Here is a 113158-nt window from a genome sequence, read left to right on the forward strand (position 1 = left end):
GTCCGTTTCACACCTTGTCCCATCCGGTTCTCCATTTATTGGGAGGAAAGGTGTAAACCATATTCAGGACGGGACACCAGACGTAAAAAGGGCGCTGTTGAAAGCGCCCTTTTCTTTTTTCTGTCGACGACTGCAACCAGTTAACCGGAGCGGCTGGCAAAACTGCGTTTGAATCCCTTCTCGGCCTGATTGACCTTGTAGAGATAGCGCCGTGCCTCTGCCTTGGGATGCTGTTCGGTCAGTACCTGATAGACCGCCTCGGGGGAGAGCTGGTTGATCATGCCGGGGGCCGCCTTGCGATCGCTGGAGAAGGTGTTGAGCACCCCGCCAGCACCGCCGTTATAGGCGGAGATCACCGCATAGCGGCGGGACTGGGGATCCTGGATATCTGCCAGATAGACGGTCTGCAACAGGTGCAGATAGGCGGTACCGACATCGATGTTGTAAGCCGGATTAAACAGGTCTTCCCGGGTAGGCTGACCACTCTTACCCTTGACCCGCACATAGACATCACGACCCGCGGTAGCCGGGATCACCTGCATCAGTCCATAAGCATTGGCATGGCTCACCGCATAGGGGTTGAAGCTGCTCTCGGTCTTGATCACCGCATAGATCAGGCTTTCAGAGACCCCGTATTTGCGGGAAGCTTCACGGATCAGGCTGGCATACTTGTAGCCCCGCCTGTCTTCGTGGTTGGCCACCATGGGAATATCGACGAAGAAGATGGTGCGAATCCCCAGTGTACGCTTCTTCATCGCAGTGTTGAGCAGATAGTCGGCGTAGCGCTCGGCACGCCAGGATGAACGAATAGGCTGGCGCTGATTGTCCAGCACCTGACCGTAGAGGAAAGGCTCGCCACCGGGCATGATTTCCCGATCGGAGTAAAGGTCCACTTCGGCTGGATCGTCCGGAGTAAGCAGGGTCTCGATAATGGCGCGACGCAGGTGAGCGCGCGGGTCGATGCCGGAGACAGTCTCGACCATGATATGGCCGCTGGAGAAGTCAATATGGGCCCGGCTCTTGTACTGATCCGTGTATTTGACGTAGTCAAACTTGCCCGCAAACAGCGCCTCTCGTCCCCATATCTCGTTCACATTATGGGAAAGCGCACTGATCATGTGTTCAAAACCGCGGATGTCCTTGCCGTTGACGAGATCGTCATCCTCACTCCCGCTGGGCTTGGGGGAGGATGAGCAGGCAGAGAGAAACAGCAGGGTGCACAGCAGCCAGAAAATTCGGCCCATAGGATCCTCAAACCGGGCGGCACTGCCGCCCATCATTCATATGCCGCGAGTAAACAAGGGGAGGCTAGCCACCTTTGGCCCAATCCCCGCTCACAGGTACTACAGTTCAATCGTTTACTGGCTGGGAGGGGTGTAACCTTCGATCTGCACTTCACCTGCATCAAACAGATAGCTGACCATCTCTTTTTCCAGCAGTTGGCGATGCTCAAGATTCATCATGTTGAGCTTTTTCTCGTTGATCAGCATCACCTGCTTCTTCTGCCACTCGGCCCAGGCTTCCTTGCTGATGTTGTCAAAAATTCGCTTGCCGAGCTCACCGGGATAGAGTTGGAAATCCAGACCCGGGCCCTCTTTTTTCAGGCGTTGGCAAAATACAGTACGGCTCATGTTGACCTCTATGGTTGTAACTCTGGATAGGCGAGCAGACGGGCCGTGGCGGCCGCCAGCCCCACCTCGGCAGGATGGCGTAAGTTATACCAGAGTCGGTTATCTGCTTCCATGAGCCGCAGCGGCTGCGCCTCATCAATGTCAATCAGCAGCGGCCGAATATCGAGGTGGAAGTGACTGAATGTATGGCGAAAACCGGCCAGTTCCCGATAACCGTGATGACTCAGGCCAAGGGACGCCAGCAGACCCTCCACCTCCGCCAGCAAAGCCGCCTGCGGGAAGCAGTAGAGCCCGCCCCAGATCCCCTGTGGCGGCCGCTTCTCCAGCAGCAACTCATCGCCATGGCGGATCAGCAACATGATGCCATCCCGTGCCGGAATGCTCTTTTTCGGCTTACTATTGGGGTAGGCGGTGGGCTTGCCTTGCGACAGCCCCTGGCAATCGGCCCGCACCGGACAGCGATCACAGGCTGGCTTGCTGCGGGTGCAGATCGTCGCCCCGATATCCATCATCGCCTGATTGTATTGCGCCACCCCCAGTTTGGGAGTCAGCCGGATGGCGATCTCCCACAGCTCGTTCTCCACCTGTTTTTGGCCGGGCCAGCCCGGCAGCGCCAGCCAGCGGGTGAGTACCCGCTTCACATTGCCATCAAGGATGGCGTGAGGCTGACCAAGAGAGAGCGACAGCACTGCCCCGGCGGTAGAACGACCAATCCCCGGCAGCGCCATCACCTCGTCAAAGCGCTCGGGAAAGAGACCATGGTGATGATCGCGGATCTGCTGGGCCGCCTTGTGCAGGTTGCGGGCCCGGGCGTAGTAGCCAAGCCCGGTCCAGTGGTGCAGCACCTCGTCGACAGGGGCATCAGCCAGCGCCACCACATCGGGGAAGCGCGCCATAAAACGCTGGTAATAGGGGATGACTGTAGCGACCTGAGTCTGCTGCAGCATGATCTCCGAGACCCAGACCCGGTAAGGGGTCTTCTCCTGCTGCCAGGGCAGGGTTTTGCGGCCATGAAGCTCGTACCACTCCAGAACCCGGCTTGCGAAGGTTGATTGATTCACGTTGTTCTCATGTCGTTGATATAAGGGGAACTCTGCGGTTCCTTCGGCTCATCTGGCCTGCGCGGGCATAAAGTCATCCCGCAGCACAGCGCCAGCTGTCTGGTGCGGCAGCGTAAGGCCTCGTCACGCCCAAGTCAAAGCCGCGCTGACTGGCACTGCGGGCAGGTGGTGGTCAGGCAGCAAAGCGGTAACAAAGACGATATACTCGGCCCCACGATTGATGACGGGAGAGACGGTTTGCAGACTTATCTGGTTGGGGGCGCAGTGCGGGATCGCCTGCTGGGATTGCCGCAGGGCGACAGGGATCATCTGGTGGTCGGTGCCACCGTGGAACAGATGCTGGCGCTGGGTTTTACCCAGGTCGGTCGCGACTTTCCCGTGTTTCTTCACCCCAAAACCCAGCAGGAGTATGCCCTCGCCCGCACCGAACGCAAACAGGGTCAGGGCTACACCGGTTTTGTCTGCCACGCCGCCCCCGATGTGACGCTCGAGCAGGATCTGCTGCGCCGGGATCTCACCATCAACGCCATCGCCGAAGATGATCAGGGAGAGCTCCACGATCCCTACGGCGGCATCGAGGATTTGGAAAAACGGCTGCTGCGCCACGTTTCCCCTGCCTTTGCCGAAGATCCGCTGCGCATCCTGCGGGTCGCCCGCTTCGCCGCCCGCTTCCACGCTCAGGGCTTTACCATAGCGCCGGAGACCCTCGCCCTGATGAGCGAGATGACGGCCGCTGGCGAGCTGGCCCACCTCACGCCGGAGCGAGTCTGGAAAGAGCTGGAAAAAGTGCTGCTGGGACCAACCCCGCAGATCTTTATCGAGGTGCTGCGCCAGTGCGGCGCCCTGAAGGCACTGTTCCCAGAGATTGATGCGCTGTTTGGCGTCCCCGCCCCGGCCAAGTGGCACCCGGAGATCGACACCGGCATCCACACCCTGATGGTGCTGGAGCAGGCGTGCCGGCTCTCCCCGGAATTGACCGTCCGCTTTGCCGCCCTCTGCCACGACCTTGGCAAGGGAGTCACCCCCAAGGAGTTCTGGCCAAGCCATCACGGTCATGGCCAGAAGGGGCTGCCGCTTATTCGTGCCCTGTGCGAGCGGTTCCGGGTACCCAACGAGTGCCGGGATCTGGCGCTGCTGGTGAGCGATCTGCACACCCACATCCATATCGCCTTTGAGCTCAAGCCCGTCACCCTGCTCAAAGTGTTCGACAAGGCGGATGCCTGGCGTCGCCCCGAGCGCTTTGCCCAGCTGCTGGATGCCTGTCGCGCCGACTTCCACGGTCGTACCGGTTTCGAGGAGCGGGTCTACGCCGAGCCGGACTACGTGGCCGAAGCGCTGGCTGCCGCCCAAGCGGTGCCGGTGAAAGAGATAGTGGCAGCCGGTTTCAAAGGGGAAGAGATCAAGGAGCAGCTCGCCAAAAAGCGGACCGATGCCATCAGCCGCATCAAGGATGAGTGGACCTTTATCGAAGAGTAACCTCGGCCCCATAACAGACGGCCGCCCTGATGATGAGCTCCGCAAGGAGAGCATCGCCAGGGCGGCCGTTTTGCATCCAAGTTTATATGTAAAGGGGTGCTAACCCCTGCTGGTGCCGTTATGCCGGACCAATTCGCTCCATCAGGCTCATATGGGATGAGCCATCGTGGCGCTTGAGGTTCTGGCGATACTCGAACTGGCGCTGACTCTCCTGCTTGAGCCCCAGCATCAGCGAATAGCACATCGCCAGCATGATCACCGAGAAAGGCAGCGCCGCTATGATGCTGGCCGCCTGCAAGGCTGCCAGGCCGCCGGAAACCAGCAGAATAGCGGCAACCAGCCCCTGCCCCAGACCCCATACGGCGCGGTGCAGTACCGGCGGCTCCTGATCACCGATGGAGAGCAGAGTGGTGATGACCAGCGTGCCCGAGTCACTGGAGGTGATGAAGTAGGTGCAGATGAGCAGGGTCAACACGGCCTTGGCGATCCAGCCGAAGGTATCCCAGTGCAGCAGCTCGACCGTCTTGTAGAGCGCCAGCGTCACATCCTGATTGACCGCAGCGACCACGCCACCGCCACCAAACAGCTCCAGATTCATCGCCGTACCGCCAAACACGGTGAGCCAGAACATGCCGAGCAGCGAGGGTACCAGCAGCACACCTAGCACAAACTCGCGAATGGTACGCCCCTTGGAGATACGGGCGATAAACATGCCGACAAACGGCGCCCAGGCAATCCACCAGCCCCAGTAAAACGCCGTCCAGCTCGACTGCCAGGCCGAGGTGCCGTTGGCCTCGGTGTTGGTCCAGAAGCTCAGTTTGACGATGTTCTGCAGGTAATCACCGATGTTCTGTACATAGGCGTTGAGGATATAGGTGGTCGGCCCCAGCACCAGAAAGAGCGCGAGCACGAAGACACTCAGCCAGATATTGAGCTCGGAGAGGATTTTCACTCCGCGCCCGACCCCGGAGACCGCCGACAGAGTGGCGATCAGGCTGATGCCACCAATCAGCCAAAGCTGGTTGGATTGCGATACGTCCATGCCGAACATCTGGTTGAGACCGGTATTCATCTGGGAGACCCCCAGTCCAAGGGAGGTCGCCACCCCGAACACGGTACCGAACACGGCCAGCACATCGGCCGCATGGCCCCAAAAACCGTAAATCCGCTCGCCAAGGATGGGGTAAAGCACAGAGCGGATCGCCAGCGGCAACTTGCGCCGGTAGCTGAAAAAGGCAAGTGACAGGCCGACGATCACATAGATGGCCCAGGGGTGCAGGCCCCAATGGAAAAAGGTGAGGCGCATGGCGATCTGGGCCGCTTCCGGGGTCATCCCTTCGGTAATGAACGGATTGCCCTGCAGATGGTTCATCGGCTCGGCGATGCTCCAGAACACCAGACCGATCCCCATGCCAGCGCTAAAGAGCATGGAGAACCAGGCGAAGTAGCCGAACTCCGGTACCTGGTCGTCGTCACCCAGCCGGATGCTGCCAAAACGGCTGAACATCAAGTAGACAGCGAAGAACAGGAACAGGGCGACCACCAGAATGTAGTACCACTTGAACCCGGCAATAATCTGATCCTTGGCACCGACAAACCAGGCGGCCGCGGTATCGGGAACAAATACGCCAAACAGCAAAAACAGGGTGATCACGGTGAGGGCCGTCATGGCCATGGTCGGGTTGAGGCCTTTCAATAGCCCTTTGCTTGCTCGCATCCAGCCTCCTTAGTCGTTGTTGAAAAAGTCTTCGCCCACATGATCACCGGCACCGCCGATGGCGCGATAGACCAGCTTGCCAGCCGCCTGTTCGCGGTGATCCACCAGCGAAACCGAGGGCTGGCCATTCACGGCGTGACGCTTGCCAAGGAAGATGGCCATGGGGACGCCCAGATTGGAGACACCGCTGGTGATCCAGAGGCGATTGAAGTCGTAAGAGCCACCGATGAACTCCAGCTGTGCCAGGCCGGTATCGAGGCCAGTCAGATAGAAGTTCATGGCACTTTCGTCAGGAAAGAGGTGCACCAGCACATAGGCGTAGCGCAATTCATTAACCAACTCCTTTAGGTTGAAAGTACCTGTCTCACTGCAAGAGAGGGGTAACTCACCATCATAGTGGTGTACCTTGAGGTTGTTCGGGTCTTCATCATAGGCAGGCTGATAGCGCACAAAAGCCGAGGTATCCGGCAGTTCATAGCGCACTCTGACCACACGTAACTCGGCCACCAGAGACTTGATATCCAGCTCGTCATTCATCATTTCGCTCCTCAAATGTCAGGGTGAATTCCGTGAAATGCCCGTCAACCTAACACAAAATTAATTAGAGCAGAAATTATTACAGCAAAAACCATATTGACCTTGTGACGAATTAGGCGGAAAATTTTGCCCCTCTCCATAGCCCTCCAATGACGCACACCCCATGGAAAAACATGATGAAGTGCTGGTCGCCCTGCGCCAGATTATTCGTGCCATCGACATGCACTCCAGGCGCTTGATCAAAGAAGCCGGGCTCACTTCCCCGCAACTCTTGCTGCTCAAAGGGATCGACGAGCTGGGACAGATCTCCATGCGTCAGCTGGCCGATCACACCAACATGAGCCAGGCCACCGCCACCACCATCATGGACCGATTGGAGAGCCGCCAACTGGTGCAGCGCGTTCGCAGCAATACCGACAAGCGCAAGGTTCACGCGACACTGACTGACGCAGGCCGCGCCCTGCTGGCCCAGGCCCCAACCCCGCTGCAAGAGCGCTTTATCCAACGCTTTCAATCCCTTGAAACCTGGGAGCAGACCCTGCTGCTCTCCTCCCTGCAACGCATCTCCACCATGATGAATGCAGACGAAATCGACGCTGCCCCGGTGCTGAGCGTCAGACCCCTGACCGAAGAGCAAGCTTAAACAGCCACAGAATGACAGACATAAAAAAAGCTCCCGACCGGGAGCTTTTGTCTATCAGGCACCGGAGATAATTACTCTTCCAGGCTGATACCGATATTGGAGACACCATCCTGAGAGGCGAATGCTCTGATGGCCAGGATACGATCGCTGTCGCGCTCATGGGCAACCCGCTTGAGCAACTCGACCTGAAACTCCAGCTCGGCCTCCATGTACTCGTGCTCGTAGAGCTCCTCTTCTGTCAGATCCCGCTCCTCCAGCAGCTCGATAAAACCGGCCACAGTGCCAACGGAGGCATGGCTGGCATCGTTGGCCTCTTCGCCAACCCGGCAGATCACCGAGTTGTAGGCGCAGCCCAGTGCCACACAGGCATCCAGCGCCGGATAGGCGCCGTAGGATTCAAACTTGCGGGGATCCGGAATATGGGCTTCGAACTCTTCGAGAATGGCTCCCAGATTGACACGTGAGCCCTTGACGGTCAGATAGTTCCACATCTGATCCAGCGCGTGCCGGAAGGCATCTGCATTGCCAAAACCGGAAGCCTGGCTGAACAGGGCATAGTTGGGGTACATGCGCTCTGCCAGCGCCAGGGTGTAGACGGTCTGTTGCCAAGGCTGTAGCTCGGCCAGCCGCTTATAAAACTTGTCACCAAACACTGGAGTCGGATCCTTTGCAAAATGTGGGGCAGATTGTAGCCCACGAGGGGCGTGGCGAAAACGAAAAAGCGCCCTGGTCGGCTATGTTGCGCTGGCAACTCGGGTAAGATGGGACGAGAGCGGCATCTTGTCGCGCCGCAAATTCTGATAAGGAACAAGAGTATGAGCCAACGTACCCTTCTTTTGCTCAGCCAGGATAATGCTCACTACGAACGTCTGCTCAAGGCGGCCAACCTCCCTCATCTGCGCATTCTGCGGGCCGACAACCCGAGCGATGCCGAACAACTTATCGGCAAGGCCCATATTCTGCTGGCAGAGCCAGCCCGCGCCAAGCCACTGCTGCCCAAAGCCAACAAGCTGAGCTGGTTCCAGTCCACCTATGCCGGGGTCGACGTGCTGCTCGATCCGGACAGTCGTCGCAACTATCAGCTCACCAACGTGCGCGGCATCTTCGGCCCGCTGATGAGCGAGTATGTCTTTGGTCATCTGCTCAGTCTGACACGCCAACTTCCTCTCTATCGGGAACAACAAAGACAACGACTCTGGCAGAGTCACCCCTATCAGGGGCTCAAAGGGAAAACCATGCTGATCCTGGGTACCGGCAGCATTGGCCAGCATATCGCCCACACCGGCAAACATTTTGGTATGAAGGTGCTGGGCATCAGCCGCAGTGGTCGGGAGCGTGCCGGGTTTGACCAGGTTTATCAGCTGCCTGCGCTCAACAAGATGCTGGCGCAGGCCGATGTCATCGTCAGCGTGCTGCCTGCCACCCGCGATACCCGTCATCTCTTCAATGCCGCCCGCTTCGAACACTGCAAACCTGGCGCCATCCTGTTCAACGTCGGTCGTGGCAGCGCTGTACACTCGGGCGATTTGCTCACCGCACTGCGTACCGGCAAGCTGGCAATGGCGGTGCTGGATGTATTCGAGCAGGAGCCGCTGCCCGCCGACAGTCCACTGTGGGGACAACCCAACCTAATCGTCACCCCCCACAACAGCGCCTACAGCTTTCCAGAGGATGTGGCCCAGATATTTGTACGCAACTACATTCGCTTTATCGATGGCCAGCCACTGGATGGCAAGATTGACTTCGACAAGGGTTACTGACCAGCACTACGCATGCAAAAAAGGCCCCGCCAGTCTGGCGGGGCCTTTTCATTTCAGCTAGTGGCTACAGCGATTAGCCGGCGGCCAGCTCCTTGCGGTAGCTCTTCACCTTGGCCAGGAACTGGCGACGCTCCTTGCCACTGAGCGGTTCAGCCATCGGCAGCTTGGCGGTCATGGCATTAACCGGACGGTTGTTGATCCGCAGTTCGTAATGCAAGTGAGCACCAGTCGAGCGACCGGTGTTGCCGGAAAGGCCGATCTTGTCGCCCATCTTCACCCGCTGACCGGTTTTGACCAGCAACTTGCTCAGGTGCAGATAACGGGTAGAGAGGGTTCGACCGTGCTTGATTACGATATAGGTACCCGCCAGCGGGTGGCTGGTCGCCTTCTGGACCACACCGTCACCCGTGGCCAGTACCGGGGTACCCACCGGAACGGCAAAGTCGGTCCCCTCGTGGGGACGGATAGCACCAGTCACAGGATGCTTGCGAGCGGGGTTGAAGTTTGAGCTGATCCGGTAACGACTGTGGGTCGGATAACGGCGGAAACCGCGCTCCAGGCTGTTGCCCTGACCATCGTAATAGTTGCCATCATCGGAGAGCCAGGCCGACACCGTCTTGCCCTGACTGATCATTTCCACACCCAGCAGCTGGCTGTTACCGGTGCTCTTGCCCTCGACCGTCTCCTGGCGTACCAAAACCTTGAATTTATCGCCCTTTTTCAGATCCTGAGCAAAGTTCATCCGCCACTGGAACAGGTTGGCAATCTTCTGGATATGAGTGGCAGGAATGCCTGCATTGCGGGCACTGACATAGAAACTGCCGTTGATCACGCCATTGTAACGCTGCGGCTGCCACTCGACCTTCTCGTTGATCATGGAGGCAGTATAAGCATCGTCACTGCGCGACATCACCAGCGTCTGCTTGATGTTCAAGCGGATCTTGAGTTGTTGCAGAATGTTGTCCTGATCGATCAGCAGCTCTATGGTCTGGCCCGGTTTCAATCTGGCCAGATAGTTCTTGCTGTCCGCATCAAGTACTTTGTAGAGAGTAGTGGTAGAGAGTCCCAGATTGTTAAAAATGGCGGTCAGGTTCTCACCATTACGCACTCGGTAATCCTGCCACTGCGGTGCGGTATCAACAGGGATATCGTCCTCTGCCGCACTCTGATCAACCAGTTCGTGGTCGGGGATTTCGTTAAAATCGGTGTTGTTTTCGTTGGTTGCTGTACCGGCGGTATCAATGGGCAACTCAAGGCGAAGAGGCCGCTCCAGGATATCCCCCGGCGCTGGCAGCAATGCCACTGCTGACAGGGTCATGGCCGTCAGCATCAGCATGGCGTAAAAATGTTTGCGGGGAACCGGTGGTTCCCAATTGGCAGCCTGTGCTACCAAGGGACGGAGACGTTTCATCCGCTATCCTGTATTTAGATCCAAGAGAGAGTATTGCGATGTCAGTTGTGACAAAACCGTATAAAACTGTTTTTTGGACAAAACAAATTACAAATAGTTCATCACAATCTGCATGAACCTCACATTTTATGCATAACACGCCCTGATGGGCAGAAATGATCGCCTTTTTTAACTATTTTTTCCTATTTTTAAGAGCCGGGTCGGACTCGATTCGGCATTAAAAATTCAAATGTTGCGATAATTTTTCCATGGAGTGGATATGACGTTATCAAAACTGTTGCGCTGGATAATCCTTGTACTGTTCCTGATTGGTGCAGTTATGTTGTTCGTTCTTGAAGTCTCCACGGTCCGCCAGTCAATCCTTGATCAGATGTCGGCCAATCTGGAGACCGCCATCACAGCCCTTGGACTGGTACTTCAAGGCACCCTGCTCAATGATGATCAGGTGCTGGCCGAAACCATTGTCAATGCCATGTTTGACGGCGGCTTCGTCAGCTCGGTTATTCTGGTTGATCCGGATGGCCAATTGCTGTTTCAGAAGGTATTCCACTCTACCCAGCAAAATGTCCCTGGCTGGCTCCCTTCTGTTATCGGCATGCCACCCGTCAAAATTGAGCAAGAGTTGACAGATGGCTGGCGCATGCTGGGCACTCTGACCCTTGAGGGGCATAGCGGCTACGCCTATCAGCACCTGTGGAATGCCATCAGTCGCACCGGTCTGGCGCTGTTGGCGGGCCTCGTCGTATTTACCCTGATCATCTCCCTGGTGTGCAAACGCCTGCTGCAGCCCCTGGAGCAGATCAACCTGCAGCTGATCCGTATCCGCAAACACCAGTTCAACAGCACCCTGCCCACTCCCTGGTTGCAAGACCTCAAAGAAGTGGCACTTTCCATCAACCAATTGGTTTCCGAACGCAAACGGGATCTGCTGCAACAACGACTCAAAATCACCCAGCTGGGAAAACAGCTGCCACTGACGCCCCCACAGCCGCTGCAAGGAGTGAGCCCACTGCCGGAAGGCGGGCAACTGCAAAAATTTGTCTCCACACAAGGGGAGATCGCGCTCTATCAGCGTTTCTTGCCCAGTCAGCCCCTCGGTGCCGACAGCGCTCTCGCAACCATCCAGAGCGCCCTGCAACAGTGGCAGCACTCTCACATAGAGGGGATCTTGCTGCCCCTCTCCCTGCTCAATCACCCGCAATGGTCCGAGATCTTCCCCCTGCTAAGCCAGGGCCGCGGCAAAACACTGGATTGGCGCTGGGATGTGGTCACCTTTCCCGCCCACGGCCAAGCCATATTGGCTGCGTTGCAGGAACAGGGGTGTGAGCTCGCCTTCAGCGCCATTCCCCTCAATGCGGATACCTTCAATCAACTTGACCCGCTCAATCCCATTTTTATCAGCTGTCAGCTGACCGATGAGCCGCTCTACTGGAATCTGCTCTCCCAAACCATGCATGCCGCCGGTTATACCCTGCTGGCAGAATCGGGAGAGTGTCGCGACATCGACAAACTGCGGACCTGGGGTATCGATGGTTATGCCAAGGAGGCGCAATCATGAAGAAGCTCGCCATGCTGTTGCCCCTGCTGTGGCAATCCGGCCTGATGGCTGAAACCGTCACTATCACCACCGGGGGTGAGCAGGGGATTTATCACCAGATAGCCAAAGAGTTTTGCCGTCTAGCTCATGAGGTCGACGAGCAACTTGCGTGCACACTGCAGAGCTCATCGGGTTCAATAGAAAACCTGAAGCGACTGAAGAGTGGCGAGTCATCCTACGCCATGGTGCAGTCAGACTGGCTATATCAGGCAAGCCAGGGCTTGGGCCCTTTTGCCACCCAGCCGCAACCTGAGCTGCGCGCCCTGTTTGCCACCCATGCCGAGCCCTTCACCATAGTGATCCGTGCCGATGGCGATATCACTTCACTGGAACAGCTCAAGCTCGCCCCCATCGACATGGGGTTGAAGAGCTCGGGAACCCGCCAGACGGCGCTGACCCTGTTCAACATCTTGGGAGCGAAAGAGCAGGATCTCGATCTGAAGAGCATGGCCAACCTGCCGGATGCGCTCTGCAGCAAGCAGATCGACGCATTTGCACTTGTGATGGGACACCCTAACCGGATTGTGCTCGACACCGCCAAACGTTGCGCAGTCAGTTTCCTCCCCATCGATGGGGCCACCCGTGATCAGCTACTCAAGGGGGTCAAATATTACCAACGCAGTCAGGTGCCCGCCCGCATCTACCCCGGCAATCTGAAGGCGACGCCCACCTTTGCCATTGCCGCCACTCTGGTTACCAATGCCACCATGCCGGAAGAGTCTGTCTATCGCCTGACCAAGGCCATGCTGGCCCAGCAGACCAAGTTCAATGAGCAGACTTATGGCTACGCCAATATGTTTCACCGGGCACGCAATAAAACCGGCCCGGTGCTGAGTATTGAGCAGCATCCGGGCGCAGCGAAATATTTCGATGAGTTAAAGGCGGCGGGCAAGCTATAGCTGACGACGGGGAGAGCGCAGTTGCTCGCTGGAGAAGCGGGTCTTCATCGATGTCCACTGCGCCAACCGATCGGCACTCCCCGCCAGCGTCCCTTCCCGCCGTGACTTCATGATCCAGATGCTTTTGGCATCGAAACTGTAAACGGGAATGAGATCGGTACGCTTGCTGCCCGGCAGGATCCGGCTGTTGATGTTGTCGAGCACCAGTGGGTCAGCCTTGGGTGTCGGAAAATAGAGAGTCACCATGTGGAACTGGTTGTAACGCACCGCCTTGACGTAGGCCAGTCGCAGCTTCTTCTCATCCACCCCCAGCTCCATCAGGGTGTAGTACTTGGAGATGCTGTAATCCTCGCAATCCCCACCCCGGGCGCCGATGAACTCCAGCGGATTGGCCCAGTAATCCTCATCTCCCCACAGCTTGGGATCCTCGCTGTAGGTCAGATTGTTGAAGTAGTTGTTCACCAGCTCGATTTTCTGCTGATCCGTGGTGCCCGCCCTGGGGGTCAGCAGGCGAGAAAAAGCCTCGGCCCGTTGAATGGCGCGGCCACCATACACTTCCTGCAGCTTGGCCCGCAGATCCGGACTGGCAATATATTCGGAAAGACGCGAAGCCTGCACGTTGGCGCAACATAGCGCCAACGTGCAAGCCGGGATCAACAACCATTTCATACCGGACACTCCATGTCAGATGCTGGAGGTCAGTATAGTCCCTCCGGATGAGAGGCTCAGCAGGCGATCAGCGACACTGGGCGAATGCGTCTGCCAGTTGCTGCATGAATTGGGGATAACCATCCGGGCCGAGCGGTACCTGTTCACCCACCTCATCAAGCAACAGCACCTTGGCGCCGGTATTGCGTGCCACCGATTCGATCACAGCCGGTGAGAATTGCGGCTCGGCATAAATGCAGCTCGCCTGCTTCTCTTCCAGTGCCTTGCGGATATCCACCAGGGTCTTGGCGCCCGGGCGACGCTCAGGGCTCACGGTAAAGTGACCTTTTGAACTCATGCCGTAATGGCGCTCCCAGTAGCCATACGCCTCGTGGAAGACAAAGTACCCCTTCTCATTCACTGCCTTCATCTGGCCGGCAATCACCTTGTCCTTGGCATCCACCTTGGCATCAAATGCCGCGAGGTTGGCGTCATAGCGAGCCTGATTGGCCGGATCCAGCTTGCCCAATTCACTTGCGATCGCCTTGGCAATCACCTTGGCCTGCATCGGGCCAAGCCAGATATGGGGATCGACCCCTTCGTGATGATGTCCCTCATGCCCTTCATCATGATCATGGTTACCGTGCTCGTGGGCGGCATGATCGTGATCATCATGGTCATGGGAGTCATGACTATCCTGAGTCGCGTAGTTGAACAGCGGCATTCCCTCAACCTGAGTCAGGGCCAAAGCATGGGAATGATTGGCCAGCGGCTTGGCCATAAACCCTTCCAGCTCGGGGCCAACCCACACCACCAGCCCAGCACTGTTGATGCTGCGAATATCGGACGGACGCAGGGAGAAATCGTGGGGAGAGGCACCGGTCGGCAGCAATACCTTGGGCTCGCTCACCCCGTCAGTGATCGCCGCAGCGATGAAGCCAAGGGGCTTGATGGTGGTCAGTACCTCAATGGCACGAACAGGCAAAGTCACCGCCAGCAGGGCAGTGAAAAGCGCAATAATTCTCATTGGTGAATCTCGTCAGGGGATGAGTATGTGATAATATAACAGCCGTTTTTTGTTATATTATAACTCTCACTGGCTGTAAACCCCGGAGTTGTCATGAGCCAACTGGTAGAGCTGAAAGAGGTCTCTCTCTCGTTTGATGGACGCTCTGTGCTCGACAAGGTCTCCTTTACCCTCAATAAAGGCAAAATCACCACGCTCGTCGGCCCCAACGGGGCGGGCAAGAGCACCCTGAGCAAGCTGGTGCTGGGTCTGCTCACGCCGGATTCGGGCAAGATCACTCGCAGCCGCGATCTGAGAGTCGGCTATGTGCCCCAGCGCCTCTATCTGGATCCCACCCTGCCGCTGACGGTGCGCCGCTTCTTGCAACTGGGCAAAAACAGCCGCCTCTCCATCGAGGAGGCGCTGACCCGGGTGGGCGCAGAAGGATTACTTGAGAACCGGATGCAGAAGCTCTCCGGAGGCGAGATGCAGCGGGTGCTGCTGGCTCGCGCCCTGCTGGTCAAGCCCGAGCTGCTGGTGCTGGATGAGCCGGTGCAAGGGGTCGATATCACCGGCCAGATCGAGCTCTACGCCCTGATCGGCCAGCTCGCCGCCGAATTCAATTGCGCCGTGCTGATGGTCTCCCACGACCTGCATCTGGTGATGGCCAGCACCCACGAGGTGATCTGCCTCAATCGCCACGTCTGCTGTCATGGCGAGCCGGAAAGCGTGGCCCGCCACCCCGAATTTGCCCGTCTGTTCGGGCGACCGGAGCAGGAGGTGCTGGCGGTCTATACCCACCATCACCACTGCGATGGCGAACACCATCATCATGAACCGCAGGCCCCCATCATCCGCCTGCCTTCTCGCAACAACGCTCACAGCAAATAGCGCAAGCAACAGGACATTCAAGTGGACAGCTTTCTGTTATACGCACTCGCGGCCGGTCTCGGCATCGCCCTGCTGGCCGGTCCCCTCGGCAGCTTCGTGGTATGGCGCAAGATGGCCTATTTTGGCGACACCCTTTCGCACGCCTGCCTGTTCGGCATAGCACTAGGCATTCTGCTGCAGGTCGATCTCACCCTGGCGGTAGTGGTCTGCTGCCTCGCCATGGCGATGCTGCTGGTGATCATGAGTCGCAACCAGCAGGTCGCGACCGATACCCTGCTCGGCATTCTGGCCCACAGCGCCCTGTCGCTCGGTCTGGTTACCTTGAGTTTTATGGATAATGTGCGGGTGGATCTGATGGCCTACCTGTTTGGCGACCTGCTCTCGGTACAACCGATGGATCTGCTCTGGATCTACGGCGGTGGCGCGCTGGTACTGCTTACCCTGTGGCGCTTGTGGGATCCCCTGCTCTCCATGACCATCTCGGAAGAGCTGGCGCGGGTAGAAGGGATCCGGGTCGATATGTTGCGCTGCGTACTGATGCTGCTGATTGGGCTGGTGATCGCCGTGGCGATGAAGTTTGTTGGCGCGCTGATCATCACCTCCCTGCTGATCATCCCCGCCGCTACCGCCCGCCGTTTCAGCCAGACACCGGAGCAGATGGCTGGCTTTGCCGCGCTGATCGGCTGTCTCGCCGTGCTCGGCGGGCTGACCCTCTCCTGGTACCAGGACACCCCGGCTGGGCCTTCGGTCGTCGTCTGCGCCACCAGCCTGTTTGTGCTGAGCCAGTTCAAGAGAGCGTAACGGTGCAGGCTAGAGCGGCATGCTCTGGCGTGTCTCCATCATCAGCCACTGGCGCAACCGGCTGATGGCGGGCTCATGGGCCCGCGAGCGCTTGCAGGTAAAGTAGAAGGCATCCCCCGTCTCCAGCTGGTGTACCGGCAAGGCCACCAGCTGGGGATCATCGGGTCGCAGCATATAGTCATTCACAAATGCCACCCCCTGATCCCAGGCCGCCGCCTCCATCGCCAGCAGCACATGGCTGAAATGGTGCATCCGCGCCTCGTCCGGAATCACCAGCCCACCCGCCTTGGCCCAGCGCAGCCAATCCTCCCCCCTCGCCTTGTAGATGGACTGCACCGAAAGCAGCGGCAGCTGCCAGATGGCATCAGGCCACTCCCCGCTGACCTGCTGCAACAGACGGCGACTGCAGACCGGAAAGAGCCGCTCCTGATAGATAAGATCGTGACAGTAACCACGCCCGTGGGGTGAGACGGTGATAAAGCAGTCCGCCACCCTATCGGAGAGTTCGGGATCCTCCGCCACCATCTCCAGACTCAAGTCCAGCTCGGGGTAGAGCTGGCGCAATCCGGCCAAGCGGGGGATCAGCCACTTCACCGCAAACGAGCTGTAGACCGCGAGCCGGACTCGCATCTCGCCGCCACCACGCAACTGTTCACTGCTCTGGGCAATCTGGCTGAGCCCGGCGGCAATCCCTTCGAAGTAGCTCTCCCCCTGCGGCGTCAACGAGAGCAACCGCCCCTGACGCAGTAGCAAGCGCTCACCCAGAAAATCCTCCAGCAGGCGGATCTGGTGGCTGACCGCACTCTGGCTGACGTTCAGTTCAAGGGCGGCGCGGGAGAAGCTGAGCAACCGGGCCACCACCTCGAAATATTGCACCGCACGCAGGGGAGGGAGCTTCATTATCTAAATATCTCATGGGTGGTCATTTTTTATCATTTTACTGGATATCAACCGGCACGCTACCCTCCCCTCATCTGAAGTGGGAGGTGGTATGAATGCAGTCGGGATCGGCATCCTTTATCTGGTGCTGGGCAATATGGTGGCGGTCTTTTCCGATGCGCTGGTCAAGGTACTGGAGCCGGATCAGCCCATCTTCCAGTTTGTCTTTTTCCGCCAAGTTTCTGCAGCCCTTCTGCTGATGCCCTGGCTGCTCTGGTCATGGCGTCGCAACCCACCGTTGGCCATCAAGTGGCACCTGCTGCGGGCGCATATCTGGGCGGTCGGTGTCTGCCTGATGGTGGTCGCCCTCACCCGCTTGCCGCTCGCTACCGCCAATGCCCTCTTCTATGCAGCCCCCCTGATGATGGTGCCGCTGGCGGTGTGGATGGCGAGGGAAGCGATCTCGCGCCAGAAGGTGCTGACCGCAGTCATCGGATTTATCGGGGTTTTGATCGTGCTGCGCCCGACCGAGGTGAACTGGGCCGCTCTGGCGGCGCTTGGGGTGGCGCTGTCGATGGCGCTCAACAACCTGCTGATCAAGCGGATCCCGCTCAAGCAGCCCATCGCCCAGACCCTGTTTTTCACCAACGTGCTGAGCATGCCCTTCATTCTGGCGCTGGCACTGTGGGAAGGGGGCGACTGGCAGTGGCAGATGTGGTGGCCCGCCTTCGGATCTTCGGCGCTGATCATGGTCTATGCGGGATTGTGCGTGGTGGCCTATCGCAAGGCGGAGGCTAGCAAGATCGCCTCGGCGGAGTACACCGGTCTGCTGATGGCAGTGGCCATCGGGGTATGGTTGTTTGACGAGCAGCCGGGCCTGCCGCTGCTGCTGGGCTGTATCTGCATCGTCCTGCCACTTATCGCCATGGCGCGCAGCAAGCCAAAACCGCTGGCCGAGCCAGCGCTCTAATACTCAGGGTCTCCCCAGAAGCGGGGCGACCCTTTGCTGCAGATGGGGGACGATCTCCTGCTCGAACCAGGGATTCTTTTTGAGCCAGAGGCTATTGCGCGGTGAAGGGTGCGGGAGCGGCAGCCAGCTGGGGCCATAGTCGGCCCAGCTTCGCACCGTTTCGGTGAGCGACCCTTTAGCCGCCCCCCGCAGATAGTAGGCTTGTGCATACTGGCCGATCAGCAGGGTCAGTTCGATGTTGGGTAGCAGCATCAATACCTTGTCGTGCCAGGTAGGCGCACATTCGGGGCGCGGCGGCAGATCGCCGGATTTTCCCCTGCCGGGATAGCAGAGCCCCATCGGCATGATGGCGATGCGAGATTCGTCGTAAAAGGTGGCCTTATCGACACCGAGCCACTGGCGCAGTCGGTCACCGGAGGGGTCATCCCACGGGATACCGCTGGCATGCACCCGGGTGCCGGGCGCCTGACCGATGATCAGCAGGCGGGCACTCTCGGCCCCGCGGATCACCGGACGAGGCCCCAGCGGCAGGTGAGCCTCGCACAGACGGCAAGCCCTGATTTGCTCAAACAACTTATCGATTCGCTGCATGACGTTGATAGTACCAGCATTTCCCTGTTTTCCCTCTTGTGGAAACAGGGCGCGCCCCCTACTATCGCCATGAGCGTTTAATTTAATAAACGGATAATAATGAAAAACTGGCTAGGTACCGGCACCGCGACCCTCTCCTTCATCCTGTGGGGGATGCTGCCGCTCTATTATCAATTCATGCCCGAGGTCAACATGTGGGAGCTCATCTCCCACCGTGTGCTCTGGTCGGTTATCCTGCTTGGCGGCCTGTTTCTGCTGCTTGGCCACAAGGTGCCCTGGGCACAACTGCGCAGCGAGCCGCGCCAGCTCGGCCTAATCCTGCTGGCCGGCCCCGTTATGTCCATCAGCTGGTGCATGTTCACCTGGTGCCTCACTACCGGGCAAGTGCTGACCACCAGCCTCGCCTTCTTTATGACCCCGCTGTTCAATATCGTATTCGCCGTCATCTTCCTCAAAGAGCGACTCACCCCGCAAAAGCATCTGGCGGTCGCCCTGGCGCTGGCGGGGCTCGCCTACATGCTCTTCTGCTACGGCCAACTCCCCTGGTTCTCCCTCATCATGGGGGCCAACTTCGCCTGCTATGGCCTTATCAAGAAGAAGATCCACTACGACACCGGCACCAGCCTCTATCTGGAAGCCATGGTGCAACTGCCCGTCGCGCTGATCATCATCGGCACACTGGCGTGGCACGGGGAAGGGGCATTCGTGAACGGGGATCTGGCCGACAAGCTGCTGCTGATGGGCAGTGCGCCCGCTACTCTGCTGCCGGTGGGGCTCTTCTGCTATGCGGTGGCGAGAACCCGGATGAGCACTGTGGGGCTGCTGCAATATATCGAGCCCAGCCTCGCCTTCCTGCTCGCCATCTACTGGTTTGGTGAGGCGCCGGATCCCATAAAGGCAGTCGGATTCGCCTTCGTCTGGGCTGGTTTGCTGGTTAGCCTGTTGCCATTGCACCGGCTCAAGCGTCGCCCTCAGGGCGTACCGCGATAAGATTCCAACACCTTGTGCCAGCGGGGATCCTTGTCCATCTGCTCGGCGATGTCGTTGAGGATGGCATGCAGCTCGGGACGAGACTTGGGCAACAGAATATGGCGGGTATAGCTGGATTGGGGGAAGGGGGAGATAAACAGCTTGCCCTGATAGTGGTTTGAGTCGATGAAAAAGCCCAGCGCGGAGCCTGGCACCAGGGTCACATCGATACGGCCGCGCACCAGCAGCTCAAGATTGGTCTTCACCTTCTTGGCATCGTGACGCTCCAGCTCTCCCCTTGCTGCCGCATCGTCGATCCCCTGATAGCGGTAGCCCTCCACCCCGCCAAACACCAACCCCTTGAGGGAGTCGGGTCCGCGATAGGTGATCGGCTTGTCGCTGTTCGAGATCAGCTCGTTGGTGTCGCGCATCACCGGAAAGGTCCACAAATAGCGCTCGCGATGGGGATCTCCCACCCAGGCAGGATTGACCCAGACCACCAGACCATCGAAGTCGGGATCCGCCATCTCCAGCGCCAGCCGGGCGCGATTAACCAACCAGAGCTCTATTCTGGGTTCACCCCCCAGCTTTTCATTGAGATACTTGACCAACTCGTGGCTCAGCCCAGTATCTCCACCGGTATTGAAAGGCGGATGCTGATGGTAATCGTAGAGACGAATCGTCTCCCCCTGAGCCGGCACCGACAACAGCAACCACAACCAGAACCAAACCCTCATCGCACCTCCTTGAGCTGCCTCTGAGTTTGGCACAGAGAATTTGAATGAGAAAACCCGCAACCACCACACCGACACCACAACCATCCCCCTCTTCCCGCTGGTCTGTCTATATGGTGCGTACCGCCACCGGCCTGCTCTATACCGGGATCAGCACGGATCCGCTACGCCGTCTGCGTCAGCACCAGAATGGCAAAGGGGCTCGCGCCCTGCGCGGCAAGGGGCCCTTGACGCTGGCTTGGCAGCAGGAAGTCGGCGAGAAGGGGGTGGCCCTGCGCATCGAATATCGCCTCAAGCAGCAGCCAAAATCCTTCAAGGAGCAGCTGATCCTGCACCCCGCGATTTGGCAGAGCTGGAGCCCGCAGTGGTTAATCGACTCCCCCTGAATATTGCCAGAAAAAAAGACCACTCGATGAGTGGCCGAAAAGGGGAAATCAGGGAGCATCACACGACGTATTGTGCCACTACAGATAGGTATTGTTGCGCTGACGACGGTGGCTGATAAGCCAACAGACCACCAACACCAGCAGCAACCAGGGAGCCAGTTTGATGATCAGGGCAAGCATGCCGCTCAACAGCCCCAGCAACACAAACACACCGCTTACCAGCAGCATGGCAACCAGGGTAAAACCGGTCAGTGCCATCACCAGCAACACTCCCAGCAATATGAAAAATTCCAGCATAACTTGCTCCTTACGGGCACTCAGTGCCGCCGGGCTGCCTTGCGGTCAATCCAGCCAGCGTTTCAATTCATAACGGGGCGGCATCACCAGCACCGCCAGCAGATAGGCAGCCAGTGCCAGCGGTGGCACCAGGATCAGGGCAAGCAGGGCTACCACTCGCACCGTCACTCTGGAGATCCCCAGCCGTTGGGCAATGCCGGCGCAAACGCCGGTCAGCTTGCGATGCACCAGATCCTTGGGCCAGGGAGTCATGGTTATACCTCCACCTTCTGACCCTTGAGACGGGCCAGCTCACGCTCTATCTCGTCATTGAGCTCCAGCTCGCGGAACTGGGCCTCCAGCGAGGGATTCTGCCCCAAAATGGCCGCCTCCAGCTGGGCTTCCAGCTGTTCGACCCGGCCTTGAAAACCGTCAAAGCGCGCCATCAGCTCATGCATGCGCTGGTTGTCCACCTGAGCGCGAGCACGAATGCGGCTGTGGGCCGTCTGCTCGCGCAGGGTCAGCAGTTTCTGCTTCTCCCGCGCCTCGGTCAGCTTGGCTGCCAGTCGCTCGCTGTCGGCGGTAAGCTGGGCCAGCACCTCGGCCACCCGGGCCTTGTCCTGTTCCAGCTGTTCACATTTCCTGGCCTCCGCCAGCTTCTCGGTGAGGGCGGCACGGGCCAGATCCTCACGTCCCTTCTGGATGGCGAGCTCGGCCTTGGCCGACCACTCCAGGATCTGCGCCTGCAACCCCTGCTGGTGACGCTCCAGCTGTTTCTGTTCAGCAATCACGCGGGCGGCCTGGGTACGCATCTCGACCTGCACCTGCTCCATCTCTTCGATCATCAGGCGCAGCATCTTCTCCGGCTCTTCACTCTTGTCGAGCAGGCTGTGCAGGTTGGCATTTATCACGTCGGTCAGGCGGCTGAATACGCTCATGGTCTGGCTCCTTGTTGATGGGATTGCTATCTCTTCCCATTGCATTACAAGAGCCGTGCCAAGAAAAATTATTGTTGTTTTACATATAGATGGGAATTTACCGAGGAAATTCAAGAAGGGCTTGTTGGTGAAAATAGCCAACCAGGTGGTGATTTTTACCAATAAAAAAGGGAGCCTGAGGCTCCCTTGTCGATTCATCTGCGATATCTAGTCAAGCTGCGTGGCTGTGGCCCAGCTTGCTGTCCAATTCGGCCAGCTTGGCCTCCATCCTGGCACGGCACACTTCGGAGAGCTCGCGAATGCCAGCGGCACCGTGCTCCTTGCTGCAGACCGGTGCCATCACTTCCACCAGCACTTCGCCGTTGTCCCAACGATTGAGGTCGATCTGACCGAAGTAGCTGGAGCAGACGATGGGCACCACGGGCACTTCAGCCTGTACCGCAGTGTGGAAAGCGCCCGCCTTGAATGGCAGCAGGCCACGCCCCTTGGAGCGGGTCCCTTCCGGGAACATCCAGATGGAGGTGCCGCGATTCTTGATGCGATCCACCACCTGACCTATGGTGCCGATGGCACGGGAGCGGTTGGAGCGGTCGATCAGCACGTTGCCGGATAGCCAGAAGATAAGGCCGAAGAAGGGGAGCCACAGCAGGCTCTTCTTGCCCACCGCCACCACACCGGGCTGCACCGCACCGGTCACGGTGAAGATGTCGAAGTTGCTCTGGTGGTTGCAGACGTAGACCGCCGGGCCGACCGATTTCACCTCGTCGGCCACCGTCACCTTGACTCGCAACCCGATCAGCGGGCAGACCGCGTGATACATGCGAGCGAAGACATAGACGTTGTTGGGATGGCGCGGACGAACCAGACAGAGCAGCAGACCGAACAGGAACCAGAAAATGAGCAGCAGACCAAGCAGCAGCACACGGGCAATTTTGAGCATCGAACACCTCGAGTTTTAACTCGGCGCAGTATACTGATCCCCCTTTTAGCGAACAAGCGTTCGCCAAACAGAACCGACCAGACTTACCTGCTCTGTCACCCAGGCGATCAGTCATAACGAGCGCGGTAACTTGCCCCTCCAGACATAGCTCGCTAGGATGGCCCCATCTTGATGGACGGGGCGAACATGATTTTGCAACAACGGATAGCGAAACATCTCCTGCTGCTGGTCTGCCTGCTGCTGCTCAATTGTGCGGCCCAGCCGCTGGCCCGGCTTGCCCTGCTCGATCAGGCGCTCAGCTGTCAGGCGCTACCCGTTCAGAACTCGACAACGGATCTGGGGGATGCCAAACCGGCCAGCCCGCAGCCAGGCAGTTGCCAGCTCAACGGCAAGTGGCTGAGCGCCGCCCCCCTGCTCTGCATCGAACAGCTCTTCTTTGCCGTGGCGGTGCTGATCGCCCTGCTGGCCCCCCTTTGGCGCTACACACCGCCACTACCCCCACCCAGAGTCATCTCGCCACCCGAACGGCGTCTGCATCTCACCCTCTGCATCTGGCGGGAATGATTCCGGCTCTTTGCCATTGGTCATGACTCATGTTTGCGAGACCATCGCCGCCTTCTTGCACCAACGGGGCACGACTGCGGCGTACTGAAAACAGATTTACGGCATGGCGTTGTTGCAGGGGAATACCTTGCTGCCCCGGCGCAACCACGACGACTGCCGACTAGCTTGCACAAGGCTGGCCACTTCAGGCTGGCACTACCCGATTTTAAGGAGTATCCATGAAACCGACTCTGAGCGCCCTGCCCCTGCTGGCCTCTCTCTGCGCACCCCTGCTGGCTCCGACCCTACACGCGGCCCCCTTCACCCCTGAACAGGAAGCACGCATCAAGGAGCTGATCCGCGAGACTCTGATCGCCAACCCCAAGATCCTCGACGAGGCGGCCGAGTCCTGGGAGAAGCAGAATGCCGCAGCCCAGGAGGCCCAGCTTGGCAACTTCATCAAGGGCAACAAGGATGTGCTGTTCAACAGCGCTACCAGCCCGCGCCTGGGTGCCAAAAACCCCAAGCTGACGCTGGTGCTGTTTACCGACTACAACTGCCCCTACTGCAAGCAGTTCGATCCCCAGCTGACCAGGCTGCTCAAGGCCTATCCGAATGATCTGGGGCTGGTGATCAAATTGCTGCCGTTCAAGGGGCAGAGCTCCGCCAAGGCAGCCCAGTACAGCCTGACCCTGTGGCAACAGGATCCCGCCCGCTTCTTCGCCCTGCACGACAAGCTGATGAGCAAGCAGGGGATGCTGACCGAGGCGGACATCAACAAGGCGCTGGCGGCCACCGGCAATGTGGCACTCAAACCGGAGGGTAAAGCCACCGAGGAGCTGCGCAACAGCCTGCGCATTGGCACCCTGCTGGGTGTACAGGGCACACCGGCGACCCTGATCGGCAACCAGCTGGTGTCGGGCGCCATCCCCTATGAGGAGCTGGAGCAGCTGGTGAAGGCAGAGCTGGCCAGGCAGAGCTAAGGTCGGGGTCGCCCGCAGGGGCAGGAAGCGCTCGCACTGCGGCAATGGTGAGCCCTCAGGTCACCCCGTCTCCATGCAAAGAGCCCGGTATCACTACCGGGCTCTTTTTTCAGGAAGGAAAGGTGACAAACCAGCTCTATTGGGCGGGCGCCATCATCCCCTGCCCGAGCCGCCCTCTGGCACTGGTACGCTCGGCTTCGTCAAGCACACCATCTCCGTTCTTGTCCATTTGGGTAAAGAGGGCCTCATGATGCGCCATGAACTGTTCCCTGGTCGTGTCCTGCATCGGCCTCATGTTGCCCATATTCCCCATCTTGCCAGGCATGGCCTTGCCTGACTGCTGCATTGCCTCGTGCATCTTGGCCATGGCTGCCTCTCTCTCGGCAATCGAGAGGGTGCCATCCTTGTCACTGTCCTGCCGGGTGAAACGCTGCTCGGCTCTTTCCATAAACTGTGCCTTGGTAATGTCCCCCTTGATGAACATCAAGGGCTCATCGATGCTCTCATCGGCAGCGATGGCGAAACCGCCAAGCAGCACCATAGGCAGAAGATAAAATTTGAGCATGGCTGTCCATTCCTTAGTAAGGGTCTCGGTACGGCCGAGGCCAACTGACGATCGCCAAGATAATCCCCGGCGCCTCCTGTAGTGTAGTCCCTGGACTATTCCCGACAGGGAGACAGATCCCAAGGTGCCCCGTCAAGCTTTTCTGCCAGTGACCTTGCGTCCTATTCATGGCGATGGCGGGAGGTTTCCGTTAAAATGACGGGTTTTTGCCGTGCCTGATTTGCCAATCCCCACCATCAGGCACTCGCAGCGTGAATCCTATGATGCCAGTGATGCAGGATCTGCCATGAACAACTACTTTCGGGTGCTGGGCGTCAAGTCCAACGCCAGCGAAAACGACATCAAGAAAGCCTATCGTCGGCTGTCGAACCAGTACCACCCCGACAAGCTGCACGGGGCCAGTGAAGAAGAGAAAGAGCAGGCAGCCATCAAGCTGCACCAGGTAAAGCAGGCCTATGAAGTGCTGTCCGATCCGAAACAGCGGGCCGCCTTTATCAAGGATTTCAACAACGTCATCGTGACCGACCCCGCCTCCGCCATGCAGGAGATGTGGGATCAGTTCTACCCCTGAAACAGCAGGCAGAAAGAGCAACTATGCAAAAGAGATGGGACCAGGCGCGGCTCAAGGCGCTGCAAAGCGATGCCAGCGAAAACATCGAATCCTACCGGGATCAGGAAGACCCCAAGGGGCTGGAACAGTTCACCGACCAGATGAAGAGCCTGCTGCTGGCCGATATGAGCATGCTGGAGTTTATGCCCGAGTATCTGCCGCTGGCCCTCTATGGCCGGGTGCAGTTCCCGGCCAAGGCCAAATCGCAGTGGAACAAGTGGCTCGCCAGCGGCGAGCAGCCGAGCTGGGACGAGTTCAAGGTGAGCGTCGGATTCAACAACGCCGCCCTGCCGCTGGTCAAGGCGGTGCGGGCCCAGAGCGAAGATCAGCTGATGGAAGCCTGCGCCGTGCTGTTCCTGCTCGACAACCCGCTACCCCGCGGTAGCCACCGCGGCGATGACGACTATGAGCTGCGCGACGAAGAAGATGAAGACGGGGAAGATGCCGACGCCGACTACCACGGCGGCAGTGACCGCTATGGTGATGACGACGGCGATCAGGATATGTACGACGAAGTCCGTTTCTAATTGGGGCAAGGCATGAGCAACAGTCTGATAGAAATTACCGCCATCGAGATCAAAGAGCTGGCCGTTATCGAGCCGAAGCAGGCCAGCGAGAAGTTCGAGCTGATCGCCAAGACCATGTCTGACGACCAGCTGGCAGAAGTGATTGAAAACATTGATATCGTTACCCTGACCCAGATTAACGGCCAGCACGACATCTCCTTCCCCTCCATCATCTCCGAGCTGATGACCCCGGAGCGGATCCGCGATATCGTCTGCCAGCAGCCGCTCTACTGGGAAGAGGCGATCAAGAACAACGCCGACGAGCTGCAACAGCACACCTTCGACTTCCTCAACTACCTGATCCGCACCCAGGATAGCGAAGCCAAGCAGCGCGAGATCCTCGAGTGCGTGGCCGAAGATCCGGCCGGTCTCTTCTACCTCGCCATCCCCTTTATCGAGTTCTATCGCGGCGATCGCTATGAAGAGGACGAAGGCTATCGCGACGTGCTGCACGCCGAAGAGGAAGATCTCGAAGAGTCCCTGCGCTACAGCGAGCGCCAGCAGAGCGAGGATGTCCACGACTACGCGCTGGATGACCCGCGCAGCCTCTTGATGCTTATTCGCGAGCTGGCCCCCGAGGTGGAGAAAGCCATCAAGGCGCTGCTGCGCAACGAGCACTCCAGCTGGGACGGCATCATCAACAAGTTTGCCGCCGAGCTGGTGATGCAGGCCAAAGAGAAGAACAAGGTCGAGGAAGACGAGTACGGCGACGTCGACGACATGTTCAGCTTTCTGGATTAAGGAGCCCATTCATGCAGTTAGTCATTCGCGATGCCAACCAGGGCCCCTATCTCACCCAGGTGCTGCGCTTTGGCCGCGACAACGAACTCTTGAGTCAGCAACAGCTCGCCGCCATCAAGGGTAAGGCGGTACTGATGAGCCTCAAATTCGCCGACAAGTACTACAACAAGTACAAGATGCACCTGCTGGAGCAGGCCGCCCACGACGTCATCGGCGTGGTGAGCCTCGGCCTGCAGGAGCTCTCGGCGCGGAATCCGGCCAAGGCGCTGGCGCTGCTGCAGGCGCCGGAAGGCCCCATCAAGCCGTTCCAGAAGGGCTGGTCAATGCTCATCACCGTCAGCCCCAAGCAGGTTGGCAACAGCCTCTACGGTGACGTGGATGCGCGGCTCTTGGACAAGATCTCGAGCCCGCCCGATGTGGAGGAGTGGCAAGGGTGGCAGGAGTACGAGAAGGCGCTGACCGAGCACAACAAGAGCCGCCTGATGGCACTCATCGACCAGCACTTCTTCGCCTGCGAGAGCGACCACCCCACTATGGAGGACAAGCTGGCCGAAGCGCTGCTCTACCGCATCCTCTGCGGCAAGGGCAGTGGCGCCGCCCCGCTCAAGGTGAAGCAGGATCTCAAGCGCAAACTGGCGCGGGAGATTGAGCTCGACGAGAGCTGGTATGACACCGACTATCTCGCCGCCCAGCTCGCCCTGATGCTTAGCGCGCTCCCCGCCGACATGGCCGCCGCCCTGCGGCAGGAGCTGAGCCCGGGCTTTGTGCCCAACCTGCTGCACACCCTCGGCTTTGTACGCCAGTACCAGCTGCTGCAAAAAGAGAACGCCTCGCCGGAGAAGCTCGACAACGTCGAGATGCGCGCCGGTCTCAAGCACCCGCTGCTCGGTTGGCCGCTCTACCACGACTTCTAAGGCCGCTTTCGCCGCCCATCAGTCGCACCACAACGCCCGGCCCGCCGGGCGTTGTTCTATCCTCCCCTCACCCTCTCGACAGCAGTGAAGTAACACGCGCAAGTCACCCTCGGGCTGCCCCTTCTCTTCCCGATATTTATTCACTCAATACCCGAGGATGAATAAACAACCTGCAATACAACAACTTGGCGCCAGCTGCGTTTCGGGACAACAAAGCGGGACGCAGATCCCGCTACAGCGCCAGAATCAGCACCAAATAGCCGACTGGATCACATCAACCGTGCCGCAATCGCGTGGTAAGCCGAGCTACAACCACGACTCAATCACGCATAAAAAGGCGGAATAGATCAATAAAAAGCAATTAATCGCGCCGGATTAAATTTCAGGTATGGCTATTTGCACCGCTTGGCCGCTAAATGACAGACCGGCCTTCAGACCAGCATGGAAGCGCACAAGGCTAGCCGGCAGCAGACCGGTACGCTCTCAGGACGAGTTATGACTTTCTTCTCTCACAGGAGACAGACCGTGAGCGCTTCGAATCAACACCCCACCATTCCCCCCGGCTCCGGGGCGCTGTTCTTTATCCAGACCTTCTCGACCCTGGGGTTTGCCGTGCTCTACTCCACCCTGGTGCTCTACGCCACCAAGCGGCTCGGCTTCAGCGAATCCCAGGCCAACGCCATGATGGGGGTCTTCGGGGCCTTCAACTATGGCCTGCACCTGTTTGGCGGCTATCTCGGCGGGCGCTACCTCAGCAACCGCAACCTGTTCGTGATGGGGATGGTGCTGCAGGTGATCGGCTGCTACTTCATCGCCGAGATGGGGATCACCGGCCTCTACTGGGGGCTCGCCATGTTCCTTACCGGCAGCGGCCTCAACGTCACCTGCCTCAACATGATGCTGACCCAGCGCTTCGCCCCGGATGATCACCGCCGCGAGAGCGCCTTCCTGTGGAACTACGCCGGGATGAATCTGGGCTTCTTTATCGGCTTCACGGTGGCGGGCTACTTCCAGCTCACCGAGGATTACCGCACCCTGTTCCTGTTTGCGACGCTGGGCAACATCATCGCCATCATCGCCACCTTCGCCTGCTGGCCGATTCTGGCGGATATCAGCACCCCGCTGCGCCATGTCAAAGGGAGCGGCTTCTACCGCCGAATGCTGGCCGGGATCGCCATTCTGGCCATGCTGGTGCCGGCGCTGCGCCTGCTGCTGACCCACGCCAGTTTCAGCGGCAGCTTTGTGCTGATCCTGGGGGCCGTGGTGCTGGTACTGCTCTGCGTGATGACCGCCCGCCACCCGGACGCCGCCGAGCGCAGCCGCATGGTGGCCTACCTGATCCTCGCCCTCGGCTCCCTCATCTTCTGGTCGCTCTACCAGCTGGCGCCCATGGGGCTGATGCTCTTCTCCGAGCACAACATCAACCTCAACGTGTTCGGGCTGCGGGTCGCCCCCCAGTGGATCCAGAACATCAACACCCTCGTCATCGTTATCGGTGGCCCCTTGATGGCGCTGCTGTTCAAGCGACTGCGCGAACAGGGCTGGAATATCGACATTCCCTCCCAGTTTGCCGCCTCCCTGTTCTGCATGGGGCTCGGCATGCTGGTGCTGCCGCTCGGCATCCATCTGGCGGGGGCCGACGGGCTGGTCGCCTTCAAGTGGATCGCCATCAGCTATGTGCTGCAGAGCTTTGGCGAGCTACTCATCTCCCCCATCGGTTACGCCATGATTGGCAAGCTGGCCCCCGCCAGCCTGCAAGGCTTGATGATGGGCTGCTGGATGATGGTGACCGGCGTTGCCTCCGTGCTGGCGGGCTATGTCTCCAGCGCCATGCCGCAGAATATCGGCAGCACCCCTGCCGCCACCAACCCGGGCTACAGCTCGGTGTTCAACATGCTCGGCTGGGGCTCGCTGGCGGGCGGGATCGTCCTGCTGTTGCTGGTGCCCCGTCTACGCCTGCTGATCGCCTCGAAAATCACCCCGCAACCGGCGGCGACAGCTATCCCCGTCTGATCGGGCTCGGGCCAGCCTTTTCAGTGGCCCCTGCCAGTGCGAACGGTTGAATCAGCGGCACTGCTGTTAATGCAAAGGGCCCCGCTATCATGGATGGCGGGGCCCTCTCTTTTGGCGGGATAGGTGGATCTTTTGCAGGCTGGCAACCTGGCGCTTGCTATGGTGTTTACCCCTATCGTCGGCTCCCCTCACCCTGACCCTCTCCCAAACGGAGAGGGAACCAGTACCTGCCAACCTGTAGCCCTAGCTGTCACCCTTAGCTATCACGCCATACCACGGTCACTATCAATGGCTGCGATCTCTGCTCCCTTCTCCCACTCTTTGCCATCGATAAGGGGAGAAAGGTCGGGGATGAGGGGGAACAAACCATCACAACAGCAGCCACCGACCAGCCACAGAACGTTAAATCAAGCAGGAGCGCGTAGGGTCGATTAGCGAAGCGTAATCGTCCGCACCGTAACATCAGCAACAAAGAACCGTTTGAGAACCATCAAAAATAACGACAACTTGTTTTCTCGATCGCCTGATTATGCTTCACTAATCAGACCTACTGGCTTGGAATAAATAAAATCCATTACTACCAATTTTCCACAAAAATCTATTATAGGAAACTAAATATAATATCAAGAGAGGGGCATATTTAGCTTTCAAGCTACGTCTATTCAATATCAAGCAATTCAGACTCATATTTAGAATATAAGGTTCCGATCATTTTTAACACAAAAAATATCAATTCCTCTAAAATATCTTCATCTAACGGAAGCTCCTTCTCTGGACTAAACTGATGTACAAGTTGATTCCGATACTTATATAGTCTATTGGCTGCGGCCTCAACTTCACAACTTGCCATAAACCTAGCCCAATGAATATATTCTTTCAGGTCTGAGTCTAATTCAAACACTTCTTTTACTAACAAAGATAGTGAGTCCTCTTCTTTTCTTCTCCATGATAAATCATCTGAACATTGCCTTGCTAAATCAATAACTTTTCCATTATAAGCAATAGACCTCTTTAAATTACCAACTCTCGGCATTGGATAAATCCATTCTATACATCTATACGCCTCTAGAAATGCGTGCTTTTTGTGAAAGCTGGTCATGGAAATAAAGATGTTCGCATAAGAAACATTACCGACATTTAAAAACAAATCCTGAAAAATAGAATTAAGCCTAGAACTTTGAAATGCTGACACCTTAGTATTAAATGCCAAAAGGTAATACAAAATTCTTTCTAAACTAAAACCATCATAAATAGACTGTTTTTCAAAGCTAATTACGACTATGTCATTATAGTAGCTAGTTATATCTGAAAGCGATGTTCCTCTATAGTCACTATCATCTGGTTGATGTACAAAGCCTTCTTCTAGGTCAGACTTTGATATATTACTTCTAACTTTAAGGTCTATTCTTCTAGCCGAAAAAACAAAATGAGCACAGTCTACTTCAACAAAATCAAAGTCATCAGGGAGGACAAAATCAGCCTCTTCTACTCCAGAAATACAAATATATACGTTTTCTCTATCACCATATTTAAAACCCGAAACGGAGTAGAGAACATCAAATTTCTTTGATGCTTCTGTTAAGCTCTTGTATAGCGTGAACTCCGCTCTCGAGCTATCCGTTTGTACAAACTTAAATTTATCCTTACCCGAGATATGCCCAGCAGATAGGAGCAATGTCTCAAAAATGTAGCCAGAGTCCTTGTCAAAATTTGCCATTATTTTGCCAACCAACAAACCTGAAAATTAGGCATTTTATCAGAGAACTTAAATAGAGCTTCAAATGCTTTATAGAAAAATTCCCTCTCAAAAGTACCTATTTTAGCTGATTTGACACTTAGTTTTTCATTTAGAAGATCAAATTCAAGAAACTCTATAAGTTCTTCATCACTCATGCTTGCCAACTTTACGATAAATTTACAGAGTCTCTCATCAAAATCTTTTAAGTTTACTAATACACCGGCATGATCACAGTCGAGCCCCTTAACACCATAGATATACTCTGCGGCAGCAGAAACGAAACCAGCACCAACAGGAATACTAGTAAATAAGTCTTTGCCAGACTTAAATCGACCGGTACCAATGTCTTTCACTCTAGAAATCTGATCATCAAGCTCCAACATTCTCTTAATAACCAAACTAAAGTTATTTAGTGAGTCATTTTCTGATGCTGCCGAAATTGTATCTAATCGAGCAAAATCTTCAGATACTTTATCCTTTAGATCTACGTCAACCTTTCTAGTAGTGAAGCATAAATAATATTCTATCAATTTACTGCTCTGATACTGACTTGAGGATGTGCGTTTTTTAGGCTCATCAAGAACTCGTAAATCTAACGTGGGTATATCATTTTTTAATTTCTGTGCTATAGGCTCATATATAGTATCAAGTTGCCTTTTAATATCCCAAGGAACCTGACCAGTATTAAGCACCAACATTCTATATATCAGACTATTCATAGAGTCAGATACCCAAAACTCTACTCTCAACTCGTTGTCGATAATCGTAGCTTTTTTTTCTAAGGCTTCCTTTATTGCCGTCGTCCTTTGCATTCCATCTATCAGAGATATATTCTCACCTATAACATCAAAGATACTCAATTTTTTATCTGATAGCTTTCTATATTCCTCCGGTTCGACAATGAGACCAACAACCATTGGTGGTAATATCGCGCCCAGTGAAATATCCTCTACCATTCTTGATCTGATAGTTTGTGCAGTTTTTGTTTTAAGAGGCATACGCTGACCATTTATCCCTCCTTTCTTGCTATAAGCCGCATTAATAATATCTAAGTACTGCTTTACTTTCAGATTTTCTAAAATAGATAAGCAGTTGGATTTTTTGTCTTCTAATATGTTGCTCACACTGACACCTCTTAATATTAATTCTTAGTAACTATCTCATATTTATAATGTTTTTTGAACTACTTTATGACAGAGCTCTTCTGTCAGCTTGATAGACGCAAGGGAAGCAATTCTGGGCCCCCCATCGTTGTGATAGCCGCCTAGTGGGGCGTTATGGCGAAGGGGACCTCTATTTCTCACCCGAGAGTGAAGCTGCTTTTGAAAGGCTTGTGGCTGCCCTTGGGCTTGCCGTGGGTGGGATGGTGGGTCAGCTGCATTTGGTGTGGCGATCTTGGTTACTCCACCTTTCGTTTGCCCACTCTGTAAAGCAGTCATGGCCGCAACGTCCGGAAGAGGAGGAAGTGGCTACACTTCGGCGTTTTTGACTAAATCCGATAACCTCTCAACAAGTCAGGCTGACATTTCAAGATATCAAAAAGGTGAGTCTGCTAGATTTTATCGCTAAAAACGTTTCGCTAATCAAACCTACGCACCCTCCCAAAGATAGAAGGAACAACTCAATGTCAACCTCAGGCTGTGGTGGTCATGCTGTAGTGGTCAACTAAATCCGGACACTTGGTTAGGCCGATCTTCGGCTTTTGCTGGCGGTATCCCATTATTGTGGTGATGTGGACGCCGCCAGTTGTAGTAATCCATCAGGTAATAACTGATATCCCGCTTTGCCTCCCGCACGCTCATGTATCCCATAGCCGGGAGCCACTCTGACTTCAGGCTTCTGAACAATCGCTCCATCGGGGCGTTATCCCAGCAGTTACCACGACGACTCATGCTCTGGGTCATGCGATAGCGCCACAGTCGTTGCCGAAATGCCCGGCTGCCATATTGGCTGCCCTGGTCAGAGTGAAATAGCACGCCTGACGGACAACCTCGTTGCTGATACGCCATCTCAAGTGCTTTGATGGCCAGCTCTGCATCAGGCTTCTCAGATATCGCCCACCCCACAACCCGCCGGGTATGCAGGTCAAGCACCGCTGCCAGGTAATGCCAACGACCACCTGCCCAGACGTAGGTGATATCGCCACACCACACCTGATTAGGTTGCCGGACATCAAATTCTCGGGCCAGCAGATTGGGAATGTCCGGTCGTTCAGACCGAGCGACCTGATAGCGATGAGCGCCCGGTTGCTTGGATACCAGACCGGCTTCCTTCATCAGGTTACGTACTTTGAATCGACCAATCTGATACCCCAACTCTCGCATCATCGACATCAAGGCGCGGCTGCCCGCTGAGTTCCGGCTTTCTTTGAACAAACGGCGCAACTCACAGCGCTGTTGCATACGTTCACGGTTAATCGTCCGCCAGCGAGCCAGATAATCGTAAAAACAGGAGGTGGGAACATCGAAGGCGCAGCAGACCAGAGTGATGGGGGCTTGCTCCCTTAATCGGTCTATCAGCGCGTACGTGTGAACTCGTCCGCCATCAAGAGAGCAGTAGCCTTTTTTAGTATGTCCTTTTCACGTTCGAGCCGGTTGATACGGGCTTCCAGCTCCTGGATTTTCTGCTGCTCCGGAGTCAGCGCTTTGCTGATTGGGGTTGTGCCACAGCGTTCGGATTGAAGCTGCTGAACCCAGCGGCGGAGCACTGTTTCACCGACGTCCAGTGAACGGCTTGCTTCGGGGACAGAATATCCCTGGTCGAGCACCAGGGATGCGGCTTCGAGTTTGAATTCGGCAGTAAATGAGCGACGTAATCTTGTCATTGAACACCTCAGGTCATGGTGGCGACTGTACCACCTAAAATGGTGTCCGGGATGATTAGACCACTACATGCATCACCTAACGGAGATGAGGGGGGAGCAAGCCATCACTGCAGAAGCAATTAACGAGTAACTGTACGTTAAAGAGAACTGTGGTGTCGATTAGCGAAGCATAATCGTCCGCGGTGGCTATGGATATAGAGAGCGGCTGGAATGCCTACAAGGTGGCTATAACTGGTTTTCGCAATCGTCTGATTAGGCTTCGCTAATCAACGACTACATATTAACATTGCATATAAAAATATTTACAATACATATCAGTTATTTTCATCTACGCTCACTGTTATTTTTGCTTTTTTGAAAGTATATGCAAGTAATAATTGGTTTATGAACAGGCTTACCCTAAAGTGATCAATATCATTCACGCCTTTTACCTTATCAGAGATTTTGTATAGTGCTACGTATACCATCCAAGCCATCAGTCGTATTCCTACAACAGAGGCAAATATACCAAAAGCAATTGTTGCATCTAATATAAAAAACTGATACCAACCAGTTTCCTGTATAAAAGAAAAAACATCATTAATATTAGAGCCAGCGGAAATGCTTAAAGCCACAGTAGCCGCAGACACTGAAATAAACAATGCCAATATACGATTTTTTGCATCTGACGTGTAAATGAGGTGAACGATAGTTTGTAACGATGGTGAAAAATTATTATTATGCTTTTTACGTAAGTCCAATAACTGATCTAGTTCCTTAGCTAAGGATAAATAACCATCCATTCCGACCCCAACTGTCTTCTGCAGCCAAATTAATTTTAACTTGCTAAGTTTTTTCTCATTGGTTTTTAACTTTTTCTGCATTCTAGATACAACTATTTCATCCCTTAGCAAATTCAAACTAAAACATGACATCAAAAAACAAAACTCAAGCAAGAAAATAAAAATAGTTCTATTCGACAAACTAACATTAACATGTGGGATAGCAAAAGCTTCAAATCGCCATAACATAGCCAAGATAAAAAAAGCTAACGATATAAGACACAACCAAAATCTAATGGTTTTAAATGTAAAAACACAATCATAAGATTCAAAATCTTCATAATAGGTATTTACCACTCTAAAGACCTGGCTCATATCTACCCCATAAATTTATAATCTTAATACGTGACTTTTAATAATAGAAGGGCGCTTTCGCGCCCTTCTATATTAATTACCCTTCCTGATTTTCCCCAGTTGCCGGTTCGGCACCGGCGGCGGGTTCAATCTCGATGCGATCCACGCGCTGCAAACCGCGGGGCAGCTTGGCGCCGCGGCGGCCGCGCTCGCCGCGGTAGTAGTCAAGGTCAGATGGCTTAAGAGTCAGCTTGCGCTTGCCGGCAAACAGGGTGACCGACTGGCCCTGCGGGATGACGGCGGCCATCACCACAAACTCCTCCCGCGCCTTGACGCGCGCCGACGGAATGCTGATGAGCTTGTTGCCCTTGCCCTTGCCGAGCACCGGCAGGGTGTTCATCGGGAACAGCAGCATACGCCCCTCGTTGGAGATAGCCATGCAGAGATCGGTCTCCGGCGAGCCAATCTTCTGGGGTGCCATCACCAGCCCCCCTTCCGGCACGGTGAGCAGCGCCTTGCCGTTCTTGTTCTTGCCGATGAGGTCGTCATAGGTGCAGACAAAGCCGTAACCGGCGTCGCTGGCGATCAGATACGGCTCGCCTTCGTTGCCCATCACCAGATGACGTACCTCTTCACCGGCGCCCAGCGCAAAGCGGCCGGTGAGCGGTTCGCCCTGACTGCGGGCGGAGGGCAGGGTGTGCGCCTCCAGCGAGTAGGTTCGGCCAAAGCTCGACAGGAACACCGCCTGCTGGTTGCTGCGGCCAAAGGCGTGGGTGAGGTAATTGTCCCCCGCCTTGTAGGAGAGCCCCTCGACATCCACGTCGTGGCCCTTGGCAGCGCGCACCCACCCCTTGTCGGAGAGGATGACGGTGACCGGTTCGCTCGGCACCAGCTCTTTCTCGGTCAGCGCCACGGCGGTGGCCCGCTCCACCAGCGGGGTGCGGCGATCGTCGCCGTACTTCTCGGCATCGGCCAGCAGCTCTTTCTTGAGCAGGGTGTTGAGACGGCGCTCGGAGCCCAGAATGAGCTCCAGCTTGTCGCGCTCTTCGGCCAGTTCGTTCTGTTCGGCGCGCAGCTTGAACTCTTCGAGCTTGGCCAGATGGCGCAGTTTCAGCTCGAGGATCGCTTCGGCCTGGGTCTCGGTAATGTTGAAGCGTTCCACCATCACCTTGCCCGGCTCATCCTCGGTGCGGATGATCTCGATCACTTCGTCGATGTTGAGATAGGCGATCAGCAAGCCTTCGAGGATGTGCAGGCGAGCCAGCACCTTGTCGAGGCGGAACTGCAGGCGGCGACGCACCGTCTCGCGGCGGAACTGGATCCACTCGCTGAGGATGGTCTTGAGGCACTTCACCTGCGGCCGGTTGTCGAGGCCGAGGATGTTGAGGTTGACCCGGTAGTTCTTCTCCAGATCCGTCGTGGCGAACAGGTGGGCCATCAGCCCCTCCACATCCACCCGGTTGGAGCGCGGCACGATCACCAGACGGGTCGGGTTCTCGTGGTCCGATTCATCGCGCAGATCGGTGACCATCGGCAGCTTTTTGGCCACCATCTGGGCGGCGATCTGCTCCATGATCTTGGCGCCGGAGGCCTGATGAGGCAGCGCTGTGATGACGATGTCGCCATCCTCCTCGCTCCAGACCGCCCGCTGCTTGATGGAGCCCTTGCCGGTCTCGTAGATTTTGCGGATATCGTCGCGCGGGGTGATGATCTCGGCGTTGGTCGGGTAGTCCGGCCCCTGAATGTGCTGCATCAACACATCGAGCCCCGCATTGGGGTTGTCGAGCAGCTCGGCACAGGCGTAGGCCACTTCCCGCGCGTTGTGGGGCGGGATGTCGGTCGCCATCCCCACCGCGATACCGGTCACCCCGTTGAGCAGGATGTGCGGCAGACGGGCAGGCAGCACCACCGGCTCCTTCATAGTGCCGTCGAAGTTCGGCGTCCACTCCACCGTGCCTTGCCCCAGCTCCGAGAGCAGCAGCTCGGAGAAGCGCGACAGCCGCGCTTCGGTATAACGCATGGCGGCGAAGGATTTGGGGTCGTCCGGCGCACCCCAGTTGCCCTGACCATCCACCAGCGGGTAGCGGTAGGAGAAGGGCTGGGCCATCAGCACCATGGCTTCATAACAGGCGCTGTCGCCGTGCGGGTGGTACTTACCCAGCACATCACCCACGGTACGGGCGGATTTCTTGTGCTTGGAGAGCGCCGACAGACCCAGCTCGCTCATGGCGTAGATGATGCGCCGCTGCACCGGTTTGAGGCCGTCGCCGATATGCGGCAAGGCCCGATCCATGATGACGTACATGGAGTAGTTCAAGTAAGCCTGTTCGGTAAATGTGCGCATTGGCTGGCGCTCTACCCCGTCCAGACTGAGCTCGATAGCATCACTCATGTGATTTTCTCTTTCGGTTCGGGAGCCGCCACAGGGCGACTCCGGCTAAATGCTTGCCGGCCCCGACAGGGCCGGCCGACGGCTTAGATGATGGCGAGGTTGCCCTTCTCTTCCAGCCATTCGCGGCGATCGCTCGCCCGCTTCTTGGCCAGCAGCATGTCCATCAGCTGCAGGGTCTCGTCAGCCGCATCCCCTTCACTCTCCCCTGCCGGATCCATGGTGAGCTGCACCAGACGGCGGGTGTTGGGATCCATGGTGGTTTCCCGCAGCTGTTTCGGGTTCATTTCGCCCAAGCCCTTGAATCGGGTCACCATCACCTTGCCTTTCTTCTTCTCGGCTTCGACCCGCTGCAGCACGCCGTTCTTCTCGTCCTCGTCGAGGGCGTAGTAGACCTCTTTACCGATATCGATCCGGTAAAGCGGCGGCATGGCGACATAGACGTGGCCCTTCTCCACCAGCGCACGGAAGTGTTTTACGAACAGGGCGCAGAGCAGAGTAGCGATGTGCAGACCGTCCGAGTCCGCATCCGCGAGGATGCACACCTTGCCGTAGCGCAGGCCACTGAGGTCGTTGGAGTCGGGGTCAAGACCGATGGCGACCGAGATGTCGTGCACCTCCTGCGAGGCGAGCACCTGACCGGCCTCCACCTCCCAGGTGTTCAGGATCTTGCCGCGCAGCGGCATGATGGCCTGAAACTCGCGATCCCGCGCCTGCTTGGCACTGCCGCCCGCGGAGTCACCCTCCACCAGGAACAGCTCGCCCTGCATGGGGTCGGCGCAGCCACAGTCGGTCAGCTTGCCGGGCAGCGCCGGGCCCTGGGTAATCTTCTTGCGCACCACCGTCTTGGCGGCGCGCATCCGGCGCTGGGCGCTGGAGATACAGATCTCGGCGATCTGCTCTGCCAGCTCGGTGTTGCTGTTCAGATAGAGGCTGAAGGCATCCTTCACCACGCCGGAGACAAACGCCGAGCTCTGGCGTGAGGAGAGGCGCTCCTTGGTCTGACCGGCGAACTGCGGATCCTGCATCTTGATGGAGAGGATGTAGGCACAGCGATCCCAGATATCTTCCGGAGTCAGCTTGACCCCGCGCGGCAGCAGGTTGCGGAACTCGCAGAACTCGCGCATGGCGTCGAGCAGGCCCTGACGCAGGCCGTTGACGTGAGTACCGCCCTGCGCGGTGGGAATGAGGTTCACATAGGATTCGGCAAGGCATTCGCCCCCTTCCGGCAACCAGCAGAGCGCCCAGTCCACCGCCGACTGTTCGGAGCTGAACGAGCCGATAAAGGGCTGCTCCGGCAGGCAGGTGTACTGCTTGACCGCGTCGACCAGATAATCCTTGAGGCCATCTTCGTAGCACCACTCCAGCTTGATGCCGGTGTTCTTGTCGAGGAACTTGATGGTGAGGCCGGGGCAGAGTACCGCCTTGGCTTTGAGCAGGTGCTCCAGCTTGGTGACCGAGAACTTGGGAGAATCGAAGTAGCTCGCCTGCGGCCAGAAGCGCACCCGGGTGCCGGTGTTGCGACGGCCGCAAGTGCCGGTGATGGTCAGCTCCTGCACCTTCTCGCCACGCTCGAAGGCGATGTCGTAGACCTGACCGTCGCGACGCACCGTCACCTCGACCCGATCGGAGAGGGCGTTTACTACCGAAATACCCACCCCGTGCAGACCGCCGGAGAACTGGTAGTTCTTGTTGGAGAATTTGCCGCCCGCGTGCAGCTTGCAGAGGATCAGCTCCACCCCGCTGACCCCCTCTTCCGGGTGGATATCGACCGGCATGCCGCGGCCATCGTCGATCACTTCGAGGGACTGGTCTTCATGCAGGATCACCTCCAGATTGCGGGCGTGACCTGCCAGCGCTTCATCGACGCTGTTGTCGATGACCTCCTGGCCGAGGTGATTGGGCCGGGTGGTGTCGGTATACATGCCGGGGCGGCGACGCACCGGTTCAAGGCCATTGAGGACCTCAATGGCATCCGCATTGTATTGAGTAGACATGGAGGGCCTTGCGAATTGACGTTTGGGGAGAATCTTACTCGTTGGGAGGGTATTGGACAAACTTGGCTGCGGGAAAGGGTGATCCGGAGGGGATTGTGCCCCTCCCAAGGCTGTTTCAGCTCCCCTCGGCGGGGCCCGGCAGCGCCTGTTGCAGCTGGGAGAGCGAACTTTGCAGCCGCCACACCATGCCTGCCAGCTCTCGCGCCGTGCCATCGCCATGGTTGGCCAGCCCCTGACTGATCCGCTGCAGCTCGGCCAGCGTGCGATCCAAGGAGGCGTGCTGCACCCCCTGCTCGGTGAGGATCCCCTTCAGGCTGCGGATACAGTTGTCGCGCACCAGATAGAGGGGGTGCTCGTCACCGCGCCACTGGCGCAGCTGCCAGACGATATGGCTGCAGTTGAGCAGCACCACGCCCCAGCGCAATACCCAGAGGCGGGCGGTCTGATCCTGACTCTGGCCGAGCTGGCTGATGCAGTGGTAGATGAGCGACTCGAACTGGCTCTCGCTCTGGCGCGGGGCGGGCTCCAGTTGCTCCATGAAGTGGCGGCGCAGGGAGCGGATGAGGCGGCGGCTCTTGCGCCGATCCGAGCTGGGTCGCAGCAGCTGAAACGCCAGCGCGGCGCTCATCACCCCCAGCATCTGGGCAAGGCTGCTGTTGATGAACTGCTGATAGTCGTAGCTGGGCGGATTGGTGATGGCGAGAAACGAGCCGAGCAGCACGATCATCTGGCCCCAGAGGCCCGCCTGCCGCACCTGCTGTTGTTTGCAGAGCTGCATGGTGAGCAGCGCCGGAAAGAGCAAGAGGCAGAAGATCCAGAAATCGTCGATGCGGATCATCAGGCCAAACTTGACCGTAAAGCAGATGAGGCTGAGCAGCAGGATCGCCCTGAGCATGGTGTTGGCCCCCTGAGCCGGCGCCGGGGTCGCCGAGTAGAGCACGCAGCAGATGGAGAGCATGGTGAGCGCCGAGCTGCCCGCATCCCACTGACTGTTGATCCAGAAAGTGCAGCCGAGCAGCACGCAGAGGAAGGTGCGCCCGCCGTTGTAGGCGGCCTCCCGCGTGTCGGTATGGCTGGTGAGGGAGGTGTGACGGGGCGGCGCCGGCCACTCCTGATCGTCGTAGCGGGTCAACCGGTCGAGCCAGCGCTGGCACTCCAGATAGCTCCAGCAGAAATGGCGCAGCCGCAGCAAAAAGGTGCGCAGTCGATAATCATGCTCGCTGGTCGGCATCAGGGGAGCCAGCAACCTCGCGACCCGATACTTGTCGCACCCCGGCTTGCCAAGCTCGGCCAGCAGGGTGGCGAGCAGCGCCTGAATGCCTTCCGGTTGTTCCGGCCAGTTGTGCAGCATGCGGCGCTGGCTGGAGATAAGACTGATCAGGCGCAGCTGGCGATGGAGCAGGAAGTTGAGCAGCCGGTTCTGGCGCCGCAACCGGTGATGGCTCCAGACCGCCTGTATGCGCAGCACGTTCATGGTGAGGATCTGGCCGATCAGCCCTTCGTGGGAGCTGCGCACCTCGGGCGTCATCTCCCCCAGCCAGAGCAGCTGGGCATGCTCCAGCAGGCGAGCTTGGCTCTTGCGCAGGGATTCCAACAGGGTTTCGCTATCCGAGGTGCTGGGCAGGATCATCATCATCAGGCCACCGCAGAGGATGCCGATGATCACCTCGCTCACCCGCGCCTGGGCAATATCGAAGATATGGTGGGGATCCGCCACATTGACGCAGGAGAAGGCGATGATGGCGGCGGTGTAACCGCCGAGGGCAAAGGCGTAGGAGACGTTGTTCTGATAGTGGTTGGAGATGTAGGTGCACAAGCCCAGCCAGAGGGCGATAAGGAAGCTGAACAGCCAGGGATCGCTGATACCCAGGCCGGTGATCACCACCGCCGCCATCGCCCCCATCAGGCTGCCAACCACCCGCCCCAGACTCTTGCTGATCACCCCGCCCACGGTGGGAAAACTCACCACGGCAGCCGAGCTCATGGCCCAGTAGGGAGAGTCGAGCTGCAGCACGAAGGCCAGCCAGAGCGACAGGCACATGGCCAGCGCATTGCGCAGGGCATAGCGCCACTGCCCCCCTGTCGCCCTCCCCCAGGGGGTGCGCAGCCAGAACGACTCGCTCACCCTACTAGCCAATGGTGATGGTGCAGGTGGTGCCGGCGATCAGCGTCACGTCCGCCGGCACATCCAGCAGCTTGATCCGCACCGGCACCCGCTGGGCCAGCCGCACCCAGGGCACGTTGGGTTTGACGTCGATCAGCAGACCGTTGCCGCCATCGACGCTCTGATCGTGGATGGCGCGCCCTATGCTCTCCACCTCGCCGCGCAACCGCTGCTCACCGCTGTAGAGCACCACTTCGGCCGGTTTGCCCGGCGCTATGTGGCCAAGCTTGGTCTCTTCAAAGTAACCCTGTACATAGAAGGAGTGAGTATCCACCAGCGCCACCAGCGGCACACCGGCGCTGGCGTAGTTGCCGACCCGGGTCTGCAGGTTGGTGATGTAGCCATCGCTCGCGGCATGCACCCGGGTCTTGGCCAGCGACCACTCCGCCTTCTCCAGATTGGCCTGTGCCACCTGATAGGCCGCCTGCATCGCCTGGGCATTGAGGCGCGCTTCATCCATCGTCTCGGCGGAGATGACGCTGCGCGACAGGCCACTGCGGCGGTTCGCCTCATGCTCGGCCTTGTCGAGATCCGATTTCGCCTTGGCCAGCGCCGCCCGGGCATTATCGAGGGCGATCCGGTAGGGCTCGGGGTCGAGCGTAAAGATCTCCTCCCCCGCTTTCACCAGCTGGTTGTCCTTCACCGCGATCTTGATGATCTTGCCCGACACCTCGGGGGTAATGCTGACCAGCTCGGCGCGCACCTTGCCATCCCGGGTCCAGGGCCCCTGCATGTAGTAGTTCCACAGCCACCAGCCCGCCGCCAGCGCCAGCGCGCAGACCAGCAGGGTGGAGAAGTATTTGAGGGTCGCGAGAGGTGATTTAGCCATGTAACAGCATCCATAAAGCGCCGCTGACGGCGAGGATAAAGAGAGAGAGATCCATCAACATGGGGTGCCAGACATCCCCGCCATAGAGCCAGTCACGCAGCAGATGATGCACCGGCAGCCAGCAGAGCAGGCCGAGCAGCACCGCCTTGAACAGCGGCGGAAAGTAGAGAGAGGCGCCCAGTACCAGATCCGGCAGCGCAGAAGGAGTTGTCACAAACGTGTTCCCTGTTGGCAGTGAAGTTCAGAAGAGTTCGGCCATCCCCTGCCCCGGGCGAGGCAAAGTAAACAGGCCGCTAAAGATTAACACTGCCCCGCAGGGCGCAACAGGAACATATGAGCCCCTTTCGTTCAGGCCTGTCGATCCGCTGGATGGTGCACTCCATCGCGCATCGGCACCTCCCCCAGCTCGAACGGGTTCACTTCCTCAGATGTCAATCAAACAGGGTATCGCGCCGCCCCTGCTGCAAGTGCTCATGGAGGGTGCGCAGCTGGGAGGCCACCACCCGATGGCGGGAGAGCGGGGGCAAGTCGTCGATGGGGAAGTACCCCGCCCCTTTGGTTTCATCGGTTTCGCCCAGCAGCTGGCCGCCGGTCACCTCGCACAGGAAGAAAGCCTTGTGGGCGTGGGGCAACTGGGGTGGATGAGGGTGTTTTAGCTTGTCGAACAGGGCCAGCAGTTGCACCGCCCGACACGCAAGGCCGGTTTCCTCAACGACTTCACGCACCACGGCATCCGCCGGCGAGTCACCGATATCGCACCAGCCACCGGGCAGAGTCCAGCAGTCGTCGCTGCGCTCCTGCACCAGCAGAATATGGCCCGCATCGTTCTGAATGAAGGCCCGCACATCGAGCTTGGGGGTGGGATAACCGTGATCGAGGGCAATCCAGTCGCTAATGGCTTCCGGCGCCAGCTCGCTCTGGCTGGCAATAAGGGCCACGGTGGCCGCTCGCAGCGCCTCGAAACGGCCGATATCGAAGGGGTCTTTGGAGTAGGTGAGGCCCGCTTGCGCCGTGGCCAGTACCTGTTCCAGAAAGGCGGACAACGGCGGTTGCATGATTAAAGCCCGAGGAAACGGATAATCTGGGCGGGGTAACGCTCAAACGCGACAAAGGCGTGGTTGCCGCCGCACTCCAGCGAGAGGCGGGCAAAACGGTATTCATCCAGCGCCTTGCGATAGTCGAGCACCTCATCTCCCTGCTGCTGCAGGATCCAGAGTCGCTCCGGCGCCGTCACCGGTACCGCCAGCGCTCGCAGCTCATCCATATGTTCAGGCAGCAGCTGGTACTGCTCACCCGTATAGGGATTGGTCTGGGGGCCAAGGTAGTCACAGAGCAGCTCATGCGGGCGCACCGCGGGATTGATTAGGGCAGCGCGGCAGCCGTGCTGCTCGCTGACCCGGGTCGCCATAAAGCCACCGAGGGAGCTACCCACGGCGCCGAGCTTGAATTCACTACCATAGCGGCTCTGCAAATTGGCAATGGTCTGTTCGATGGCCGCCCAGGCTGCCGCTGGCGTATTGGGCTGGGCCGGGATCACCACCTCTATATCGGGTCGGTTGGTGGCCACCCAGGCCGCCATCTGCTGCGCCTTGGCGGAACCGGGTGAGGAGTTGAAACCGTGCAGGTAGAGGAGAACGGGCTTCATGGCGACTCCTCAATAACCGGTGGCATTGGGGTCGGGCACAAACTGCCCCACCGGCAGACGCCACACCTGGCTGGCGATACGGCCATCAGGGTAGAGGGTGAGGTAGCGCCAGCCCGGGCCGGACTCGTCCAGCGCGAAACCGTCACAGAGCGGTTTGAACTGGATGCAGGTCGATGGGCTGGCGATCAGCCGCACGCCGCGGTGCACCTCGTCAAACTCCTGATGGACGTGGCCAAACAGAATGGTCTTCTGCTGCGGGTGGCGAGCCAGCACGGCAAACAGGTCATCGGCATTCTTGAGATTGTGCTGATCCAGCCAGGCACAACCCACCGGCACCGCCTGATGGTGCAGGGCGATGAGGGCGTGGCGATCCGGATACTGGCGCAGAGCACGGTCGAGCGCTTCCAGCTGGTGATCACCGATCATGCCGTGGGGTTTGCCACGCACCTGGGTGTCGAGCAGGATCACCTGCCAGTGGTTTCCCACCAACTGCTTGGACTCACTGATCCCGGCGGCATGGAGGTATTCGGTCATCAGCGGACTGTCATCGTGATTGCCGGGCAACCAGTAGATGGGGCGGCCAAGAGGCGCCATCATGGAGGCAAAACGCAGATAGGATTCCGGGCTGTGATCCTGCGACAGATCGCCGGTCGCCAGGATCACCTCGTAGGGATGGTCGTTGGCCTGCACCTGTTCCAGCACGGCAGCCAGACTCTCTGCTGTACGCACGGCCAGCAGCCGTCCCTCTTCACTGGCAAAGAGATGGGTATCGGTAATTTGCAACAGGCGCACACTGCCGTCCTGCGCCTGGGGGAGCTCTGTTTCCAAAATCACGCTTCTTTATATTTGTTCAACTGGAGATATTGATGGGGCTGGTGCCATGCCTGAGACAAAATTTCAGCCATTCGGCCAGAAACAGATTTACCTGCTCCTTTTCATCCCGCTGGTGCATCTTTTTGTTGGGGTAATCATAACGTGGTTGCAAACGGGAAATCTGTTGCGCTGCACACACTTCCGCCATCCGCACATCATGATACAAACGAATCTCGATTTGAGCCTGCAGATATTCGGGCAACTCGGGATTGTGCTGACTCAAAAGAACCTGAGAAGTGAAGCGACTCTCGCCACAAATGGTGAGCTGGAACTGCAGAGCGTTGCCAACACGATAGCGGCGTTCAGATCCGACTTCCCCATCTGGCGGCAGCAGTTTCATCAGCGCCATGTAATTGACCTCGCAGGTACGCTGCAAGGACATCAGATCAGGCACATAGCGCCTGCTCTGTTGCTGGGTCTGAGCCAACTCAGCGCTCCGCCAACCAGCGGGCGCGCAACTCGCCGTGGTTGAGGGCCAGCCACTGCAGGGCGATGACCGAGGCGGCGTTGTCGATGCGCCCCTCTTTCAGCCAGGCGTAGGCCTGCTCGCGGCTCACCACGTGGACCCGGATATCCTCGCCTTCATCCGCCAGACCGTGCAAACCGCTCGCCTTGCTGGCATCCACCTCGCCCACATAGACCTCGATCCGCTCGGTACTGCCGCCCGGGCTCACCAGATAGCTGATGGCATGTTCGCAGCGGGCTACCTCGATCCCTGCTTCTTCCACCGCTTCGCGACGCACCACCGCCTCGGCAGTCTCACCTTCGTCGATAATGCCGGCCACCAGCTCCAGCAACCATGGGGTCGGGCTGGTCTCCATGGCGCCGATGCGAAACTGCTCCACCAGCACTATCTGGTCGCGCACCGGATCATAGGGGAGCAGCGCAGCAGCATGGCCCCGTTCAAACAGCTCGCGTACGATGGGCTGATTCCAACCACCAGCAAATAACCTGTGCTGCAGGCGATAGACGTTCACCTTGAAAAAGCCGTTATATCCAGCTGATTTTTCAATGATTTTCACATCATCAGCGGCGTAATGCCGATCTTGCGGCAAGGGTTGCTGCGACATCAGGGACTCCCGTCAGCTTGACTTGAACCAGTTTGACCATAAAATCCGAGGAACATGAATGAACATTCATTCACTCGGTGTAACATGGTAATGAGGGGTGGATTTTAGCAGCCACAGACCATTTGGCTAGGCACTCGGGGAGAAAACTGCAGCCGGTTCTTGACGTTCCCGTCACCGGACCCGAGACACTTCGCATTAAATTTTGCTTATAGTAGAGTGATTAAGCTGCAATCAAGCTTGGTCGGCGACAATATTTGCCCTCTCCAGCAACCAGTTTGGGTTACTACATAAGGTTAAAACGATCTATGAAAAGAACACTCTTGTCCGTCATGGTGTTGCTGGGCGTCAGTGCCGGTGCCCACGCCGAAAACCTGCTCGATATCTATCAACAAGCCCAGCTGAAAGACCCGCAGTTGCTGCAGTCCAAAGCCGTTCGCGACCAGGCCTTCGAAAAGATCAACGAATTCCGCGCCCCCCTGCTACCCCAGATTGATCTGGGCGCCGGGCTCAATTATTTGCAAAACAAGAACGATACCCAGACCAATAACAACGCCAAGGGTGAGCTGACGCTGTCACAATCCCTTTATCGTCGCAGCAACTGGGTCAATCTGGATATCGGCGAGAAGCAGGCCACCCAGTCTGATGTCGCCTACAACCTCGAAATCCAGAACCTGATGGTGCGCACTGCCAAAGCCTACTTTGATGTGCTCAAGGCGATGGATACCCTGGAGTTCGTGCGTGCCAACAAGGTTGCAGTAGAGCGCCAACTGGAGCAGACACAGCAGCGTTTCGAAGTGGGTTTGACCGCCATCACCGATGTGCATGAAGCGGAAGCCTCTCGCGACCAGGCGCTGGCTGACGAGATCAATGCCGAGAATACTCTGGATAACAGCTACGAAGCCCTGCGCGAGCTGACCGGTGTTGATCACCGCAACCTGGACATCCTCAACACCGATCGCTTCAGCCCGCAGAAGACCGCCTTCGGTTCCGACAAATGGCTGGAGCTGGCGCTGGACAAGAACCTGCAACTGCACAATGCCCGCATCGCCAAGGACATCGCCAAGGAGCAGATCGATCTCGCCAAGACCGGCCACGAGCCGACCCTGGATCTGGGCGCCGGCCTGCAAACCAGCAATACCGATTACAAGCTGGATAGCATTCAGAACGGTGGCAATGACAACCAGGCCAATATCGGTCTGACCTTCAAGCTGCCCCTCTACAGCGGTGGCGCCACCAGCTCCAAGGTTAAGCAGGCTCAATACAACTATGTTGCGGCCAGCGAGCTGCTTGAGAAGAACTTCCGCTCGGTGCAGAGCACGGTGCGCTCCTCCTATAACAACGTGAATGCCAGCATCGGCTCGGTACGTGCCTACAGCCAGTCTGTGGTCTCCGCCGACAGCGCCCTGAAGGCGACCGAAGCCGGTTACGAAGTGGGTACCCGTACCATCGTCGACGTGCTGGACTCCACTCGCAAGCTTTACGAGGCCAAGCAGAAGCTCTCCGAAGCCCGTTACAACTACATCCTCAATATCCTGAGCCTGAAGCAGGCTGCCGGTGTGCTGGAAGCGCAGGATCTGGTGGAAGTAAACCAGGGCTTGATGCCTGCCACCGCAAAAGCCAAGGCCAAAGCCTGATAGCCGTTATCGGACATGAAAAAGGCGACCGCAAGGTCGCCTTTTTGTTATCCGGATTCTTGTCGGCGGCTCTCTCTGTTTATCGCGCCGTCTGTCGGCCCCACCATCCAGTGGGGCAAACACTATCGTTAGCCGCGCTCGCGGATCGTCTTGATGATGTCGGTGGTGGAGCAGCCATCCTCGAAGTTGAGAACGCGCACCTCGCCGCCATTGGCAGTCACCTCGGCGTAACCTGCAATCTCTTCCGGCTTGTAGTCACCGCCCTTGACCAAGAGGTCTGGCAGGATCTCGGCAATCAGGCGCTGTGGGGTATCTTCACCAAACGGCACAACCCAATCCACCGCGCCAAGCGCAGCCAGCACCGCCATGCGGCGCTCGGTCGGGTTGACCGGACGACCCGGCCCCTTGAGACGGCGAACCGACTCGTCGGTGTTGACCGCCACGATCAGGCGATCCCCCAGCTTGCCGGCGTTGGCCAGATAGGAGACATGGCCAGCGTGCAGGATGTCGAAGCAGCCGTTGGTCATCACCACCTTCTCGCCACGCAGACGGGCGGCACGAACCGCCACTTTCAGCTGGGCTTCGGACATCACGCCGAAGCCTGTCTCCTGCTCGGTGTAGAGGGCGTTGGCCAGCTCGACCGGGCTGACGGTAGAGGTACCCAGCTTGCCGACCACGATACCGGCAGCGGTATTGGCCAGTGCGCAGGCTTCGTCCAGGCTCTTGCCTGCCGCCAGCGAGGTGGCGAGGGTAGAGATCACGGTATCACCGGCACCGGTCACATCGTAAACCTCGTGGGCCTGAGCCGGCAGATGCAGCTCCGGCTGACCTTCGCGGATCAGGGTCATGCCGTTCTCGGAACGGGTGACCAGCAGGGCATCCAGCTCGAAACGATTGACCAGATCCAGCCCCTTGGCGACCAGCTCTTCTTCGCTCTTCACCTTGCCCACCACGGCCTCGAATTCGGACATGTTGGGGGTCAGCAGGGTGGCACCGCGATACTTCTCGAAGTCGGTCCCCTTGGGGTCGACCAACACAGGAATACCGGCGGCACGGGCGCGCTGGATCATGCCGGGCACGTCGTTGAGAGCACCCTTGCCGTAGTCGGAGAGGATCATCACGTCGCTGTTTGGCAGCGCCTGCTCAACCTTGCTCATCAGCAGGGTGGCATCGACGGAGTGGAAGGGCTCTTCAAAGTCCAAACGCAGCAGTTGCTGGTTGCGGGACAGCACCCGCAGCTTGGTGATAGTCGGGAAGTCGGCCAGACGAACGAAATCACAGGCCACCTTGACGCCAGCCATCTGGCCAGCCAGCGCATCGGCAGCTTCATCCTGACCGGTCAGGCCAAGCAGCACGGCGTGGGCGCCCAGCGCAGCGGAGTTGAGGGCCACGTTGGCCGCGCCACCGGGACGCTCCTCAATGTGTTCAACCTTGACCACGGGCACCGGCGCCTCGGGGGAGATCCGGCCGGTGGGGCCATGCCAGTAACGGTCCAACATGACATCGCCAACGACCAGAACGCGGGCTTTTTCAAACTCGGGCAGGGTGATCTTCATCTGTATCGACTCTCAAAACCTGAAAAATCAGTCGCCGATTTTATCACACTCTTTTATTTGAGGGAGAAAAAGCAAACCTGCGGTTTCCATTTAAAGGAAACCGATAGTTAGGATTCCCGTAACACCAGTGAACCACAATTAGCCCCTCTGACCAGCACACTGCCATTCGCCCCCGCCCCCCCTTTTCGGCTAGAATCCCCCGATTGTGTTTGCGAACAAGAGATTAGCCATGGCCCACGACAACGCTCCCCGCCTCGAGCCCCGCCTGTTTCATCCCCGTTACTGGGCCAGCTGGTTCGGCCTCGGCCTGCTCTGGCTGCTGACCCTGCTGCCGTGGCGCAGCCAGATGTGGCTGGGCCGTCAGCTCGGTCGTCTCGCCGCCAGGATATTGAAGTCCCGGGTCAAGATCGCCCGTCGCAATCTGGAGCTGGCGATGCCCGAGCTGACCCGGGATGAGCGGGAGAAACTGCTTAAGGCAAACTTCGAGAGCGTGGGCTGCGCCGTGTTCGAGGTGGGGATCGCCTGGTTCTGGCCAGACTGGCGGATGCGCAACCTGATGAAAGTGGAAGGGGAAGAGCATGTCATCGCTGCCATGGAAAAAGGTCAGGGCATGCTGCTGCTCTCCTGCCACTTCCTAACGCTGGAACTCAACGCCCGCTGTTTCGGGCTGGTGCGCCCCGGGGTCGGCGTCTATCGCCCCAACACCAACCCGGTGCTGGAGTATGCCCAGTACCACGGTCGCTGCGCCTCCAACAAATATCTGGTGGACCGGATGGATGTGAAGGGGATGATCAAGGCGCTGCGCAACGGCGACGCCCTCTGGTATGCACCGGATCACGACTACGGCAGCCACGCCAGCGTGTTCGTGCCCTACTTCGCGGTAGAGCAGGCGGCCACCATCACCGGCACCGCCACCCTGGCTCGGGTTAAAAACACCGTAACCCTGCCCTGCTACAACATCCGTACCAGCGAGGGTTACACCCTGCATATCGGGGCGCCGCTCGCCGACTACCCGAGCGGAGATGACATGATTGATGCCGCCCGCGCCAACCGCGAGATTGAAGCTGCGGTGCGCAAGGCGCCGGAGCAGTACATGTGGCTCCATCGCCGCTTCAAGACCCGCCCCTCTCCCGAGAATGCCGGCTTCTACTGAGCCGCAGCCTCAACAGGGGCCAGATCGCAAAAACTGACAAACCGCCTGCTGGCGGTTTGTTTTTATCTGCAATCTGGCCTGCGCGGCAAACAAGCGCCCCGAACATCTGCCGCTCGATAGCATCCTGCATGTTGGCGCCCATTCCCATCAATCAGCCGCAAAAGAGCCCTCATCACCGACCGTAAAAACTGAAAGCGGGTTACAAATTTATTGATTCATTGGTAAGCAATGGAGTATTTCGATAGATCCATCGCCACTACCCACTGATGAGTAATTGAGTGATTTGTCCCATTCGAATACAAAAACTGAATTTGTGATGTGAATCACCTTTACACGAAGGAGCGGCAAAGCTGAAGTGGTGACCTAAATCACAAAAAATGGTCATTCAAAACAGAAAAGATCGAAATGTAGCCGAATTACAGCTCTCGAACGTGATCAGGATCACTGGTTTGGGAGGGGGTATGGCTGGGTATCTGAGAGCTTGATCACAAGACACCCCGTTTTCAGCCTAATTTGATATCAAGCTGGTAGATTGAAGTTGCTTAGACGACCGGGATGGAGGTTCGGCAAAACCAGCCATCCCGACTACCACTTTTAATCAAACAGGCTTAAAACGGGGTCCCGACATGTTATCACCGGATACCAAAGTCAAGATACAGAATTTTGGACGCTTCCTGTCCAATATGGTCATGCCCAACATAGGCGCCTTTATCGCCTGGGGCTTTATCACCGCCCTCTTTATCCCCACCGGCTGGCTGCCCAATGAAACCTTGGCCAAGCTGGTCGGCCCCATGATCACCTACCTGCTGCCGCTGCTGATTGGCTACACCGGCGGCAAACTGATGGGCGGTGAGCGCGGCGGCGTGGTCGGTGCCATCACCACCATGGGTGTCATCGTGGGGACCGATATCCCCATGTTCATGGGAGCCATGATGGTCGGCCCGCTCGGTGGCTGGGCCATCAAGCGCTTCGACAAGGCGATGGACGGTCGCGTCAAAAGCGGCTTCGAGATGCTGGTCAACAACTTCTCCGCCGGGCTTATCGGCATGCTGCTGGCGATCCTCGCTTTCTTCGTGATCGGCCCCTTCGTCAAGGTGCTCTCCGGCCTGCTGGCCGGTGGCGTCGGCTTCCTGGTGGAAAACCACATGCTGCCGCTCACCTCCATCTTTGTCGAACCGGCCAAGATCCTGTTCCTCAACAACGCTATCAACCACGGCATCTTCTCACCGCTGGGGATCCAGCAGGCGACCGAGCACGGCAGCTCCATCTTCTTCCTGATTGAAGCGAACCCGGGCCCGGGCATGGGCGTGCTGCTGGCCTACATGGTGTTCGGTCGTGGTGCAGCCAAGCAGTCAGCGGCTGGCGCCTCCATCATTCACTTCTTCGGCGGCATCCACGAGATCTACTTCCCGTATGTGCTGATGAACCCGCGCCTCATTCTGGCGGTGATCGCCGGCGGCATGACCGGGGTCTTTACCCTGACCCTGTTCAATGCCGGTCTGGTCTCCCCTGCCTCACCGGGTTCCATCTTCGCCGTGCTGCTGATGACACCGAAAGCCTCCCTGATCGGGGTCGCGCTCTCCATCATCAGCGCCACTCTGGTCTCCTTCCTGGTCGCCGCCGTATTCGTGCGTGCCCAGCAGCCGGAAGCCGACGAGGCCGATGCCCTCGGTGAAGCCACCCGCAAGATGAAAGCCATGAAGGGCGGCAAGCCTGAAACCGCAGCGGCCAAAAAGCCGGGCGGTGAACTGATGGCGGTGCGCAATATTGTGGTCGCCTGCGATGCGGGCATGGGTTCCAGCGCCATGGGCGCCGGCCTGCTGCGCAAGCGGGTGCAGGCCGCCGGGCTCGATATCAGCGTCACCAACCGCGCCATCGATCAGCTCGACGATCAGGTGGACTGGGTCATCACCCACAAGGATCTGACCGAGCGGGCCCGTCGCCACGCGCCGCACGCTCACCATATTTCCCTGACCAACTTCCTCGACAACGGCCTCTATCAGGAGCTGGTTCAAAGCCTGAGCCAGGCCGCCAACGATGATGTCGCCAACCCGCAACTGTTGGTGGCGGCCAACGACGACAGCTACGAGCCGCAGGCCGCCGAAGTCTTTACCCTGAGCCGTCATGACGTGCATCTGGGACTGAAAGCGGACAGCAAGGAGGCCGCCATCCTGACCGCAGGCCGACTGCTGGCGGAGCGCGGCTACGTGGCGCCCGACTACGTCAACGCCATGCTGGAGCGCGAACAGCTGGTCTCCACCTACCTCGGCGAATCCATCGCCGTGCCCCACGGCACCATCGCCGCCAAGGAGTTTGTGAAGCGTACCGGCATCGTCATCTGCCAGTACCCGGCCGGGGTAGCCTTTGGCGAAGCCGCCGATGAGGTGGCGCGGCTGGTGATCGGCATCGCCGCCCGCAACGACGAACACATGCAGGTGATAACCCGCCTGACCAATGCACTGGATGAACCCGGTCTCATCGACCGGCTGGCCAGCACCACGGATCCCCAGGCCTTCCTGGATCTGCTGGGTGCCGAACAGGCTGCCTAATCATCTTTCATCGTCTTTGGTTCAAGAGGTTAATATCATGAAAACATTACATTTTGGTGCTGGTAACATCGGTCGCGGCTTTATCGGTAAAGTGCTGGCGGATGCCAGCCATCAGGTCACCTTCGCCGACGTCAACGACACCCTGATCGACCAGCTCAACCACCGTCAGGAGTACAAGGTCCATGTAGTAGGGGCGGATCAGAAACTGGACGTGGTGCGCAACGTGGCGGCGGTGAGCTCCGCCGGTCACGAGGTGATCGCCCGCATCATCACCGCCGATCTGGTCACCACCGCGGTCGGCCCCAACATTCTGGACAAGATTGCCAGTACCCTGGCCAAGGGGCTGCAGGCCCGCTTCGATGCCGGCAACCTGACACCGCTGAACGTCATCGCCTGTGAAAACATGGTGCGCGGCACCAGCCACCTCAAGCGGGAGGTACTCAAGTACCTGCCGGTCGCGTATCATGCCACGCTCGAATCCTGTATAGGCTTCGTCGACTCGGCGGTGGATCGCATCGTACCGCCCGCCACGGCTGCCAACGATGATCCGCTGGAAGTGACGGTCGAGAGCTTCAGCGAGTGGATCGTCGACCAGACCCAGTTCAAGGGGGAGCTACCGCAGGTGGCGGGCATGGAGCCCACCGACAACCTGATGGCCTTCGTCGAGCGCAAGCTGTTCACCCTCAACACCGGCCACATCGTCACCGCCTACCTCGGCAAACTGCGGGGCTATCGCACCGTGCGCGAGGCGATCGAAGATCCGGTGATCCGCAGCAAGGTGCGCCGCGCCATGGAGGAGAGCGGTGCCGTGCTGGTGAAACGCTACGGCTTCGACCCGCGCCTGCATGCCGCCTACATCGAGAAGATCCTCTCCCGCTTCGCCAACCCCTATCTGGTGGACGAGATTGACCGGGTCGGTCGTCAGCCACTGCGCAAGCTGGCGGCGGGGGACCGACTGGTGAAGCCGCTGCTCGGCACCCTGGAGTACGGCCTGCCAAACGAGCAGTTGCAGGAGGGGATCGCCGCGGCGCTCCATTATCGCAATGCCGATGATCCGCAGGCAGTGGAGCTGCAACAGCTGCTGGCGGAGCTTGGCCCGGCCAAAGCGTTGGCCCGCGTCACCGGACTGGATGCAGAGAGCGAAATCGTCCGCACCATAGTGGCTCGTTACGAGACCTTGTAATACCCTGCTGGCGGCGCATGACCGGATGCTCCTATTGATTGAATCGCAAGGAAATGCGCCCCATATGATAAAAACCGGGAGAGAGGCTGACTCTCTCCCTGTCAGCTGGACCCAATGCACCTATGACCACACACCAGGAAGATGAAGTACTGGAACGACTGAACGAGCAGGATGGCCCCCGCGGCTTCTTTCTCGAAGCCGTGACCATCCTGGAAGAAGCGGTCGACTCCCTGATGCGACGCGCCTTTCGTCAGGAGGAGTATGCCGTCAAATACGCCATTGAACCCCTGCTCAACCAGAGCGGCCCCCTCGGCCAGCTGGAGGTGCGCCTCAAGCTTATCTTCGCCCTCGGCCTCATATCACTCGAGCGCTATCAGGATCTGGAAGCCTATCTCAAGATCCGCGACTTTCTGGTGCGCGACCCCAAGGATTACCGCTTCAGCGACAAGCCGATCCGCGATCTGCTCGACCGCCTGCACGGGGTCAATCAGGGCGGCATGATGAAGCTGGAGCCCCCTGCCAGCGAAGAGGATTGGGCCTTCTACCAGATGCAGCTCAACCGGCTCGATCAGATGGTGCGCTCCGCACTGGTACTGGCGCTGGCCGACTGTGTCGGCGAGCTCCACAAGGAGAGCCCCATCTAATCCGGCCCCGAGGCCACCCCATCACCACGGTTGGCATCTGGCTGGCGCCCTGCACAACACCGCCAGCCACCATGACGCCGACTGTCGCACATCTCCCCATCCCGGCCATGATGCACGCTCCTTCGGGTGTCAATCTGACCAACTTAGCCACTACACTAGCTCCATACTCACTGCCTGAATCGAGGTCTGCATGATTGCCCTCTCTCTGGCCGGGATCGCCCTGGTCTCCGTGCTGGCCCAATGGCTTGCCTGGTCGCTGCGGGTACCCGCCATCCTGTTTCTGCTGCTCACCGGCCTGACTCTGGGCCCGGTCAGCGGCCTGCTCGACCCCGATGCCCTGCTCGGGGATCTGCTGTTTCCGCTGGTCTCCCTGTCGGTGGCCATCATCCTGTTCGAGGGGGCGTTGACCCTTCATCTGGCCGAGCTCAAGGGGATCGGCAAGGTGGTGCGCAATCTCTGCTCCACCGGCATGCTGGTCAGTTTCGCCGTCATCGGCAGCGCCGGTTACTTCCTGCTGGGGCTGGACTGGCGGGTCGCCACCATGCTCGGCGCGGTACTGGTAGTAACGGGCCCGACGGTGATCGCCCCCATGCTCAACGTGATCCGCCCCACCCGGGAGGTGGACAGGATCCTGCGCTGGGAGGGGATCGTCATCGACCCCATCGGCGCCCTGTTTGCGGTGCTGGTGTTCGAGGCAGTACGCCTCGGCAGTCAGGGAGACCTCATCAGCCATACCCTGTTGGCGCTGGGCAAGACAGTGCTGGTCGGCTCCCTGATCGGGGGGACGGCTGGTTGGCTCACAACCCTGCTCATTCGCAAGGACTGGCTGCCGGTCAGTCTGCACAAGTTCGGCGTGCTGGCGCTGGTGCTGGTCACTTTCAGTCTATCCAACTGGCTCAGCCACGAATCCGGTCTGCTGGCGGTGACCGTGTTCGGCATCTGGCTCGCCAATCAGGAGGGGCTGGATCTCGAGGAGGTGCTGGCATTCAAAGAAGACCTCGCTGTCATCCTTATCTCCAGCCTGTTTATCCTGCTGGCGGCCCGCCTCGATCTGGCCCAGCTCTGGCAACTCGGCCCCATGGTGCTGGCACTGCTCTGCGTGGTGCAATTCGTGGCGCGCCCGCTCTGTATTCTGGTCTCGACCTGGGGCTCGGATCTCTCCTGGCGAGCTCGCGCCCTGCTAAGCTGGATCGCCCCGCGCGGCATAGTCGCGGCGGCAGTCAGTGCCTCGTTCGCCATCAGCCTGCATCAGGCCGAGATCCCCGATGCCGACAAGCTGGTGCCACTGGTATTTGCGGTGATCATCTCCACCGTGGTGTTGCAGAGCCTCACCTCGGCACCGCTGGCTAGCCTGCTCAAAATGCGCCAGAGCGCCCCCAACACCTGGCTCATCATAGGGGCCAACTCGGTGGCGCGGACCATAGGCCGGGCGCTGGCGGATCAGGGGGTGCCGGTACAGCTCTGCGATCCCGCCTGGGAGTTCTGCAAACAGGCGCGGATGAGCAACCTCCCCTGCTATTTCGGCAACCCCCAGTCGGAACATGCCGAGCTGCACCTGCCGCTCACCAGCATCAGTACCGTGCTGGCGCTCTCCCCCAACCGCCACAACAACGCCCTCGGGGTGCTGCACTTCGCCCACCTCTACGGCGAGGAGCAGGTCTACTCCCTGCGCTCCAGCGAGCAGCACGGCAAGGCCAACCGGGAAAGCGCCACCTTTCGCGCTCGCCAGAACCTGTTCGGCCCCGACATCAACTATGCCCGGCTGAGCAGCCTGCTGAGCCGGGGCGGCCAGATCAAGGCGACCCGCCTGAGCGAGGCGTTCGACTGGGCCCAGTATCAGACCGCCAATCCCGGCGCCATCCCGCTCTTCATCATGGATGGCAAGGGCAAGCCCCAGATCGTTACCGGCCCCGTCACTCCGCAGGCGGGTGAGCTGCTGATCGCCCTGCAGCCGCCCAGAGAGCAGGGCGCCGAATGAACGAAGCCAACCATAATCCGCTGATCGCCCCTCTGCTGGTGCTGCTGCAACAGGCGGCGGGCAGCTACAAGGTGCATGAACTGATGGCCGCCCTGCGCCAGCAGGGGGCGATCCCCCGGCTGGCCGACGACGAGCAGTTGCAGCTGTTTCGGGTCAACTTCCTGATCATGAACGCCCTCTACCAGTTGCAGGCCGAGCTCTGGCAAGAAGGATGGTGGCTAGTGATCAGCACCCTGGATATCCGGCTCGAACCGCTGGCCGGGAACCAGGAGGTCAACCACGGCTTTGCCCTTAGCGAAAATCTGCGCGGCTACTATCTCGACTGGCAGGTGTTCTGGCAGACCGATCGTGCCGAAGTAGAGGCCCTGCTCAACCGCTTCTGGCACGCTTATGACGGTGAGGGGCACAAAGCCGAGGCGCTGGCCCTGTTCGAGTTGAATGAAGGGGCGAGTCAGGAGGCGATCCGCCGCCGCTGGCGGGAGCTGGCATTGCAGCACCATCCGGATCGAGGTGGTAATGCCGAGACCTTTATCCGTATCCGCTGGGCCCGGGAGGTCCTGCGGGGATGATCCGGTTGCCGTCCGCACAAAGAGAGGCATAGACTGGAGCTGAATCCCCCTTCACAGGAGAGCATCATGACAGTCAGTGAACTTCGCAAGCTCTATCAACAACAGATCCTGCAAGAGGCCGAAATACTCCACGACGTGGCCATCCCCGGCTGGCTCATCGAATTCAGAGGCAATGATGGCGCTCTCTACGAGCTGACCGACACCCTCGGCTGCCCGGTCAGTTTCGATACGGTCGAGCAGGCCCGCGATCATGTGCATCTGGTAGCTGACTGCCCGATGCAGGTAGAACACCTCTATCGCTTCTTCGAACGTTAACTCAAACCGCCACATCTCACCCCTAGCCCCGGTGAGGCTTGTACCAGGCATATAGTCAGCACTTGCCTGCCACAGGCCTCCCCAGAAAAACTGCTTCGATTTGCTCGTGTTGCAGAGTGCAAGTTGCACGCTATCTGGCATAGACAGCTATAAGTCTGGCTATGGAGTGGCTATCTCTATGGTTACATGGACCAGCTCTTCATGTATCGCCAACCGCGCGCGGATCTCGCTGGCGGAGACAGGCGCCGCCATCAGCAGGGAGAGCACGCAGGCATACTGTTGCTGTCCCACCCGCCAGACGTGCAGATCGCGGATCTCGGCATCCGGCAGGTCGGCAATCACCTCACGGATCTCACCCACCAACGGGGTATCCATCTCGGCATCCAGTAACACCCGACCGGAGTCACGCAACAGACCCCAGGCCCACACAGCCACCAGTACGGCCCCCACTATGCCCATCAGGGGATCCAGCCAGTCAGCCCCCCACAGCATGCCCCCCACCAGTGCTAGGATCGCCAGCACGGAAGTGGCCGCATCCGCCAGCACGTGGATATAGGCGGCGCGCAGGTTGAGATCCTGATGGCCGTGGTGAGCGTCATGGTCATGATGATCGTGGTCGTGATGCTCATGATGGTGGTCATGGCCGTGGTGATGATGGCTGTGATCATCCTTGAGCAACCAGGCACAGGCCAGGTTCACCAGCAGCCCCACCAGCGCGATGGCGATCGCCTGTTGATAGTGGATTGGGCTGGGATCCAGTAGCCGGAACACCGACTCGAACAGCATCAGCCCGGCCACCCCCACCAGCAGGAGAGCACTGGTGAAGCCACCCAGCACCTCGATCTTCCAGGTGCCGAAGCTGAATCTGTGGTCGCGGGCAAAGTGGCGGGCGGCGCGATAGGCCAGCACCGAGAGACCGAGCGCCAGCGCGTGGGAGCTCATATGCCAGCCGTCGGCCAGCAGCGCCATGGAGTTGTAAAACCAGCCGCCGCCGATCTCCACCACCATCATGATGACGGTCAGCAGCACGGCCCAACGGGTTTTCTGTTCAGCCAGCGGATTCCCTTCGTGGACGACGGGTTGGTGGCAGTGGGATGAGACAAGGGATGACATGGATTTCTCCTGAGGACGATAATGCAATATACTATACCCCAGTATAGTTTTATTGATCGAGAGGATCCTGCATGTCACACACCATTCACGGTAAAAAGAAGCTGCTGGCACGGGTACGTCGCATCAAGGGACAGGCCGGTGCGCTGGAGCACGCGCTGGAGCAGGAGAGCGACTGCGCCGCCATTTTGCAGCAGATCGCGGCCATTCGTGGTGCCGTCAACGGCCTGATGCTGGAGGTGCTGGAAGGGCACATGCGTGAGCACCTGGGCGCCGAAGAGGCGACCCCGGCCGAGCGGCTGGAAGATCTGGATCAAGTAGTGCGGGTATTGCGATCCTATCTGAAGTAAGGCCGGTGAACGAGGCTGAGGGCAACCCCGCATCATCCCGTTTACGGCTGTGCGGCGTCTGCCCGCCAGCCCCCGTCCCTTTCGGGCTTGAGCCACCGCCAGCTTTGCGCCATGATGTCCAGCCCGGCTGACCGCCGGTTTTACTGGACAGTCAATTTCAAGGACCCCCCATGTTTGAACACGTCGATGCTTATGCTGGCGACCCCATCCTGACCCTGGTCGAGACCTTCCACAAAGACACCCGCGAACAGAAGGTGAACCTGGGGATCGGCCTCTATTACGACGAGCAGGGCCGCATTCCGCTGCTGCCGTCGGTGCAGCAGGCCGAAGCCCAGCGCGCTGCCGCCCCGGCGCCGCGTCCCTACCAGCCGATGGAGGGTGCCGCCAACTACCGCACTGCGGTGCAGCACCTGCTGTTTGGTGCCGACCATGAAGCGGTCAAGGCGGGACGTATCGCCACCATCCAGACCATCGGCGGCTCCGGCGCCCTGAAGATCGGCGCCGATCTGCTCAAGCGCTACTTCCCGACCTCCGAGGTGTGGGTCAGCAATCCCACCTGGGACAACCACAAGGCGATGTTCGAGGGGGCCGGCATCAAGGTGCATGACTACCCCTACTACGATGCGGCCACTGGCGGCGTACAGTTCGATGCCATGATCGACTGCCTGCGCAGCCTGCCAGCCAAGAGCATCGTGCTGCTGCACCCCTGCTGCCACAACCCGACCGGGGTGGATCTCTCCCGTGCCCAGTGGGATCGGGTGATCGCACTTGTGGTCGAGAAGAACCTGATCCCCTTTATGGACATCGCCTATCAGGGCTTCGGTGACGGGCTGGAAGAGGATGCCTATGCCATTCGCGCCATGGTGGCCGCCGGCGTCAGCTTCTTCGTCAGCAACTCGTTTTCCAAGAACCTCTCTTTCTACGGCGAGCGGTGCGGCGGCCTGTCGGTCATCTGCCAGGATGCCGAAGAAGCCAGCCGCGTACTGGGCCAGATGAAGGCCACCGTGCGCCGCAACTACTCCAGCCCTCCCACTCACGGTGGCCAGATCACCGCGGCTGTGATGAGCCAACCCGAGCTGCACGCCATGTGGGTCGATGAAGTGACCGAGATGCGCACCCGCATCAAGGCCATGCGCCAGAAGCTGTTCGAGGTGCTGAGCGCCAAGGTGCCGGGCCGCGATTTCAGCTACTTCATCAACCAGCGCGGCATGTTCAGCTACACCGGCTTCACGCCGGAGCAGGTTGACAGACTGCGCGAAGAGTTCGCCGTCTATCTGGTGCGCTCCGGCCGCATGTGCGTGGCGGGCCTCAACAGCCGCAACGTCGACTACGTGGCCGACGCCATGGCGGCTGTGCTCAAGGGCTAATCCGCACAAGCCCCGCTTCGGCGGGGCTTTTTTGTCTTGTCTCTTCCCTTCGCTTGTGGAGTACTTATGGATCTGATCGCTCTCTCTCGGCTGGGAGGTCGCCATCTGGTCACCCTGCATCTGCTGCTAGACAACCAGAGCGTCACCCGCACCGCCGAGCGGCTCTGCACCACGCCTTCTACCGTCAGCAAGACCCTCAACCAGCTGCGGGATCTGCTGGGGGATCAACTGCTCTATCGCCAGGGCAACCAGCTGCTGCTCACCCCCATGGCCGAGCGACTGGCTCCCACCCTGCATCGGCTGCTGGGGGAGCTGAACGGCCTCACCCGCCAGAACGCCTTCAACCCCCAGCAGTGGCAGGGCAGCTTGCGGCTCGGATTGCGCGAGAGTGTGATGACCTGGCCGGTGGGCCCCATTCTGGGTCAGCTGATGCAGGAGGTGCCGGGTATGGTGCCGGAGATCTGGAACAAGGATGAGCAGGGGCTGGAGGCGCTGGCAGCGGGCAAACTCGACTTCGTCATCCTGCCCCATGACCAGAGCCAGCCGTTACCGCGCCAGCCCGGGCTGGTGTGGGAGACCCTGCGGGAAGAAAAACTGGTCTGCCTGTTACGCAAAGATCATCCGGCGCTCGCCAAGCCCTGGGATCTCGATGCTTATCTGAGCTGGCGCCATATCGCCATCCGGGATCAGGAGCTGGCCAACCCCTTCTTCGAGCAGAGTCTGGCCCAGCAACAGGTGCGTCGCCAGATTGGCGCCACCCTGCCCGATTTTGCCAGCGCGGCGGCCCTGCTACCCCAGACCGATCTGATCCTCACCGCCATCGGTGGATGGGCGGCCTGCATGGCCAGTCAGCCGGATCTGGTGATGCGCCCGGCACCGTTCGATTACGGCAAGGTGAGTCACAGTCTGGTCTGGTATGGCCCGGCCGGTGATGGTTCGGCCCGCCACTGGTTCCGCCAGCGGATCCTGCAACTGGGTCGCGAGCTGGTCGAGCCCTGAGCCAGGTGACAGCGAGAAGAGATGGATGTTTCGCCACGGCGAAACATCCATGGCAATGAGGGATCAGGGACGTTTGGTATAAATGGGGCTGGGGAAAGAGGCGACATTGCTACCCAGATCAGTAATGCGGGCAGCCCCCTGCTTTTTCACCTGATCGATGCGCAACACCTGATGCATGGGGATAAGGGTGTGATGCACATCGGCAAATTCGCTCTTGAGCTTTTCATGGCTGGGATCGACGATAAGCGCCGTGTGATTGTCCCAGACAAAATCGGCGATCTCGATAAATCCAAACAGTTGGCCCTGATTCACCTCGCGCACATAAACCTCATAGCGCTCGTTGTGGCAAATAAACTGAACCCGATATAACGCCTTGCTTTCACTCATGATTTATCTGTCGTGGAGGGTGGACGGATGGGCAATATCATAACGAGCCACAAGGTCCCCTCCAATAGACAGAAGTCACAGTTGTTTGCTTTTACTGCACAACTAGGGAATCGATTCGCCCCTTCAGATCAAAGGGGGCAAGGTCACGGCCCCCACTCCAGCAGCACGTAACCGATTCGCCAGCCACTCCAGCTCGCTGCGGGTCGCGTCTGACCAGCGACTCGCCTCACCACGTACCCCATGATGACGAAAACCATTGATACGGATAGGTACTGGCCCCAGCCGCAGCAGGAAAGCGGCGAGCTCCGCGTCCAGCTCACCGCTCTTATCCAGAAAATCGCTCTTGCCCGGCACATGGAGCAGCCGCAGTTCGGTCAGCTTGCCGTGACGTGCCAGCAGTTGCAGAGACGCCAACACCCGCTCGCGACCATAGCCGGTCAGCGAATGATGCACCGTGTCACGCCACCCCTTGAGATCGAGCATGGCGCCATCGAGCACCGGCAATAGCCGCTGCCAACCGCTCTCGGCCAACGAGCCGTTGCTGTCGAGCAGGCAAGTGAGATGAGCCAGATCCGGCGCAGCCTTGATGGCGGCAAACAGCGCAACCACGAAGGGAAGCTGGGTGGTCGCCTCACCACCGGAGACGGTAATCCCGCTGAGCAAGGGGCTGTAGCGGCGCAGCAGGTCCAGCACCTCGGTCACCGTCATGGTGGCAATCTTCGGATTGGCGCTGCGCGGGCACGCATCGAGACAAGCATCGCAATCGGTGCAGAGCGCCGCCTGCCAGCGCACGCTGCATTTCCCGGGGCGGCCCTCAGTAAGGGTCAGCGCACCGCTCGGGCAGACAGCAATACAGTCACCGCAATCGTCGCACAGCCCTATGGTGTGCGGATTATGGCAGCCGGGGCAGCGAAAGTTGCAGCCCTGCAGAAACAGCACCAGCCGGTTGCCCGGCCCGTCAACACAAGAAAAGGGCAGCACCCTGCTCACCAGGGCGCTGCGTTTTGGCAAAACATCAGCCATCGGTGCGAACTCAATACTCGCAGATGGTCGATTCGTGGGCGACTACCCGCGGTGCTCGCTGACGAATGGCGGTCACTTCACTCGCCTCGGCCCCGAGACAGGTGGTCTGCAAGCGCGAGCCTTCTTCTGCGAAACGAGCCACATCGCTCTTGCGGATCATGTAGCCGGTCACCCGCACCAGATCGCTGTCGGCCACGTTGGCGGTGAACTCGCGCATACCGATGGCGAGCGCCCCTTTGCAGAGCTGCAACAGCGCCTGCGGGTTCTGGCGGATGGTGGGATCCAGGGTCAGGATCTCGCTGATCCCCGAGTGGTAATAGCTATGGTGCGGCGCCAGCGCCAACACATGGCTGGCGGGATCCGGCTCATGACCATAAGGGATGCGCACCCCGGGAGTCACAGCCACATCGATGCTGAGGCCACCCTGTGAGTGCAGCAGCGCGCGCCCCCCCCAGGCGTGGGTTTGCGGCGTCGCAGTGACATATTCCGAGAGCTGAGCCGAGATGCGATAGCCAAGCTGATTCGCCTCGTCGTCGTGTCCATAACGATCTGGCAGATTCTCTTTATCCATCAGGATATTCACCGCTTCCGCCATGCCGTAGATGCCGAACATGGGGACAAAGCGCTCCTCATCCAGCAGCCCCTCCTTGACCAGGAAGCAGTCGAAGAAACCGGACTCCTCGTGCAGGAAGGCGGCTCTCGCCTCGATCAGTTGCGAGGCCAGACGGCAGTAGTGGGGCAACAGGCAGCCGAGGAAATCATCTATACCCTGAGCCTGCTCGGCGACCCGCTTGAGGGAGATGCGCACCAGGGTATTGGCGCCACCCGCCTGCGGCAGGGCGTTGTAGCAGCTGACGATACCAAAACCACGCTGGTCGAAGGTATCGCGATGGATCGGGTAGTTGGCGATGTGCGGCTTGCTGCACTCGGCAATGTTCTTCACCGCCTGCAGCAGCAGATCGTCCGGGGTCTGCTCCGGATCGTGGAAAAAGGTGAGGTTTGGCGCCACCTGCTTGAGCTCGTTGTCGATGCGCAGGATCAGGCGGCAGATCCGGTTGTCATCGGGGCCGATGTTGACGTGCATGAAGGCGTCCGGCAGCACCCGGTCCAGATAGACCCAGAACCCCTTCAGCTTGCGATAGAGAGTCTCGTCATCCAGTTCGCCGACGAAGGGCAGCAGCAGGTGGTCGAGCCGCCCCAGCCAGACCGGCATGCCGGTGACCGAGGGGACATGGTGATAGAGGATGCGCAGGGCATCGAGCGCCTCGTCGAAATCCTGCGGCGCCGCCAGCTCCAGCCAGGGAGAGCCCTGAGTCAGGAATTTTTCATAGTCCGGCAGTACATAACGTGGCTTGTAGGGGGCGTGCCCTTCGAACATGTCGCAGATAAATCCCTGCGTCATCGCCTCGGCGACTGCAGCAGGCAGGTCGGGGTAGGGCAATGCATTCTCGGCAGCCAGTGCCAGTGCATGGCTCTTCTGGGCTGCGGAGAGATGGGGATCGCGCACAATGCGCTGACAGGTTTCGGTCAAAGACATGGGACACTCCTTCACGGACAGAGCCCATATCCTCACCATTTAAAGGCCTTTTTTGAAGTGACATTCATGACATGACGGATGTCGAATAATGACATCCATTACACAAGATCACGACTCGCGTTTCACCAAGGCAAGAGCTCTGCTATGCCTCCCAGCCAGCGCAGCAGGAAGAAGCCCCCCATTCCGCCCACCACCACAACCAGAGTCGGCAGCCGCAACAGGGTCAAGAGCATCACCCACAGGGTGGCGGCCAGGTAGTCAGGATCCCAGTCAAGACCTATCCCCGGCTCGTAGCTAAAGACGATGGGCAACCAGATGGCGGTCAGCACCGACTGGGCCGAGAAGCCGAGAAACGCCCCCATCTCGGAACCCGGCTGATATCGGGTCAACCGAGAAAAGAAGGCGAAGCGGTTGAAAAAGGTGATCAGGGCCAGCAGGCCAATCATCAGCCAACTCACGCTACCTCCTCATCCGGTGCAGCACATAGCCCACCACCATGCCAGCCAGAGCCGAGACGATGATGTGGATCTCCGCCAGCAGCGGCTTGGTAAGCAACGCTGTGCCGCCGCTCACCAGAGTGGCCGCCACCATGGGCAGGTTTTTCATGGCGGGAATTGTCATGGCGATGAAGGTGGCCGCGATGGCAAAATCCAGCCCCATGCTGTCCAGTCCATCGATGTACTGGCCGGCCGCGATACCGAGCAGGGTCGCCAGATTCCAGAACAGATAGAAGACGAATCCCGCGATGAGCGCGTAGGCCGGATCAAAGTGGCCGCTGCGCTCCCGGTCTTTCAGCGCCACAGCGAACATCTCATCGGTCAGGAAAAAAGCAAGGCTGGCACGCCAGCGCAGGGAGAGCGGCAATACGTCACGGCGGAAGGTGAAGCCGTATAGCAGATGCTGGGAAGTGATCACCATGGTGGAGCCCATAATGGGCAGCAGGGGCGTGCCCGCCCCAAACAGGGTCGTGGCCGAGAGCTGGGCGGCTCCGGCGTAGACCAGCAACGACATCAGCTGAGCCTGAAGCGGACTCAGCCCTGCCTGCAACGCCAAAGCGCCACACAGGATCCCCCAGGGGATCACCGAAATGGAGAGCGGGAGCATATCCAGTGTGGCACGCCACCAGAGCATCCCCGTTCGCTCGGGCACGCTCGTTACTGACATCATGTGATCTTCCTTGTCACAGCCAAAGCGAGCCGAAAAAACTAGCACGGGACAACAAGCGCTGTCACGTCATCACTGGCGGGAAATAAAACGCCCGCGGAGTCGCGGGCGTGCACAAGGGGATCAGGGCTCGATGACGATGGGCGTACCCGGGTCAATAGCGTCCCACACCTCATCCAGCTCGTGGTTGAGCATGGCGATGCAGCCGTTGGTCCAGTTGGAAGGCTGAACCCTGCGGTTGCCAATGCTGTTGCGCTGGCCGTGGATCATGATCATGCCACCCGGACGAACACCCAGCTCATTGGCACGCTTGATGTCATCCAGGTTCGGATAGTTGATATGGATGGCTTTGTAGTAGCCGGAATTGGTCTTCTTGTAGTCGAGGGTGTAGCGTCCTTCCGGAGTACGCTGATCCCCTTCCTGCTGCTTGTGCCCCTTGGGCGCCGGGCCCAGAGCAATCCAGTAGCGCTTCAGTTCTTTGCCCTCCTTCATCAGGGTCAGGCTATAGGTCGACTTCTTGACCACCACCAAATCGGCTTTTTCGGTCAAGGCAAAACTCAATGCGGGCCAAAGCCCCAACAAACACAGTAATACGGCTCTCATTCCATCCCTCGACAAGCCTCTGGTGCGGGCTTTTCTTGTTACCAGATCATCTGAACGATGCCCGCCGAGCGGCGAGCGAGCGCCATGATATTGGATCGCCATCAATACTCAATAGACCCAATGAAACATATCTTGGCGGTGAGAGGTGAATGGCCCATGAACGGTCTTCGCTGATATGGCCAATTGATAATAAAAACAAAAAGATAGCTTACATTTTCTGGCTGGCCATGAGACCTCTGATCGATAAATATGTAGCATTTGAACCTGATTCAGGATGACATCATGTCTCTGTACTTCTTGCCGAACTCTTTGCTGCCCCGTCTGCTGCTGGCCAGCGTCCTGCTCTGGTTGACCGGCACAGCCGGAGCCGAAGAGCCGCGCTGGCTACGCGAACCAGCCCTCTCTCCCGATGGCACTCGGCTCGCCTTTACCTGGCAGGGGCGAATTTTTATAGCCAGTGCCGAGGGGGGGCCCGCCACAGCGCTCACCGGCAGCGGCTACCTGAGCCAGCGCCCCGTCTGGTCGCCCGATGGCAAACAACTCGCCTTTGCCGCCAATCTCTATGGCAACGAAGATGTGTTCGTGGTGCCCGCCAGCGGCGGCGAGATGGTGCGCCTCACCCGCGATTCGCGCACCGATCTGCCGCAAGCCTTCAGCGCCGATGGCAAACGGCTGTTGCTGAGCAGCCAGCGCCCAGGCTCGGCTACAGCCGATCACTTCATCGCGGAAGGGGTTCAGTGGGGCGAGCTCTACTGGACGCCGGTTAGTGGCGGAATGCTGCAAGCTGACTTGCCGCTACCTGCCACTCTGGCGCGTCCGCACGGTGCCAGATTGGCTTATCAGATGCCAGCCATGGATCAACCGTTTCGCAAACACCAGCGTTCATTTGCCGTCTCCCGCCTCTGGCTGTTTGATGGCAAGCAGCATAAGCAACTGACCGAAGATCGGATTGCGGCCACCGATCCGGTCTGGAGCGACAAGGGGGATGCTCTCTTTTACCTGAGTGAGCGCAGCGGAGATTTCAACGTCTGGCGCCGGGATCTCGCCAGCGGTACAGAGCTGCAGCTCACCCACTATCAGGGTCACCCGGTCAGGGGGTTGAGTGCCTCGACCAAGGGGGATCTGGTCTGGTCGTGGCAAGGGGAGATCTATCGCCTCGACGAGGGCAGCAATACTCCACGCAAACTGCTTATTCAGCCGCAGATAGCCATCGAACCCGATCAACTCGGCGTATCGTCCGGGATGGCCGATGACATGGTGGTCAGCGAAGAGGGAGACGAGCTGATCCTGACCAGCGAAGGCAACCTCTACGCCGTCAACCCTGGCCGGGAGCGGGTGCGCCAGCTCACCCATTCCCCAAGCGAACAGTCCAGTCCGCTCTATGCAGAGCAAGGTGGCTCCCTCATTTACCTCTCGGAGCAGCAGGGACACGCAGCGCTCTACCGGCTGAGCAAGGAGGATCCCGAGCGGCTGTTCAGCGCACCGGGTACCCTGACCGAAAGCCTGCTGCTGGCCATTCCCGGCAAGGGGATCAGCCGTCCTGTGCTCTCCCCGGACGGCAAACAGCTCGCCTTTGTGGTGGATGGTCAGGCCATCCATCTGCTGGATCTGGCGAGCAACCAGCAGCGGGAGCTGGTCCCTGCCAGCTTCAATCCGTCACGCCACGAGGTCTCTCTCGCTTTTGCCCCCGACTCCCGCCATCTGGCGCTCACCTTCCGCCCCGACTCGGCTCAGCAGGAGATCGCCGTCATCGATACCGCCAGCCCCGGCGCGGTACCGGTCAATGTCAGCCTCAACGGCTATCAGGATAGCTCTCCCGTCTGGAGCCAGGATGGCGCTATCCTCTACTGGCAATCGACCCGATATGGTGTGCTGGGGGCCGATGGCGAACCGCTCGGTAACAATCTGCTCGGCCTATACAGCAGTCGCGCCGCCAAGGCCGACTTTCTGGCCGAGCGGGAGGCTCCCAAAGGTGGCTACGGCTTCGAGAGTGAACGACTGGGCCATCGCGAGGCGCTGCAGCTACTGCCCACCGGGGTACTGCTGACCAGTCGCATCGTTGATGACCAGCTTATCTATCTGGTCGAAGAGGCTGGCGACGGTGATCAGAGCGAGATCAAAGGTTATGCCCGGGATCTGCGCAAAGGTGATACCCGGGTGCTGTTTGCCGAACAGCCAGGCCCGGTACTGGCCAGCCTCAACCGGCAAGCCACCCTCGCCACCCTGGTTCGGGAGGGGGAGATCACCCGCATCGACCTCAACTCAGGCGAGATCCACAGCGCCCCCTTTGCCCTGCAAAACCAGCTGCATTGGCGAGCTCGTATGGCCGCCGCCTTCGATCAGATCACCCGGCTCACCCGGGACGAATTCTATCGGGACGATATGAACGGGGTGGATTGGGACGGCTATGTCGCCGCCTACCGCCGCCAGTTGTCGGGCATCGGCAATCCCCGCGACTTTGGCAACCTGCTCGCAGAACTGGCTGGCGAGCTCAATGTCTCCCACACCTGGGGCAGCGGCCCGGCTCCCTTCCCGCGCATGGCGGACGAAACCGCCAGCCTGGGGGGGTACTGGCAGGATGACGAGCAGGGGGTGACCCTCACCGCCCTGCTGGCGGGCGGCCCGCTGGACCAGGAGAGCGACATTGTTCCGGGCTCCCGTCTGCTCGCCATCAACGGCCTCCCGATTGCCAATCTGAGCGATCTGGATCAGGCCCTCAACCAGCAGGCCGGCAACCGGCTGGTACTTACCGTTCAGCCACCGCAGGGCAAGGCAGCGAGCGAGCTGGAGGTGACCGCCATCGATCTGCAGCAGGAGTATCGGTTACAGCTCGACAACTGGGTCAGCAAGCGCCAGGAGCTGGTGGCCACCCTGAGCCAGGGCCGCGTTGGCTACGCCTACCTGCCGGAGATGAGCAGCGCAGCCTATGAAGAGCTGGTGGCACAGGCCCTTGGCCGGCTACGTGACTGCGAGGCCTTGATCGTCGATGTGCGCTTCAACAAGGGGGGCTACCTGGCCAACACCCTGGTGGAGTTTCTGACCGGCAGCGGCAGCACCAAGGGAATGGCCAGCAGTTGGCCACGTCAGGGTAAGGGTGAAACTGATGCCGCCACCCGCCAGTGGACCAAGCCCTCGGTGGTGCTAGTCAATGCAGGCAGCTACTCGGAGGGTTCCGCCTTCCCCGAGTACTACCGCACCCTCAAGGTCGGCCCCATCGTCGGCGACCCTGTACCCGGCACCGGTACCATGGTCTACGCCCACGACTCCAGACTATTTCCGGGGCTCGCCTACGGCATTCCGACACTGGGGCTGCGCAAGCCGGACGGCACCTTCTACGAAAATCAGGAGCTGATCCCGGACCTGCAGGTGCCCCTCACCCCCGCTGACATGGTGGCCGGACGCGACCCGCAGCTGGAGGCGGCGGTACAAGCCGCCCTCAAGCAACTGCCTGCGAGCGCCAAGTAACAGCACCCATCGAGCTCAGCGAAAGCGAAACAGCTCGCGATGCAGATGCCTGTCCGGCAACAACCGGGCCAGGGCATCTGCCATCCCCTCCGGCCCGCAAAACCACACCTGCTCGGGCGCATCTTGCGCGATGCGGTCCATATCCAGTCGCCCGGCTGCCTTGTCCAGATGCAGCTGATAGCGAACGCCGGTGCGATGACAGAGCTCGGCCAACCGCTGGTGGTAGACAGCCCCCACCAGATCCGGCGCGCACTGGATCAGGGTGATCCCCTCGCCGTGCTCCCCACGGGCAGCCAGCCCCTCCAGCCAGGCGACAAACGGGGTGATGCCGATCCCGGCACCCAGCCAGAGGGCTCGCCCTCCTCCCTGCGGGGCGACAAAAGCACCATAGGGGCCGGTCACCACCACTCCATCCCCGACGCGCGCCTCTGCCACCAGCTGACGGGTATGATCCCCGAGCGCCCGCACCGCGATCACCAACTGGCGCCGATCCGCCGACACCCGCACCAGGGTAAAGGGGTGCGCCCCCTCCTTGGCATCAAATTCGAAGAAGGCAAACTGACCCGGGCGGTAATGGGCGAGCGGCCGCTCCAGTTGCATGGTCAGCTCGCAGGTGTGATCCGCCAGCGCCCGCACCGCAATGACCCGGCCGGGATGGCGCTCCCGCGCTCCCACTTGTCCCAGCAGGGAGTAGAGGGCCCCGATAGCTCCCAGCCCACCGACAAACCAGATCGATACCCCCACCGGGGTCATGGCCCCAATCTGAGGCAGCAGGCAGAGCCCGTGACACCAGCCCGCCAGATAGATGAGCGGGGCCAGCCGGTGGATCAGTCGAAAACGGCCATAACTCACCAGTGCCAGCAAACTCAGCACCACCAGCGCGATCAGCAGATAGAAACTCCACTCACCCAGGGTATTGCCAAGGGCATGGAGCGAGATGCCATTGCCTGCTCCGGCACCCACTTCGGCAGCGCTGGCCCCACGCCGGGCGGGACGACTCAGCCAGCCTGCAGAGACCGCCCACTTGGGCACCTCCACCAGCAGCCAGTGGGCAGTCAGTACCAATGCGCCGCCGACGGCCGTCTGGCGGTGCAATCGCAACATCCGATCCAGACCACCACACCACACTTCCAGCTGCGGCAAGCGTAACGCCAGCAACAGCGAAATGGCCATATAGGCCATCCCCAGCAGGCCGGTCAGCAGCAACATCTCATGACGCCAGGGCCACACCCCGTTGGCGTCCCCCGCATAACCCAGCCACCAGACCCCAACCGCCAGCAGTGGCAGCAGCCACCACACCCGTTTGCCCGTCATAACATCCCCCCTGGTTACATCGCTGCAGGACCTCATCTACCTGCTGATGGCGCCATTACACAGCCAGCCGGTCACAAGACTTTGCCACAGGGAGAAGCTTGTGTGGCAATGTGTGACAAACAGCAACAACAGAGGGCTCCGGAGACCCCCTGCTCAATCGGGCTGCTCCCTGTTCATCAGAAGGGTGGTTGACACTCTGCTGGCAAAGGGAATCAAATGGGGATAATTAATGGCTGCGGTGGCAGCACAGACCACCCCGACCGACCACGGACAAGGAGAACCCGTTGCTTACCTCTAACGAAAGACGCTTCTGCCCAAGCTGTCAGTGCGAAACCAGCCATGTCGTGGTGCTGGTCGACAAATCTTTTGGCCAGCAGCCGACACCGGAGCAAAAGCGCAAAGCCTTTATCAAGGATTTCATTACCGGTTGGGCTGCGGGCCCCTTTCTGGCCAACATGGATCGCTTTGAACGACATGCCATCTGCGAACATTGTGGAAATAAAGTCATTGATGAATGACAGAGCAGGTGCAAAACGGAAAACAGCAGAAAACGGCCCTGCCGTGAGTGACACCGCAGTGGGACACCCGCGCAGGAGAAATGCATTGCCCTTAAAGCAGCAAGCGATCATTTTTACAGCATGAGGGGTCGGCTGGCCGCTCATGCTCACGGTGCTTTCGAGGCCGTGCGCTTGCCCATCAGTCGGTGCAGCAGTTTGTTGTATTTGGCCCAGGAGTGGATCAGCAGGAAGATACCAAACAGCAGGACCAGAAACAGTTGTCCCACCTCGGCAGCATCGAGTGAGCCAATAAAGCTCTCGTTCTCATCCGTCTCCAGATAGTTGAGCCAGGGTTGCAATGCCAGAAACAGCCACCCCCCCCAGGTCACCAACAGGATCAGCAGATCTCGTAGTCGGTACTTCCAGCTACGCCGGGTGCCGTTGCTGATGATCATCTCTTTCGCCAGCTTATGTTTTGTCACGGAACGACTCTCCCCTATCAGGACTTTCCCACACGGCCAGCTGGCCACGACGACGCAGGATCGCCCTAGGCACGGCTACTACCACGGTCACCAGATTGAGCAGCCAGTAGATGAGCGGATACCAGACGCACCAGATAAAGCTGCGAGCCATGCTCTTGTCATAGTGGTTATCGATAAAGATGCTGACCCCGAACTGCAGCAGACAAATCGCGGTCATCATCACCCCGGTCCACTGGAACAGGTGACCCACCGCCAGCCCGCTCAGGTCCGGCTCAATGAGCCAGACCAGCGCAAGCAGCAACATGCTGTAGCACCAGGCAACGCTGGAGAGATACTCCAGCAGTAGTAGCCAGAAACGGCGATTGCGCCAGCGCATTGCCTGCAACCCGTAACGCAGAAACACTTCGGCCCCTCCCTGAGCCCAGCGCAACCGCTGCTTGTAGAGACCACGCACCGTCTCGGGCATCAGTACCCAGCAGAGTGCCTGCGGCTGATAGTGGATGAGCCAGCCCGCCAGCTGCAGCTTCCAGCTGATATCGATGTCCTCGGTCACCATGTCATTGCTCCAGCCACCGACGGCTTCGACTGCCTGCTTGCGAAAGGCCACCACCACCCCGGAGACGGTGAAGACGGTGCCGTAGATCCGCTGGGCCCGCTTGATGAGTCCGATAATGGAACTGAACTCGCCAGTCTGGATCTTGCCGATAATGGTGGAGCGGGTGCGTACCCGCGGATTGCCGGTGACCGCCCCGACCCTCGGGCTCTCGATGAAGTGCTTCACCATCCAGCGCACCGCGTCATAGTCCAGCACCGCATCCCCGTCGATGCCAACCAGGATCTCCCCGCTGGCAATCGCCAGCCCGTTGTTGAGCGCCATCGCCTTGCCCTGGTTGTGCTGATGGAGCACCGTCAGACGCGGATCCTGCTGCGCCAGCCGATCCAGCCGCGCGCCGGTGTCATCCTTGCTGCCATCGTTGATGGCCAGCACCTCGAAATCGGGATAACGCTGACGCAGCAAGTGACCGATGGTCTCCTCGACATTGGCCCCCTCGTTGTAGCAAGGCACCATCAGGGTCACCCTGGGGTAATAGGGAAGTACCAATCCACGTTTTGCCAGCGCGATATCACGCCGCTCCCACTGGAAGTAGTAATAGAGACCGCCACAGACCCACACCATTGCCATCAGACTGGGATAAGCCAGAGTAAAGATGGCTATCCCTTCGAGAAAATCCTTCACCGTATCGCCTCCCCATGGCTAGCCGTGGCGACATGGCCAGAGACCGAGGTGACCGGCAACCGAGTCGGCTGGGGCTGGGTCTGCACCGAAAAGACCGGCTTGAGCACCACCGGATCCGGCTGGTTGTTGTGAAAATCATCCGGGTAGTAGCCAAAGTTGGTTACCCCCTTGCGCTGAATGATTTCCATCCAGCGGGCCAGCTCGGCATCGGGGATGGGTTGATCGGTACGCCAGTTGCGACTCTGCAGTTCGAACACCAGTCGATTGGCCGGCACCTGTGCCAGCGAATCCTCCGCCAGCTTGGCCAGCCACTCATCGGGGTTTTCCGCCTGCTCCATATAGGGCATCGCCATCACTGCGGTGTAGTCATAGGCCTTGGCAAACGCAGCCATGCTCTGGGCAAACCACTGTTGGGATTGCGGCTCGGTCACCAGTGCCGCATAGATGTTGCGGGCAGTCTTGAGCCCGTCGGCTCCCCCCTGCCGATAACGGGCTGCTGCATCGCGCAGCGCCATGGTGAACTCGATAAGCAGATCGGTCTTCTGCTCCCCTTGCGCCTGTAGCGCATCCGGAGTGCGCGCCAGCGGCATCGGCCCCTCGTAGTCGCTGAGGAAGGCATCGTCATGGAACAGCAGACCGTCGAACTTGGTGTAAAAACCGAGATCCTCGTAGATATCCAGCAGCAGCTGACGGCTGGCAGGATCCCATGGCGACAGGCGCAGATACTGTCCCTTGGCCGGGGCACCGGTACGACTGTCGGTAACATAAGCGTGGTTCGGACCCATGTCGTAGGCCATCACCGGCATCCAGGCGAACACCTTGACCCCGGCCCGGGTCTTCAGCTGCCAGGCCACCCGGTTGAAGAGATCCGCCTTGACCGGCATATGGCGGTTGGGGAAGTAGAGCGCCTCCGCCACCCCGTCACCGTTGTCATCGGCATAGGCCTGCAGATAGACGGTGGTGATGCCGTAACCCTTGATCCGGTCCAGCAGCATATCGATGTTCTTGTTCATCTGCTGCGGGTCCTTGTCGTAGACATAGTCGAGATCCACATGCACCAAGCGCTCCACCTGCCGCTCCCAGGTATTGCCCCCCATGATCTCGTCCAGAGTTTCGAGGCTGGTGTCCTCCTCCAGCAGGTAGCGGCGTACCGTGTTGCCAGAGTCACTCAGCTTGTTGAGCCCTTCCGCCAGCGTGAAGGTGTAGGGCATCCCGGCGGCCCCGGCCAGTTCCAGCGCAGCCTGGTTGAAGGCGCCGTAGGGCCAGACCAGGATCCGTGGTGCCCGACCGGTCTGCTCCCTGAGCTGATGGGCCGATGCGTCGAAATCAGCCTTAATCCGCGCCCGATAGTCGGCCATGCTCTCGTAGCCACGCTGGCTCCAGCCTGCGGTTGTGACCGCCGGCTGCACGTTGCCCTGCGGGTTGGCGAGTAGCCCGTAGTGGGAGGTGAAGGTGTGGGAGGCCAACTCCACCAACCCGGAGTCCTGCATCTCGCGGACCTGCGGCCAGCTCACGAAGTAGCTGCGTGGCAGCTTGTCATTGCCGTACGGGACCATCTGGTCATCGGCTACGTCCAGCCAGCTGCCCACCAGCGCAAAGACCGCCGGGTAGTTGTAGAGCTTGAGCAACGGATAGACCAGCCGGTAGAAGCTCTCATAGCCATCGTCGAAACTGAGCAGGATCGCCTTCTCTGGCAGTGGTGCTTTACCCGCTTTGGCATCCAGGATCTGCTGGAAGCTGACCGGGTGATAGCCCTGCTGTTTGATCCAGTTGAAGTGGCGGATCAGGGTGTCGCGCCGGATGGTCTGGGGGTAAAGCTTGAGATTAGGGGTCAATTTCAGGTCGACGATATCGTGGTAGCAGAGCACCACATAGTCATCGGGGTGCCGAGCCGCCTGTGTCAGCGAAGGCAACAGTGCAAGCAGCAAAACAAAAGAAGCAAGCCAGCGTCTCATCACATGAAACTCCATTGCAGATTGGCGAAGATGAAATTTCCGAACTCCGAGTTACCGTCATAAATGGCCTGACGGCGGCCCAGGCCATAACCCAGGCTGAGGGCGGGAGAGAGGATCCAGTCGTGGCGGTAGCTGAGCTGCCACCCCTGATCGCTGCCATAGCCCTGCTGCCAATAGTGGTTGCCACTCATGATCAGGCTCTGCAGCAGGAAGCGACGCCCATCCAGCGGCAGCCGATAGCGCCCCGCCAGCTCCAGCTCCAGATTGCGATCCTGCAGGGGGTTGAAGTAGTCGACGTCTACCACCTCGTTGCGAGAAGTGGCCCCGCGCAAGGTGGTATCGAACCACCAGCGATCACGACGCCAGAGATCCTGACGCAGCCAGCCGGAGACACTCAGCCGCCGGTTGCCATCGCTGATATCCATCCGTTCCAACCGCAGCGCCCCTTCGCGGGTCTCGTCCTGACGCCACCCCAGATCAAGCTGGTATTGATCGGCGTAGTTGCCGCGCGCCAATGCCCGCAGCGGGGTGTCGGCACTGTTGAGGTTGATGGCTGTACCCAACGTCCAGCGATCGTCCAGCCGCCAGTCGATGCGACTCCACAGATAGCCTTTGTGGTTGAGCTCGCTGCCCGTGCCCCCCTCCAGCGTCAGTTGCAGCGGGTAGAAAAAGATCTCGGCCCCCAGCCCGGTATAGGCGGCACGTTCGGGCTGCAGATCGAACTCGCCAAAGCTACCCTGACGACGGACAAACAGCCGATCGCCACCATCAGTGCGAGCGCTGTAAAGGCGGCTGTCGTAGCTCCAGTCACGGCTGGCCTGTACCGAGCCCCCTTCATTGCGACCATGGGTCAGGTCGGTGACAAACTGCGGGGCCTGTTCCAGGGTCAGCCGCTGCTGCAACTCCTGACGATCGCGGGTCAGGTTGCCAAGGGCACGCACGGCCTGCGGCGTGCCCTGCCAGTCGCCCCTGTCGAGCCGGGCGTTGAGGCGACCGGGCTCGGCCAGCACAGCACGTTCGGCTGGCAGCCAGCGCACCGCCTGTTCATAGGCCTGCTCGGCCTCGTCGGAATGACCCCGCCAGCGCCGAATATCCCCCAGTTGCAGCCAGAGCCAGGGGTTGGCTGGCGCGGTTTGCAACCACACTTCCAGCTGTTTCTCTGCTGCACCCGCCTCACCACGCCAGGCCTGCAGCAGGGTTTTCAGCTGCAATACCTTTTCGTAGTCGTCGTTGGCCATGCGCATGTTGCCGGTGAAATCCCAGCGAGTCGGCGGCTCCTGCCAACCAGCCAACAGCCCCTGTGCCGCGCCATAACGTTCGCCATCCGAATAGGCGTAGAAGCGCTTCTCCAGCAGCCGCTTGTCGTTGGCTCGCGCCGGGGTCGCCAGTTGTTGGTAAATCACGGAGGCCTCATCCACCCGTCCCAACCCGGCCAGCGCATCGGCGCGCGCCTCCAGCACATAGTCAGGCAATGGCCCCTCGGCCTGCAGCGCGGCGGACTCCTGCTCGGCCCGGAAAAAATCGCCCAGGGCCACCAGCGTCACCACTACATCGCGGCGAACACTGGTGTAGAGCACATGATCGTGTGGCGCACGTGCCAAGATCCTGTCCTGCAGCGCCAGCGTACGGGTAAGGGAGCGACGGGCCAGCGCCGGATCCTCGGTCTGGGCCGAGATCCGCAGTAGATTGACCGCCTGGTAGTAGTCGAGCCAGAGCCGGTCGACCGGTTTGAACAATTCGGGATAACGGCCCATCAACTCCGCAGCGGCAGGACCCGCCCCCAGACTCACGGCTACCCGATAAAGTGCCAATACCTGCTCGTGATTATCCGGTTCCAGCTCCAGCCACTGCTGGCGAGCCAGCAGCTCGCCCATGGGATCTTCACTCTGACGGGCGGCATAGATACGGGCATCAAGGATCGCCTGATCGCGGCCAAAACGTGCTTCATAGTCAGCCGCTGCGCGGCGGGCCAGCTCGCGGTTTCCCTGATCGCTGGCGGTGAGAAACAGTCCGAGCCAACCATTGCGGTTGGCAGGATCACGCCCCTGCAGGATGCGGTAATAGCTGATCGCCTCGGAATAACGCTTCTCGTCACGGGCGGCACGGGCCACCCCTTCCAGCGTGATGTTGCTGATGGGACTGAACTCGCACGGCTCGCAGGCGGCCAGCGCCCCCTTGCGGTCGCCACGCCACAACTGCACGGCTATCAAGTCATCAAGCACTTTGCCATCACCACTCTGCCGATAGAGGGCATCCAGCCCATACGCCGCACCATCCAGCTCCCCGGCTCGGGCCTTGAGCACCCAGGCTTCGCGAGCCCTGTCTATCTCACTGGCGCACACCAGCAGGGGTAACAGCGCCAACATCAAAAAGATGCGATTCATTCGCAACATACCACCCATAACAAACGCTGGTCATATCGTCCCTGCACGGCCATACGGATATCCACACCCGTCCGCTCCTGCTGGATAACAAGAGAACTTCCTGACGTGTGTGCTGATTTCGAGGGTGAAAGGCGGGCATGAACAGGCCAGCACCTTTCCTATGTGCGGCCCAGCCATCTCGGGGGGAAGAGATCTGAAGCTTTCCGAACCCGACTCACATCGGGGGTGGCAAGGGAGGCGATTTTGCAGTTGTGGACAATTTAGTCAACCCGATAAGATGAGAATAGATATCAAATAGGTGAGTGGAACAATCTTTATGCACAAAGATGACCACAAAAAACACTATTAACAAAAAGATGAAAAGAGCGGGGCTCAAGGAGTCCACTATCTTGTAGCCTGCAATTCATATTCATGTTCATACGAATACATATTTGATGGATAAAATATGGTTTCAATCGACAAAGCGACAATTTATGTCGCGAACTTCCCCATAAAACGATAGCGCCTACCACGCTTGCGACAATAAACAGCCATACACAGCACAGCTCCCGCCCTCGATGCGGGAGCTGTGTATATTACGCGACAGGCGCTTATTGGTAATGGTTGACGATCCATGCCTCGAAGTCGGCCAACATGCGAGTTTCCGACTCGCTGTTGTCGGCGATAAGCTCTGCGCCGTGGACCACCCGGATATGGGCATCGAGCGGGGTGCCCTCACCAGCCGCAGGGCGTTGCTGGGCCGCGGCCATGCAGGCTTGCGCCTGTTGCCACGCTTCAGCAGCACTCATGTTGCATGCCTCAGCCAGCGGTACCGCGCTGAACCCCTCGCCGGTCAGACTGCGCAACGTCTCATCGTGAGTCATGCCGTTGCCCAGTCCCCAGTAATGGGCGGCCAGATCCGGTCCGATACGCGGGTTGTCAGTGAGGTAGCCATCACGCTTGAGGAAGTAAGCACGGGTCTGCTCCACTGCCATCAGTGCCAACAGGTATCCGTGATAGGCACAGGCCGACTCCTGATTCAGGAGGTGCGGGATGGCCAGCAACGGGCGCGGGCTCGCCACCCCGACAATCTTGCGCTCCCACTGGCGGGCCAGCGCCAGCACGGCATCCGTAGTTCGTTCGGCATCATCCATGGCGTAGAGATCCCGCTCGAAGTAGGCCACCAGCGCAATCTGGCGCTCGTTGAAAGCACGAAACGGCTGGCGTGCAGCGATCATCTCCTTGATAAGCGCGTCGGGGATCGCCTCTCCCTCAGTATTTCTGGCGTAACGTTTCAGCCAGTCGGCATCGTCCAGCAGGCTGTCGCAGAACATCGACTGGGTCTCGGCATAGGCCATGGAAGTGGGCGGAAACTCCTGTGAGAAGCAGGGCGCGTTGCCGGTGACATTGGCAAAGTGCGCGGCGTGGCCCCCCTCGTGGAACAGGGTGTTGAGGCCGCTCCAGCCGCTGCCCACCTGCGCCGGATCAGCCAGGCTGGTGAAGTTGACCACCGCCGGCACCCACTCCCCCTGCTGGAAGAAGCTCGGCACCGGGCCGTGGCAGAAGCCGTTCTCGTATTTCCCCTCCCGGGTCAACAAATCCAGCGTCAGGGTCGCCCCACGATACTGGATGCCGAGACGACGGAAGCTCTCGACCCAATCCTTCAGCGCCCGCGAGAAGGGCACATAAGGATCGAGCTGGCGGGTTACATCACCACTGATGGCGTAGCGCAGGTTATGGGGCAGCAGGGCCGCCTCCCCCTTGGCCGCTTTCAGCTCGGCAAGGCTTTTCTGCAGCCGGGCGTCGGTGCGAGCAATAAAGTCATCGAGGATGACGAACAGCTGATCCGGGCTCATCTGTTCGTTCTTGCGCACCTTGTAGTCGAAGTAATTGCGATAGCCCATGGCGCGGGCAAAGCGGTTACGGATCGCCACTACCTCGAGAAAACCGTTGCTGACCACCCACTGCTCCAGGGTGTAGAACATGGCGAGTGCGCTTTGGCGCACAGCCTCGCTCGGGCTGGCTGCAAGGGAGGTGCTGGCGGCGGGCAGGCTACCCGCGACCCGTTGGCCCTGCTCATCCAGCAGTGTCAGTTTCAGCTCGCGGCGGCGGGCAAACAGCTCAGCTTCGGCGGCCACCAGCTCATCCATCAGGGCGGCAGCGGTGGGATCTTCAATCACATTGCACTCGAAGAAGGCGAGCCAGCCCCGCAGGCCGCGTTTGAGATCATCCTCTTCGGCCTGCGCCAGCATCTCCCGCAATTCGGGCAGACGGGCAGGATTGGCACAAAAAGCCTTGTAGGCTTGCTCGGCCGCGGTAAAACCGGCCTGATCGTCGCTGGTGCCCATATAAGTGGACCAGAAAAGATCCTCTTTGCACCTGTGTACCTGCAGATAATCGGCGTTGAGTTGGTTGAAGTAATTCCTGGCAATGGAACTCATAAATTCCCTCTTGTGATGGGGTCACCCGCAGCGGGGCCCACTCCTTTTTTTAGTGAAATGCCAAATGATTCACACTCTTTGGCAAAAATTGCGCAGGGATGCGCATGAACACGCTACCAAAAAATGGGGAGCGCTGTCTGCTGGCTATACTGTTGTTCAAACGCTCATCAGAAACGGTCGGCAAACGGCTGAAAGTAAATGAGTTGTTAACTTTGACGAACTGGCTGCAGCGGTACAGAGCCACCATAAAACGGGATAACGAGGGTTTAATCATGTTCAAGCTCGGTGATATCACCGTGAGCCGCAAATTGATCTTGCTGCTCACGTTGGCGTTTGTCGGTTTTGTCTCGCTGCTGCTCATCTCGGCCAATGCGCTCCAGCGAAATCTGATGAGCGAGCGAGAGGCACGGCTCAATGCCGTGCTGGACCAGGCCATGAGCCAGATCCAGTTTCTGGCCAGCACCCTGCCCATGGAACAGGCCCAGCAGGAGGCGCGTAAACTGCTGACCAACACCCGCTTTGATGGCAACAACTACCTGTTTGTCATCGACGAGAACCGCACTATGGTAGTTCACCCCATCCGCCCCGAACTGATCGGTCAGAAAATGGGCGAAGGGGGCGCTGCCACCGCCGGGCAGTTCTGGTATCAGATGGTGGATATCGCCAAGGGGGGCAAGCATGGGACCCTGCAATATGTCTGGACTGGCCCGTCGGGCGAAACCGCTGACAAACTCTCCATGGTCTCCGGCTATCAACCCTGGGGCTGGATCCTCGGCTCCGGCATGCTGCTGCAGGATATTCAGCAGACCATCTGGGCCCAGTACATGAAGATGGGTACCGCTACCGCCATCGTGATCCTGCTGATGGGGCTGCTGGGCTGGCGCATCACCCGCTCCATCGTCTCCCCCCTCAGCCAGATCAACCACGCCATGCAACGGGTCGCCAAGGGGGATTTGGTGGTGAGCATCCCGGTACAGGGCAAGGATGAGCTGGGTGTTGTTGCCCGTTGCACCAACCAGAGTCTTGACGCCATCCGCCACGCCCTGCTGGAGGCAAGCCAGGGGGCTCGCAATGTGGCGGATGCCGCCTTGCGCATCGCCGCTTCTGCCGAGCAGACCAATCAGGCGGTGACCAGCCAGCGGGATCAACTGGCCCAGCTCGCCACCGCCATGAACGAGATGAGCGCCACCATCTCCGATGTGGCCGGGCACGCCGAAAATACCGCGCGGGATACCCAGGAAGCGACAGGTGAAGCCGGGCTCGGCAACCGCGACGTTCACGCCAGTGTGCATGGCATCAAGGCGTTGGCAACCGAAGTGGAGCAGGCCACTCTGCAGGTCAACCAGCTCAAAGAGGGGGTGATGCAGATCAGTGAAGTGACCGCCGTTATCAGCTCAATCTCGGATCAGACCAATCTGCTGGCGCTCAACGCCGCCATAGAAGCAGCCCGTGCAGGAGAGCAGGGACGTGGCTTTGCCGTGGTCGCCGACGAAGTGCGCCAGCTGGCCAGTCGTACCCGCCAGTCCACCGAAGAGATCCAGAGCACCATCGCCCAGCTGCAGCAACGGGCCGTCACCGCCGCCAACGCCATGGATACCAGCCGCAAACTGGCGGAGAGCAGCGTCAACCAGTCCCAGCAGGCGGGGCAGGATCTCACCCTGATCGTCAACCACATCCAGCATGTAAGCGACATGGCCACCCAGATCGCCACCGCCGCCGAGCAGCAGAGCATGGTGGCCGAGGATATGAACCGCAATGTCAGCGGCATCAATGACTCGGCGCTGGAGATGTCCCAGTCCGCCTCGCAACTGGCGCAGGAGAGCGAGCTGCTGGCCGGTCTCTCCCGCAGCCTGGATGAGCGGCTTGCGGTGTTCAAACTGGGCAAGGAGTCCTCCACTGCGCCGATGATGGCGCCCCTGTCTCTCCCCTCCGGCGAGCAGCGCGCCCGTCATTGATGGCGTCAACCTGTGTCGCCTTGTCACCCGACCTGCCAGCCAAGCTGGCAGGTTTTTTTACGCCGCCAACACGCAATCAGCATGCATCTTATCGGCATATTCAACGGCATTCGACGCCATTCACAGATAAGAGAACAATTTAAAAACAGTCAGTTAGAATGAGCAATGTGCCGTTGAACGGTGCATTTAAACATTTAACTTCAAATAATTAATCAATGCAGTGCACAATGCTGATGGCCGAACATTTGGCCCATCACTAATCATCTAGTCATTTGGCAAACTGACCGAAAGGTCGGGACGCAAAGCCTCCGGTCTACAGACGTTTTGTCCAGGATAGCGGGGTTGCCACACGCAAGTGTGTATCGGGGAATCCCCAGGCCAACTGACTGCCCACATCTGTCGAACAGAGGAATGTATGGCAGCAAAAATCCAACTCAATCACATCGCAGCGGTGCTGGCTCTGCTGGCCAGCGGCAGCGCCCTGGCCCACGGCTACATCAGCCAGCCAGAGAGCCGCAACTATCTGTGCAAAACCGGCGGCAACAGCCAGTGTGGCGGCGTGCAGTGGGAACCCCAGAGCGTGGAGGGCCCTTCCGGCTTCCCGCAGAGCGGCCCGCAGGATGGTCAAATCGCCTCGGCGGGCAGCCCGCGCTGGAGCGAGCTGAACATCCAGACCAGCGACCGCTGGACCAAACGTGAAGTACAGCCCGGCCCCTTCGCCATCAGCTGGACATTCACCGCCAACCACGTCACCCGCAACTGGCGCTACTACCTCACCAAGCAGGACTGGAACCCCAACCAGCCGCTCACCCGCGCCTCGTTTGACCTTAATCCCTTCTGCGTCATCGACGGCAACATGGTGCAGCCGCCCAAGCAGGTGACCCATAACTGTATCCTGCCGGAGCGCACCGGTTATCAGGTGATCCTCGGCGTGTGGGAAGTGGGCGACACCAGCAACAGCTTCTACAACATCATCGATGCCAAGTTCAAAGATGGCAGCCAGCCGCCGCTGGAGTGGAGCCAGTCCGGCACCATCTACCCCTCCATCGACCTCGCAGTGGGTGACAAGGCGATGACCCGGGTATTCGATGCCAACGGCGAGCGCCCCGAGCTGCAGACCGTGCTGACCATCACCACCGCCGAGCAGGGCCAGAAGAACAGCTGGGCCCATGCCCTCGCCAGCAAAATCAACGCCGAGCAAAGCCTGATCCGCGCCGGTCAGCAAGGAGCCGATGGCCAGTTCAATCCGGTCTACGGCATGAACCCCGTCTATCTGCATAGAGACAGCAAACTGGATCGAGTCGAGATTGACCTGCAACAGCTGCAACCGCCGGTAGTGGACAGCATCAGCGTCAGCGGTCTGGCCAGCGACTATGTGCTGGACAACGGCAAGACAACCCTCGATTTCACCGTCACCGCACAGGGCGATCTGGTCGTCTCCAACACCCTCTATGACCACGGCGGCGTGGCCAAAGGTGAAAGCAGTGCCGACATCAAGGACAGCAGCCACACCTTCACCATGGCGCTGGAAGGGCTCAAGGCAGGTCACCACCAGCTGGTGATCAAGGCCACCCCGAAAGCGGGCGGCGAGACCATCCAGCAGACCATGGATCTGATGTTCAAGGATCAGAGCAGCGGCGAATACGACTTCGTCTTCCCGAACAACATCAAGTCCTACACCGCCAGCACCAAGGTGCAGCAGCCGAAAAATGGCAAGGTCTATCAGTGCAAGCCCTTCCCCTACAGCGGCTACTGCCAGCAGTGGACCACCACAGCCACCCAGTACGAGCCGGGCATCGGCTCCCACTGGCAGATGGCGTGGGATGAAGTGAAGTAACTCGCCACCGGATAGCAGAAGGGGAGCCAATGGCACCCCTTTTGCTATCTCTTCTCATTCAAATCTGGAAGTCGAGGGCGGGCTCGCTGCCCATGGCGCGGGCCTGAATATCCGCCAGCGCCAGCTCGGGGTTGCAGAGCTGGATAAACTGCCAGGCAAAGTTGTGCTGGAACTGCCCCTGCTTGAGGCCAATCCAGGCGGTGTGGGGGGCAAACAGATGGCTGCCGTCGAGCTGTACCAGCCCCTGATCACGCTGGGCGTCGAACGCCATATCAGCCAGTATGCCGACCCCCATCTCCAGCTCGACATAGGTCTTGATGACATCGGAGTCCTGCGCCGTCAGCAGGATCTGCGGCTCGATGCCAGCCGCAGCAAACGCCTCATCCACCCGCACCCGCCCGGTCAACCCGGCTTGATAGGTGACGATGGGCCAGTTGGCCAGCGCCGCCAGCGTCAGATCCCGCTCGCCAGTAAGCGGATGTTGCTCGGGCACCACGATATTGTGGTGCCAGCGGTAGTAGGGGAATGCCACTACCCCTTCGCTTTTGTCGAGCTGCTCGCTGCTGATGCCGATATCCACCTCGCCGCTCTGCACCAGCCGCACTATCTCCTCCGGGCTGCCCTGACGCAGCTCCAGCTGCACCAGCGGAAACTGCTCGCGAAACGCCTTCACCACCCGCGGCAGGGCATAGCGGGCCTGGGTATGGGTGGTCGCCACCAGCAAGCGGCCCGAGTCGCGGTTGGCAAAGGTGCTGGCCAGTTTGCGGATGTTGTTGGCGTCATTGAGAATGCGCTCGGCAATCACCAGCAGCTCCTTGCCAGGCTCGGTCATACCGAGCAGCCGCTTACCGTAGCGGATAAAGAGCTCGATACCGAGCTCCTCTTCCAGCTCGCGGATATGGCGACTCACCCCAGATTGCGAGGTAAAAAGGGCATTGGCTACCTCGGTCAGGTTGTAATCCCGCCGCGCTGCCTCCCGGATAATACGTAACTGCTGGAAATTCACCTTGTCGCCTCCTGCGAAGAGTGGGCGACACAATCTGCTCGCCCCTCTCATTTTTGTTATTTGGCCGGATCATGCCCGGCTGACAGCCAGAACCGGGCGGCCACACCGCCCGCAACACAGCATCAAATCTGATAGTCGGGATAGAACTGCGCCTGTCTGGCCACCAGCTTCACCCCCTGTCCCGGGGCAAACTGCTTGGCCGCCTCCTTGCTCAGCTCCGCCTCATAGTGGGCCCCTTTCGTTTCGCCATCGCCACGCAGCTCCACCCGAATGCGTGGCCCCATGGGCAATAGACGGGTGATGGTGGCACGGATCCCGCCCGGTGCATCGGCTGGCAAGATCTCCAGTTCATGGGGGCGGACATAGGCGATGGCGGCACTGCCGTGAGCCAGATGGGAAGCCGACGGCCCGCCGAGCAGCTGCTCGCCGACACCGAATCCCTGCTCCGCCACCCGACCGCGGAACTGGTTCACACTGCCGAGGAAGCTGTGGACGAAGGAGCTGGCGGGCTGGTCGTAGACCTCGGCCGGGGTGCCGATCTGCTCGACCCGTCCGGCATTCATCAGCACCACCCGATCCGCTACCTCCAGCGCCTCTTCCTGATCGTGAGTCACGAACAGACTGGTGACGTGCAGCTCGTCGTGCAGCTCGCGCAGCCAGCGACGCAGCTCCTTGCGCACCTGCGCATCGAGGGCACCGAAGGGCTCGTCCAAGAGCAGTACCTTGGGCTGCACCGCCAGCGCGCGAGCCAGCGCGACCCGCTGACGCTGACCGCCGGAGAGCTGGGTCGGATAGCGCTCGGCCACATGGCTGAGCTGCACCAGATCCAGCAGCTCCTTGACCCGGGCGCGAATGGCCGCCTCGGCCGGGCGCTCGCTGCGCGGTTTGACTCTAAGACCAAACGCCACGTTCTCAAACACCGTCATATGGCGAAACAGGGCATAGTGCTGGAACACGAAGCCGACGTTGCGCTCGCGCACATGGAGATCCGAGGCATCCTCGCCACGGATGATGACGTGGCCAGAGTCGGCCTGTTCCAGCCCGGCGATGATCCGCAGCAGGGTGGTCTTGCCGCAACCGGAGGGGCCGAGCAGCGCCACCAGCTCACCGTCATGAAAGTCGAGGTTGATGTCTGCCAGCGCCGCGTACTGATTGAAATGCTTGTTGAGTTGTTGAACCTGAATGCTCATGGCTGCCTCTTTAAAACGGTGATCAGTGAGATTTGGTGGGCTGGGCACGCAGCCGGGCCAACAGGGTTTCCCCCAGCAGGGTAAAGATCCCGAACAGAGCCAAGAGGCTTGCCACTGCAAAGGCGGCGCCGGTCTGGTACTCGTTGTAGAGGATCTCGATATGCAGCGGCAGGGTATTGGTCTGGCTGCGAATATGGCCGGAGACCACCGACACGGCGCCAAACTCCCCGACCGCGCGGGCGGTACAGAGCAGCAGGCCATACATCAGGCTCCAGCGAATGCCGGGCAGGGTGACGCGCCAGAACATCTGCAGACCGCTCGCCCCCAGCATGATGGCGGCTTCTTCCTCTTCCGGGCCGCGCGCCTCCATCTGGGGCAGCAGCTCGCGCACCACGAAGGGCACGGTAATGAAGGTGGTGGCCAGGATGATCCCCGGGGTGGCGAAGATGATCTTGATGTCGTGCTCGCTCAGCCAGTCACCAAACCAGCCGCGGCTGCCGAACATCAACACCAGCATCAGACCGGCGATCACCGGCGACACCGAGAAGGGCAGATCGATGATGGTGATGAGCAGCTGCCGACCGGGGAAACGGAAGCGGGCGATGGCCCAGGCCGCAGCAATCCCGAACAGCAGATTAAGTGGGACGGCGCAGAGCGTCACCAGTGCTGTCAGACCGAGGGCACTCAGGGCATCCGGCTCGCTGATGGCGTGCCAGAAGAAGGCGAGCCCCGGCGTCAGCGCCTGAATAAAGACGGTAGCCAACGGCAGCAGCAACAGGGCGGCAAACCAGCCCAAACCGACTGTGATGAGCAGCCACTTGACCCACTGGGGTTCACGGATCACGACCGGCGCCTTGCGAGCGGGGGTCGCCTCCACAGAGGCCGCCTCAATGGCGATAGCAGATGAACTCATATCCGGCTCCCTCCGATGCGAGACCAGCTCCAGGCCTGCAACTTGTTGATTAGCAGTAACAAAATGAACGAAATCAGCAGCATCACCACGGCGATGGCGGAGGCACCGGCGTAGTCATACTCCTCCAGGTGGCTCATGATCATCAGCGGCGCGATTTCCGAGACCATCGGCAGGTTGCCGGCGATGAAGATGACGGAGCCGTACTCCCCCACCCCACGGGCAAACGCCAGCGCAAAACCGGTGAGCAGGGCAGGCACCAGGGTCGGCCAGAGCACCCGCAGAAAGGTCTGCCAGCGATCGGCGCCGAGGCTGGCGGCCGCCTCCTCTTGCTCGGTTTCAGCCTCCCGCAGCACCGGCTGCAGGGTACGCACCACAAACGGCAATCCGATAAAGGTGAGGGCAATCACCACCCCAATGGGGTTATAGGCGAGCTGGATGCCGAGCGGCGCCAGCAACTGGCCGATCCAGCCGTTGGGGGCGAAGATGGCGCACAGGGCGATGCCGGAAACGGCGGTCGGCATGGCGAATGGCAGGTCGATCAACGCATCCACCAGACGACGACCGGGGAAGGTGTAGCGCACCAGGATCCAGGCCAGGATCAGGCCAAACAGGCTGTTGAGCAGCGCCGCGACAAAGGCCGCACCGAAGCTCAGGCGAAAGGAGGCAAGCACCCGGGGTGAACCGATCACCTGCCAGAACTCGGCGGCGGTCAGGTTGTTGATCGCAAACAGTACCAGCGCCGAGAGCGGCAACAGCACCAGCAGGCCCAGATAGAGCAGGCTGAACCCCAAGGTGGGACCAAAACCGGGCAGGACAGAATAAGAACCAAATCGCATAACACATCCATCTGTTATGAAGAATTTTCGATATGGTGATTCTGCGCACTCCCCTCATCGGCAACAAACATCAATTGCGACTTTGCTAATCACTTTTTTGTCTAACCGCAGAGTCACAAGGCTCTTGGGGCACTCCAAATAAAAAAAGGTCTTTTATATAAATAAAAGACCTAAGAAATGGAGCAATACGGAGCGGAGCATTCAAAGAACGGGGGCATGGAGTAGCCAGCGAACAGCGCGCTCGCCAACCCTCCAACCACTTCACAGATACCTAGCGAAAGCCCAGTACGACCGGCCGGGGCGATGCGGTCTTGACCGGTGCCACTACCAGCTCACCACGGCGGTAGAGTGCCCCCAGCAAATGCAGCCCCTGATGCCAATCCCCATGACCGGACTGGGCATTGATATGGCCCGCCTCACCGGCATCGAACAACGGCACCTGCCACTGACGGCTCCAGTACTCGGCCCGTTCAAAGCTCATCCAGGGATCGTTGCGGCTGGCCACAAGCTGGGCAGACACCTGCAGCGGCCCGGCCAAGGCCTCATCCGCAATGCCAAAACGGGCGGGATCGGCGGGCGCCACCAGAAAGATCGAGGCCACCTTCTCCGGCTGCAAGCGGGCCGCCGCGATGGCGGTCAGGGCGCCGAAAGAGTGGGCCACCAGATGGACCCGGCTGCGGCGACGTTTCAGCTTGCTCGCCAGCTTGGCACTCCAGACCCTGAGGTCCGGCTTGTCCCACGGTAGCCCGGTCATCCGCTGCCATTGGGGAAAATGATCGTGCCAGCGGCTCTGCCAGTGATCCGGCCCACTGTTGTGCAGACCGGGAACCAGGAGGATCTTGTTCATCTTGGTGCTCCTATCGGCTGGCACAGGGGCCAGTTCAGTGATGGATAACGAAGCTATCAACGACCCGGCTGGTAGATCTGGTCAAACAGACCGCCCTGGGCGAAGTGTTTCTTCTGGGCTTTCTCCCAATCCCCTTCCAGATCCTTGACGGTAAAGAAGGCAAGCTGCGGGAACTGGGCCGCGGTCTCCTTCAGGATCGCCGGGTTGCTGGGGCGATAGTGATGTTTGGCGACGATATGCTGTCCCTCGTCAGAGTAGAGATAATCGAGATAGGCCTTGGCCACCGCTTCGGTACCGTGCTTCCTGGCCACCTTGTCCACCACCGCGACCGGCGGCTCCGCCAGAATGGAGACCGAAGGCACCACCAGCTCGAACTTGTCGCTGGCCCCCGCCTGACCAAGCACCAGCAGGGCTTCGTTCTCCCACGCCAGCAGCACGTCACCGAGACCGCGCTCGGTAAAGCTGGTGGTGGCACCGCGGGCGCCTGAGTCCAGCACCTTCACGTTCTTGAAGAGATCGCCAACAAACTGCTTGGCCCCCTCTTCACTGCCGCTCTTCTTCAGGGCATAGCCCCAGGCAGCCAGATAGTTCCAGCGTGCCCCGCCGGAGGTCTTGGGGTTGGGAGTCACGATGGCAACATCCTTGCGCACCAGATCATCCCAATCCTTGATCTGCTTGGGATTGCCCTTGCGCACCAGGAAGACAATGGTGGAGGTATAGGGCGAGGCGTTGTTGCCGAGGCGACTCTGCCAGTCGGCAGCGGTCAGCCCCGCCTTGGCGATGGCGCTGACATCGTAGGCGAGCGCCAGCGATACCACGTCGGCTTCCAGCCCATCCACCACGGCGCGAGCCTGCTTGCCGGAGCCACCGTGAGACTGGCTCACCACTACGTCGTCGCCGGTTTTGGCCTTCCACTCCTTGGCAAAGGCGGCGTTGTACTCCTGAAACAGCTCGCGGGTCGGATCGTAAGAGACGTTGAGCAGGCGGATCTCGGCGGCATTGGCCTGACCAAATGCCAGCAGAGAGAGCAGGGTCAGGGCGGTCATTCGCAGTTTCATGGTGATTCTCCATATCTTGTTGGGTTGAGAACAGCATGCCGTGGAGTTGTTATGCCCAGAAGAAAGAAATAACTCTTTGCTTATCTCTTTTGCTCATATCAACTCAGCCACCCGCACCGGGAGCCGGACGCAGACTCTGTGAGCCATGCCCCTCTGGCCCCTTGCTCGCTGTGCCATCATGGGAACAAGGCAGTCAGATGACGAAAAGGAAGTCGTTATGTGGATCAATGCAGAACCGGTCAACGGAGCCCTGGTCTCGTTGGCCATCGGCCTTATCATCGGGCTGGAGCGGGGCTGGCAGGTGCGCCAACTGGGGGATAACCAGCGCATCGCCGGGATGCGTACCTACGGCCTTATCGGCCTGCTCGGCGGGGTGTGCGGTTTGCTGCTGCCCACCCTGGGCCCCTGGCTGCCGCTGCTCGGCCTGCTGGCGGTGGTGATCGGTTGCGGCCTCTCGGTCTGGCTGGCCCAGCGCTGGCAAGGGGAGTTCGGCCTCACCAGCTCGGTGGCCATGCTGCTCACCTATCTGCTGGGGCTGATGTCGGTGCTGCTGAGCCCGAGCGAGGCGGTGGCCTGCGCCGTGCTGGCGGCCCTGCTGATGGGGCTCAAGGGCAAGATCCAGCAGGGGATGCTGTTTCTCAGCGAAACCGAATTCCACGCCACCCTGCGCTTTCTGCTCATCTCGCTGGTACTGCTGCCGGTACTGCCCAACGAGGAGATGGGGCCCCTCGATGCCTTCAACCCCTTCAAGATCTGGCTGATGGTGGTGGTGATCGCCGGCATCTCGTTTTGTGGCCACTTCGCGGTGCGGCTGCTCGGTACTCGCGCCGGACTGGTGCTCACCAGCATACTGGCGGGATTGGCCTCCTCCACCGCCCTCACCCTACAGTTTGCCCGCCTCAACAAGGAACAAGGAGGGCTGGAGCGACTGCTGGCTACCGGCATCCTGCTGGCAGGGGCCACCATGTGGCTGCGGCTGCTGGTGCTGGTGCTGCTGATTCACAGCGAACTGGCGATGCGCCTCGCCGCCCCGCTCGTATTGCTGGCGGCCACGGTCTACGGCTTTGCCTTCTGGTTCTGGCGCCAGCGCGAGGAGCTGACAGACGGCCCGGTACAGCCGGAAACCAGCAACCCGCTCGATCTGGCCACCGCCATCAAGTTCGGCCTGCTGCTGGCGCTGATCGGCTTTATGGCAACTCTGCTGCAAGACAAGGTAGGCAACTCGGGGGTCTATCTGCTGGCGCTGGTGTCGGGGATCACCGACGTGGATGCCATCACCTTGTCGCTCTCCCAGCTCTCCCACAAGGAGCTGGCACTGGAGGTCGCCGCTCGCGGCATTCTGCTGGCCGGGCTGGTCAACTCGCTGGTGAAGGGGTTGCTGGCCCTCGGCATCGGCGGTCGCAGTCTGGGGCTGCGGGTGCTGCTCCCCTACTTCGTCTCGGCCCTGCTGATCCTGCCCCTCGTCTGGCCCGCAGGTTGACGGGGATCACCTGCAACAAGTGACAGACTGACGGCGCCCCAGACAGTCACGTATACTGCCCCCTCTTGCAGCATGAGGAGGTAGCAATGGCGAGCGACTGGGACAAGATACTGGCAGGCGGGGCGCTGGATGGCCAGAGCGAGGAGATAGCGAACGACCGGATCCGCGGTCAGGCGCTGCTGGCCCGGCTCAATGGTTCATCGGCGGGCGATGGCCCTCTGCGCCAGCAAATTTGCCGCGAGCTGTTCGGCCACTGCCCCGACTCCTGCTGGATCAGCACGCCCTTCACCTGCGAATTCGGCCGCAACATTCATATCGGCGAGAAGACCTTCTTCAACTTCAACGTCACCATTCTCGACGTGGGCGAGGTACACATCGGCAGCCATGTGCTGCTGGCCCCCAACGTGCAGATCTACACCGCCACCCACACCATGAACTATCTGGAACGACGCAACTGGACCGCCTACAACAAGCCGGTGCGGATCGGCGATGACTGCTGGATCGGCGGTGGCGTCATCATCTGCCCCGGCGTCACCATAGGGCCGCGCTCCATCATTGGCGCTGGCGCCGTGGTCACCCGCGACATCCCGGCCGACTCGGTGGCAGTGGGCAATCCGGCCAGGGTGATCCGCACCCTCAAGCAGGATGAGGAGCGCTGCTGGGAGCTGGCCCAATGATGGCGCTGGCGCTGCTGCCACTGGGCTGGACCCTCTGGCTCGGCCTGGATGGTCAGCAGTGGTGGCCACTGGCCGCACTGCTGACCATGAGTCTGCTGACGCTGGCGGCCTACGCCTGGGACAAGCGGCAGGCGGTGCGGGGCGAGTGGCGCATTCCCGAATCGAGGCTCCATCTGCTGGAGCTGTGCGGCGGCTGGCCGGGCGCTCTGGTGGCCCGCCAGTGGCTGCGTCACAAGACCCAGAAGCGCAGCTACCGGCTGGTCTTCTGGTTTATCGTTCTGCTGCACCTCACCCTGTGGGCGCTCTGGGTCGGGCGGCCACTCTGGCAGCAATAGCTGTCTGCGTCACAAAGGGACAATGGGCCCCATTGCGGCCGCCCGGCGGCTGTGAGAAAACAGAGCAGATCTCATCAGCGTTTTCGCCGTCTATAGACGACAAGGAGTCGTGACATGACCATGTGGACAGGCATAGTCCTGATCGTATTTATCAGCGTATTGTTCGGATATCTCGGCAAGCGGGCCCGCTATCAGATGGGGGATGCCCGCATCACCGACCGCCTCGGCAGGCAGGATATGATCATCAGAGAGTTGCAGGAGCGGATCGCCAATCTGGAGGCGATCGTCATCGAAGAGGAGAAACGGCGCCCATTCCGGGAGCTGTGATCTTTCACCGCCAGGTTTCAGACACAGAGAGGGCTGCATGATGCAGCCCTCTCTTGTTTGAACTGATTCAGATTGCCAGCGGCAGCAACTCGGCATAGTCGCGGATCGCCGGAAAAGCGGTAATGCTCTGCTCCGGCTTGCAGCTATCCGGATTCTGGATCGCCAGCTGATAGCCGATACCGTAGTCGGCGGCAGCCCGCAGGATCCGCTCGCTGTCATCCACAAACAGGGTGCGGGCCGGATCGAACGCCAGCCGCTCGGCCAGTGCCTGCCAGCAGTATTGGCTCTCCTTCGACCAGCCCAACTCATGGGTACTCACCATCAGATCCAGATGGTCGCGGAGCCCCAGCTGCGCATCCTTCACCGACAGACTGGCGGGGTGGGCATTGGTGAAAAGCACCAGCTGCTTGCCCGCGGCGCGCAGCGCGGCCAGAAAGGGGATGGCGTGGGGGCGCCACTGGATCTTCGCCAGCAGCTCCTGCTTGAGGCCACGAATGTCGAGCCCCAGGGTCTCGCTCCAGTAATCCACGCAGTACCAATTGAGGGTGCCGTTGACGGCGTGATAGTGGACGTCGATCTGCGCTTTGGCTTCATCCAGCGGCAGCCCGAGCCGCTCGGCGTAACGCTCAGGCACCAGCTGCTGCCAGAGGTGGTTGTCAAAATGCAGATCGATCAGGGTGCCATCCATATCGAGCAAGACGGTATCTATCTGGTGCCATGGCAAGGTGGTGGAGCGGGAGTGTGGCATCGGGCCTCTTGATCGCGGATCTCGGAAAACGGGGCGGCAGTATAACGGATTTTTCCTCCCCCTTTCCCCTCCCTGCCCCGTGGTGTTCGGTGTGGGAGTCGTTTACTCTTGAAGCACGATTTTTTAACGAGCCGTCACCCCTGATGAGTGAGCACCACAAAAGCCCCCCCGAACAGATTTCGATCGACCAGCTGGAGCAGGAAAAGAGCAAACCGGAGATCCTCAAGGCCGAGATCGTGGCCGAGAGCCGGCTGTTCAGAGTGGAATCCCTCCACCTCAAATTCTCCAACGGTGAGGAGCGGGTCTACGAGCGGATGCGCGGCGGCAATCGTGGCGCCGTCATGGTGGTGCCGCTGTTCGATGAGCAGACCCTGCTGCTGGTGCGCGAATATGCCGCTGGCACCCACTCCTACGAGCTGGGCTTTCCCAAGGGGCTGATCGACCCGGGCGAAGATGCCTTCGAGGCAGGCAACCGGGAGCTGATGGAAGAGGCTGGCTTTGGCGCCAACAACCTGACCCTGCTCAAGCAGGTGTCGCTGGCGCCCGGTTACTTCTCCAGCCGGATGGACATTTTGCTGGCGCGGGATCTCTTCCCCGAACAGCGGATCGGCGATGAACCCGAACCGCTGGAGGTAATCCCCTGGCCACTCAACCGGATCGACGAATTGCTGGCGCGGCCCGACTTCACCGAGTCGCGCAGCATCAGTGCCCTGCTCTTGGCCCAGAAGTGGCTGGCGGAGCAGGCAGAGTAGCCCGCAGACGGGCAGTTAACAGACAGAGGATAACGAGATGCAGGAGTTGTTGGCCTGGGTGCCGGGGGTCAAGGAGATTGCCCGCGAAGCCGGAAGGATCCTTCACGACATCTATCACGGCGGTCAGTTCGAGCGTCAGCTGAAGGAGGATGCGACCCCGGTCACCAGTGCCGATCTTGCTGCCGATGCCTACCTCAAACAGGCGCTGTCGGCGCTCACCCCCCATGTGCCCGTGCTGACCGAAGAGGCGGCCGACATCCCCTTCAGCCAGCGCGCCAACTGGCGGCAGTACTGGCTGGTGGATCCCCTCGACGGCACAGGTGAGTTCATCGCCGGTAGCGGCGACTTCGCCACCCTGATCGCCCTGGTGCGGGACAATGTGCCGGTGCTCGGGGTCATCTACGCCCCCGAGTCTGACGTGCTCTACTGGGCGGTGCGTGGCTACGGCGCCTTCAAGGAGGTGAACGGCGAGGTGTTGCCCATCAGCGCCATGCATCACGAGCATGACCAGCCCGACTCGCTGGTGGTGGCCATCAGCCGCCGCCAGAAGCTGGAGAAGCTCACCCGCCGCCTCAACCCGGCCATCAACTACGAGCTGATCCCGCTCGGCTCCAGCTCCCTCAAATCCTGTCTGGTGGCGGAAGGGGCGGCCGATTGCTACGTGCGGCTCGGCCCCACCGGCGAGTGGGACACCGCCGCCGCCCAGTGCATCGTCGAGGCGGCTGGTGGCCGTATCCTCAGCCTGGCATTGCAGCCGCTCAGCTACAACGAAACCGAGTCGCTGGAGAACCCTGACTTTATCGTGATGGGAGATCCGGATCTCGCCTGGGGCAACATTCTGGCCCACTAGGCGGATAGCGATATCATCACACCAGACAAGCAGGCGGCCCGATGGCCGCCTGCTTTTTCAGGGAAGTTGCCCCGGGTGATGGCCGGTGTGATCCGCTGGTCAAGGCGCTCTTGAACAGCGTGATACGCTGGCAAAGCGGCAAAATGATAGTGAAACATCACAATCGGTCGGAGAGAAATGGTACGATTTTTCACGTAATTCTGAAAACACCTGATTAGTCGAAATAAAAAAACGAGTGCAGATCAAATTTTGGTTTTATATTTCACAAAAATCACCAATATCAGTTTTGTTCCATTCTGTGAACCAGATTCCATTCCCAATCTCGCTGGCTAAACCCCGCAATGGCAGTGATATGTTTCAGTCTCGCTTTTTGAGAATTAAATCCCGATAAACCACAATGAACTCAGATTAAAACACTAACAAAAAGTGAATTAGTAATGAGTTTATCTGTAGAGGCGACCAAGGAGCTATCCGGTTCCTGCTCCACCACTGCCAGCATCACCCGCTGGCGCCGTCACGACACCCACTGGGTTATCAGCCTGTTTGGCACCGCCGTTGGCGCCGGTATCCTGTTCCTGCCCATCAATCTGGGTCTGGGCGGCATCTGGCCCCTCGTCATCGTCGCAGTACTGGCAGGCCCCATGACCTTCCTCGCCCACCGCGGGCTGGCGCGCTTCGTGCTCTCTTCTTCACGCCCCCACGCCGACTTCACCGAAGTGGCGGAGGAGCACTTCGGCAAGATGGCCGGCCGCCTCATCTCTGCGCTCTATTTCCTCTCCATCTTCCCGATCCTGCTCATCTACGGGGTCGGACTGACCAACACGGTGGAGAGCTTTATGGTCAACCAGCTCGGCATGGCGACCCCGGATCGGGTGATGCTCTCCGGCGTGCTGGTATTCGCCATGATCGCCGTGATGCTGGCGGGTGAGAAAGCGATGCTGCGCGCCTTCGCCTTTATGGTCTATCCGCTGGCGGCCATTCTGGCGGCCCTCTCCTGCTACCTCATTCCCCAGTGGCAATGGCCGGAAGTGACCGCGTTTGAAGGGGTCAGCTTCCTCAACACCGTCTGGCTGGCGCTGCCGGTCACCGTGTTCGCCTTCAGCCACGCCGCCGCCATCTCCGGCTTTGCCAACGTGCAGCGTCGGGAATATGGCGAGCAGGCCGAAGCCAAGAGCGGCCTGATCCTGCGCAACACCACAGTGATGCTGGTGGGCTTCGTGCTCTTCTTCGTCTTCTCCTGCGTGCTGAGCCTCTCGCCAGCCCAGCTGGCTGAAGCCAAGGCCCAGAACGTCTCTGTGCTCTCCTATCTCGCCAACATCACCGATAACCCGGTGATCGTGACTCTGGGGCCGCTCATCGCCTTTATCGCCATCAGCTCCTCCTTCCTCGGTCACTTCCTCGGTGCCCGCGAAAGCCTGAAAAGCCTGATCGCCAAGCCCACCGGCCTGCCGCTGGCCAAGGCGGACAAGGTCGGTATCGCCCTGATGTTCTTCTCTATCTGGGGTGCCGCCGTCATCAACCCGGGCATTCTGGGGCTGATGGAGACCCTCTCCGGCCCGGTCATCGCCATGATCCTGTTTATCATGCCGGTGATTGCCATCTACAAGGTGGAGGCGCTGGCCCGCTTCCGTCACGGCTGGACCAACGGCTTTATCCTGCTGACCGGTTCGCTGGCGGTATCGGCGCTGATCTTCAGCCTGTTGAAGTAACGACTCGCAACAGAAAACAAAAAGAGAGGCGACCTTGGGTCGCCTCTCTTGTCTCTGTTCGGGTGTGAGCTCAGCCCAGCCTGGCGCCGTTCTCCACCGCCTGCTCGGGGATGGCCATCACTACGGCGCCATCCGGCCGGTAGAAACCGGTCAGCAGAAACTCCGACTGAAACGGGCCGATCTGCTTGGTCGGGAAGTTGACTACGGCGATGATCTGGCGGCCCACCAGCTGCTCTGGCTGGTAGAGAGCGGTGATCTGGGCACTGCTCTTGCGAATCCCCAGTTCAGGGCCAAAATCCGCCCACACCTTGTAGGCCGGTTTGCGCGCCTCGGGGAACGGCTCGACCCGCACCAGGGTACCCACCCTCAGCTCCACCATCTCGAAATCCTGCCAGCTAATCGTCTCCATTTCGGCTCCAGTTTATCGTGCACCTTGCATGACCCGCAGCATGGCCCAAAGAGAGCATCCCGTCTTCGGCGATCAGCCGTTTCGTTACGGCAGGCGGCCGTTTTGCTGGCGCCAGAGGGACGGAGTGAGCCCGGTCTCGGCCAGGAAGCGCTCGCCGAAGGCCCCCTGATTCTGGTAACCGCAGCGGCTGGCAATCTCCCCAACGGGCAGTTGCGTACCGGCAAGCAGGGTGCACGCCAGCGCCATGCGTCGACTGCGAATGTAGTGGGAGACGCTCACCCCCAACTGCTGGCGAAAGGCGAGCTTGAACTGGCTCTGGCCAAGGCAGGCGATGACGGCGAGTTGCTGATTGGTCAGCGGGGCGGCGAGGTTGGCATCAATATGGCGTTGCACCTTGAGGATGCGGGCGGCAAGGCGCGGCGTGGCAGTGCTCTGCATCCCCTGCCCTTCCGCAAGCAGGGAGAGCCACACCTGCGCCATGCCCGCCACCTGCCGCCCTTCGGCAACCATGCGGTGCAGAAACGCGAGGTAGTGGCGTTGGGGCTCATCCAGCTCGATAAAGGGGCAGGCCGCCAGATCGCCGGGCAGCCAGTCGCTCTCCTGCACCAGAAACGAAAACGCGGGATCGGCGGCATAGTCGTGTCGCTCACCGGGGGCGATGACGCAGGCAGAACCGGGGGCAAGCCTGCGCCCCCGGCCCTGCACCTCGATCTCGAGGGGGCCGTCGAGGGGGATCACCAGTTGGGCAAAGTCGTGGCTATGACTGCAGACGTGGTGGTGATAGTGGCGCAGGCTGAAGCGGGACATGGCAGATAGCAATGACGCGGCCAGGGCCGCGTCATTGGGGGTTATTCCTTGTCGAAATCTTCGATCTCTTTGCCCAGCGCTTCCATGATGGCGCGCGCTTCGGCCGGGACACTGTCCGGTTGATCCTTGCGCAAATCTTCGTCGCAAGGGAGCGGCTGGCCGGTGAAAGCGTGCAGGAAGGCTTCACAGAGCAGCTCGCTGTTGGTCGCATGACGCAGGTTGTTCACCTGACGGCGAGTGCGCTCATCGGTCAACACTTTCAACACCTTGAGCGGGATCGAGACGGTAATCTTCTTGACCTGTTCGCTCTTCTTACCGTGTTCCGCGTAGGGGCTGACGTAGTCGCCGTTCCACTCTGTTCCCATGACTCACCTGTTCTCATTTAGCCGTGAGCGCGGATTTTAACCCTTAAGGAAATTAATGGCAATCCAACAGCAAAGCCATTTAGACGTCTGGAAGTGTTGACGGCTTTTTTAAGCTGGCGTAGTGTGGTTGTCCATGAGCCCGCAATGGCGGGATGGCGCGTGGCAGCAAGATGCCGGCGTGTAAAGAGACATCAAGGAGAGTGATATGACCCACAAGGCCACCCTGGCGGTTCGCACCGGGATTGAGACAGACCAGCAACACGGTGCCGTGGTGCCCCCCATCTACCTCTCCAGCAACTACACCTTTGCCGACTTTGGCGAACCCCGTCAATACGATTATGCCCGCTCCGGCAATCCGACCCGCACCAATCTGGCGGACGCGCTGGCGGCGCTGGAAGGGGGCGCTGGCGCCGTGGTTACCGGCACCGGCATGGGGGCCGTTCATCTGGTCACCACCGCCCTGCTCAAGGCGGGAGATCTGCTGATCGCCCCCCACGACTGCTACGGCGGCACCTGGCGTCTGTTTGAGTATCTGGCGGCCAAGGGCCACTACCGGGTGCAGTTTGTCGATCAGGGTGACGAGGCCGCTCTGGCCGCCGCGCTGGCGCAAAAGCCTGCGCTGGTATGGGTCGAGACTCCCTCCAACCCGCTGCTGCGGGTGGTGGATATCAGCGCCATCGCCAACGCCGCCCACGAGGTGGGTGCACAAGTGGTGGTGGACAACACCTTCCTCTCTCCCTTGCTGCAACAACCCCTGGCCCTCGGTGCCGATGTGGTGGTTCACTCCACCACCAAATACATCAACGGCCACTCCGACGTGGTGGGCGGAGTGGCGATTGCCAAGGAGGCCGCACTGGCCGAGTCGCTGGTGTGGTGGGCCAACTGTCTGGGGCTCACCTCCGGGGCGTTCGACTCCTACCTCACCCTGCGCGGCCTGCGCACTCTGGCCCCCAGATTGCGCACCCATCAGGAGAACACCGACCGCATCCTCGCCTTCCTGCAACAGCAGCCGCTGGTGAAACGCATCTATCACCCCAGCCTGCCGAGCCATCCGGGCCACGATATTGCGCGCCGTCAACAGTCCGGCTTCGGCGCCATGCTAAGTTTTGAACTCGATTGCAGCGAGGCGGGCATTCGCGCCTTCCTCGCGGCCCTCACCCTCTTCTCGGTGGCCGAGTCTCTCGGCGGGGTGGAGAGTCTGGTGGCCCATCCGGCCAGCATGACCCACAGGGCCATGACCCCGGCGGCGCAGCAGGCAGCAGGCATCAGCGCCCAGCTGCTGCGGTTGTCGGTCGGTATTGAACACGGTGAAGACCTGGTGGCCGATCTGGCTCAGGCTTTTGAACAGGCGCAGCAGGCAGAACAGGTAGCGAATTAATGGAACAGCAGCAACAAGGAGAGATCGCGGTGGCCACAGAAGCAGGATTGAAGCGACGTCACGTCCACAAATTTGGTGGCAGCAGTCTGGCGGATCCGGTCTGTTATCGCCGGGTCGCCAGCATCGTTGAACAACAGGTAGGCGGGGATGAACTGATCGTGGTCTCCGCCGCCGGCAAGACCACCAACCGGCTGATCCAGCTGGTGGAGCTGGCCGAAGCGGGGGACGAAGCCGCCGGTGAAGCCATCTCGGCCCTTCAGGCCTATCAGCAGAGCCTGATCGACGGCCTGCTGGAGGGCGAGCTACAGCTTGATCTGAGCAAGCAGCTGGCCGACGACATGCAGCTGATCGCCAAAACGCTGGAGGGACAGTTTGACCGCTTCGCCCGCAACGGACTGCTCGCCTTTGGCGAAGTGTGGTCGGCGCGCCTGCTGGCAGCCCTGCTCACCAGCCGCGGCGACAAGGCTATCTGGCTCGATGCCCGCAGTTTCCTGCGCGCCGAGGATGGCGCTCTGGTCAAGGTGGATACCGCCCTCTCCAGCGAACTGCTCAAGGCGCGACTGGCGGAGCATGCCGGTCGCATCGTGGTGACCGGCTTTATCGCCGCTGACATGGAAGGGCGCTCCCTGCTGCTCGGTCGCAACGGTTCCGACTACAGCGCCAGCCTGTTGGCGCTGCTGGCAGACGGCGAATCCACCACCATCTGGAGCGACGTGGCCGGTGTCTACAGCGCCGACCCGCGCCGGGTGAAAGAAGCGCGTCTGCTGGAACGCCTGAGCCTCGCCGAAGCGAACGAGCTGGCCCGTCTTGGCTCCTCGGTCTTGCACTCCCGAACCCTGCAGCCGGTGGCCGACAGTCGTCAGCGCCTCACCCTGCGTTGCAGCTACAACCCGGACGAGGGCTGCACCCACATCCTGCGCCGCGCCCCCCGCTCCGGCGGTGCCCGCATCGTCTCCTCGGTGGATCAGATCGCCCTCATCGAGCTGAAGGTGCTGCCACAAACCAACTATGAGCAGACGGTGGCCACCATCGAGGCCCATCTCGCCCGTCACCGTCTCAATCCGCTCACCCTGCAGCGCCAGCCGGATCGCAGGGTGCTGCGCCTCGCCTATACCCTCGAAGTGGCACAAGGAGCCTTCGAGTTGCTGCGCGACTTCCAGCTGCAAGGGAGCTTCACCGGCCTCATCCAGAAAGAGGGATACAGTCTGGTAGCGCTGGTGGGGGCAGGCGTCACCGACAACGCCGAGCAGTGTCACCGCTTCTACCAGCTGCTGGCGGATCAGCCGCTGGAGTTCGTCCAGGTGGCCAAAGATGGCCTGAGCCTGGTGGCCGTGCTGCGTCAGGTAGTGCTGGAACCCCTGCTCATCGCCATGCACAGCGCCCTGTTCAGCCGCCCCAATCGGGTCGGACTGGTGGTGTTCGGCAAGGGCAATATCGGCGGCCACTGGCTGAGCCTCTATGCCCGCGAAAAGGCGCGCCTCGAACATGAACTCAATCTGGCGCTCACCCTCTACGGCGTGTTCAGCTCTGAAGGGGGCCTGCTCGATGAAGAGGGGCTGGATCCGCTCAAGGTGCAGGACAACTTTGCCCCCAAAGCGCTGATCTGGCCCGAACTGCTGGCCCAGCTGGAGCAACACAGCTTCGATACCCTGATCGCCATCGATTTGACCGCCAGCGAAACGGTGAGCCGCTACTACCCCGACTTCGCCCAGCTCGGCATTCACATCATCGCCGCCAACAAGTTTGCCGGCGCCGCCGACAGCGAGTTTTACCAGCGCATCAAGCAGACCTGCCGCGACCATCAGGTGCAGTGGCGCTACAACGCCACCGTGGGCGCCGGGCTGCCAATCCAGTCCAGCATCCAGATGCTGCGCCAGAGCGGCGACCGCATTCAGGGGGTCTCCGGCATCTTCTCCGGCACCCTCTCCTGGCTGTTTCAGCAGTATGATGGCACCCGCCCCTTCTCCGAGCTGGTGGACGAAGCATGGCAGCACGGCCTGACCGAGCCGGATCCCCGCGAAGATCTCTCCGGTCAGGATGTGCGGCGCAAGCTGCTCATTCTGGCGCGGGAGGCGGGCTTCGAGCTCGACTCCGCCGATATCGAGTTGGAGAATCTGGTGCCCATCCCGCTGCGCAAGGTGACTGCCGATCAGTTCATGGACAGACTGAAAGAGCTGGATGGCCCGATCCAGACCGCCTTCGAAGGGGCCAAACGCCTCGGCAAGGTGCTGCGCTACGTGGCCCGCTTCGAGCATGACGGCAAGGCGCGGGTCGGACTGGAGGCGCTGGAGCCCCACCACCCGTTTGCCAACCTGTTGCCGTGCGACAACATTTTCGCCATCGAGAGCGACAGCTACCGCACCAACCCGCTGGTGATCCAGGGGCCGGGGGCGGGTCGGGAAGTGACCGCCGCCGCTATCCAGTACGATCTGTGGCAGATCTGCGCCAGCCTCTAAGGCAGATTGCAAAGGGAGCAGCACCTCAGCTCCCGCGCACAATAAAAAAAGCCCGAGTCGATGACTCGGGCTTTTTGCTGAATGCCGCTTCGATTAGGAGAAGCAGGCCTGCAGCACGTAGAAGATCGCGATAGCCAGAATGGCACCGGCAGGCAGGGTGATGATCCAGGAGACCACGATGTTGCGCAGAACACCCAGGTTCAGCGCCGCAATGCCGCGCGCCAGACCGACACCCATCACAGCACCGACGAGGGTCTGGGTGGTGGAGATGGGCAGACCGGTGCCGGAGGCAATCACTACGGTCGCGGCGGTCGCCAGCTGGGCGGCGAAGCCACGGCTCGGGGTCAGGTGAGTGATGCCGGTACCGACCGTCGCCATAACCTTCTCGCCCATGGTCGCCAGACCGATCACAATACCGATACCGCCCAGCGGCAGGATCCACCAGGCAATGGCAGCCTGACTGGAAATCTCGCCACCGGAAGCCACGATAGAGGCCACCGCAGAGAGCGGGCCGATGGCGTTGGCAACGTCGTTGGAGCCGTGGGCAAAGGCCATGGCACAGGCGGTAATCACCATCAGGATGCCGAACACCTTCTCCACGTTGGCGAAGTGCATCTTGCTGTCATCCTGCGGGTTGTACTTCTGACCACGAATGTAGATCCAGCCGGCAAACGCCACTGCGATGGAGATGGCGATGGAAAGCAGAATGCCCTCGCCATCGCTCAGGTGCAGACCGACGTGGGTCAGCCCCTTCTTGATGGTCACCAGACAGATCACCAGCGCGGTCAGGAACATGTAGAACGGCACATAACGCTTGGCGTTGTTCAGGGGATCATCAGTGTTGAAGATAAGCTTCTGCACGCTGATGAACATGAAGTAGGCGATGACACCTGAGATGGCCGGGGTGATGACCCAGGAGCCGACGATGCCGCCAAACTTGCTCCACTGCACCGCTTCCGGGCCAATGCTCACCACCGCAAAACCGACGATGGCGCCGATGATGGAGTGAGTGGTGGAAACAGGCCAGCCGAAGTAGGAGGCGAGGATCAACCAGGCGCCAGCCGCCAGCAGGGAGGCGATCATGCCGAGCACCAGCAGATCCGGGCTATCGACAAACGCATTGCTGTCGATGATGCCGTTACGGATGGTGGCCGTCACTTCGCCACCGGCCAGATAGGCACCGGCAAACTCGAAGATCATGGCAATGATGATCGCCTGACGGATGGTCAGGGATTTGGTGCCGACCGATGTCCCCATGGCGTTGGCTACGTCATTCGCGCCAATGCCCCAAGCCATCAAAAAGCCGAACAAGGCCGCCACGAGCACCAGAGTGGTGCCGTAATTCGCGATAATGTCCATTAATAGTGTTTACCCAGTCAGTCGATTACGAACGAGCCAGCATCAGTTCCAGACGGGCGCCTACACGCTCGGCCTGATCTGCCAGGTCACCTACCCATTCGAGGATCTTGTAAAGGAACATCACATCAATCGGATTGTAGTTCTGCTCAACCGCTTGCAGCTGTTGGCGCAGTCCGATCTGCATGGTGTCTGTATCGTCCTCGATCAGATCCAGCTGGTGGATCATCTCGGCAACCATTTCCACTTCCCGTCCTTTGAAGCCGGTCTCGAGCAGCTCGTCGAGCTCCCCGATCGCTTTCTCGGCCTGAGCGGTCGCATCAATACAACGTTTGAGGTAAGCCATGAAATCCGTCCGCATTTCGGCGGGGAACTCCATGCGACGACCAAGCATGCGGCCGGAGATATCCTTGGCACGGTTGGCAATCTTGTCTTGCTGGGTCAACAGCTCCAGCAGGTCGGTACGTGCAACCGGCAGGAACAGGCCGCGAGGCAGTTTCAGACGGATTTCACGCTTGAGGGTATCTGCCTCTTTTTCCAGTTGGGCGATCTGCTGCCGGATCTTCTCGGCATCTTCCCAACGGTCTTCGGCAACGGCGTCAAAGAAGGGAACCAACTGCTGGGAGCACTGGTGAACCTTGACGATATGCTTCTGCAGCGGCTTGATGGGGGACTTGGCAAAAAGCCCCAAAATAGTATTTACTGGCATGGCCAAACCTGTGTCGGTGAAAAAACACTCGATACGATTTTATGAGGCGCGCATGTTAACCGAACTGCGTCCTCAATTAAACCGCGAATTAATCTAGTCGTTTCGCGGGCATTATATCCCCGCGACCCGATTCCTGCCCCCCAAAGTTGCCTGCCAGCCCGGAATGAGTATGCAAACTGAGATCGAGATAAAGTTTTTTGTCGCCCGCGACATTGCGGCAGATTTATCCAACCTGTTGAATTCTTTTGAGATTAAAGAATCATCACAACAGCAGCTTGGCAACGTCTATTTTGACACGCCGACCCTCGACCTGCGTCGCCTGGACATGGGGTTGCGCATTCGCCGCTGCGATGCCTTCGCCGAGCAGACCATCAAATGCCGTGGCCAGGTGGTGGGCGGCCTGCATGCCAGACCCGAGTACAACGCCCCTGTCAGCGGCGATCTGCCGACCCTCTCGGCCTTTCCCGATGAGATTTGGCCGACTCTGACCGAGCGCGACCACATTCAGCAGCAGCTGGTCGCCCAGTTTCGCACCGACTTCTTGCGCCGCCACTGGCTGATCGCCTTCGAGGGAGCCGAGATTGAACTGGCCTGGGATCAGGGAAAGATAGTCGGCAGTCAGGGCAGCACCACCATCAACGAGCTGGAACTGGAGCTCAAATCCGGCGCTACCGCGGCGCTGTTTGCGCTGGCCCGACGCCTCGCCAAGCTTGGTGGGCTGCGCCTCGGCGCCCAATCCAAGGCCCAGCGCGGCTACCGACTGGCCGGGCTCGGCAAACCGCTGGCCCTGCAGGCGCTGGTCAAACATGAAGGTATGGATGGCATAACGGAGATAAGCGAAGGGCTGCGTCACTGGCAACACCACGAGCAGCTCTGGCTGGAGCATCCTCAGGATAAAGGCATTCAACAGCAGGCACTCGCAGCCCTGTGCCAAGGGATCGATCTGGTCGCCCGCAGTGCAGCCACGCTGCCACAACCCGCACCTTGGCTGCCAGCACTGACCAGCCTGCACGCCCATCTGCAAGCCCAATCGGACGAGCATGACGAGTGGCCTGCCGAGCTGGCCGCTCTCTTCCTCTATCCGACGTATGTCGAGTTGCAACTGGCCATCGCCGCCAAGCTGCATCACGCAGCCTGAGCGTGGCCATACCGGTACTAAAGGTCGGAAATAAAGACCGGAAACAAAAGCCAAAAACAAAACGGGTGAGCCTTGGCTCACCCGTTTTGCATTACAGCAGGTTGAGCTGCTGCATGGCGCTGCGAATGCGCTCGCGGGTCGCTTCCGACAGTGGCATCACCGGCAGACGGCACTCCTCGCTGCAGAATCCGAGCAGAGAGGCGGCATATTTGGCACCAGCCGGGCTCGGCTCGGCAAACATCGCCTGATGGAGCGGAATCAGCCGGTCTTGCAGCTCACGCGCTTCTTGCCACTTGCCGGCCAGCGCCAGATTTTGCACCTCGGCCACCAGCTTGGGAGCCACGTTGGCGGTCACCGAGATACAACCCTGACCACCGCCGATGTTGTAAGCAACCGCAGTGGCATCCTCACCGGAGAGCCAGGCGAAGGGCTTTTTGATCAGCTGGCGCTCGGTCCAGGGGCGCGCCAGATCGCCGGTGGCATCTTTCACCCCGGCAATGCGCGGCAGCTCGGCCAGACGGGCCAGGGTCGCCGGTTGCACGTCAACGATGGCGCGCGGCGGGATGTTGTAGACGATGATCGGCTTGGCGGTGGCGTCGTGTACCGCCTTGAAGTGGTGGTAGAGCCCCTCCTGATTGGGACGGTTGTAGTAACCGGCCACATGCAGGGTGGCATCGGCCCCCACCAGCTCTGCATGGAGGGTGTACTCGATGGCTTCGACCGGATTGTTGGAACCGGCCCCGGCAATCACCGGAATACGACCTGCGACCTGCTTGACCACCAGCTCCACCACCCAGCAGTGCTCGTCGTGGGTCAGGGTCGGGCTTTCGCCAGTGGTGCCCACCGGCACAATGCCGTGAGTACCCTGCTCGATATGCCACTCAACCAGACGCAGCAGCGCCTCTTCATCCAGCTTTCCCTGTCGAAACGGGGTGATCAACGCAACGATTGAACCTTGAAACATGGGATCTCCTTCTCCTAAATGACGCGCATATGGCAATAAAAAACCCCGGTACGATGTGCGCAACCGGGGTTTGAAGCTTCTCAGGGATGAGAGGTTACGCGCGAACGTCGGCAGGCCCGAATTTCAGGCTTTTTTTGTGCTTTCGTTTCAACCCGTTGAACCGCATTTCGTCATCTCTGGTCAAAAAATGGTGTCTGGGCATATTTCGGGAACACGGCATAAATGTCAAGGCGAAAGGGGCTATGTATAATGGCCGCCCAAAATTGCGTGGAGAGACCCGATGAGCAGCCCAATCAGTGCCGTCAGCCAGATGCTGGAACGAAATCAAGCCCTCTTTGTCGGCAAGCGGCTACTTGTCTGTGGCGCACTGGAAGATGACTACCCCCGCCAGCTGGCGAGCCTGGCCCGGACCCTGACCGTCTTTACCACCGATTACTGCTACTACCGCAGCCAGCAGGCCGCCCTCGGCGAGGCTATCCTGTTCGACCACCAGCTCGGTGGCGCCCCGCGCTTCGATGCCCTGTTGCTGCTGATGCCCAAGGCCAAGGCCGAGGCACAATATCTGCTGGCCATGATGACCCCCTTGCTGGAAGCGGGTGCCGATCTGTTCCTCGCCGGTGAAAACCGCGGCGGCATCAATGGCGCCGACAAGCTGCTGGCCCCCTATGGCGAAAAGCCGATCAAGCGCGATTCGGCCCGCCGCTGCTCGCTCTATCACGGTGAGCTCTGCAAACCGGTCGCCCCGTTCGATCTGGATAGCTGGTTTGGCCGCTATCAGTGCAAGGCCGGTGATACCGAGCTGACCGTGCTGGCGCTGCCCGGCGTCTTCAGCGCCGCCGAGCTGGATCTCGGCACCCAGATGTTGCTGGCCACCGTGCCGGCCATGAAGGGTTCACTGCTCGATTTCGGTTGCGGCGCCGGGGTGATTGGCTCCGTGCTGGCCAAGCGCAATCCCGGACTCAAGGTCACCATGGTGGACATCAATGCGCTGGCGCTGGAGTCAAGCCGACGCACCCTGGCTATCAACGATCTGCAAGGGGAGGTTCATGCCTCTGACGTCTACTCCGACATTACGGGAAGCTTTGACCAGATTGTCTCCAATCCCCCTTTCCATGCCGGGCTCAAAACCTTCTATGCGGCGACCGAGCAGTTCCTGGCCAAAGCACCGGAATTTTTGCTACCAAATGGCTCGCTGACCATTGTTGCCAACGCCTTCTTGCGCTACCAGCCTATACTGGAGACACACTTCAAACGGACTGAAGTGATCAGCAGTGATGCCAAATTCAAGGTCTATCTGAGCAAAGTGTAATTAAGTGTAAGCAGTACAAGAAAACAGCTAGAGAGCCCCATACGGGATCTGGTAAGGTACTAAGAGCACGATAAAAACCACCCCTTTAGGGGTGTTTTTATGCCGAGCTTTGAAAACCTTTTCATGTTGTTCATTCAGGGAGAGAAATACGATGGCAGGCATATTGACCATGATCCTGGCTGGTGGCGAAGGTACTCGCCTGCAGCCTCTGACCACTACCCGCAGCAAGCCTTCCGTCCCCTTTGGTGGCAGCTACCGGCTGATCGACTTTGTCCTCAACAACTTCGTCAACGCCGACTTTCTGCGCATCTATGTACTGACCCAATTCAAATCACAGTCCCTCTACCTGCACATGAAGAAGGGGTGGAATATCGTCGGCATCACCGACCGCTTTATCGATCCCATCCCGGCCCAGATGCGGATGGGCAAACGCTGGTATGACGGCACCGCCGATGCCATCTACCAGAACCTCGGCTTTATCGAGCGGGCCGAACCGGATCATGTCTGCATCTTCGGCTCCGACCACATCTACAAGATGGATGTGAGCCAGATGGTCACCTTCCACAAGCAGAAGAACGCCGCCATGACGGTTGCAGCCCTGCGCATGCCCATCGAAGAGGCGAGCGCCTTCGGGGTGATCGAGGTCGATACCGAAGGGCGGATGATCGGTTTTCAGGAAAAACCAAAGCAGCCCAAGCACATTCCCGGCGATCCCACCCAGGCGCTGGTCTCCATGGGTAACTACATCTTCGAGACCGATGCCCTCTGCCGCGAGTTGAAGCGGGATGCCGCCGAAGAGAACTCCAGCCACGACTTTGGCAAGGATGTGATCCCGAGCCTCTACCCGCGCGCCCCCGTCTATGTCTATGACTACAGCACCAACGTCATCCCCGGCGAGAAACCGCACGTCTACTGGCGGGATGTGGGCACCCTCGACTCTTATTGGCAAGCGCACATGGACCTGGTGGCCGACAATCCTCCCTTCTCCCTCTATAACCGCAAGTGGCCCCTGCACACCCACTATCCGGCGCTACCACCGGCCACCTTCATCGACAGCGACGAGTGCAAGGTGAAGATCGCCAACTCGCTGATCTCCGCCGGTTGCTTCATTCAGGGCAGCCAGATCCAGCGATCCATCCTCGGTTTCCGCTGCAATATCGGCGCGGGCAGCCATATCAGTGAATCCGTGCTGCTGGGGGACGTGAAGATTGGTGAAGGGTGCTCCATCCGGCGCGCGATTATAGATAAAAATGTTGAAATTGCGCCCGGCACCGTTATCGGTGAAAATCTGGACCACGATAGAGAGCGATTTACCGTATCCGAAGGCGGTATCGTGGTGGTACCTAAGGGAGCAAGAGTTGGCTATTAACCCACTGAAAATCCTGTTTGTTGCCTCGGAAGTTGAGGGGCTGGTCAAGACCGGGGGCCTGGCCGATGTCGCCAGAGCCCTGCCGATGTACCTGGCCCAGAAGGGGCATGATGTCAGGATCATGCTCCCCTTCTACAAGACGATAAAGCGACGGGATGAGGCCAGAATGGTGGCGTCACGCTGGTTGCCAACCCACCCCGGGCTGCCTGATATCGGTTATCGCATCTACCAGATGGAGCTGGATGGCGTCTGCGTCTATCTGCTCGACTGCCCGCAATATTTCGATCGTCCCCAGCTCTACGCCGAGAACAATCAGGCCTATCCGGATAATGGCGAGCGCTTTGCCTTCTTCTCGGCCGCGGCCCTCCATGCCTGCGAGCAGCTCGGCTTTGCCCCTGATATCGCCCACTGCAATGACTGGCACACCGGCCTGCTGCCACTGCTGCTGAAAACCCGTCACACCCACAACCCCTTCTTCCAGCAGACCCGCAGCGTAATTAGCATTCACAATGCGGCGTTTCAGGGGGTGTTTGGCCGCGAGCAGTTCTGGGCCATGCCCGAGATCGCCGACTACGAACGCCGCATCAACTACGACTACGGCCACGTCAATCTGCTCAAATGCGGGGTGCTCTACGCCGACAAGATCAATGCGGTCAGCCCCAACTATGCCCAGGAGCTGCTGACTCACCTCGGCGCCCACGGCATGGCGCATATCTTCCAGCAGCGGGCGGCGGATCTCTGCGGCATACTCAACGGCTGCGACTACAAGGACTGGGATCCGGAGTTCGACGAATTCCTGCCTGCGACCTACAGCATCGACAACATGGCTGGCAAACAGATCTGCAAAGAGAGCCTGCAACAGGAAGCGGGGCTGGCCGTGGCGGACTTGCCCATCTACGGCATGGTTTGCCGCCTGACCGAGCAGAAGGGCGTTCCCCTGCTGCTCCCTGCGCTGGAGAAATTCCTCCACCATCAGGTACAAGTGGTGATCGTCGGCTCTGGCGATCCTGCGCTCGCCACGCAACTGCAAACCATGGCCCGGGATTATCCGGGCAAGCTCGCCTTCATCAACACCTATGACGATCGACTGGCTCATCTGGTCGAAGCCGGTGCCGACTTCTTCCTGATGCCCTCTCTGTTCGAGCCTTGCGGCCTCAACCAGATGTACAGTCTCGCCTATGGCACCCTGCCACTGGTGCGCGCCGTGGGTGGTCTGAAAGATACCGTGGTGGATTGGGATGCCGATCCCGAGCATGCCACCGGCTTCTGTTTTAACGATCCGACTGCCGCCATCCTGCTCGATACCATGCGCCGCAGCCTGCTCTATTTCCTGCAGGACAAAGAGCGTTTTGCCAAGGTGCAGCGCAATGCCATGAGCACCCGCTTCAACTGGCCTGACTCAGTCACCCAGTATGAACGGATGTATCAGAACGCATTGGGCCGTTACTGAATGCCAGACGTCGGCTAATTGCTGAAGTTTTGTACCCTTGGCGCCACTTTGGGCGTCAACAGCGAAAAAAGTCCCCTTTGGCTGTTGACGCTCCCCCAAAACTCTATAGAATCCCCCTCCGCAGTGATGCGAAGGTGGCGGAATTGGTAGACGCGCTAGCTTCAGGTGTTAGTGTCCCACGGATGTGAGGGTTCGAGTCCCTCTCTTCGCACCAATACTGCCATGCTGATTCAGCAGCATGTAAATCCAACTAGAAAACCCGAATGTGCGAAGGTGGCGGAATTGGTAGACGCGCTAGCTTCAGGTGTTAGTGCCCCCCGGGTGTGAGGGTTCGAGTCCCTCTCTTCGCACCATGCTTCTCCAGACAGCATGTAAATCAAAACTGGTAACACAATGTGCGAAGGTGGCGGAATTGGTAGACGCGCTAGCTTCAGGTGTTAGTGTCCCACGGATGTGAGGGTTCGAGTCCCTCTCTTCGCACCATGCTTTATCCAGACAGCATGTAAATCCAGACTGGAAACCCGAATGTGCGAAGGTGGCGGAATTGGTAGACGCGCTAGCTTCAGGTGTTAGTGCCCCCCGGGTGTGAGGGTTCGAGTCCCTCTCTTCGCACCATGCTTCTGACATGTAAAAACAGAGCAATGCGCTCCAACCGCATTTAAAAACCAGCTAGAGAAAATCAGTGTGCGAAGGTGGCGGAATTGGTAGACGCGCTAGCTTCAGGTGTTAGTGTCCCACGGATGTGAGGGTTCGAGTCCCTCTCTTCGCACCATTCATTACGCAAAAGGCCCATCACGAAAGTGATGGGCCTTTTGTTTTTACTCCTTGTTATGGCTATGCTTTTGACGACTCCCCGCTCATCGTCATGCCAAGGAACGCATATGATACTGGATACCGACATTCACAACTTTTACGAACATCTGGTGCTCAAGGAGATTGAGAAACAGGGGCTGCAGCAAAAGCTCAACAGCGATCAGATGGCCGACCTCTGCTGCCTCACCCTCAACCAGCTTCCGGCCCACTATATTCGCCACAATGTCGACATGATCTACTTCCTGACCGACGCCAAGCGTACCGAAATGGAGAAACTGGTGGTCGAATCGCTCAAGGTGGCACAGCAGAAGATCAAGCAGGCTCCCGTCAAAAGCTCATAACCAGGGCTGCTGCCAGAGCAGGGTGACGATACCGGTCAACCCGGCCACTGGCAGCAAGATCAAGGCGGGCCGCAATCCGGGCTCCAGCATCACCCAGGCAGCCAGCAGAAAACCGGCACTCCAGGTGCCGTACTCTTTATCCTGACCCCATGCGAGTACGGCCACCGCCACCAGCAACATCATCCCCCGCAATATCCAGCGCATTGTTTTCTCCCCAATCAACAATTGATAATAATTATCATATTCATCTGCTGGGGATGCAAGTGGCGTCACAGGCAAGCTTCGTATGTGCCCCTTTGTGTCAACAGGCCGCTCAAAAACGGGTTATGAGATCAACTAATTTGTGATTTTTTCAATCAAATGTGCATTTTTGCCAATTTGATGGGGCTTTAACCCGCCGGGTTTGTGGTAGATTGCGGCCTCTTTTTGGGTTGCCTCCTCGGGATCGATGTATCCACAGGACGAGAGGGAGTGACCTTGGCGAGCAAGAGTTTAGGAAGTATCTATGCAAAACCAACAAAACCACATCCGACTACCGGGCATGGCACAGGTGTTTGCCTGTCTGGCCATTTTCCTGGCCCTGGCATTCTCGTTCACCAGCGTGCTCGATCTGCCGATCCAGCTGGCGTTGTTCATCGCCTGGTTCGTCATTATGGGGCTTGGCATCAAACTCGGCCACGATTACAAATCCCTGGAACAGGCAGCCGTTGACGGCGTTGCCAAGGGAATGGGGGCCATCCTGATCCTGGTCTCCGTCGGTGCCCTGGTCGGCACCTGGATTGCCGGTGGCATAGTCCCCAGCATCATCTACTTCGGCCTCAAGGTGATTCACCCGTCCATCTTCCTGCTGGCGACCCTGATCATCTGCTCCCTGACCTCGCTGGCCACCGGCACCTCCTGGGGCTCTGCCGCCACCGCCGGTATCGCCATGATGGGGATCGGCCACAGCCTCGGCGTGCCTGCGCCGCTGGTAGCCGGTGCCGTGCTCTCCGGCGTCTATTTTGGTGACAAGCTCTCTCCGCTCTCCGACTCAGTAGTGCTGGCTTCGACCATGTCCAACGTCGACGTGGTGGAGCATATCAAGGGGATGCTGCCTATCAGCCTGCTCTCCTATGTCATCACCGCCGTGCTGTTCACCGTGGTGGGCATGCAGTATTCGGGTAATGTCAGCCTGGAGCAGGTCAATCTGGTGATGGAGGCTCTCGACAACCAGTTCAACATCACCCCGCTGGCCATAGTCCCCGTGGTGCTGGTGCTGGGTCTGCTGGCCAACCGCAAGCCCGCCTTCCCGGTGATCAGCTTCGGCGCCCTGCTGGGCCTGATCTGGGCCATCGCCTTCCAGGGCATGGATCCGGTCAAAGCGATGCACTCAGCTTATAGTCCGTTTGCCATCACCTCCGGCATCGATTTTATCGACAACATTCTCGGTCGCGGCGGCATGGAGTCCATGCTGGGCTCGGTCGCGGTCATCATCTTCGGTCTCGGGTTTGGCGGCCTGCTGGAGAAGGTTGGCATTCTGGAAGTGATCGCCAGCGCCTTCGAGAAGCGCATCAATAGCG

106 protein-coding genes, 5 tRNA genes and 1 riboswitch (1 of these 112 cut by a window edge) are annotated in these 113158 nt (G+C 59.5%); of the genes, 52 read left to right on the forward strand and 59 right to left on the reverse strand.

Features of this window, described 5'->3' with window-relative positions; translation table 11 throughout:
* Nucleotides 1-140 precede the first annotated feature (140 nt).
* The 3 genes from mltC to mutY form a co-directional block, all read right to left on the reverse strand.
* Nucleotides 141-1244, reverse strand: a complete 1104-nt coding sequence (gene mltC / locus G5149_RS15815; RefSeq protein ID WP_216979516.1) for a membrane-bound lytic murein transglycosylase MltC — start codon at nucleotides 1242-1244, stop codon at nucleotides 141-143.
* Between the two features lie 114 nt (nucleotides 1245-1358).
* On the reverse strand, nucleotides 1359-1631 hold the full coding sequence (locus G5149_RS15820; protein WP_005343152.1) for an oxidative damage protection protein: 273 nt from the start codon (nucleotides 1629-1631) through the stop codon (nucleotides 1359-1361).
* A gap of 8 nt (nucleotides 1632-1639) precedes the next feature.
* The gene (mutY, locus tag G5149_RS15825; RefSeq protein WP_421212929.1) at nucleotides 1640-2692 is read right to left on the reverse strand and encodes an A/G-specific adenine glycosylase; all 1053 of its coding nucleotides are present in this window, start codon (nucleotides 2690-2692) and stop codon (nucleotides 1640-1642) included.
* 237 nt (nucleotides 2693-2929) lie between these two features.
* Between mutY and G5149_RS15830 the strand changes: the two genes are divergently transcribed.
* Nucleotides 2930-4168: a multifunctional CCA addition/repair protein gene (locus tag G5149_RS15830; protein WP_421212931.1), complete on the forward strand. Its 1239-nt coding sequence runs from the start codon at nucleotides 2930-2932 to the stop codon at nucleotides 4166-4168.
* A 118-nt stretch (nucleotides 4169-4286) separates the two neighbouring features.
* On the opposite strand, the gene G5149_RS15835 is transcribed toward G5149_RS15830, so the two are convergent.
* Entirely contained in the window at nucleotides 4287-5885 is a 1599-nt protein-coding gene (locus tag G5149_RS15835; protein ID WP_005363036.1) for a BCCT family transporter, read from the reverse strand.
* 9 nt (nucleotides 5886-5894) lie between these two features.
* Nucleotides 5895-6422 carry a hypothetical protein gene (locus G5149_RS15840; protein WP_069526903.1) on the reverse strand — a complete coding sequence of 176 codons (528 nt, stop codon included), beginning with the start codon at nucleotides 6420-6422 and terminating at the stop codon, nucleotides 5895-5897.
* 163 nt (nucleotides 6423-6585) lie between these two features.
* On the opposite strand from G5149_RS15840, the gene G5149_RS15845 reads away from it, so the two are divergent.
* Nucleotides 6586-7065: a MarR family winged helix-turn-helix transcriptional regulator gene (locus G5149_RS15845; RefSeq protein ID WP_421212933.1), complete on the forward strand. Its 480-nt coding sequence runs from the start codon at nucleotides 6586-6588 to the stop codon at nucleotides 7063-7065.
* 71 nt (nucleotides 7066-7136) lie between these two features.
* Here the strand turns inward: G5149_RS15845 and G5149_RS15850 are convergent, their stop codons facing one another.
* Nucleotides 7137-7718: a YjaG family protein gene (locus G5149_RS15850; RefSeq protein ID WP_216979520.1), complete on the reverse strand. Its 582-nt coding sequence runs from the start codon at nucleotides 7716-7718 to the stop codon at nucleotides 7137-7139.
* A 162-nt stretch (nucleotides 7719-7880) separates the two neighbouring features.
* On the opposite strand from G5149_RS15850, the gene G5149_RS15855 reads away from it, so the two are divergent.
* Nucleotides 7881-8825, forward strand: a complete 945-nt coding sequence (locus G5149_RS15855) for a D-2-hydroxyacid dehydrogenase (protein WP_421212935.1) — start codon at nucleotides 7881-7883, stop codon at nucleotides 8823-8825.
* Between the two features lie 73 nt (nucleotides 8826-8898).
* Here the strand turns inward: G5149_RS15855 and mepM are convergent, their stop codons facing one another.
* Nucleotides 8899-10236 carry a murein DD-endopeptidase MepM gene (mepM, locus tag G5149_RS15860; RefSeq protein ID WP_005343143.1) on the reverse strand — a complete coding sequence of 446 codons (1338 nt, stop codon included), beginning with the start codon at nucleotides 10234-10236 and terminating at the stop codon, nucleotides 8899-8901.
* Nucleotides 10237-10495: 259 nt separating this feature from the next.
* On the opposite strand from mepM, the gene G5149_RS15865 reads away from it, so the two are divergent.
* Together G5149_RS15865 and G5149_RS15870 are read left to right on the forward strand one after the other, a co-directional pair.
* Complete coding sequence (locus tag G5149_RS15865; protein WP_421212937.1) at nucleotides 10496-11794, forward strand: LapD/MoxY N-terminal periplasmic domain-containing protein; 1299 nt, start codon at nucleotides 10496-10498, stop codon at nucleotides 11792-11794.
* Complete coding sequence (locus tag G5149_RS15870) at nucleotides 11791-12732, forward strand: TAXI family TRAP transporter solute-binding subunit (protein ID WP_421212939.1); 942 nt, start codon at nucleotides 11791-11793, stop codon at nucleotides 12730-12732. Before G5149_RS15865 ends, G5149_RS15870 begins: the two co-directional genes overlap by 4 nt.
* Here G5149_RS15870 and G5149_RS15875 read toward each other — a convergent pair.
* Both G5149_RS15875 and znuA read right to left on the reverse strand, forming a co-directional pair.
* On the reverse strand, nucleotides 12727-13401 hold the full coding sequence (locus G5149_RS15875) for a transglutaminase-like cysteine peptidase (RefSeq protein ID WP_005335848.1): 675 nt from the start codon (nucleotides 13399-13401) through the stop codon (nucleotides 12727-12729). The two genes, G5149_RS15870 and G5149_RS15875, sit on opposite strands and share 6 nt — an antisense overlap.
* Nucleotides 13402-13468: 67 nt before the next feature.
* Nucleotides 13469-14407: a zinc ABC transporter substrate-binding protein ZnuA gene (znuA, locus tag G5149_RS15880; RefSeq protein ID WP_236294292.1), complete on the reverse strand. Its 939-nt coding sequence runs from the start codon at nucleotides 14405-14407 to the stop codon at nucleotides 13469-13471.
* Between the two features lie 93 nt (nucleotides 14408-14500).
* Here znuA and znuC point away from each other — a divergent pair, with 93 nt between their 5' ends.
* Together znuC and znuB are read left to right on the forward strand one after the other, a co-directional pair.
* Nucleotides 14501-15277, forward strand: coding sequence for a zinc ABC transporter ATP-binding protein ZnuC (gene znuC / locus G5149_RS15885; protein ID WP_040067025.1), 777 nt, complete (start codon nucleotides 14501-14503; stop codon nucleotides 15275-15277).
* 21 nt (nucleotides 15278-15298) lie between these two features.
* On the forward strand, nucleotides 15299-16078 hold the full coding sequence (gene znuB / locus G5149_RS15890; RefSeq protein ID WP_236358704.1) for a zinc ABC transporter permease subunit ZnuB: 780 nt from the start codon (nucleotides 15299-15301) through the stop codon (nucleotides 16076-16078).
* A 9-nt stretch (nucleotides 16079-16087) separates the two neighbouring features.
* On the opposite strand, the gene G5149_RS15895 is transcribed toward znuB, so the two are convergent.
* Nucleotides 16088-16978, reverse strand: a complete 891-nt coding sequence (locus tag G5149_RS15895; RefSeq protein WP_064341638.1) for a LysR substrate-binding domain-containing protein — start codon at nucleotides 16976-16978, stop codon at nucleotides 16088-16090.
* A 91-nt stretch (nucleotides 16979-17069) separates the two neighbouring features.
* Here G5149_RS15895 and G5149_RS15900 point away from each other — a divergent pair, with 91 nt between their 5' ends.
* Complete coding sequence (locus tag G5149_RS15900; RefSeq protein WP_421212941.1) at nucleotides 17070-17927, forward strand: DMT family transporter; 858 nt, start codon at nucleotides 17070-17072, stop codon at nucleotides 17925-17927.
* 3 nt (nucleotides 17928-17930) lie between these two features.
* Here G5149_RS15900 and G5149_RS15905 read toward each other — a convergent pair whose 3' ends face one another.
* The gene (locus G5149_RS15905; RefSeq protein ID WP_421212943.1) at nucleotides 17931-18518 is read right to left on the reverse strand and encodes a uracil-DNA glycosylase family protein; all 588 of its coding nucleotides are present in this window, start codon (nucleotides 18516-18518) and stop codon (nucleotides 17931-17933) included.
* Between the two features lie 99 nt (nucleotides 18519-18617).
* Between G5149_RS15905 and rarD the strand changes: the two genes are divergently transcribed.
* Entirely contained in the window at nucleotides 18618-19508 is an 891-nt protein-coding gene (rarD, locus tag G5149_RS15910; RefSeq protein WP_421212944.1) for an EamA family transporter RarD, read from the forward strand.
* Here the strand turns inward: rarD and G5149_RS15915 are convergent.
* Nucleotides 19490-20224: a substrate-binding periplasmic protein gene (locus G5149_RS15915; protein ID WP_005343130.1), complete on the reverse strand. Its 735-nt coding sequence runs from the start codon at nucleotides 20222-20224 to the stop codon at nucleotides 19490-19492. The two genes, rarD and G5149_RS15915, sit on opposite strands and share 19 nt — an antisense overlap.
* 44 nt (nucleotides 20225-20268) lie before the next feature.
* On the opposite strand from G5149_RS15915, the gene G5149_RS15920 reads away from it, so the two are divergent.
* Nucleotides 20269-20607, forward strand: a complete 339-nt coding sequence (locus tag G5149_RS15920; RefSeq protein ID WP_421212945.1) for a GIY-YIG nuclease family protein — start codon at nucleotides 20269-20271, stop codon at nucleotides 20605-20607.
* A gap of 78 nt (nucleotides 20608-20685) precedes the next feature.
* Here G5149_RS15920 and pspG read toward each other — a convergent pair whose 3' ends face one another.
* The 4 genes from pspG to G5149_RS15940 form a co-directional block, all read right to left on the reverse strand.
* Nucleotides 20686-20904, reverse strand: a complete 219-nt coding sequence (gene pspG / locus G5149_RS15925; RefSeq protein ID WP_005343128.1) for an envelope stress response protein PspG — start codon at nucleotides 20902-20904, stop codon at nucleotides 20686-20688.
* 45 nt (nucleotides 20905-20949) lie between these two features.
* Entirely contained in the window at nucleotides 20950-21156 is a 207-nt protein-coding gene (locus tag G5149_RS15930) for a PspC domain-containing protein (protein WP_124241612.1), read from the reverse strand.
* Nucleotides 21157-21158: 2 nt separating this feature from the next.
* Entirely contained in the window at nucleotides 21159-21821 is a 663-nt protein-coding gene (gene pspA / locus G5149_RS15935) for a phage shock protein PspA (protein WP_227341434.1), read from the reverse strand.
* Between the two features lie 211 nt (nucleotides 21822-22032).
* Nucleotides 22033-22761, reverse strand: a complete 729-nt coding sequence (locus G5149_RS15940; protein WP_421172394.1) for a 1-acylglycerol-3-phosphate O-acyltransferase — start codon at nucleotides 22759-22761, stop codon at nucleotides 22033-22035.
* Between the two features lie 186 nt (nucleotides 22762-22947).
* Here G5149_RS15940 and G5149_RS15945 point away from each other — a divergent pair, with 186 nt between their 5' ends.
* Together G5149_RS15945 and G5149_RS15950 are read left to right on the forward strand one after the other, a co-directional pair.
* On the forward strand, nucleotides 22948-23325 hold the full coding sequence (locus tag G5149_RS15945; RefSeq protein ID WP_421212948.1) for a hypothetical protein: 378 nt from the start codon (nucleotides 22948-22950) through the stop codon (nucleotides 23323-23325).
* 218 nt (nucleotides 23326-23543) lie between these two features.
* Entirely contained in the window at nucleotides 23544-24287 is a 744-nt protein-coding gene (locus G5149_RS15950) for a DsbA family protein (RefSeq protein WP_421172396.1), read from the forward strand.
* A gap of 136 nt (nucleotides 24288-24423) precedes the next feature.
* Here the strand turns inward: G5149_RS15950 and G5149_RS15955 are convergent, their stop codons facing one another.
* Nucleotides 24424-24852, reverse strand: a complete 429-nt coding sequence (locus tag G5149_RS15955) for an EF-hand domain-containing protein (protein WP_216952102.1) — start codon at nucleotides 24850-24852, stop codon at nucleotides 24424-24426.
* Nucleotides 24853-25138: 286 nt separating this feature from the next.
* Between G5149_RS15955 and G5149_RS15960 the strand changes: the two genes are divergently transcribed.
* The 5 genes from G5149_RS15960 to G5149_RS15980 all read left to right on the forward strand — a co-directional run bounded on the left by G5149_RS15960 (nucleotide 25139) and on the right by G5149_RS15980 (nucleotide 29696).
* Nucleotides 25139-25423 carry a DnaJ domain-containing protein gene (locus tag G5149_RS15960; protein ID WP_005343121.1) on the forward strand — a complete coding sequence of 95 codons (285 nt, stop codon included), beginning with the start codon at nucleotides 25139-25141 and terminating at the stop codon, nucleotides 25421-25423.
* Between the two features lie 23 nt (nucleotides 25424-25446).
* The gene (gene atcA / locus G5149_RS15965; protein WP_421212950.1) at nucleotides 25447-25989 is read left to right on the forward strand and encodes a cold adaptation protein AtcA; all 543 of its coding nucleotides are present in this window, start codon (nucleotides 25447-25449) and stop codon (nucleotides 25987-25989) included.
* 12 nt (nucleotides 25990-26001) lie between these two features.
* Complete coding sequence (gene atcB / locus G5149_RS15970; protein ID WP_005343119.1) at nucleotides 26002-26769, forward strand: cold adaptation protein AtcB; 768 nt, start codon at nucleotides 26002-26004, stop codon at nucleotides 26767-26769.
* A gap of 11 nt (nucleotides 26770-26780) precedes the next feature.
* Nucleotides 26781-27683: a cold adaptation protein AtcC gene (atcC, locus tag G5149_RS15975; protein ID WP_421212951.1), complete on the forward strand. Its 903-nt coding sequence runs from the start codon at nucleotides 26781-26783 to the stop codon at nucleotides 27681-27683.
* Nucleotides 27684-28208: 525 nt separating this feature from the next.
* Nucleotides 28209-29696, forward strand: coding sequence for a peptide MFS transporter (locus G5149_RS15980; protein ID WP_421212952.1), 1488 nt, complete (start codon nucleotides 28209-28211; stop codon nucleotides 29694-29696).
* A 658-nt stretch (nucleotides 29697-30354) separates the two neighbouring features.
* Here G5149_RS15980 and G5149_RS15985 read toward each other — a convergent pair.
* The 14 genes from G5149_RS15985 to nudF all read right to left on the reverse strand — a co-directional run bounded on the left by G5149_RS15985 (nucleotide 30355) and on the right by nudF (nucleotide 46340).
* Entirely contained in the window at nucleotides 30355-31413 is a 1059-nt protein-coding gene (locus G5149_RS15985; protein ID WP_421212953.1) for a hypothetical protein, read from the reverse strand.
* A complete protein-coding gene (locus G5149_RS15990; protein ID WP_421212954.1) occupies nucleotides 31413-32558 on the reverse strand; it encodes a hypothetical protein in 1146 nt (381 codons plus the stop codon). The genes G5149_RS15985 and G5149_RS15990 overlap by 1 nt, the downstream gene beginning before the upstream one ends.
* A gap of 537 nt (nucleotides 32559-33095) precedes the next feature.
* Nucleotides 33096-34258, reverse strand: a protein-coding gene (locus G5149_RS15995; RefSeq protein WP_421212955.1) for an IS3 family transposase whose coding sequence is annotated in 2 segments (ribosomal slippage) — nucleotides 33096-34003 and nucleotides 34003-34258 — 1164 coding nt in all. Because the reading frame shifts where the segments join, the coding sequence is not laid out codon by codon here.
* 314 nt (nucleotides 34259-34572) lie between these two features.
* On the reverse strand, nucleotides 34573-35394 hold the full coding sequence (locus tag G5149_RS16000; protein WP_421212956.1) for a hypothetical protein: 822 nt from the start codon (nucleotides 35392-35394) through the stop codon (nucleotides 34573-34575).
* A gap of 76 nt (nucleotides 35395-35470) precedes the next feature.
* A complete protein-coding gene (gene parC, locus G5149_RS16005; protein ID WP_042032650.1) occupies nucleotides 35471-37765 on the reverse strand; it encodes a DNA topoisomerase IV subunit A in 2295 nt (764 codons plus the stop codon).
* A gap of 83 nt (nucleotides 37766-37848) precedes the next feature.
* On the reverse strand, nucleotides 37849-39759 hold the full coding sequence (parE, locus tag G5149_RS16010; RefSeq protein WP_219271657.1) for a DNA topoisomerase IV subunit B: 1911 nt from the start codon (nucleotides 39757-39759) through the stop codon (nucleotides 37849-37851).
* Between the two features lie 115 nt (nucleotides 39760-39874).
* Nucleotides 39875-41884, reverse strand: a complete 2010-nt coding sequence (locus G5149_RS16015; RefSeq protein WP_421212957.1) for an FUSC family protein — start codon at nucleotides 41882-41884, stop codon at nucleotides 39875-39877.
* A 4-nt stretch (nucleotides 41885-41888) separates the two neighbouring features.
* Nucleotides 41889-42752, reverse strand: coding sequence for an efflux RND transporter periplasmic adaptor subunit (locus tag G5149_RS16020; protein ID WP_421212959.1), 864 nt, complete (start codon nucleotides 42750-42752; stop codon nucleotides 41889-41891).
* Nucleotides 42745-42987, reverse strand: a complete 243-nt coding sequence (locus G5149_RS16025) for a DUF1656 domain-containing protein (RefSeq protein ID WP_139408694.1) — start codon at nucleotides 42985-42987, stop codon at nucleotides 42745-42747. Before G5149_RS16025 ends, G5149_RS16020 begins: the two co-directional genes overlap by 8 nt.
* Nucleotides 42988-43183: 196 nt before the next feature.
* Entirely contained in the window at nucleotides 43184-43807 is a 624-nt protein-coding gene (locus G5149_RS16030) for an NUDIX hydrolase (RefSeq protein WP_421212961.1), read from the reverse strand.
* Nucleotides 43808-43809: 2 nt separating this feature from the next.
* Nucleotides 43810-44397 (reverse strand): YqiA/YcfP family alpha/beta fold hydrolase, encoded by a 588-nt coding sequence (locus tag G5149_RS16035; RefSeq protein WP_421212962.1) that lies wholly within the window; start codon nucleotides 44395-44397, stop codon nucleotides 43810-43812.
* Between the two features lie 9 nt (nucleotides 44398-44406).
* A complete protein-coding gene (gene cpdA / locus G5149_RS16040) occupies nucleotides 44407-45225 on the reverse strand; it encodes a 3',5'-cyclic-AMP phosphodiesterase (RefSeq protein ID WP_041234061.1) in 819 nt (272 codons plus the stop codon).
* A 22-nt stretch (nucleotides 45226-45247) separates the two neighbouring features.
* The gene (locus G5149_RS16045) at nucleotides 45248-45652 is read right to left on the reverse strand and encodes a DUF1249 domain-containing protein (protein ID WP_421213003.1); all 405 of its coding nucleotides are present in this window, start codon (nucleotides 45650-45652) and stop codon (nucleotides 45248-45250) included.
* A 46-nt stretch (nucleotides 45653-45698) separates the two neighbouring features.
* Nucleotides 45699-46340 carry an ADP-ribose diphosphatase gene (gene nudF, locus G5149_RS16050; protein WP_005343102.1) on the reverse strand — a complete coding sequence of 214 codons (642 nt, stop codon included), beginning with the start codon at nucleotides 46338-46340 and terminating at the stop codon, nucleotides 45699-45701.
* Nucleotides 46341-46645: 305 nt separating this feature from the next.
* On the opposite strand from nudF, the gene tolC reads away from it, so the two are divergent.
* Nucleotides 46646-47974, forward strand: coding sequence for an outer membrane channel protein TolC (gene tolC / locus G5149_RS16055; RefSeq protein ID WP_005343100.1), 1329 nt, complete (start codon nucleotides 46646-46648; stop codon nucleotides 47972-47974).
* A gap of 128 nt (nucleotides 47975-48102) precedes the next feature.
* Here the strand turns inward: tolC and hldE are convergent, their stop codons facing one another.
* Nucleotides 48103-49530 carry a bifunctional D-glycero-beta-D-manno-heptose-7-phosphate kinase/D-glycero-beta-D-manno-heptose 1-phosphate adenylyltransferase HldE gene (gene hldE / locus G5149_RS16060; protein WP_216979538.1) on the reverse strand — a complete coding sequence of 476 codons (1428 nt, stop codon included), beginning with the start codon at nucleotides 49528-49530 and terminating at the stop codon, nucleotides 48103-48105.
* A 229-nt stretch (nucleotides 49531-49759) separates the two neighbouring features.
* Between hldE and lpxL the strand changes: the two genes are divergently transcribed.
* From lpxL to G5149_RS16095, 7 genes are all read left to right on the forward strand, one after another.
* Nucleotides 49760-50683 (forward strand): LpxL/LpxP family Kdo(2)-lipid IV(A) lauroyl/palmitoleoyl acyltransferase, encoded by a 924-nt coding sequence (gene lpxL / locus G5149_RS16065; RefSeq protein ID WP_216979539.1) that lies wholly within the window; start codon nucleotides 49760-49762, stop codon nucleotides 50681-50683.
* 626 nt (nucleotides 50684-51309) lie between these two features.
* Entirely contained in the window at nucleotides 51310-53232 is a 1923-nt protein-coding gene (locus G5149_RS16070) for a PTS mannitol transporter subunit IICBA (RefSeq protein WP_421212966.1), read from the forward strand.
* 37 nt (nucleotides 53233-53269) lie between these two features.
* Entirely contained in the window at nucleotides 53270-54415 is a 1146-nt protein-coding gene (locus tag G5149_RS16075; RefSeq protein WP_421212967.1) for a mannitol-1-phosphate 5-dehydrogenase, read from the forward strand.
* 122 nt (nucleotides 54416-54537) lie between these two features.
* Complete coding sequence (locus tag G5149_RS16080) at nucleotides 54538-55059, forward strand: MltR family transcriptional regulator (RefSeq protein WP_005354914.1); 522 nt, start codon at nucleotides 54538-54540, stop codon at nucleotides 55057-55059.
* Nucleotides 55060-55249: 190 nt separating this feature from the next.
* Nucleotides 55250-57037 carry a cation:proton antiporter gene (locus tag G5149_RS16085; RefSeq protein WP_421212969.1) on the forward strand — a complete coding sequence of 596 codons (1788 nt, stop codon included), beginning with the start codon at nucleotides 55250-55252 and terminating at the stop codon, nucleotides 57035-57037.
* Nucleotides 57034-57606, forward strand: a complete 573-nt coding sequence (locus tag G5149_RS16090; protein ID WP_421212970.1) for a DNA-J related domain-containing protein — start codon at nucleotides 57034-57036, stop codon at nucleotides 57604-57606. Before G5149_RS16085 ends, G5149_RS16090 begins: the two co-directional genes overlap by 4 nt.
* A gap of 66 nt (nucleotides 57607-57672) precedes the next feature.
* Entirely contained in the window at nucleotides 57673-57921 is a 249-nt protein-coding gene (locus tag G5149_RS16095) for a hypothetical protein (RefSeq protein WP_266135317.1), read from the forward strand.
* Nucleotides 57922-58080: 159 nt separating this feature from the next.
* Here G5149_RS16095 and dmeF read toward each other — a convergent pair whose 3' ends face one another.
* Nucleotides 58081-59034 (reverse strand): CDF family Co(II)/Ni(II) efflux transporter DmeF, encoded by a 954-nt coding sequence (gene dmeF, locus G5149_RS16100; protein WP_337073643.1) that lies wholly within the window; start codon nucleotides 59032-59034, stop codon nucleotides 58081-58083.
* A 71-nt stretch (nucleotides 59035-59105) separates the two neighbouring features.
* On the opposite strand from dmeF, the gene G5149_RS16105 reads away from it, so the two are divergent.
* The 3 genes from G5149_RS16105 to G5149_RS16115 all read left to right on the forward strand — a co-directional run bounded on the left by G5149_RS16105 (nucleotide 59106) and on the right by G5149_RS16115 (nucleotide 61747).
* On the forward strand, nucleotides 59106-59381 hold the full coding sequence (locus tag G5149_RS16105; protein ID WP_005343089.1) for a metal/formaldehyde-sensitive transcriptional repressor: 276 nt from the start codon (nucleotides 59106-59108) through the stop codon (nucleotides 59379-59381).
* A gap of 170 nt (nucleotides 59382-59551) precedes the next feature.
* Nucleotides 59552-60748 (forward strand): aromatic amino acid transaminase, encoded by a 1197-nt coding sequence (locus G5149_RS16110; protein WP_288727298.1) that lies wholly within the window; start codon nucleotides 59552-59554, stop codon nucleotides 60746-60748.
* 66 nt (nucleotides 60749-60814) lie between these two features.
* Nucleotides 60815-61747, forward strand: a complete 933-nt coding sequence (locus G5149_RS16115; RefSeq protein ID WP_005343087.1) for a LysR family transcriptional regulator — start codon at nucleotides 60815-60817, stop codon at nucleotides 61745-61747.
* Between the two features lie 63 nt (nucleotides 61748-61810).
* Here the strand turns inward: G5149_RS16115 and G5149_RS16120 are convergent, their stop codons facing one another.
* The 6 genes from G5149_RS16120 to G5149_RS16145 form a co-directional block, all read right to left on the reverse strand.
* Complete coding sequence (locus tag G5149_RS16120) at nucleotides 61811-62134, reverse strand: DUF1820 family protein (RefSeq protein WP_005343086.1); 324 nt, start codon at nucleotides 62132-62134, stop codon at nucleotides 61811-61813.
* A 123-nt stretch (nucleotides 62135-62257) separates the two neighbouring features.
* Nucleotides 62258-63157, reverse strand: coding sequence for a YjjW family glycine radical enzyme activase (locus tag G5149_RS16125; protein WP_421212971.1), 900 nt, complete (start codon nucleotides 63155-63157; stop codon nucleotides 62258-62260).
* A gap of 10 nt (nucleotides 63158-63167) precedes the next feature.
* Nucleotides 63168-64694 carry a YjjI family glycine radical enzyme gene (locus G5149_RS16130; protein WP_337073646.1) on the reverse strand — a complete coding sequence of 509 codons (1527 nt, stop codon included), beginning with the start codon at nucleotides 64692-64694 and terminating at the stop codon, nucleotides 63168-63170.
* A gap of 122 nt (nucleotides 64695-64816) precedes the next feature.
* Nucleotides 64817-65152, reverse strand: a complete 336-nt coding sequence (locus G5149_RS16135; protein ID WP_337073647.1) for an AzlD domain-containing protein — start codon at nucleotides 65150-65152, stop codon at nucleotides 64817-64819.
* A gap of 1 nt (nucleotide 65153) precedes the next feature.
* Complete coding sequence (locus tag G5149_RS16140; protein WP_005348822.1) at nucleotides 65154-65861, reverse strand: AzlC family ABC transporter permease; 708 nt, start codon at nucleotides 65859-65861, stop codon at nucleotides 65154-65156.
* A 120-nt stretch (nucleotides 65862-65981) separates the two neighbouring features.
* Nucleotides 65982-66461: a L,D-transpeptidase family protein gene (locus tag G5149_RS16145; RefSeq protein ID WP_337073648.1), complete on the reverse strand. Its 480-nt coding sequence runs from the start codon at nucleotides 66459-66461 to the stop codon at nucleotides 65982-65984.
* A gap of 282 nt (nucleotides 66462-66743) precedes the next feature.
* On the opposite strand from G5149_RS16145, the gene G5149_RS16150 reads away from it, so the two are divergent.
* On the forward strand, nucleotides 66744-69926 hold the full coding sequence (locus tag G5149_RS16150; protein ID WP_337073649.1) for a S41 family peptidase: 3183 nt from the start codon (nucleotides 66744-66746) through the stop codon (nucleotides 69924-69926).
* A 15-nt stretch (nucleotides 69927-69941) separates the two neighbouring features.
* Here the strand turns inward: G5149_RS16150 and G5149_RS16155 are convergent, their stop codons facing one another.
* Nucleotides 69942-71240, reverse strand: a complete 1299-nt coding sequence (locus tag G5149_RS16155) for a ferredoxin reductase family protein (RefSeq protein ID WP_337073650.1) — start codon at nucleotides 71238-71240, stop codon at nucleotides 69942-69944.
* A gap of 344 nt (nucleotides 71241-71584) precedes the next feature.
* Here G5149_RS16155 and G5149_RS16160 point away from each other — a divergent pair, with 344 nt between their 5' ends.
* Nucleotides 71585-71758, forward strand: a complete 174-nt coding sequence (locus tag G5149_RS16160) for a hypothetical protein (protein WP_421212975.1) — start codon at nucleotides 71585-71587, stop codon at nucleotides 71756-71758.
* Between the two features lie 146 nt (nucleotides 71759-71904).
* Here G5149_RS16160 and G5149_RS16165 read toward each other — a convergent pair whose 3' ends face one another.
* From G5149_RS16165 to G5149_RS16185, 5 genes are all read right to left on the reverse strand, one after another.
* Nucleotides 71905-72219, reverse strand: a complete 315-nt coding sequence (locus G5149_RS16165; RefSeq protein WP_005343076.1) for a hypothetical protein — start codon at nucleotides 72217-72219, stop codon at nucleotides 71905-71907.
* Complete coding sequence (gene pgaC, locus G5149_RS16170; RefSeq protein WP_005343075.1) at nucleotides 72206-73456, reverse strand: poly-beta-1,6-N-acetyl-D-glucosamine synthase; 1251 nt, start codon at nucleotides 73454-73456, stop codon at nucleotides 72206-72208. The genes G5149_RS16165 and pgaC overlap by 14 nt, the downstream gene beginning before the upstream one ends.
* A complete protein-coding gene (gene pgaB / locus G5149_RS16175; RefSeq protein WP_421212977.1) occupies nucleotides 73453-75411 on the reverse strand; it encodes a poly-beta-1,6-N-acetyl-D-glucosamine N-deacetylase PgaB in 1959 nt (652 codons plus the stop codon). The genes pgaC and pgaB overlap by 4 nt, the downstream gene beginning before the upstream one ends.
* Complete coding sequence (gene pgaA / locus G5149_RS16180) at nucleotides 75411-77795, reverse strand: poly-beta-1,6 N-acetyl-D-glucosamine export porin PgaA (protein WP_421212978.1); 2385 nt, start codon at nucleotides 77793-77795, stop codon at nucleotides 75411-75413. The genes pgaB and pgaA overlap by 1 nt, the downstream gene beginning before the upstream one ends.
* A 590-nt stretch (nucleotides 77796-78385) precedes the next feature.
* Nucleotides 78386-80215 carry a M3 family metallopeptidase gene (locus G5149_RS16185; protein WP_421212979.1) on the reverse strand — a complete coding sequence of 610 codons (1830 nt, stop codon included), beginning with the start codon at nucleotides 80213-80215 and terminating at the stop codon, nucleotides 78386-78388.
* Nucleotides 80216-80487: 272 nt separating this feature from the next.
* On the opposite strand from G5149_RS16185, the gene G5149_RS16190 reads away from it, so the two are divergent.
* The gene (locus tag G5149_RS16190; protein WP_421212981.1) at nucleotides 80488-82170 is read left to right on the forward strand and encodes a methyl-accepting chemotaxis protein; all 1683 of its coding nucleotides are present in this window, start codon (nucleotides 80488-80490) and stop codon (nucleotides 82168-82170) included.
* 264 nt (nucleotides 82171-82434) lie between these two features.
* Nucleotides 82435-82520, forward strand: a riboswitch (cyclic di-GMP riboswitch).
* A gap of 65 nt (nucleotides 82521-82585) precedes the next feature.
* Nucleotides 82586-84007, forward strand: a complete 1422-nt coding sequence (gene gbpA, locus G5149_RS16195) for an N-acetylglucosamine-binding protein GbpA (protein WP_421212983.1) — start codon at nucleotides 82586-82588, stop codon at nucleotides 84005-84007.
* Nucleotides 84008-84065: 58 nt separating this feature from the next.
* Here the strand turns inward: gbpA and cbl are convergent, their stop codons facing one another.
* The 6 genes from cbl to G5149_RS16225 form a co-directional block, all read right to left on the reverse strand.
* Complete coding sequence (cbl, locus tag G5149_RS16200; RefSeq protein ID WP_216979557.1) at nucleotides 84066-85013, reverse strand: HTH-type transcriptional regulator Cbl; 948 nt, start codon at nucleotides 85011-85013, stop codon at nucleotides 84066-84068.
* Between the two features lie 122 nt (nucleotides 85014-85135).
* Nucleotides 85136-86203: a sulfate/molybdate ABC transporter ATP-binding protein gene (locus G5149_RS16205; RefSeq protein ID WP_139441229.1), complete on the reverse strand. Its 1068-nt coding sequence runs from the start codon at nucleotides 86201-86203 to the stop codon at nucleotides 85136-85138.
* 22 nt (nucleotides 86204-86225) lie between these two features.
* A complete protein-coding gene (gene cysW / locus G5149_RS16210) occupies nucleotides 86226-87116 on the reverse strand; it encodes a sulfate ABC transporter permease subunit CysW (protein ID WP_421212985.1) in 891 nt (296 codons plus the stop codon).
* Nucleotides 87113-87952 carry a sulfate ABC transporter permease subunit CysT gene (gene cysT / locus G5149_RS16215; RefSeq protein WP_040067348.1) on the reverse strand — a complete coding sequence of 280 codons (840 nt, stop codon included), beginning with the start codon at nucleotides 87950-87952 and terminating at the stop codon, nucleotides 87113-87115. The genes cysW and cysT overlap by 4 nt, the downstream gene beginning before the upstream one ends.
* 271 nt (nucleotides 87953-88223) lie before the next feature.
* On the reverse strand, nucleotides 88224-88799 hold the full coding sequence (locus G5149_RS16220) for an RBBP9/YdeN family alpha/beta hydrolase (protein ID WP_058058574.1): 576 nt from the start codon (nucleotides 88797-88799) through the stop codon (nucleotides 88224-88226).
* A 56-nt stretch (nucleotides 88800-88855) separates the two neighbouring features.
* Nucleotides 88856-89857 (reverse strand): sulfate ABC transporter substrate-binding protein, encoded by a 1002-nt coding sequence (locus G5149_RS16225; RefSeq protein WP_216979560.1) that lies wholly within the window; start codon nucleotides 89855-89857, stop codon nucleotides 88856-88858.
* Between the two features lie 217 nt (nucleotides 89858-90074).
* On the opposite strand from G5149_RS16225, the gene G5149_RS16230 reads away from it, so the two are divergent.
* From G5149_RS16230 to G5149_RS16245, 4 genes are all read left to right on the forward strand, one after another.
* Nucleotides 90075-91337, forward strand: a complete 1263-nt coding sequence (locus G5149_RS16230) for an MgtC/SapB family protein (RefSeq protein ID WP_216979561.1) — start codon at nucleotides 90075-90077, stop codon at nucleotides 91335-91337.
* Between the two features lie 86 nt (nucleotides 91338-91423).
* Nucleotides 91424-92014 carry a sugar O-acetyltransferase gene (locus G5149_RS16235; RefSeq protein WP_421212987.1) on the forward strand — a complete coding sequence of 197 codons (591 nt, stop codon included), beginning with the start codon at nucleotides 91424-91426 and terminating at the stop codon, nucleotides 92012-92014.
* Nucleotides 92011-92349, forward strand: coding sequence for a DUF1294 domain-containing protein (locus tag G5149_RS16240; RefSeq protein WP_005343057.1), 339 nt, complete (start codon nucleotides 92011-92013; stop codon nucleotides 92347-92349). Before G5149_RS16235 ends, G5149_RS16240 begins: the two co-directional genes overlap by 4 nt.
* A gap of 114 nt (nucleotides 92350-92463) precedes the next feature.
* Nucleotides 92464-92676, forward strand: a complete 213-nt coding sequence (locus G5149_RS16245; RefSeq protein ID WP_041209029.1) for a hypothetical protein — start codon at nucleotides 92464-92466, stop codon at nucleotides 92674-92676.
* A gap of 67 nt (nucleotides 92677-92743) precedes the next feature.
* On the opposite strand, the gene yrfG is transcribed toward G5149_RS16245, so the two are convergent.
* Nucleotides 92744-93424 (reverse strand): GMP/IMP nucleotidase, encoded by a 681-nt coding sequence (yrfG, locus tag G5149_RS16250; RefSeq protein WP_421212989.1) that lies wholly within the window; start codon nucleotides 93422-93424, stop codon nucleotides 92744-92746.
* Between the two features lie 143 nt (nucleotides 93425-93567).
* On the opposite strand from yrfG, the gene nudE reads away from it, so the two are divergent.
* The 3 genes from nudE (at nucleotide 93568) to G5149_RS16265 (ending at nucleotide 96735) form a co-directional block, all read left to right on the forward strand.
* Nucleotides 93568-94176, forward strand: a complete 609-nt coding sequence (gene nudE, locus G5149_RS16255) for an ADP compounds hydrolase NudE (protein ID WP_033113990.1) — start codon at nucleotides 93568-93570, stop codon at nucleotides 94174-94176.
* A gap of 37 nt (nucleotides 94177-94213) precedes the next feature.
* Nucleotides 94214-95026, forward strand: coding sequence for a 3'(2'),5'-bisphosphate nucleotidase CysQ (cysQ, locus tag G5149_RS16260; RefSeq protein ID WP_374509654.1), 813 nt, complete (start codon nucleotides 94214-94216; stop codon nucleotides 95024-95026).
* A gap of 437 nt (nucleotides 95027-95463) precedes the next feature.
* Nucleotides 95464-96735: an aromatic amino acid transport family protein gene (locus G5149_RS16265; RefSeq protein ID WP_139408588.1), complete on the forward strand. Its 1272-nt coding sequence runs from the start codon at nucleotides 95464-95466 to the stop codon at nucleotides 96733-96735.
* A gap of 70 nt (nucleotides 96736-96805) precedes the next feature.
* Here G5149_RS16265 and G5149_RS16270 read toward each other — a convergent pair whose 3' ends face one another.
* The 3 genes from G5149_RS16270 to metJ all read right to left on the reverse strand — a co-directional run bounded on the left by G5149_RS16270 (nucleotide 96806) and on the right by metJ (nucleotide 98316).
* Nucleotides 96806-97144 carry a tRNA-binding protein gene (locus G5149_RS16270; protein WP_005343050.1) on the reverse strand — a complete coding sequence of 113 codons (339 nt, stop codon included), beginning with the start codon at nucleotides 97142-97144 and terminating at the stop codon, nucleotides 96806-96808.
* Between the two features lie 84 nt (nucleotides 97145-97228).
* Nucleotides 97229-97951 carry a helix-turn-helix domain-containing protein gene (locus G5149_RS16275; RefSeq protein WP_421212991.1) on the reverse strand — a complete coding sequence of 241 codons (723 nt, stop codon included), beginning with the start codon at nucleotides 97949-97951 and terminating at the stop codon, nucleotides 97229-97231.
* 41 nt (nucleotides 97952-97992) lie between these two features.
* Nucleotides 97993-98316 (reverse strand): met regulon transcriptional regulator MetJ, encoded by a 324-nt coding sequence (gene metJ, locus G5149_RS16280; RefSeq protein ID WP_005340251.1) that lies wholly within the window; start codon nucleotides 98314-98316, stop codon nucleotides 97993-97995.
* Nucleotides 98317-98521: 205 nt separating this feature from the next.
* On the opposite strand from metJ, the gene metB reads away from it, so the two are divergent.
* Complete coding sequence (gene metB, locus G5149_RS16285; protein WP_421212993.1) at nucleotides 98522-99694, forward strand: cystathionine gamma-synthase; 1173 nt, start codon at nucleotides 98522-98524, stop codon at nucleotides 99692-99694.
* A complete protein-coding gene (locus tag G5149_RS16290) occupies nucleotides 99694-102150 on the forward strand; it encodes a bifunctional aspartate kinase/homoserine dehydrogenase II (RefSeq protein WP_421212995.1) in 2457 nt (818 codons plus the stop codon). The genes metB and G5149_RS16290 overlap by 1 nt, the downstream gene beginning before the upstream one ends.
* Before the next feature lie 93 nt (nucleotides 102151-102243).
* On the opposite strand, the gene G5149_RS16295 is transcribed toward G5149_RS16290, so the two are convergent.
* Both G5149_RS16295 and G5149_RS16300 read right to left on the reverse strand, forming a co-directional pair.
* Nucleotides 102244-103509, reverse strand: coding sequence for an inorganic phosphate transporter (locus G5149_RS16295; protein WP_005343043.1), 1266 nt, complete (start codon nucleotides 103507-103509; stop codon nucleotides 102244-102246).
* A 25-nt stretch (nucleotides 103510-103534) separates the two neighbouring features.
* Entirely contained in the window at nucleotides 103535-104215 is a 681-nt protein-coding gene (locus tag G5149_RS16300; protein WP_100654622.1) for a TIGR00153 family protein, read from the reverse strand.
* A gap of 169 nt (nucleotides 104216-104384) precedes the next feature.
* Here G5149_RS16300 and G5149_RS16305 point away from each other — a divergent pair, with 169 nt between their 5' ends.
* A complete protein-coding gene (locus tag G5149_RS16305) occupies nucleotides 104385-105353 on the forward strand; it encodes a CYTH domain-containing protein (protein ID WP_337073669.1) in 969 nt (322 codons plus the stop codon).
* Nucleotides 105354-105444: 91 nt separating this feature from the next.
* Here the strand turns inward: G5149_RS16305 and dapA are convergent, their stop codons facing one another.
* Nucleotides 105445-106317, reverse strand: coding sequence for a 4-hydroxy-tetrahydrodipicolinate synthase (gene dapA, locus G5149_RS16310; protein WP_337073670.1), 873 nt, complete (start codon nucleotides 106315-106317; stop codon nucleotides 105445-105447).
* Nucleotides 106318-106597: 280 nt separating this feature from the next.
* On the opposite strand from dapA, the gene rsmC reads away from it, so the two are divergent.
* The 9 genes from rsmC (at nucleotide 106598) to G5149_RS16355 (ending at nucleotide 111599) form a co-directional block, all read left to right on the forward strand.
* Nucleotides 106598-107626 (forward strand): 16S rRNA (guanine(1207)-N(2))-methyltransferase RsmC, encoded by a 1029-nt coding sequence (gene rsmC, locus G5149_RS16315; protein ID WP_337073671.1) that lies wholly within the window; start codon nucleotides 106598-106600, stop codon nucleotides 107624-107626.
* 151 nt (nucleotides 107627-107777) lie between these two features.
* The gene (glgC, locus tag G5149_RS16320; RefSeq protein ID WP_100646941.1) at nucleotides 107778-108995 is read left to right on the forward strand and encodes a glucose-1-phosphate adenylyltransferase; all 1218 of its coding nucleotides are present in this window, start codon (nucleotides 107778-107780) and stop codon (nucleotides 108993-108995) included.
* Nucleotides 108985-110445, forward strand: coding sequence for a glycogen synthase GlgA (gene glgA / locus G5149_RS16325; protein ID WP_421212997.1), 1461 nt, complete (start codon nucleotides 108985-108987; stop codon nucleotides 110443-110445). The genes glgC and glgA overlap by 11 nt, the downstream gene beginning before the upstream one ends.
* A 128-nt stretch (nucleotides 110446-110573) precedes the next feature.
* Nucleotides 110574-110659: transfer RNA gene (locus G5149_RS16330), tRNA-Leu, on the forward strand.
* Between the two features lie 53 nt (nucleotides 110660-110712).
* Nucleotides 110713-110798, forward strand: a tRNA-Leu gene (locus G5149_RS16335).
* A gap of 44 nt (nucleotides 110799-110842) precedes the next feature.
* Nucleotides 110843-110928, forward strand: a tRNA-Leu gene (locus G5149_RS16340).
* 46 nt (nucleotides 110929-110974) lie between these two features.
* Nucleotides 110975-111060: transfer RNA gene (locus G5149_RS16345), tRNA-Leu, on the forward strand.
* A 71-nt stretch (nucleotides 111061-111131) separates the two neighbouring features.
* A tRNA-Leu gene (locus tag G5149_RS16350) sits at nucleotides 111132-111217 on the forward strand.
* A 109-nt stretch (nucleotides 111218-111326) separates the two neighbouring features.
* On the forward strand, nucleotides 111327-111599 hold the full coding sequence (locus G5149_RS16355) for a late competence development ComFB family protein (protein WP_005343036.1): 273 nt from the start codon (nucleotides 111327-111329) through the stop codon (nucleotides 111597-111599).
* On the opposite strand, the gene G5149_RS16360 is transcribed toward G5149_RS16355, so the two are convergent.
* Nucleotides 111594-111803, reverse strand: coding sequence for a hypothetical protein (locus G5149_RS16360; RefSeq protein ID WP_005357820.1), 210 nt, complete (start codon nucleotides 111801-111803; stop codon nucleotides 111594-111596). The genes G5149_RS16355 and G5149_RS16360 overlap by 6 nt on opposite strands.
* A 301-nt stretch (nucleotides 111804-112104) precedes the next feature.
* Here G5149_RS16360 and nhaC point away from each other — a divergent pair, with 301 nt between their 5' ends.
* Nucleotides 112105-113158, forward strand: the 5' portion of a protein-coding gene (gene nhaC, locus G5149_RS16365; RefSeq protein WP_005357819.1) for a Na+/H+ antiporter NhaC. Its footprint extends 356 nt past the window's final position; 1054 of the gene's 1410 nt are visible here — the first part of the coding sequence; it begins with the start codon at nucleotides 112105-112107; its stop codon lies beyond the right edge, outside the window.

Origin of the sequence: Aeromonas sp. 600479 (assembly GCF_049175515.1) — a bacterium.
Classification (GTDB): domain Bacteria; phylum Pseudomonadota; class Gammaproteobacteria; order Enterobacterales; family Aeromonadaceae; genus Aeromonas; species Aeromonas veronii_A.

Bases quoted from the DNA above. Each gene is read 5' to 3' on its own strand.
- dmeF (WP_337073643.1), bottom strand. From the start codon at position 59,034: ATGTCATCCCTTGTCTCATCCCACTGCCACCAACCCGTCGTCCACGAA.
- G5149_RS16085 (WP_421212969.1), top strand. From the start codon at position 55,250: ATGATTGCCCTCTCTCTGGCCGGGATCGCCCTGGTCTCCGTGCTGGCC.
- G5149_RS16035 (WP_421212962.1), bottom strand. From the start codon at position 44,397: ATGAAGCCCGTTCTCCTCTACCTGCACGGTTTCAACTCCTCACCCGGT.
- G5149_RS16220 (WP_058058574.1), bottom strand. From the start codon at position 88,799: ATGAACAAGATCCTCCTGGTTCCCGGTCTGCACAACAGTGGGCCGGAT.
- pspG (WP_005343128.1), bottom strand. From the start codon at position 20,904: ATGCTGGAATTTTTCATATTGCTGGGAGTGTTGCTGGTGATGGCACTG.
- atcC (WP_421212951.1), top strand. From the start codon at position 26,781: ATGCAGTTAGTCATTCGCGATGCCAACCAGGGCCCCTATCTCACCCAG.
- nudF (WP_005343102.1), bottom strand. From the start codon at position 46,340: ATGTCGCAGCAACCCTTGCCGCAAGATCGGCATTACGCCGCTGATGAT.
- yrfG (WP_421212989.1), bottom strand. From the start codon at position 93,424: ATGCCACACTCCCGCTCCACCACCTTGCCATGGCACCAGATAGATACC.
- G5149_RS15960 (WP_005343121.1), top strand. From the start codon at position 25,139: ATGAACAACTACTTTCGGGTGCTGGGCGTCAAGTCCAACGCCAGCGAA.
- lpxL (WP_216979539.1), top strand. From the start codon at position 49,760: ATGGCCCACGACAACGCTCCCCGCCTCGAGCCCCGCCTGTTTCATCCC.
- G5149_RS15985 (WP_421212953.1), bottom strand. From the start codon at position 31,413: ATGGCAAATTTTGACAAGGACTCTGGCTACATTTTTGAGACATTGCTC.
- G5149_RS16300 (WP_100654622.1), bottom strand. From the start codon at position 104,215: ATGCCAGTAAATACTATTTTGGGGCTTTTTGCCAAGTCCCCCATCAAG.
- atcB (WP_005343119.1), top strand. From the start codon at position 26,002: ATGAGCAACAGTCTGATAGAAATTACCGCCATCGAGATCAAAGAGCTG.
- G5149_RS16240 (WP_005343057.1), top strand. From the start codon at position 92,011: ATGATGGCGCTGGCGCTGCTGCCACTGGGCTGGACCCTCTGGCTCGGC.
- G5149_RS16270 (WP_005343050.1), bottom strand. From the start codon at position 97,144: ATGGAGACGATTAGCTGGCAGGATTTCGAGATGGTGGAGCTGAGGGTG.
- G5149_RS16290 (WP_421212995.1), top strand. From the start codon at position 99,694: ATGGAACAGCAGCAACAAGGAGAGATCGCGGTGGCCACAGAAGCAGGA.
- hldE (WP_216979538.1), bottom strand. From the start codon at position 49,530: ATGAAGATCACCCTGCCCGAGTTTGAAAAAGCCCGCGTTCTGGTCGTT.
- G5149_RS15865 (WP_421212937.1), top strand. From the start codon at position 10,496: ATGACGTTATCAAAACTGTTGCGCTGGATAATCCTTGTACTGTTCCTG.
- G5149_RS16360 (WP_005357820.1), bottom strand. From the start codon at position 111,803: ATGCGCTGGATATTGCGGGGGATGATGTTGCTGGTGGCGGTGGCCGTA.
- G5149_RS15820 (WP_005343152.1), bottom strand. From the start codon at position 1,631: ATGAGCCGTACTGTATTTTGCCAACGCCTGAAAAAAGAGGGCCCGGGT.
- pspA (WP_227341434.1), bottom strand. From the start codon at position 21,821: ATGAGCGTATTCAGCCGCCTGACCGACGTGATAAATGCCAACCTGCAC.
- G5149_RS16000 (WP_421212956.1), bottom strand. From the start codon at position 35,394: ATGAGCCAGGTCTTTAGAGTGGTAAATACCTATTATGAAGATTTTGAA.
- cysW (WP_421212985.1), bottom strand. From the start codon at position 87,116: ATGAGTTCATCTGCTATCGCCATTGAGGCGGCCTCTGTGGAGGCGACC.
- G5149_RS15855 (WP_421212935.1), top strand. From the start codon at position 7,881: ATGAGCCAACGTACCCTTCTTTTGCTCAGCCAGGATAATGCTCACTAC.
- G5149_RS16070 (WP_421212966.1), top strand. From the start codon at position 51,310: ATGTTATCACCGGATACCAAAGTCAAGATACAGAATTTTGGACGCTTC.
- atcA (WP_421212950.1), top strand. From the start codon at position 25,447: ATGCAAAAGAGATGGGACCAGGCGCGGCTCAAGGCGCTGCAAAGCGAT.
- G5149_RS15845 (WP_421212933.1), top strand. From the start codon at position 6,586: ATGGAAAAACATGATGAAGTGCTGGTCGCCCTGCGCCAGATTATTCGT.
- dapA (WP_337073670.1), bottom strand. From the start codon at position 106,317: ATGTTTCAAGGTTCAATCGTTGCGTTGATCACCCCGTTTCGACAGGGA.
- G5149_RS16155 (WP_337073650.1), bottom strand. From the start codon at position 71,240: ATGACGGGCAAACGGGTGTGGTGGCTGCTGCCACTGCTGGCGGTTGGG.
- G5149_RS15955 (WP_216952102.1), bottom strand. From the start codon at position 24,852: ATGCTCAAATTTTATCTTCTGCCTATGGTGCTGCTTGGCGGTTTCGCC.
- G5149_RS16080 (WP_005354914.1), top strand. From the start codon at position 54,538: ATGACCACACACCAGGAAGATGAAGTACTGGAACGACTGAACGAGCAG.
- znuA (WP_236294292.1), bottom strand. From the start codon at position 14,407: ATGAGAATTATTGCGCTTTTCACTGCCCTGCTGGCGGTGACTTTGCCT.
- glgC (WP_100646941.1), top strand. From the start codon at position 107,778: ATGGCAGGCATATTGACCATGATCCTGGCTGGTGGCGAAGGTACTCGC.
- G5149_RS16225 (WP_216979560.1), bottom strand. From the start codon at position 89,857: ATGAAACTGCGAATGACCGCCCTGACCCTGCTCTCTCTGCTGGCATTT.
- mltC (WP_216979516.1), bottom strand. From the start codon at position 1,244: ATGGGCCGAATTTTCTGGCTGCTGTGCACCCTGCTGTTTCTCTCTGCC.
- G5149_RS16120 (WP_005343086.1), bottom strand. From the start codon at position 62,134: ATGAGTGAAAGCAAGGCGTTATATCGGGTTCAGTTTATTTGCCACAAC.
- G5149_RS16020 (WP_421212959.1), bottom strand. From the start codon at position 42,752: ATGGCTAAATCACCTCTCGCGACCCTCAAATACTTCTCCACCCTGCTG.
- G5149_RS16130 (WP_337073646.1), bottom strand. From the start codon at position 64,694: ATGTCTTTGACCGAAACCTGTCAGCGCATTGTGCGCGATCCCCATCTC.
- G5149_RS16185 (WP_421212979.1), bottom strand. From the start codon at position 80,215: ATGAGTTCCATTGCCAGGAATTACTTCAACCAACTCAACGCCGATTAT.
- G5149_RS16150 (WP_337073649.1), top strand. From the start codon at position 66,744: ATGTCTCTGTACTTCTTGCCGAACTCTTTGCTGCCCCGTCTGCTGCTG.
- rsmC (WP_337073671.1), top strand. From the start codon at position 106,598: ATGAGCAGCCCAATCAGTGCCGTCAGCCAGATGCTGGAACGAAATCAA.
- pgaB (WP_421212977.1), bottom strand. From the start codon at position 75,411: ATGAGACGCTGGCTTGCTTCTTTTGTTTTGCTGCTTGCACTGTTGCCT.
- G5149_RS15835 (WP_005363036.1), bottom strand. From the start codon at position 5,885: ATGCGAGCAAGCAAAGGGCTATTGAAAGGCCTCAACCCGACCATGGCC.
- G5149_RS16145 (WP_337073648.1), bottom strand. From the start codon at position 66,461: ATGAGAGCCGTATTACTGTGTTTGTTGGGGCTTTGGCCCGCATTGAGT.
- rarD (WP_421212944.1), top strand. From the start codon at position 18,618: ATGAAAAACTGGCTAGGTACCGGCACCGCGACCCTCTCCTTCATCCTG.
- G5149_RS15945 (WP_421212948.1), top strand. From the start codon at position 22,948: ATGATTTTGCAACAACGGATAGCGAAACATCTCCTGCTGCTGGTCTGC.
- G5149_RS16090 (WP_421212970.1), top strand. From the start codon at position 57,034: ATGAACGAAGCCAACCATAATCCGCTGATCGCCCCTCTGCTGGTGCTG.
- G5149_RS15950 (WP_421172396.1), top strand. From the start codon at position 23,544: ATGAAACCGACTCTGAGCGCCCTGCCCCTGCTGGCCTCTCTCTGCGCA.
- gbpA (WP_421212983.1), top strand. From the start codon at position 82,586: ATGGCAGCAAAAATCCAACTCAATCACATCGCAGCGGTGCTGGCTCTG.
- tolC (WP_005343100.1), top strand. From the start codon at position 46,646: ATGAAAAGAACACTCTTGTCCGTCATGGTGTTGCTGGGCGTCAGTGCC.
- G5149_RS15900 (WP_421212941.1), top strand. From the start codon at position 17,070: ATGAATGCAGTCGGGATCGGCATCCTTTATCTGGTGCTGGGCAATATG.
- G5149_RS16245 (WP_041209029.1), top strand. From the start codon at position 92,464: ATGACCATGTGGACAGGCATAGTCCTGATCGTATTTATCAGCGTATTG.
- G5149_RS15840 (WP_069526903.1), bottom strand. From the start codon at position 6,422: ATGAATGACGAGCTGGATATCAAGTCTCTGGTGGCCGAGTTACGTGTG.
- G5149_RS15895 (WP_064341638.1), bottom strand. From the start codon at position 16,978: ATGAAGCTCCCTCCCCTGCGTGCGGTGCAATATTTCGAGGTGGTGGCC.
- pgaA (WP_421212978.1), bottom strand. From the start codon at position 77,795: ATGAATCGCATCTTTTTGATGTTGGCGCTGTTACCCCTGCTGGTGTGC.
- G5149_RS16105 (WP_005343089.1), top strand. From the start codon at position 59,106: ATGTCACACACCATTCACGGTAAAAAGAAGCTGCTGGCACGGGTACGT.
- G5149_RS15870 (WP_421212939.1), top strand. From the start codon at position 11,791: ATGAAGAAGCTCGCCATGCTGTTGCCCCTGCTGTGGCAATCCGGCCTG.
- G5149_RS16115 (WP_005343087.1), top strand. From the start codon at position 60,815: ATGGATCTGATCGCTCTCTCTCGGCTGGGAGGTCGCCATCTGGTCACC.
- cysT (WP_040067348.1), bottom strand. From the start codon at position 87,952: ATGCGATTTGGTTCTTATTCTGTCCTGCCCGGTTTTGGTCCCACCTTG.
- G5149_RS15905 (WP_421212943.1), bottom strand. From the start codon at position 18,518: ATGCAGCGAATCGATAAGTTGTTTGAGCAAATCAGGGCTTGCCGTCTG.
- G5149_RS16045 (WP_421213003.1), bottom strand. From the start codon at position 45,652: ATGTCCTTGCAGCGTACCTGCGAGGTCAATTACATGGCGCTGATGAAA.
- mepM (WP_005343143.1), bottom strand. From the start codon at position 10,236: ATGAAACGTCTCCGTCCCTTGGTAGCACAGGCTGCCAATTGGGAACCA.
- G5149_RS16230 (WP_216979561.1), top strand. From the start codon at position 90,075: ATGTGGATCAATGCAGAACCGGTCAACGGAGCCCTGGTCTCGTTGGCC.
- G5149_RS16355 (WP_005343036.1), top strand. From the start codon at position 111,327: ATGATACTGGATACCGACATTCACAACTTTTACGAACATCTGGTGCTC.
- G5149_RS16110 (WP_288727298.1), top strand. From the start codon at position 59,552: ATGTTTGAACACGTCGATGCTTATGCTGGCGACCCCATCCTGACCCTG.
- G5149_RS15920 (WP_421212945.1), top strand. From the start codon at position 20,269: ATGAGAAAACCCGCAACCACCACACCGACACCACAACCATCCCCCTCT.
- G5149_RS16030 (WP_421212961.1), bottom strand. From the start codon at position 43,807: ATGCAACCGCCGTTGTCCGCCTTTCTGGAACAGGTACTGGCCACGGCG.
- metJ (WP_005340251.1), bottom strand. From the start codon at position 98,316: ATGGGAACAGAGTGGAACGGCGACTACGTCAGCCCCTACGCGGAACAC.
- znuC (WP_040067025.1), top strand. From the start codon at position 14,501: ATGAGCCAACTGGTAGAGCTGAAAGAGGTCTCTCTCTCGTTTGATGGA.
- parC (WP_042032650.1), bottom strand. From the start codon at position 37,765: ATGAGTGATGCTATCGAGCTCAGTCTGGACGGGGTAGAGCGCCAGCCA.
- G5149_RS16125 (WP_421212971.1), bottom strand. From the start codon at position 63,157: ATGGCTGATGTTTTGCCAAAACGCAGCGCCCTGGTGAGCAGGGTGCTG.
- G5149_RS16140 (WP_005348822.1), bottom strand. From the start codon at position 65,861: ATGATGTCAGTAACGAGCGTGCCCGAGCGAACGGGGATGCTCTGGTGG.
- G5149_RS15930 (WP_124241612.1), bottom strand. From the start codon at position 21,156: ATGACTCCCTGGCCCAAGGATCTGGTGCATCGCAAGCTGACCGGCGTT.
- parE (WP_219271657.1), bottom strand. From the start codon at position 39,759: ATGTCTACTCAATACAATGCGGATGCCATTGAGGTCCTCAATGGCCTT.
- G5149_RS16305 (WP_337073669.1), top strand. From the start codon at position 104,385: ATGCAAACTGAGATCGAGATAAAGTTTTTTGTCGCCCGCGACATTGCG.
- G5149_RS16075 (WP_421212967.1), top strand. From the start codon at position 53,270: ATGAAAACATTACATTTTGGTGCTGGTAACATCGGTCGCGGCTTTATC.
- G5149_RS16205 (WP_139441229.1), bottom strand. From the start codon at position 86,203: ATGAGCATTCAGGTTCAACAACTCAACAAGCATTTCAATCAGTACGCG.
- G5149_RS16190 (WP_421212981.1), top strand. From the start codon at position 80,488: ATGTTCAAGCTCGGTGATATCACCGTGAGCCGCAAATTGATCTTGCTG.
- G5149_RS16295 (WP_005343043.1), bottom strand. From the start codon at position 103,509: ATGGACATTATCGCGAATTACGGCACCACTCTGGTGCTCGTGGCGGCC.
- G5149_RS16235 (WP_421212987.1), top strand. From the start codon at position 91,424: ATGGCGAGCGACTGGGACAAGATACTGGCAGGCGGGGCGCTGGATGGC.
- nudE (WP_033113990.1), top strand. From the start codon at position 93,568: ATGAGTGAGCACCACAAAAGCCCCCCCGAACAGATTTCGATCGACCAG.
- G5149_RS16095 (WP_266135317.1), top strand. From the start codon at position 57,673: ATGACAGTCAGTGAACTTCGCAAGCTCTATCAACAACAGATCCTGCAA.
- metB (WP_421212993.1), top strand. From the start codon at position 98,522: ATGACCCACAAGGCCACCCTGGCGGTTCGCACCGGGATTGAGACAGAC.
- G5149_RS16275 (WP_421212991.1), bottom strand. From the start codon at position 97,951: ATGTCCCGCTTCAGCCTGCGCCACTATCACCACCACGTCTGCAGTCAT.
- G5149_RS16265 (WP_139408588.1), top strand. From the start codon at position 95,464: ATGAGTTTATCTGTAGAGGCGACCAAGGAGCTATCCGGTTCCTGCTCC.
- G5149_RS15915 (WP_005343130.1), bottom strand. From the start codon at position 20,224: ATGAGGGTTTGGTTCTGGTTGTGGTTGCTGTTGTCGGTGCCGGCTCAG.
- G5149_RS15940 (WP_421172394.1), bottom strand. From the start codon at position 22,761: ATGCTCAAAATTGCCCGTGTGCTGCTGCTTGGTCTGCTGCTCATTTTC.
- G5149_RS15875 (WP_005335848.1), bottom strand. From the start codon at position 13,401: ATGAAATGGTTGTTGATCCCGGCTTGCACGTTGGCGCTATGTTGCGCC.
- cysQ (WP_374509654.1), top strand. From the start codon at position 94,214: ATGCAGGAGTTGTTGGCCTGGGTGCCGGGGGTCAAGGAGATTGCCCGC.